Source organism: Pseudomonas sp. W3I7, assembly GCF_030816095.1.
Taxonomy (GTDB): Bacteria; Pseudomonadota; Gammaproteobacteria; order Pseudomonadales; family Pseudomonadaceae; genus Aquipseudomonas; species Aquipseudomonas salomonii.
This window is the reverse complement of the sequence record NZ_JAUSXP010000001.1, coordinates 6113530-6228872: the sequence shown is the minus strand read 5'-3', so window position 1 is coordinate 6228872 and position 115343 is coordinate 6113530. Positions and strand designations below refer to the sequence as shown.

Below are 115343 nucleotides of genomic sequence, written 5' to 3'. Positions count from 1 at the left end.
TGCCCAGCTCGATCACGTCGGCACCGGCGGCGGGCAAGCCCTTGAGGATCGCCAGCGAGGTGTCATAACCCGGGTCGCCGGCGGTGACGAAAGTCACCAGGGCGGCGCGGTTTTGTTCTTTCAGTTGCGCAAAACGGGTCTGCAGGCGGCTCATCAGTGTTTCTCCTGCTTTGACTGCTCTTGTTGAGAGTGTTCCATATGGTGCATTACGGTCTGCATGTCTTTGTCGCCACGGCCGGACAGGTTGACCACCATCAGGTGATCTTTCGGCAAGGTCGGTGCGCGTTTGAACACTTCAGCCAGGGCATGGGCGCTTTCCAGTGCAGGAATAATCCCTTCCAGGCGGCAGCATTTGTGGAAGGCTTCGAGGGCTTCGTCGTCGGTCACCGAGGTGTATTGGACGCGGCCGATATCATGCAACCAGGCGTGTTCAGGGCCGATGCCTGGGTAGTCCAGGCCGGCGGAAATCGAGTGGGCGTCGATGATCTGGCCGTCGTCGTCCTGCAGCAGGAAGGTGCGGTTGCCGTGCAGCACGCCCGGTACGCCGCCGTTGAGGCTGGCGGCGTGCTTGCCGGTTTCGATACCGTGGCCGGCGGCTTCAACGCCGATGATTTCGACGCTGGTGTCATCCAGGAAAGGGTGGAACAGGCCCATGGCGTTGGAGCCACCGCCGATGCACGCCACCAGGCTGTCCGGCAGGCGGCCTTCCTGGGCTTGCAGTTGGTCGCGGGTTTCCTTGCCGATCACGGCCTGGAAGTCGCGCACCATTGCAGGATACGGGTGTGGGCCAGCCACGGTGCCGATCAGGTAGAAAGTGCTGTCGACGTTGGTCACCCAGTCACGCAGGGCTTCGTTCATCGCGTCTTTAAGGGTGCCGGTGCCGGCCACGACCGGGATCACTTCGGCGCCCAACAGCTTCATGCGGAACACGTTGGCCTGTTGGCGCTCGATGTCGGTGGTGCCCATGTAGATCACGCAATCGAGGCCAAAGCGCGCCGCCACGGTGGCGGTGGCCACGCCGTGCATGCCCGCGCCGGTCTCGGCGATGATGCGTTTTTTGCCCATGCGCCGCGCCAGCAGGATCTGGCCGATGCAGTTGTTGATCTTGTGCGCGCCGGTGTGGTTGAGCTCTTCGCGCTTGAGGTAGATCTTGGCGCCGCCACAGAACTCGGTCAGGCGCTCGGCGTAGTACAGCGGGCTTGGACGCCCGACATAGTCGCGTTGGAAGTAGGCCAGTTCTTCGTTGAACGCAGGATCGATCTTGGCCGCTTCGTATTCGCGGGCCAGGTCGAGGATCAACGGCATCAGGGTTTCAGCGACGTAGCGGCCGCCGAACGCGCCAAACAGGCCGTTGGCGTCGGGGCCGTTGCGAAGGTCGGTCTGGGACTGAGTCATGGGGCGCTCCAGGAAAGAAGGTGAGGAGAGGCGATGACGGCCACTCTACCCCTGACGCTCGACGCTGAAAACCGATAAGATCGCCGCAACCTGTCAGGAAAACTCACAGATGAGCCGAGACCTACCGCCCCTCAATGCCCTGCGTGCGTTTGAGGCTACCGCCCGCCTGAACAGCGTCAGCCAGGCGGCAGAGCAACTGCATGTAACCCATGGTGCGGTCAGCCGCCAGTTGAAGGTGTTGGAAGAGCACTTGGGCGTCAGCCTGTTCGCCAAGGATGGGCGCGGCCTTAAACTCACAGATGCAGGCGTCCGGCTCAGGGACGCCAGCGCCGAAGCGTTCGAGCGTTTAAGGGATGTTTGCGCCGAGCTGACCCAGGCCAGCGCCGACGCGCCTTTTGTGCTCGGCTGCTCGGGCAGTTTGCTGGCACGCTGGCTGATCCCGCGCCTGGGCCGCTTGAACGCAGACCTGCCCGACCTGCGCTTGCATCTATCGGCGGGTGATGGCGACCTCGACCCGCGGCGCCCCGGCCTCGATGCCTTGCTGGTTTTTGCTGAGCCGCCGTGGCCAGCGGACATGCAGGTGTATGAGCTGGCCAGCGAGCGCATTGGCCCGGTCATGAGCCCGCGTTTTGTCGGTTACGAACGCCTGCGCCAGGCGCCGCCCCAAGCCCTCTGCGGTGAAGCCTTGTTACACACCACCTCACGCCCGCAAGCCTGGCCCAGCTGGGCGCAGCAACACGGCATTGAGCCCGGCGCGTTGAAGCACGGCCAGGGTTTTGAGCATTTGTATTATTTGCTGGAGGCGGCGGTGGCAGGTTTGGGTGTGGCGATTGCGCCGCAGCCGCTGGTGGCAGAGGACCTGCGAGCGGGTCGCCTGGTGGCGCCGTGGGGTTTCAGTGAAACCCCGGCGCACCTGGCGTTGTGGCTACCCAAGCGCGCCGCAGATGGGCGCGCGGGTCAGTTGGCGCAGTGGCTCAAGGCTGAGCTGTTGCGCCAACCCGTTTAGTCACCGCGTTTGCACAGCAGGTAAGCCGCCAGCAGGCCCAGCGCGCCAACGGCAACGCCGGCGGTAGTCCATGGGTGCTCTTGTGCGTAGTCACGGGTTGCCGCGCTGGTTTCGCGGATTTTGACTTTGCTTTCTTCGTAGGCATCGCTGATCAGGTGGCGGGAATGCTTGAGGGCATTCTCGGCATTGCTTTTCAGGGCCTTCAGCGTTTTGCGCGACTCATCGGACGCATCGTCCTTGAGGCTCTCAAGGGACTTGAGCAGGCTCGAAATCTCGGCTTCCATGCTTTCCAGCGACGCTTTGCGTAAAGAAGTGTTGGCCATGTGGAACTCTCCTGAAATGATTGAGTGGCATGTGTAGATACCGACTCCTGGGTTTTCAGAAAGTGCAGTAATTCTGAACTTTCGAGTGGGAATGGTCGCCAGAAGCAGTACGAACATTCACTGCTACGCTGACTAGAGACCTCAGGAGAAACGTTATGTCTGATCATCACACCTACAAGAAAGTCGAACTGGTCGGTTCCTCGACCACCAGCATCGAAGATGCCATCAACAATGCCCTCGCCGAAGCGCACAAGAGCATCAAGCACCTGGAGTGGTTTGAGGTGACCGAAACCCGTGGTCACATCAAGGACGGCAAGGCCGCGCACTTCCAGGTCACGCTCAAGGTGGGATTCCGAATTGCCAGTAGTTGATCCCGTGGGTTGAACTTGCTGACTGGCCGATTGCCATAACCTGCGCTACAACCATTGGGTGCCGACGCCACAAGCGTCGGCACGCTCTTTTCGATCAGCGCAAGGAAAGTAACGGATGAAGAAGTTCCTGTTAGCGGTAGGTTTGTTGAGCATTGCGGGCACTGCCCTGGCGGCGGGCAAGCCTTGTGACGAACTGAAAAGCGAAATTGCAGCGAAAATCGACGCCAAGGGCGCCTCGAGTTATTCGCTGGAAGTGGTAGATAAAGGCGCGGCACCCAGCGACCACACAGTCGTCGGCAGCTGCGAAGGCGGCACCAAGGAAATCGTCTACAAGCGCGGTTAATCCCGTGCAGACATGAAACGACGCACCTGTGGCGAGGGCGCTTGCTCCCGCTGAGTGCGCAGCGCTCCCTTTCTTTTGGGGCCGCTACGCAGCCCAGCGGGAGCAAGCTCCCTCGCCACAGGTGCGTCGTTTTTTTGCCTGCGGGTTATCAGCCCTTCATCACCTGCGCCAGCAGCTCGTAGGAATGAATCCGGTCGGCATGCTCATACAGGTCGCTGGTAAAGATCAGCTCATCGGCGCCGGTCTGCTCGATCAACACTTCCAACTTCGCGCGAATCTTCGCCGGGCTTCCGACCATGGCCAGGCCCAAGAAGCTGCCCACCGCGTCTTTTTCATGGGGCAGCCACAGGCCGTCCATGGTTTTCACCGGTGGGCGCTGCACCAGGCTTTGCCCGCGCATCAGCGCCAGAATACGTTGGTACACCGAAGTGGCCAGGTAGTCGGCCTGCTCGTCAGTGTCGGCGGCCACCAGCGGAATGCCGAGCATCACGTAGGGCTTGTCCAGCACGGCTGAAGGCTTGAAGTGATTGCGGTACACGCGAATCGCTTCGTGCATCAAACGGGGTGCGAAATGGGAGGCGAAGGCGTAGGGCAAACCGCGTTCACCGGCCAATTGTGCGCTGAACAGGCTGGAACCCAGCAGCCACACCGGCACATTGGTGCCGGTACCGGGTACGGCGATGATCCGTTGGTCGGGCGTGCGCGGGCCGAGGTAGGCCATCAGTTCGGCCACATCTTCCGGAAACTCGTCAGCACTGCCGGAGCGTTCACGGCGCAGGGCGCGGGCGGTCATCTGGTCGGAACCGGGCGCGCGGCCCAGGCCCAGGTCGATGCGGCCGGGGTACAGGCTTTCCAGGGTGCCGAACTGTTCGGCAATCACCAACGGCGCGTGGTTGGGCAGCATCACGCCGCCGGAGCCGACGCGAATCGTCGAGGTGCCACCGGCCAAATAACCCAGCAACACCGAAGTGGCCGAGCTGGCGATGCCGTCCATATTGTGGTGTTCAGCCACCCAAAAACGGTTGTAGCCGAACTTTTCCACGTGCTGGGCCAGGTCCAGCGAGTTGCGCAGCGACTGCGCAATGCTGCCGTTGGCGCGCACAGGCACGAGGTCGAGGGTCGAGAACTTCACGTCGGACAGCGATTTCATAAGCCTGCTTCTCCATTAGGTGCGCAGGCTTATAGACAAACCAAAACCTGCCGCTTCAAGTGCATGCTCTATGCAATGAGGGCATATACCCGAGATTCAATAGCGGCCTGCGAAATTTCCTACTGAATCGCTAGGTTTCTCCGACAAGATGAACTTTGCCGGGCCGTCTATCCTCAGAACCCTTACTGACGCAAAACCACCGTTCGAGGAGAGAGCTATGAGTATCGTTAAAAAAGCATCCGCGCATTGGGAAGGTGATCTGAAAACTGGCCTGGGTTCCATCTCCACGGAAACCGGCGTACTGCGCGAAGCACCCTACGGCTTCAAGGCCCGTTTCGAAGGCGGCAAGGGCACTAACCCTGAAGAATTGATCGGCGCGGCCCACGCGGGCTGTTTCTCCATGGCGTTTTCCATGATTCTTGGCGATGCCGGCCTTAAGGCTGACAGCATCGACACCCAGGCTGAAGTGACCCTGGACCAAGTAGACGGCGGCTTTGCGATTACCGCCGTGCATCTGGTGCTGAAAGCCAAGATCCCCGGCGCAAGCCAGGCGCAGTTCGACGAACTGAGCAAAAAGGCGAAGGAAGGCTGCCCGGTGTCGAAGGTGCTGAATGCAAAAATCAGCCTGGATGCCACGCTGGTCTAACTGACACAGCAAAATCCCCATGTGGGAGCGAGCTTGTGTGGGAGCCGGGCTTGCCCGCGATAGGTTCACCTCGGTTAGCCAGTTGTATCGAGGCGTTGCCATCGCAGGCAAGCCAGCTCCCACACCCGCCCGCTCCCACAGTTTGTTGTGCGTTAAATCAGAACTCGCGTTTCCAAAATGTGGTCGAATAGCCTAGGCGCACACCCGTGCGCAGTGCATTCAGGGAGCTTCACACATGAAACGTTTTGCCTTGGCGATCATCTGCGGTGTATTGGCCACTTCGGCTGTGGCCGCACCAAAAGATTGTGAAGAGCTCAGGAAAGAAATTGAGGTGAAGATCCAGGCTAAAGCTGTTCCGTCCTACACCCTTGAGATCGTCAGCAAAGAAGAAGGCGACAAACACGACGAGGCCATGCGTGTTGGTACCTGTGAAAACGGAACCAAAACCATCGTCTATCAGAAAAACAACGACTGATCAGATGCAGTTAACACTGCGCTCCTCAGCCAACAGCTGACGCGCCGTGTTGTACAGCCGAATATTGGGCGTAAAGGCCAGCGAGCGCCCCTCCAGCACATAGCGCTGGCCTGCCTGGAAGTTGTCGTACTGCAGGGTCATGAAGCAGGTTCGGTCATGGGTCTGGTCCAGGCCGCCAAAGCCCGCCCCGGTGTTCACCTCGAAATCAAAGCGCACCATCAGCTCATGGCTGCCCGGTGGCACCTGAAAGAAACGCCCGTCGTTGAGGTTCTTGCCGTCCAGGCGCTGAGCCATCACCAGTTTGGCGCCGGGTGTCGGCGTGGCGAAATCGATCCAGGCCTGGTGCGGGTCGACCGGCGGGATGGGGGTCGAAGCGCAGGCGCTGAGCAACAAGGTGGTGACGGGTAGCAAGAGCTGGCGCATGGCGGGCACTCAACGGTGGGTAAGAATTGGAACTGGCAGCCTGTGGCAACAGACTCTGTATCAGTATAAACACGCCACGGCATGGAAAAATTCCGTGCAGGCAGGATAGTCTGGCGGGCAAATAACCCAGGGGCGGTCGGTGCATGGTCAGGCGTTTTCTTCCAGGGTTGATGGTGCTGCTGCTCAGCGGCTGCTCCAGCGTGAGTTACTACAGCCAGTTGGCCAGCGGCCAGTGGCAATTGCTGCGGGCTCGGGAGCCGGTTGCCGAGGTCATCGCCGACCCTGCTCGCCCACAGGCGTTGCGCGACCACCTGGTGCAATCGCAAAAGGCCCGCGCCTTTGCCAGTGAGCATCTGCACCTGCCGGACAACCAGAGTTACCGTTTGTACGCCGACATTGGCCGGCCTTATGTGGTCTGGAATGTGTTCGCCACGCAGGAGTTTTCCCTGTCGCCTGAAACCCACTGCTTCCCTATCGCTGGGTGCGTGGCCTATCGCGGGTATTACAGCCAGGGCGTAGCACGCGGCGAAGCGGCGTTATTGCAGCAACAAGGCATGGACGTGTCGATTGGCGGCGTCGAAGCTTATTCCACCCTCGGTTGGTTCAACGACCCGATCATGAGTTCGATGATGGGTTGGGGTGATGAACGCCTGGCCACGCTGATCTTCCACGAGCTGGCGCACCAGCGTTTTTATGTAAAGGACGACACCGAGTTCAACGAGTCCTACGCCAATTTCGTCGAGCAGGAAGGCACCCGTCAATGGCGTGCGGTGCGGGGCCTGGCGCCGCTGAGTAATGCGGCGTTGCAGCAGCGCGACCAATTTATCCGGCTGGTGCTCGATACCCGCAAACGCCTGGAGGCGTTGTACGCACAGCCCTTGGCGGTGGTCGTGATGCGCCAGGCCAAGGCGGCAGAGTTCGAGCGTTTGCGCAGTGAGTACCGGCACCTGCGCGACAGCCAATGGGGCGGTGACAAGCGTTATGACGTGTGGATCAACCAGCCGATGAACAATGCGCGGTTATTGCCGTTCGGGCTGTATGACCAGTGGGTGCCGGCGTTTGCGGCGTTGTTTGCGCAGGAAGGCGGGGATTGGGTGAAGTTCTTTGCGGCGGTGGAGAAGCTGGGTGGGTTGCCGGTGGAGCAGCGTAAGGCGGCGTTGCGGCAGTTGGAAGGTGGTGGCCGTTAGGGCCTCATCGCAGGCAAGCCAGCTCCCACATTTGACCGCGTTCACAATTCAAACTGTGGGAGCTGGCTTGCCTGCGATAGCGGCCTCAAGGCCGCTGCAAAAACGCCTGATGCATCTGCTCAAGCGTCTCAAAATGCCACGTCGGCGCCTCGGCATTCAATTCCTCAAAACTACCAAACCCATACCCCACCGCCGCCGAATCCAGCCCATTGCTGCGCGCGCCGATCAAGTCATGTTTGCGATCACCAATCATCAAAGTGGTCGCCGGGTCCAAACCCTCTTCGCTCATCAGATGCGCAATCAGCTCAACCTTGTGGGTGCGCGTGCCATCCAGTTCGCTGCCGTAGATCACCTTGAAGTGCTTGGCAAAATCAAAATGCCGTGCGATCTCACGGGCAAACACCCAAGGCTTGGACGTGGCCACATACAGCTGGCGGCCTTGGCCATTCAGCTCCTCAAGCAACGGCATCACGCCGTCGAATACGCGGTTTTCATACAGGCCGGTGACCTTGAAGCGCTCGCGATAAAAATTCACCGCTTCCCAGGCCTTGGCCTCATCGAAGCCATAAAACTGCATAAAGGCTTGCAGCAATGGCGGGCCGATAAAGTGTTCCAGCTTGGTCAGGTCCGGCTCGTCGATGCCGAGTTTGCCAAGGGCGTACTGGATCGAACGGGTGATGCCCTCGCGCGGGTCGGTCAGGGTGCCGTCCAGGTCAAACAACACGGTTTGGTACTGCTGGGTCATCGGTCGAATCCTTCAGCCAGGTGCAAATCTTTGAGCTTCACGTAGTTCGCGGCGCTGTAGGTGAAGAAGGCGCGCTCTTTGTCAGTCAGTGGGCGGATTTGTTTAACCGGGCTGCCCACGTACAAAAAGCCGCTCTCCAGTTGCTTGCCGGGCGGCACCAGGCTGCCGGCGCCGATGATCACATCGTCTTGCACCACCGCGCCGTCCATCACGATGCTGCCCATGCCGATCAAGATGCGATTGCCGACCGTGCAGCCGTGCAGCATGACTTTGTGGGCGATGGTGACGTCATCGCCGATCAGCAGCGGGAAGCCATCCGGGTTGAACGGCCCGGCGTGGGTGATGTGCAGCACACAGCCGTCCTGCACGCTGGTGCGCGCACCGATGCGGATGCGGTGCATGTCGCCGCGAATCACGGTCAATGGCCAAACCGAGCTGTCGGTGCCGATTTCGACATCGCCGATCACCACCGCCGAAATATCGACAAAAGCCCCGGCGCCCAGGGTTGGCGTGTGGTTCTGATAGGTGCGAAGGGTCACGATAGCCTCTCTCTTATAGGTTGATAGCTGCGGTGGGTGTTGATTGTAATTAAGATGGCCCCATCTTTGTCTTATCAGTTTCTTCAGCCAAGGTACCCACCGTGAGCGCGAACAACCCACTTTTGCAGTCCTACGACCTGCCGCCGTTCTCGGCGATCCGTGCCGAGCACGTGCAGCCGGCCATTGAACAGATCCTCGCCGACAACCGCGTTGCCATCAAAGGCATCCTGCAAAGCCAGGGCAAAAACCCTACGTGGGCCGGTTTGGTACTGGCCATGGACGAACTGAATGACCGTCTGGGCGCCGCCTGGAGCCCGGTCAGCCACCTCAACGCCGTGTGCAACAGCGCTGAATTGCGCGAAGCCTACGAGGCTTGCCTGCCGGCATTGAGCGCCTATTCCACCGAAATGGGCCAGAACCGCGAGCTGTTCCAGGCCTTCGAAGCCCTGGCCAACAGCCCGGAAGCCGACGGTTTCGATGTGGCGCAAAAAACCATTCTGGAACATTCGCTGCGCGACTTCCGCCTGTCGGGTATCGATTTGCCGCCAGAGCAGCAAAAACGTTACGCCGAAGTGCAGAGCAAACTGTCGGAGCTGGGCAGCAAGTTCTCCAACCAACTGCTGGACGCTACCCAGGCGTGGACCAGGCATGTCACCGACGAAGCCACCCTCGCCGGCCTGACTGATTCGGCCAAGGCGCAAATGGCCGCCGCCGCCCAGGCCAAAGGCCTCGATGGCTGGTTGATCACCCTGGAATTCCCAAGCTACTACGCGGTAATGACCTACGCCCAGGACCGCGCCCTGCGTGAAGAAGTCTACGCGGCCTACTGCACCCGTGCGTCGGACCAAGGCCCGAATGCCGGTAAGAACGATAACGGCCCGGTGATGGAACAGATCCTCGACCTGCGTCAGGAACTGGCCAAACTGTTGGGCTATGCGTCGTTCTCCGAGCTGAGCCTGGCGACCAAAATGGCCGAGTCCAGCGACCAGGTGCTGAGCTTCCTGCGCGACCTGGCCAAGCGCAGCAAGCCGTTTGCCGCCCAGGACCTGCAACAGCTCAAGGCTTACGCTGCCGAACAAGGCTGCGCCGACCTGCAAAGCTGGGACAGCGGTTTCTACGGCGAAAAGCTCCGCGAACAACGTTACAGCGTGTCCCAGGAAGCCCTGCGCGCTTACTTCCCGATCGACAAAGTGCTGAGCGGCCTGTTCGCCATCGTGCAGCGCCTGTACGGCATCGAAATCGCCGAGCAAAAAGGCTTCGACACCTGGCACCCGGATGTTCGCCTGTTTGAGATCAAGGAAAACGGCCAGCACGTCGGCCGCTTCTTCTTCGACCTGTACGCCCGCGCCAACAAGCGTGGCGGCGCGTGGATGGACGGCGCGCGCGATCGCCGCCGCACTGTCGACGGCGTGCTGCAAAGCCCGGTGGCGAACCTGGTGTGCAACTTCACCCCGGCCGACAGCGGCAAGCCTGCCCTGCTGACCCACGATGAAGTGACCACGCTGTTCCACGAATTCGGCCACGGCCTGCACCACCTGCTGACCCGTGTTGAACACGCGGGCGTGTCCGGCATCAACGGCGTGGCCTGGGATGCGGTGGAACTGCCGAGCCAATTCATGGAGAACTGGTGCTGGGAGCCGGAAGGCCTGGCGCTGATCTCCGGCCACTATGAAAGCGGCGAGCCGCTGCCCCAGGATCTGCTGGAAAAAATGCTCGCGGCGAAGAACTTCCAGTCCGGCCTGATGATGGTGCGCCAGCTGGAATTCTCGCTGTTCGACTTCGAACTGCACGCCACCCACGGCGATGGCCGCACGGTAGCGCAGGTGCTTGAAGGCGTGCGCGATGAGGTCTCGGTGATGCGTCCGCCAGCCTACAATCGCTTCCCCAACAGCTTTGCGCACATCTTCGCTGGCGGTTACGCGGCGGGTTACTACAGCTACAAGTGGGCCGAAGTGCTGTCTGCCGACGCTTTCTCCAAGTTTGAAGAAGACGGCGTGCTCAATGCCGAAACCGGCCGGGCATTCCGTGAAGCGATCCTGGCGCGCGGTGGCTCCCAGGCACCGATGGTGCTGTTCGTCGACTTCCGCGGACGTGCGCCGTCGATTGACGCACTCTTGCGCCACAGCGGCCTGAGTGAGGACGCAGCAGCATGAGTGATGGGCCTGTGGTGACCAAAAAGCAATTTATCGCCGGGGCGGTCTGCCCGGCGTGCGAAGAGTTGGACAAGTTGAAAATGTGGACCGAAGACGATGTGCCGCACCGCGAATGTGTGGCCTGCGGCTATTCGGACACGCTGAATGAACAAGGCAACTCGGTGCCCAAGGAATTGGGCACGCGGGTCAATACGTCGGCGTTGAAGGCACCTGCGGACCCGAAGGTGCAGGCGGTGCAGTTTTTCCCTAATCCCAAGCTGAAAAAGGACTGATACCCGGCGCCTGCTTCTGGTTGGGGCGGGCTTTTTGTGGGAATCGGGCTTGCCCGCGATGCAGGCACCGCGGTGTGTCATTCACACCGCGTTGAAGCTATCGCAGGCAAACCCGCTCCCACAGAACGGTGCGCTACAGTTGCTCTTCGGCCTTGTCTGTCGTGGTGATCCAGCTTTTTACCGAGCACAGTGCAAAGGCACTGGTGCTGCAGTCGCCATTGGCCAACGCGGTACGCAACTTGTCGATATCCGCCTTCATCATGTAGCGAACACCGTCCCTAAAGCCGCTACTTGAACCAAAGCCGCCCAGCGTCATCTCGTTCAGCGCATCCTCCTTGCTCCACCCCTGAATCACCACCCGATACATCGCCGCCATCAGGCCAGTGCGATCAGAGCCGTGTTTGCAGTGCATCAGCACCGAGCCCTGGGTTTCGGCTTCCTGGATGGCCCTGAGCGCCGCCAGCACGTCGGCATCGTCGACATGGTTGGTGCGATACGTCAACTGCACCTGTTTGATATCAGAAGTCTTCAGCCAGGGCGCATCAGATTCCGGCAGGAAGTTGATCACTGTGCCGATCTTCAGATTTTGCAGCACAGGCAGCGCAGTGCTGTCCGGCAACGCACTGCGATACAGCGTGGGCGTCATCTGGTGCAGGTTGAATTGGTCGCCCACAGGCTGTGCCCACTCAGGCGAGCGGATAGACGTAGCCCCGTCGGCCTGGGCCTGCAGCGTGGTGAATAGTGCCATGAACGCCAGGCCAAGGGCGGGCAACAATCGAATCGTGAACATGCGTGTTGAGACCGAATGGGATAGGGCTGATGGGTTTCAGAGTCGCCTGCGAGGGGTCAATGCCGTGTGAGGTGGCCGTCAAAGAATCGTGAATCCGCCATCTGATCCGCTGTTTTTCGCGCTGAATCGATTTCTCTTAATGCTTAGGCTGCTATCATTTGTAACTATTGATTGCCAGTGTGTGCTATCCCTTTGGATCCAATGCCCTGGCAAACCATCACGCTGCTCCCAGAAGCGGCGGATAAACCCGTGACCACATGATGAGGTGCACCTATGTCTGATCAAGATCAGGACAACCCGCGGCGTGACTTTTTACGCAAATCCTTGACCTTGATCCCGGTGGTCACGGTTGCCAGCACTGGCCTTGGCGGCTCGATGTTGATGGCCACACCGGAGCCGGTGCAGGCCGCTCCCGCTAAAACGCCTGTCAGCGACAAAGCCTACGAGCCGAGTTACTTCACGGCCGAAGAGTGGGCGTTTATCAACGCTGCCGTCGCCCGCCTGATTCCCGCGGATGCCCAAGGCCCAGGCGCCCTGGAAGCCGGCGCGCCGGAATACATCGACCGCCAAATGAACACGCCGTATGCCGCTGGCGCGCTGTGGTTCATGCAGGGCCCGTTCAACGCCGATGCGGCGCCAGAGATGGGCTGGCAGAGCAAACTGGTGCCCAAAGACATCTATCGCCTGGGCATTGCCGCCACGGATGCGTGGTCGAAGGCGTTCAACGGTAAAGCTTTTGCTGTGCAAGACAGCGCTACCCAGGATGACATGCTGCGGCGTATGGAGGCGGGCGGCGGCGAGATGACCGCACATTTCGAGGCCGTACCGGCCAAGATGTTCTTCAACCTGTTGCTGCAAAACACCAAGGAAGGCTTCTTCTGCGACCCGATCCACGGTGGCAACAAAGGCATGGTCGGTTGGACCATGATCGGCTTCCCCGGCGCCCGCGCCGATTTCATGGACTGGGTTGAACGCAACGAGCAATACCCCTTCCCGGCTGTTTCCATTCGCGGCGAGAGGGCATAAACGTGGCGACCATCATGAAGAAAGTGGACGCGGTGATCGTCGGTTTCGGCTGGACCGGCGCGATCATGGCCAAGGAGCTGACGGAAGCTGGCCTCAACGTGGTAGCGCTGGAGCGCGGCCCGATGCAGGACACCTACCCGGACGGCAACTATCCCCAGGTCATCGACGAACTGACCTACAGCGTGCGTAAAAAGCTCTTTCAGGACATCTCCAAGGAGACGGTGACCATTCGCCACAGCGTGAATGATGTCGCCCTGCCCAACCGTCAGTTGGGTGCGTTCTTGCCGGGCAATGGCGTGGGTGGCGCGGGCCTGCACTGGTCGGGCGTGCATTTTCGTGTCGACCCGATCGAGCTGCGCATGCGCAGCCACTATGAAGAGCGCTACGGCAAAAATTTCATCCCCAAAGACATGACCATCCAGGACTTCGGCGTGAGCTATGAAGAGCTGGAGCCGTTTTTCGACTACGCCGAAAAAGTCTTCGGCACCTCCGGCCAGGCCTGGACCGTAAAAGGCCAGTTGGTGGGTGAAGGTCGTGGCGGCAACCCGTATGCGCCGGATCGCTCCAACCCGTTTCCGTTGGAATCGCAGAAAAACACCGTGTCTGCGCAGTTGTTTCAGAAAGCGGCTACTGACGTCGGCTACAAACCCTACAACCTGCCGTCCGCCAATACTTCAGGGCCCTACACCAACCCCTACGGCGCGCAGATGGGGCCGTGCAACTTCTGCGGCTTCTGCAGTGGCTACGTGTGCTACATGTACTCCAAGGCCTCGCCGAACGTAAACATCCTGCCGGCGCTGCGTCAGGTGCCGAACTTTGAGCTGCGGGCCAACTCCCACGTGCTCAAGGTCAACCTCGACAGCACCAAGAGCAAGGCCACCGGCGTGACCTATATCGACGCCCAGGGCCGCGAATGCGAGCAGCCGGCGGACCTGGTGATCATCGCCTCCTTCCAGTTCAACAACGTGCGCCTCATGTTGCTCTCGGGCATCGGTAAACCTTACGACCCGATGACCAATGAGGGCGTGGTGGGCCGCAACTTTGCCTACCAGAACATGGGCACCATCAAGGCCTTCTTCGACAAGGACACCCACACCAACAACTTCATCGGTGCCGGCGGCAATGGCGTGGCCATCGATGACTTCAACGCGGACAACTTCGACCACGGCCCGCACGGCTTTGTGGGCGGCTCGCCGATGTGGGTCAACCAGGCCGGCAGCCGGCCGATTGCCGGTACGTCAAACCCGCCGGGTACGCCGGCGTGGGGCAGCGCCTGGAAGCGCGCCACCGCCGATTACTACACCCACCAAGTGTCGATGGACTCCCATGGCGCGCATCAATCCTACCGGAGCAATTACCTGGATCTGGACCCGGTTTACCGCGACTCCTACGGCCTGCCGCTGCTGCGGATGACGTTCGACTGGCAGGAAAACGACATCAAGATGAACCGCTTCATGATGGAGAAAATGGGCAAGGTCGCCGCGGCGATGAACCCCAAGGCCATTGCTGTGCTGGGCAAAAAAGTCGGTGAGCAGTTCAACACTGCGTCCTACCAGACCACCCACCTCAATGGTGGCGCGATCATGGGCACCGACCCGAAAACCAGTGCGCTGAACCGTTACCTGCAAAGCTGGGATGTACACAACGTGTTTGTCCCAGGCGCATCCGCTTTCCCGCAAGGCCTGGGCTACAACCCTACCGGCCTGGTGGCAGCGTTGGCTTACTGGTCGGCGCGGGCGATCCGCGAGCAGTACTTGAAAAACCCCGGCCCACTGGTTCAGGCATAAGGAGCGATGACCATGAAAGCACTTGTTATCGCGAGTTTCGTCCTGTTCAGCAGCTGTTCGGTAAGCGCGGCTGAAACCGATTTGATCAAACAGGGTGAATACCTGGCACGCGCCGGTGACTGCGTGGCCTGCCACACCGCCAAGGGTGGCAAACCCTTCGCCGGTGGGCTGCCGATGGAAACCCCGATCGGGGTGATCTATTCCACCAACATCACCCCGGACAAAACCGGCCTGGGCGACTACAGCTTCGAAGACTTCGACAAGGCCGTGCGCCATGGCGTCGCCAAGAACGGTAGTACGCTTTACCCGGCGATGCCGTACCCGTCCTACGCACGTGTCAGCGACAGCGACATGCAGGCGTTGTATGCGTACTTCATGAAGGGCGTGGAGCCCGTCGCCCAAGAGAACAAGGACAGCGATATTCCCTGGCCCTTGAGCATGCGATGGCCGTTGGCAGCCTGGCGCTGGATGTTCGCGCCGGCGGTCGAGGAGCATCAGGTGCAAGCCGCAGCCGACCCGGTGGTCGCTCGCGGTGCCTATCTGGTTGAAGGCCTCGGCCATTGCGGCGCCTGCCACACCCCGCGTGCCCTGACCATGCAGGAAAAAGCCCTCAGCGCGACTGACGGCAACGCGTTCCTGTCCGGCAGTGCGCCGCTGGAAGGCTGGATCGCAAAAAGCCTGCGCGGCGACCACAAGGACGGCCTTGGCAGCTGGAGCGAGGAGCAGTTGGTGCAGTTCCTCAAGACCGGCCGCAGTGACCGCAGTGCAGTGTTTGGCGGCATGAGTGACGTGGTGGTGCACAGCATGCAGTACATGTCCCAGGACGACCTCACCGCGATTGCGCGATACCTCAAGAGCCTGCCGGCGGTGGACCCGAAGGATCAGCCGCATCAGTACGACAAGCAGGTGGCCGAGGCGCTGTGGAAAGGTGACGACAGCAAGCCGGGCGCGTCGGTGTATATCGACAACTGCGCGGCGTGCCACCGTACCGACGGCCATGGCTACACGCGGGTGTTCCCGGCGCTGGCGGGTAACCCGGTGTTGCAGACGGCGGACGCCACCTCGTTGATCAACATCGTGTTGAACGGTGGCACCTTGCCGGCCACCCACACGGCGCCGTCGACTTTCACCATGCCGGCGTTCGCGTGGCGTCTGTCGGACCAGGAAGTCGCGGATGTGGTCAGTTTTGTTCGCGGCAGCTGGGGCAATAAAGGCGCTCCGGTCAAAGCCAGCGACGTGGCAGACCTGCGCAAAAGCGATATGCGCACCACGTCGGGTGACGACTTGGGGCAGGTCACGCAAAAGCACTGATCCTGCCCTGGCCGCCAAACGGCACTGGTCAGAAACCTCGCGCCTCGATACTGTATATAAAAACAGTATCGAGGCGTTTTCATGACTACTGCGCTGCCGCCCCGTGGCCGGGGCACGGCCACTAACCTGCACAACCGCTTTGCGCCGACCGTCAGCGTGGCCGAAGACGACGGCTGGTTCCAGGAAGTGCCGCCGACCCAGGGCACCGAAGTGCGTATCGAAACGGCCAAAAGCATCATCACCCGCAACAACTCGCCGGATTTGCCGTTCGACCGCTCCATCAACCCCTATCGCGGCTGCGAGCATGGCTGCATCTACTGCTATGCGCGGCCCAGCCACGCCTATTGGGACCTGTCGCCAGGGCTGGATTTCGAAACCAAACTGATTGCCAAGACCAACGCCGCCGACGTCCTGGAGCAACAGCTGTCCAAGCCAGGTTATGTGTGTGCGCCGATCAACCTGGGCTCCAATACCGACCCGTACCAGCCTATCGAGCGCGACTACACAATCACCCGGCAAACTCTCGAAGTGCTGCTGCGCTATCGGCACCCGGTGACCATCATCACCAAGGGCTCGTTGATCCTGCGCGACCTCGACCTGCTCACTGAGTTGGCGCGCCAGCGGCTGGTGGCGGTGATGATCAGCCTCACCAGCCTGGACGACGAACTCAAGCGTATCCTGGAGCCGCGTACAGCCGCGCCCAAGGCGCGGTTACGGGCGATTCGGGTGATGCGCGAGGCGGGTATCCCGGTGGGTGTGCTGTGCTCGCCGATGATTCCGATGATCAACGACAGCGAGCTGGAAAGCCTGCTGACCGAAGCCCACGCTGCCGGTGCGCAGAGCGCCGCCTACATGATGCTGCGGCTGCCGTTGGAAGTGGCGCCGCTGTTCGAGGAATGGCTGGCGGCGCATTACCCGCAACGTGCGGCCCATGTGATGAGCCTGGTGCGTCAGGTGCGCGGCGGCGAGGTGTATGACAGCCGTTTCGGCGTGCGCATGCGTGGCGAGGGGCCGTTTGCCGATTTGCTGGCGCTGCGTTTCAACAAAGCGATCAAGCGGCTGGGGCTCAATCGACGGGAGGGGTTTAATCTGGATTGCACGGCGTTTTGCCCACCGGGCAGGCAGATGGCATTGTTGTAAACTGAACAGAACGATGGCGTCATGCTTGTGGAATAGTCGCGTTTTGACATCACTGAAACCCGCGTTCTAGAGCGGTTCATTCAGTTTGAGTTAAGTTTCGGCGGTTACCTTGTTCGGCGAGTAACTGATGAGTCGACGCCTTGGGTTGTTTAGTTTTTCAACTTTTCCGATAGCCAGACGTCGAACTGCCCTGAACACTCCCCTGCATTTAATTAAGAGGATGAATCATGAGTGACAAGGATAAACAGCCGTTGGCTGCGTCGGCTTCAGCCCCTGAGGTGGCGGAGTCTGCCGATGCAGCGTTAAAGCACATCGTTGACGGCTTTTTGCATTTCCATCACGACGTCTTCCCGCAGCAGGAAGAACTGTTCAAGAAACTCGCCACGGCCCAGAGCCCACGGGCGATGTTTATTACCTGCGCTGACTCGCGCATCGTGCCCGAGCTGATCACCCAAAGCTCCCCCGGCGATTTGTTCGTGACGCGTAACGTCGGCAACGTGGTGCCGCCCTACGGCCAGATGAATGGCGGGGTTTCCACCGCCATCGAGTACGCGGTGCTCGCCCTGGGCGTACAGCACATCATCGTGTGCGGGCACTCCGATTGCGGCGCCATGCGCGCGGTACTCAACCCCGACAGCCTGGAAAAGATGCCGACGGTACGGGCGTGGTTGCGTCACGCCGAAGTCGCCAAGTCCATGGTTGAAGACAACTGCGACTGCGCCAATGAAGGCGAGAGCATGAAGGTGCTGACCGAAGAAAACGTCATCGCCCAATTGCAGCATCTGCGTACCCACCCTTCCGTGGCCTCGCGCATGGCCAATGGTCATTTGTTTATCCATGGTTGGATCTACAACATCGAGACCAGCGAAATCCGCGCTTATGATGCGGACCAGGCGGCATTCAGACCGCTGAACGGCACCGAGCCAATTCCTTGCGCGACGCCTAGAGCGCGCTTCTAAAACACTTCCCTGCCGGGTCAAGCGGTGGCTGCCATGGATGCAGCCCGGCTTTGCCGTGCCCGGCGAATGCCTCGGGAGAGCCATCATGCGTGCTGCTCAATTAAAAGCTGTATTGCCACGGGAGCTGCTGGCCTCGGTGGTTGTGTTTCTGGTCGCCCTGCCCTTGTGCATGGGTATTGCGATCGCGTCCGGCATGCCGCCGGCCAAGGGGCTGATCACCGGGATTATCGGTGGCCTGGTGGTGGGTTGGCTGGCGGGCTCGCCGCTGCAGGTCAGTGGCCCTGCGGCGGGTTTGGCGGTGCTGGTGTTCGAGCTGGTGCGGCAACACGGGATGATGATGTTAGGGCCGATCCTGTTGCTGGCGGGTTTCCTGCAACTGGTGGCCGGGCGCTTACGCCTGGGCTGCTGGTTCCGGGTCACGGCGCCGGCGGTGGTGTACGGCATGCTGGCGGGCATCGGCGTATTGATTGTGCTGTCGCAGGTGCATGTGATGCTCGACGGCGCGCCCAAACCGTCGGGGCTGGATAACCTGGCAGGCTTCCCGGCGGCCGTGGCCGAAGCCATCCCGACGCTGGGCGGCGGCCTGGGTTGGCAGGCTGGCTTGCTGGGGCTGTCGACCATGCTGGTGATGTACTGCTGGGATAAATTCCGTCCGCAAAAAATGCGCTTCGTGCCGGGTGCCTTGCTGGGTGTGGGCCTGGCGACGGTAACCAGCCTGGTGCTGGCGTTGCAGGTCAAGCGCGTGGAGGTGCCGGAAAACCTCGCCGACGCCATCGACTGGCTGCGCCCCAGCGACCTGCTGAACCTGGCCGATCCGCAACTGCTGATCGCCGCCTTTGCCGTGGCGTTTATTGCCAGCGCCGAAACCCTGCTGTCTGCGGCTGCGGTCGATCGGATGCACAGCGGCCAGCGCTCCGATTTCGACAAGGAACTGTCTGCCCAAGGTGTAGGCAACATGCTCTGCGGTTTGGTTGGCGCCTTGCCGATGACCGGCGTGATCGTGCGCAGCTCGGCCAACGTGCAGGCTGGCGCTACCACGCGGCTGTCGGCGATGTTTCATGGTGTGTGGCTGCTGGGCTTTGTGTTGCTGCTGTCGAGTGTGCTGCAAAGCATTCCGGTGGCGAGTTTGGCGGGCGTGCTGGTGTACACCGGGATCAAGCTGGTGGACGTCAAAGCGTTTCGCGCGCTGGGCCGTTATGGGCGGATGCCGATGTTTACCTACGCCGCCACGGCACTGGCGATCATCTTTACGGACCTGTTGACCGGCGTATTGGTGGGCTTCGGGCTCACGTTGCTGAAGCTAGCGTTTAAGGCTTCGCGATTGAAAGTCAGCCTGATCGATTTGCCCCAGGACGGTGAGATGGAGCTGCGATTGACCGGTGCCGCGACCTTCCTGAAAGTGCCGGCGCTGACTCAGGTGCTGTCGACGGTGCCTGCGGGGACCACCTTGCATGTGCCGCTGAGCAACCTGAGCTACATCGACCATTCGTGCCTGGAGTTGCTGGAGGAATGGGGCCGGGCGAATGCGGCCAAGGGCTCGACGCTGGTGATCGAGGCGCGGGGGTTGAAGCGCAGGCTCGAAGGCCGGGTGCGGACGACGGTGGGGATAGGTTCGGCGCCGCCAGTCACCTGACGAAACCGGATCAAAGCTGTGGGAGCGGGCTTGCTCGCGAAAGCGGTAGATCAGTCAACATCACTTTGGCTGACACACCGCTTTCGCGAGCAAGCCCGCTCCCACATTCAGATCTATGTTGGCTTGAGAATCAGGCTGGCTGATCCAGCGATAACTCAACGCCCAGTTGCCGCGACAGGCACGGCCAGCGCTTCCACGCCGCTTCCGTGTTCGGGCTCTTGAGTGTTTCGCGATACGCCTCGACCGACTCCAGCGCAAAGCTCTCTTCGTTGAGCATCTCATCCACCGCCAAATGCACTGCTTCATCCAGCTGATTGGCGAACTGCTCACCGATCAGTTGATGGGCAATCAAATTGGCGACGGTGGTATCTGCCGGAATCAACGGCTGGCCGAAATGCTTGATATACAGGTCGTTGACCTCTTCAACCAAGCGGTGAGCCAGGTAGGCCTCATCCAGCAGGCCGTCCAGGCCTTCATGGCCGGCCAGGATTGCAGGCGGCTGCAGGAAGAAATGCTCGGCGATTTTCAGCACCGGTTTGATCTGGCTTTCGATACCGGCTTCGCGGGCCACATCGTTGGCGGCTTCCAGCAAGTCCGGAACCAGTTCGATGTAGGCAGTGACAAAGCGGGTCATGACAATGTTGCTATCACCGTCAGCCAGGGAGATGGCCGAATGCAGGTGCGGCAATTGTTTTTCCAGTTGCAGGGCAAGCTGGCCCGTAGTGGCTTCGTGTTGATGGGCACGGGAAATCTGCTCGCGCAATGCGGCGGTGTTCATGAAGGCTCCAGTGAAACAGGCGTAGGAAAAGGGAGAGGATAAGGTAGCTCGTTTATACGAGCGCCTAAGACGCATTTGTCATAATTATTTCATGGTTATGCGTGTGCGTTATATCGAAATGCCATCGTTCGTCGGATAAACGTTTGCGCCCCCGGTTTTATTGGGCCCGCCCGTCTGTTTCTGCTCATTTGCCCCTACACATTGCGGGGTTGCCCCGGCTGTCTATACTCGGATTTGTACGCAATTAGCTGATGACGCCCAACTGCATGACGCAGGCAAGGCTTGGCGGTTGTAAGCAGTATGGAAGCCGCTCCCTTCGCCGCAGGTGCAAACCGGCGGGATAACAAGAAACATAAAGGGGAACCCGCAATGACGCGACATCCACACGTTTGGATGGGCCTACTGTTGTGGTCAGTATTCGGCCAGGCGCACGCCGCCTGGACAACGAATATGGCGCCAGGGGCTACTGAAGTCAGTCACGCCGTGTTTGACCTGCACATGACCATTTTCTGGATCTGTGTGGTGATCGGCATCATCGTGTTTGGCGCGATGTTCTGGTCGATGATCCTGCACCGGCGCTCCACGGGCCAGGTGGCGGCCAAGTTCCACGAGAGCACCACCGTGGAAATTCTCTGGACCGTAGTGCCCTTGCTGATCCTGGTGGCCATGGCCATTCCGGCAACCAAAACCCTGATCAACATCTACGACAGCAGTGAGTCGGATATCGATATCCAGGTCACCGGCTATCAGTGGAAGTGGCACTACAAATACCTGGGCCAGGACGTGGAGTTCTTCAGCAACCTGGCCACGCCCGCCGAGCAGATCCATAACCAGGCGACGAAGGGCGAGCACTACTTGCTCGAAGTCGACCAGCCGCTGGTGCTGCCGGTGGGCGCCAAGGTGCGCTTTCTGGTGACGGCCGCCGACGTGATCCACTCCTGGTGGGTGCCGGCCTTTGCGGTCAAGCGCGATGCGATCCCCGGCTTCGTCAACGAGGCCTGGACCCGGGTCGAGAAGCCTGGCATCTACCGTGGCCAGTGCGCCGAGCTGTGCGGTAAGGACCACGGCTTCATGCCGATCGTGGTCGAGGTCAAATCCAAGGCCGACTACGACACCTGGCTGGGCGAGCGCAAAGCAGAAGCCGCCAAGCTCAAGGAGCTGACGTCCAAAGAGTGGACGCTGGATGAGCTGGTGGCGCGTGGCGACAAGGTTTACCACACCACCTGCGTGGCCTGTCACCAGGCCGAAGGCCAGGGCCTGCCGCCAATGTTCCCGGCGCTCAAGGGTTCGCCGATTGCCATCGGGCCTAAGGAAGACCACCTGCACCGCGTGTACTTCGGCAAGCCCGGCACCGCCATGGCGGCGTTCGGCAAGCAGTTGTCGGAAGTCGATATCGCCGCCGTGGTCACCTACGAGCGCAACGCCTGGGGCAACAACAAAGGCGACATGGTCACGCCCAAAGACGTGCTGGCTCTGAAACAGGCGGAAAGCAAATGAAGGCCTCAACTGCGTATGCCCTGAACCGCACAGCCCATTCCTTTGCAGGAGAACGGCCATGAGCACTGTGATCGACCATGGTCATGCCGACCATGCCCACGGCCCCGCCAAAGGCTTGATGCGCTGGGTGCTGACCACCAACCACAAAGACATCGGCACCCTGTACCTGTGGTTCGCCTTCACCATGTTTCTGCTCGGTGGTTCATTCGCCATGGTGATCCGCGCCGAGTTGTTCCAGCCCGGCCTGCAGATAGTGCAACCGGCGTTCTTCAACCAGATGACCACCATGCACGGCCTGATCATGGTGTTTGGCGCGGTGATGCCGGCGTTCGTCGGCCTGGCCAACTGGATGATCCCGCTGATGATCGGCGCGCCGGACATGGCCTTGCCGCGCATGAACAACTTCAGCTTCTGGCTGCTTCCGGCAGCGTTCCTGCTGCTGGTCTCGACGCTGTTCACGCCGGGCGGGGGGCCGAATTTCGGCTGGACCTTCTACGCCCCGCTCTCCACCACTTATGCGCCGGAAAGCGTGACGTTTTTCATCTTTGCCATTCACCTGATGGGCATCAGTTCGATCATGGGCGCGATCAACGTGGTCGCCACCATTCTCAACCTGCGCGCGCCGGGCATGACCTTGATGAAAATGCCGCTGTTCGTGTGGACCTGGCTGATCACTGCCTTCCTGCTGATCGCGGTGATGCCGGTGCTGGCCGGTTGCGTGACCATGATGTTGATGGACATCCACTTCGGCACCAGCTTTTTCAGTGCGGCCGGTGGCGGTGACCCGGTGTTGTTCCAGCATGTGTTCTGGTTCTTCGGCCACCCCGAGGTGTACATCATGATCCTGCCGGCGTTTGGCGCCGTCAGCTCAATCATCCCGACCTTCTCGCGCAAGCCGCTGTTTGGCTACACCTCGATGGTTTACGCCACGGCAAGCATCGCGTTTCTGTCGTTCATCGTGTGGGCGCACCACATGTTCGTGGTCGGCATTCCGCTGGTGGGCGAGCTGTTCTTCATGTACGCCACGCTGCTGATCGCGGTGCCCACCGGCGTGAAGGTGTTCAACTGGGTCAGCACCATGTGGCAAGGCTCGCTGACCTTCGAGACACCGATGCTGTTCGCCGTGGCCTTTGTGATTCTGTTCACCATCGGCGGTTTCTCCGGGCTGATGCTGGCGATTGCCCCGGCGGACTTCCAGTACCACGACACCTACTTTGTGGTGGCGCACTTCCATTACGTATTGGTGCCTGGCGCGATCTTCGGCATCTTCGCTTCGGCCTACTACTGGCTGCCGAAATGGACCGGCCACATGTACGACGAAACCCTGGGCAAGCTGCACTTCTGGCTGTCTTTTGTGGGCATGAACATGGCGTTTTTCCCGATGCACTTTGTCGGGCTGGCCGGTATGCCGCGCCGGGTGCCGGACTACAACCTGCAGTTCGCCGACTTCAACATGGTTTCCTCGATTGGCGCGTTCATGTTCGGCGCCACGCAGATCTTCTTCCTGTTTATCGTGATCAAGTGCATCCGTGGCGGCCCGCCTGCGCCGGCCAAGCCGTGGGATGGCGCTGAAGGCCTGGAATGGAGCATCCCCTCGCCTGCGCCGTATCACACGTTTACGACGCCGCCGGAGGTCAAGTGAACGCCTTGTCGCAGGTCGAATCGGTCTCCTGTGGGAGCTGGCTTGCCTGCGATAGCGGTGTGTCAGGCGCCGAATCTATCGCCTGCCAGGGCCTCATCGCAGGCAAGCCAGCTCCCACAGAACATCAAAAGCCGGGTGAGCGCCATGCTTGAATCCGTCCCCATCAAGCGCCTGGTCACCCGCCTGCTGATCCTGGTCGTGGCCATGTTCGCCTTCGGCTTCGCCCTGGTGCCGATCTACGACGTGATGTGCAAGGCGTTCGGCATCAACGGCAAGACCGCCGGGCAGTATGAAGGTGAGCAGTTGGTGGACCCTACGCGTCAGGTGCGCGTGCAGTTCATGTCCACCAATGCCATCGACATGGTCTGGGAATTCCACTCCAAAGCCGATGAGGTCGTGGTCAACCCCGGCGCTGTCACCGAGATGCTGTTCGTGGCCTACAACCCCACTGACAAACCCATGACTGCCCAGGCTGTACCGAGTATTTCCCCGGCCGAAGCGGCGATGTATTTCCACAAGACCGAATGTTTTTGCTTCACCCAGCAAGTGCTGCAGCCAGGTCAGCGCATTGAAATGCCCGTGCGCTTTATCGTCGATCGCGACATGCCCAAGGATGTGAAGCATTTGACCCTGGCATACACGCTGTTTGACATCACTGCGCGCCAACCGCCGGTGGCCGTCCGTACCGGCGGCTAGCTACTGTTTGCCCCCTCAATCAGGAGAGCGAATACATGTCGTCTCATGATACGTACTACGTACCAGCGCAAAGCAAATGGCCAATAATTGCTACGTTTGGCATGTTGATCACGGTGTACGGCCTGGCCGTGTGGTTCAACGACCTCAAGGCAGCGCGCCCGGAATCCCACGGCCCGTGGATCTTTTTCGTCGGCGGCCTGTTGCTGGCCTACATGCTGTTCGGCTGGTTCGGCGCGGTGATCAAGGAAAGCCGCGCCGGTTTGTACAGCGCGCAGATGGATCGCTCGTTCCGCTGGGGCATGAGCTGGTTCATCTTTTCCGAGGTGATGTTCTTTATCGCGTTCTTCGGTGCACTGTTTTACGTGCGGCATATGTCCGCGCCATGGCTGGCGGGCGAAGGCTCCAAGGGCGTCGCGCACATGCTGTGGCCGAACTTCGAATTTGCCTGGCCGCTGCTCAACAACCCTGACCCGAAAATGTACCCGCCGCCCGAAGGCACCATCAGCCCGTGGGGCTTGCCGCTGGTCAATACGATCTTGCTGGTCAGCTCCAGCGTGACCATCACCATCGCCCACCATGCATTGCGCAAGGGCCATCGCGGTGCGCTGAAAATCTGGCTGGCGCTGACGGTGCTACTGGGTTGGGCGTTTTTGGGCTTTCAGGCCGAGGAGTACATGCACGCTTACAAAGAGCTGGGCCTGACCCTCGGATCTGGCGTGTACGGCGCGACGTTCTTCATGCTCACCGGCTTTCACGGCGCCCACGTGACCATCGGCACCATCATTCTGTTTGTGATGCTGATGCGCATCCTCAAGGGGCACTTCAACGCCGAGCACCAGTTCGGTTTTGAGGCCGCCAGTTGGTATTGGCACTTTGTGGATGTGGTGTGGATCGGCCTGTTTTTCTTCGTTTATGTGCTGTGAGGCGTTTTACCACGGTGCATGAGAGACCAACTGGCCGCTGAAAAAGCCCCAGGCGATCAAGCCCACGGTGATCGCGGCCAGTACAACACGCACGGTCAAGGCAGTGACGAGGCGGTTGGAGTTGCCCTCGTCCTTGACCAGAAAGAACAAGCCACTGAACAGGCTCACGACAGTCGCGATCAGCATCAGGGCAATGGCTGCTTTGAGCATGGTCAGGTTCCATTCGGATGGGCGGGCAATGAAAAGGCGGGCAATGAAAACAAGTATAGCCAGCGCCATAAAAGACTTTCGCCCAGGGCTCGCTCCCACGCTGGTGGTGCTGGTGCTGCTGCCGTTGATGGTGGGCCTGGGGTTCTGGCAATTGACTCGCGGGCATGAAAAACAGCTGCTGGTGGACAGCTATGCCGAACGGCGCGTGGCTGAGCCGGTCAGCAGCGTGCAGCTTCAGGGCATGGCTGACCCGGCCTTTCGCCGCGTGCGCCTGCGCGGCCAATTCGACGCCGAACACAGCGTGCTGCTCGACAACCGTATGCGCGACGGCAAAGCCGGTGTTGAGCTCTTGCAGCCCTTTCACGACCAGGCCAGCGGCGAATGGCTGTTGTTCAATCGCGGCTGGCTGCCCTGGCCGGATCGGCGCACGCCGCCCGTGTTCACCACGCCCGAACAACCGTTGAATCTGGATGCCTGGGTGTACGTCGCCCCCGGCGAAACCTTCCAACTGCATGCCGACCCCGCCACTACGCAATGGCCGCGCTTGCTGACCGCGCTGCATCCCGCCGCGCTCTGGGCGGAGTTGGGCCGCAACGGTTTCGCCTATGAGCTGCGCGCCGAACCTGGCCCCGGCACCTACGACACGACCTGGCCGGTGGTCGCCATGGGCCCGGAAAAACACTTGGGCTACGCCGTGCAGTGGTTCGCCATGGCACTGGCGTTGCTGGCGCTTTACCTCTACCTCGGATGGCATAACAAAAAGGAGAAACCCCATGGGAGCGGCCATGAATCCACCCAGCACGTCTGAGGCGCCCGACCGGCGCAAAGGCCGCTGGCAGCTGATTTTGATCCTGATGATGGTGATCGGCCCGATGGCGCTCGCCACCTTTATGTACAAGTTGCAGTTCTGGGTGCCCGACAGCCGCAGCTACCACGGCGAGATGATCGGCAAACGGCCAGACCCGCGCCGACATCGGCGTGCAGGCCGATGAAGAGCGTTGGCAACTGCTGGTTACCGCGCCCACCGCCTGCGCCGCCGACTGCCAGCAGCTGGTGTACCTGGCGCGCCAGCTGCAAATCAGCCTGGGCCGCGATGCCTCCCGCGCCAGCCATGCCCTGGCCAGCGCGCAGCCGGTGAGCTCGGATTACGAGACCAAGCTCAAGGCCGAATACCCGCAACTGCAGCGCTACCCGCTGGACCTGACCACCTTCAGTAAAAACGCGGCTGCGCCGGGTGATGCGCAACTGTGGATCGTCGACCCGCACGGCAATCTGGTGCTGCGCTACGACGCCAAGGTCAAGGGCAAGGACTTGCTCAACGACCTGCGCTTGCTGCTGAAACTGTCGAACATCGGATAAGGGCATCGTCATGGCCAAACCTGGATTTCGCCTCGCGTTGTTTGCCACTTTGCTGGCGCTGCTGGTCGTGCTGCTCGGCGCCTACACGCGCCTGACCCACGCCGGCCTCGGCTGCCCGGACTGGCCCGGCTGCTACGGTTTTATCAGCGTGCCGCAAAGCGAAGCCCAGCTGGCGCATGCCGAGCTGCATTTTCCCGATACGCCGGTAGAGGCCGACAAGGGCTGGGCCGAGATGACCCATCGCTACTTTGCCGGCACCTTGGGCCTGCTGATCGTGCTGCTGGCGGCGCGCTCGTGGAACCATCGGCGTGATCCGGGGCAGCCAGTAAAATTGCCGCTGTTTGTGTTGGCGGTGGTGTTTGCCCAGGCGGCGTTCGGTATGTGGACGGTGACGTTGAAGCTGTGGCCGCAAGTGGTCACGGGGCATTTGCTCGGCGGCTTTGCCACATTGAGCCTGCTGTTTCTGCTGACATTGCGACTGTCCGGCGTGCTGCCCGCATTGATCGTGCCCAGGCGCCTGCAATATTGGGGCACGGCGGGTCTGGTGCTGGTGATCGGGCAGATCGCGCTGGGCGGTTGGGTCAGTTCCAACTACGCAGCCGTGGCCTGTGTCGACTTGCCGACGTGCCATGGCGAGTGGTGGCCGGCGGCGGACTTTGCCAACGGGTTTCACCTCACCCAGCATATCGGCCCCAATTACCTCGGCGGCCAGCTCGACAGTGAAGCGCGCACGGCCATCCACCTGACCCATCGCATCGGCGCGGTGCTGGTGACGCTGGTGCTGCTGGGGCTGGCCTGGCAATTGCGCGCCGTGGGCATGACGCGGCTGGCAGGCCTGCTGCTGATCGCCCTCGCGGCGCAAATCTGCCTGGGCGTGAGCAATGTGGCGTTCGGCTTGCCGCTGCCGGTGGCGGTCGGGCACAACGCAGGCGGGGCGGGTTTACTGCTGACGCTGGTGCTGGTCAATTACCACGCCCGCACCAGCCTGGTCCGGGTGCGCAATCAGCTGCCGTTTGGCTGGCGCTTTATCCCGCGCAAGCACGTGTCGGGCCTCATCACCCTTAAAGGAGAGATGCCATGGCGACCTTGATCGGCGCGCGTCACGATCAAGCGATCTGGCGCGATTACCTGGAGCTGACCAAGCCGAAAGTGGTGGTGCTGATGCTCATCACGTCCTTGGTGGGCATGTTCCTCGCGACGCGCGCCGGGGTGCCGTGGACGGTGCTGGTGTTCGGCAATTTGGGCATTGCCCTGTGCGCCGGTGGCGCGGCAGCGGTCAACCATGTGGTGGATCGGCGCATCGACGCGGTGATGGCGCGCACCCATAAACGGCCGTTGGCAGAAGGGCGCGTGTCGCCCGTGGCGGCCTTGGCCTTTGCATTGTTTCTGGCTGTTGCAGGTTTGGCCTTGCTGCTGGCGTTCACCAACCCCTTGGCGGCCTGGCTCACGCTGGCCTCATTGCTGGGTTACGCGGTGATCTACACCGGTTTCCTCAAGCGCGCCACGCCGCAAAATATCGTTATCGGCGGCCTGGCCGGTGCTGCGCCGCCGCTGCTCGGCTGGGTCGCGGTTACCGGGCATGTCAGCGCCGAGCCGCTGCTGCTGGTGCTGATCATTTTTGCCTGGACCCCGCCGCACTTCTGGGCCCTGGCCATTCACCGCAAAGAGGAATACGCCAAGGCCGATATCCCGATGCTGCCGGTCACCCACGGCGAGCACTACACCAAGGTGCATATCCTGCTCTACACCTTCGCCCTGCTGGCGGTGAGCTTCATGCCCTATGTGATCCATATGAGCGGCCTGCTGTACCTGGCGTGTGCGCTGGTGTTGGGCGGGCGCTTTCTGCAATGGGCCTGGGTGCTGTACCGTGGCAGCAAGCCGCACGCGGCGATCAACACCTTCAAGTACTCTATCTGGTACTTGCTGCTGCTGTTTATCGCGCTGCTCGTCGACCACTACCTATTGTTGAACCTATGACTCGAACTCAAAAAACCGTCTTTATCCTGGTGGCCATCGTCGCGTTGATCATGGGCCTGACCGTTAACAAAGTGCTGAGCGGCAAAGGCCAGGGCGACCCTACCGCACTGATCGACGCCGGCATTATCCTGCTGCCGCAAAGCCGCCAGCTGCCGCCGGTGACCATGACCAATCAGGACGGCCAGCCAGTGGTGGTCAATGAGTTGAAAGGCAAGTGGAGCCTGCTGTTCTTTGGCTACACCTTCTGCCCCGACATCTGCCCGACCACCCTCGCGCAACTGCGCCAGATCAAGAGCGAGCTGCCTAAAGAGGCGGTGGATAAGTTGCAGGTGATCCTGGTCAGCGTCGACCCCAACCGCGACACACCGACCCAGCTCAAGCAATACCTGGGCTACTTCGACCCGCAATTCGAAGGCCTGACCGGCGCGAATGTGGAAGATGTGCAGAAAGTCTCGAATGCGGTGAGCATTCCGTTTATTCCGGCCGATACCAGCAAGCCCAACTACACCGTGGACCACAGCGGCAACCTGGCGCTGATCGGCCCGGATGGCACGCAGCGTGGGTTCATACGTGCGCCGTTGAATAACCAGAAGCTGGTGGCGCAGTTGCCGGGTTTGCTACAGCGCAAGTAGGCCAATCACTTACCTAACCCACAACACAAATAACCTGTGGGCGCTGGCTTGCCTGCCATAGCGGTGGCCCAGCTTGCATCTCAGTTGCTGACCCACCGCCATCGCAGGCAAGCCAGCTCCCACAGTGGTTTTGTGCAAGGGTTGAGCGTCGAGTCAGAACTCAAGATCTTTCAATCAACACTAAACACATGTGGGAGCGGGCTTGCTCGCGAAGGCGGTGGTTCAGTCGATAAATTGGGTGACTGACACTCCGCTTTCGCGAGCAAGCCCGCTCCCACATTGGGTTTTGTGCAAGATTTGAACAGGGTGTCGTCGGAGATTTCCCACGTGTTGTCGCGCTGTGCGTGAACTTGTTGGACGGTGTTGGGGTGGCTAGTCTTTGGCCTGTCGCTGCAAATTCAGTGACAGGGTGTGGAAGCCCTTATATCGTTAGGCGCACAAAGCGCCACCTAGTGTCAGGCGCTTTTTCTTGTCTGTGTTTTATGGTGGCTGTGCGCGGGGCGCTTTCGAGTGCGCCGGGTGCCTAACGTCCCGGTCTTCCACACCTGCGTACAGCCGCCACCCATTACGTGGAAGTAGTGCTTGGCGGTCCCTTGATACGTTAGGAGCTAGACCGTGCAAACACTTACCCCTGATCCACCGATCACACCCAAAGTCTTCACCCGCCATCATCACCAGCTGCACGCCGTGCTGGTTGACAGCCAACCCTGGTTCAGCGCCTCCGACATCGGCCATCTGATGGGCCTGCACCTAAACCCGGCGTTACTGCGCAAGCTCGATCCCGACCAACAACACACGTTGCCGCTGATCACTCATGGCCACTGTGCGCCGACGTTGATGGTCAGTGAGTCTGGCGTCTATGCGCTGCTTATCTACCACTACTACCCGGAGAACCGGTGCCTGCGCCAATGGCTGACCCATGAGGTGGTGCCAGCCCTGCGCTGATAGCAAAAGCCACGCAAAACAAAGCTGGTGGCACAGTTGCCGGGTTTGCTACAGCGCAAGTAGGCCAATCACTTACCTAACCCACAACACAAATAACCTGTGGGAGCAGGCAAGCCAGCTCCCACAGTGGTTTTGTGCAAGGGTTGAGCGTCGAGTCAGAACTCGGATCTTTCAATCAACACAAAACAAATGTGGGAGCGGGCTTGCTCGCGAAAGCGCAGTGTCAGTCGACTAGTAAGTGACTGAACCACCGCCTTCGCGAGCAAGCCCGCTCCCACATTTTTTGATCTTCGGTGTTGTGAAGATCGGGTTTGATCAGAACGCCGGCAGAATCGCGCCTTTGTACTTCTCAAGAATGAACGCTTTCACTTGCGGCGTGTGCAGGGCTGCAACCAGCTTCTTCACGGCGTCGGAATCCTTGTTGTCGTCGCGGGTCACCAGGATGTTCACGTAAGGCGAGTCGTTGCCTTCGATCACCAGGGCGTCCTTGGATGGGTCCAGCTTGGCTTCCAGGGCGTAGTTGGTGTTGATCAGCGCCAGGTCGACCTGGGTCAGCACGCGCGGCAGGGTCGCGGCTTCCAGTTCGCGGAATTTCAGGTTTTTCGGGTTGCCGGTAATGTCCTTGATGGTCGACAGGATGTTGGTCGGATCCTTCAGGGTGATCAGGTTGTGCTTGGCCAGCAGCAACAGGGCGCGACCGCCGTTGGTGGCGTCGTTCGGGATCACCACGTTGGCGCCATCTGGCAGCTCATCCAGTTTTTTGTATTTGCTGGAGTAGGCGCCCAGAGGCTCCAGGTGCACGGCAGCGACGCTCACCAAGTGAGTGCCCTTGGTTTTGTTGAACTCATCCAGGTACGGCTGGTGCTGGAAGAAGTTGGCGTCCAGGCGCTTTTCAGCCACCTGTACGTTTGGCTGCACGTAGTCGGTGAAGACTTTGACCTGCAAGTCCACGCCTTCTTTGGCGAGTACAGGCTTCACGAATTCGAGGATTTCCGCGTGGGGCACCGGCGATGCAGCGACTGTAATAGTCTCGGCAGCGTGGGCAGAAAACGCGGCAACGGCGGCGAAAGCAACCAGTAGTTTTTTCATCCAACAAGCTCCTTGTTCGGGCATGTGCCGGCGGGGGCCGGCAATGGCCGTTATTTTCGAGAGTAGTGTGTCACCAGCTTATCGCCGATGGTTTGCAGAATCTGTACCAGCACAATCAACATCACCACGGTGACGACCATTACGTCATCCTGGAAGCGTTGGTAACCATAGCGGATCGCCAGGTCACCCAGCCCGCCAGCACCCACGACGCCAGCCATGGCGGTGTAACCCACCAGGGCAATGGCAGTGACGGTGATTGCCGCAATGATGCCGGGTTTAGCCTCGGGCAGCAGTGCCTTGGTGATGATCTGCCGAGTGGTGGCGCCCATGGCTTGAGTCGCCTCGATGATGCCGCGATCCACCTCGCGCAATGCAGTTTCCACCAGCCGCGCGAAGAACGTCGAAGCGCCCACCACCAAGGGTGGGATCGCACCGGCCACGCCGAGCGAAGTGCCGGTGATAAAGATCGTCGTAGGGATCATCACAATCAGCAGAATGATAAACGGCAGAGAGCGTATGGCGTTGACGATAAATGCCAGCACGCCATAGGTGGCTTTCTGCTCGAGCAACTGACGTGGGCTGAACAGAAACAGCAGAACGCCCAGCGGCAAGCCAACCAGTACGGTGAAAACCAGCGAGGTGCTGAGCATCAGCATGGTGTCGCCGGTGGCAACCCAGATGTCGGCCCAGTCAACTTTGTCGAAATAATGCAGTAACGCGTCCATTAACGCAGTACCTCCATGTGCACATCGGCTGCGGTAAAGCGGGCGAAGGCCGCTTCCATGTCACCGCCGGTGATGGCCAGGGTCAGTTGCCCGTAGGGGGTGTCTTTGATGTGGTCGATGCGACCGGCAAGGATGCTGTAGTCCACTCCCGTTTCACGGGCGACGGTACCCAGCAATGGAGCGTAGGTCGCTTCGCCCTGGAACGTCAGGCGCACGATGCGGCCCGGTACATGGGCGAACACGTCACGCTGCTCGCCTTCATCGACTTGCTCGGCTTCTTGCACGAAGCGCTTGGTGGTCGGGTGCTTGGGGTGCAGGAACACCTCGGCCACCGAGCCTTGCTCGACGATCACGCCGGCGTCCATCACGGCGACCTGATCGCACACGCGGCGGATCACGTCCATTTCATGGGTGATCAGTACGATGGTCAGCTTCAACTCGCGGTTGATCTCGGCCAGCAGTTTGAGCACCGAGGCGGTGGTTTGCGGGTCGAGGGCGCTGGTGGCTTCGTCGCACAGCAAAATCTTCGGTTTGGTCGCCAGGGCGCGGGCGATGCCGACGCGCTGCTTCTGGCCGCCGGACAACTGCGCCGGGTACTTCCTGGCATGGTCCGAAAGGCCCACGCGGGCGAGCAGTTCAGCCACGCGCAGGTCGATGTCTTTACGCGACAACTCGCCGGCCAGGGTCAGCGGCAATGCCACGTTGTCGGCAACGGTCTTGGACGCCAGCAGGTTGAAGTGCTGGAAGATCATCCCGACTTGCTGGCGAAAACGGCGCAGGCCGTTGGCGTCCAGGGCAGTGACTTCTTCACCGTCGACGTTGATCTGACCGCCGCTTGGCTGCTCCAGGCGATTGATCAGGCGCAGCAGGGTACTTTTGCCCGCACCGGAGTGGCCAATCAGGCCGAACACCTGGCCGTTTTCGACGCGCAGGCTGGTGGGGTGCAGTGCGGGGATTTCCTTACCGGCGACGCGGTAGGTTTTATGGACGTTATGAAACTCGATCACGTAGCGAACCTTGTGGGGCGCATGGAAAAGGGATCAGCGGTTAGCCGGGCGCGCATTTTAGCCTGTCCGTATAGCGTTTCTTAGCATTTATTTCGCATTCATCCAGTGATTTGGCAATAACGCGATCAAAGGTCATAAAAAAGGAACGGCTAAAAACCCCATCAGTCATTACTTAAGCAACGCGATTTCCTCAGGTGCCGTGCCTGGGGTTTTGCTCAAACGAGCCGGGGGTCCGCTCTGGCCACTTTGATTAAGGAGTTTTGCCTGATGAGTACCAAGAAGCCAGCCACCCCGCCCAAGAGTGAGCTTGCGGGCACCGATACCCTGGACCGTGGCAACACCAACGCCAAGCTGCAAGCCCTCGAAGAGTTTCGCTCCGATGCGACCGGGCAGGCGCTGCGCACCAACCAAGGCGTAAAGATTTCCGATAACCAGAACACCCTTAAAGTCGGCGCCCGTGGCCCATCGCTGCTGGAAGACTTCATCATGCGTGAGAAAATCACGCACTTTGACCATGAGCGTATCCCGGAGCGCATCGTGCATGCCCGTGGCACCGGCGCCCATGGTTATTTCCAGACTTATCAGAACCATTCGGCGCTGAGCAAGGCCGGGTTCCTGCGCAACCCGGAGCATAAAACCCCGGTGTTCGTGCGTTTCTCTACCGTGCAGGGCCCGCGTGGTTCGGGCGACACCGTGCGTGACGTGCGCGGCTTTGCCGTGAAGTTCTTCACCGACGAAGGCAACTTCGACCTGGTGGGCAACAACATGCCGATCTTCTTCATTCAGGATGCGATCAAGTTTCCGGACTTTGTGCATGCGGTAAAACCTGAGCCCCATAACGAGATTCCTACCGGCGGCTCGGCCCACGATACGTTCTGGGATTTCGTCTCGCTGCAGCCGGAATCGGCGCATATGGTGCTGTGGGCCATGTCTGACCGTGCCATTCCGAAAAGCCTGCGCTCGATGCAGGGGTTTGGCATTCACACCTTCCGGTTGATCAATACCGAAGGTAAGTCCAGCTTCGTTAAATTCCACTGGCACCCGAAAGTCGGCACCTGCTCGCTGGTGTGGGACGAAGCGCAAAAGCTTGCCGGTAAAGACACCGACCACCACCGTCGCGACCTGTGGGAAGCGATCGAGGGCGGCGACTACCCTGAGTGGGAATTGGGCGTACAAATCGTTGCCGAAGAGGACGAGCACAAGTTCGACTTCGACCTGCTCGACCCGACCAAGATCATCCCCGAAGAGCTGGTGCCGATTACGCCGCTGGGCAAAATGGTGCTCAACCGTAACCCGGACAACTTCTTTGCCGAGGTCGAACAGGTCGCCTTTTGCCCAGGCCACATCGTGCCGGGTATCGACTTCACCAACGACCCACTGCTGCAAGGCCGCCTGTTTTCCTATACCGATACGCAGATCAGCCGACTCGGTGGCCCGAACTTTCATGAGCTGCCGATCAACCGGCCGGTCACGCCTTTCCATAATGGCCAGCGGGATGCCCAACATCGCACGGTGATCGACAAGGGCCGTGCGTCCTACGAGCCCAACTCGATTGATGGCGGTTGGCCGAAAGAAACGCCACCCGCGGCTCAAGATGGCGGGTTCGAAACGTATTACGAGCGTGTCGACGCCAACAAGGTGCGTGAGCGCAGTGAATCGTTCGGCGACCATTTCTCCCAAGCCACGCTGTTTTTCCACAGCATGAGCCACCACGAGAAAGAACACATTATCGCGGCCTATAGCTTCGAGTTGGGCAAGGTGGAGCGTGAGTTTATTCGCGCACGTCAGGTCAACGAGATCCTCGCCAATATCGACCTGGAACTGGCCAAGCGCGTGGCGCAGAATCTCGGTTTGCCGGCGCCGACCAAAGGCACAGTGCCGCCACGCAAGACGTCGCTCAAAGAGTCGCCGGCGTTGAGCCAGGTGAACCTGCTGTCGGGCGACATCAAAACACGCAAAGTCGCGATTCTTGCGGCTAACGGTGTGGATGGCGCGGCGATCGCGGCGCTGAAGACGGCGCTGGCCGCCGAAGGTGCGCATGCCAAGGTGCTGGGGCCGACGTCGGCACCGGTGAAGACTGCGGATGGCAAGAGCCTGCCGGTGGATGCGTCGATGGAAGGCATGCCGTCGATTGCGTTTGATGCGGTGTTCGTACCGGGCGGTAAAGAGTCGATCAAGGCGCTGAGCGGTGATGGTGTGGCGTTGCACTTCCTGTTGGAGGCATACAAGCATTTGAAGGCGATTGCGGTTGCCAGTGATGCCAAGCCGTTGCTGGATCAGCTTAAGCTGGAGGCGGATGCGGGGTTGATTGTTGGCGCGGATGCCAAGGCCTTCAAGGCATTCTTTGCGGCGATTGCGCAGCATCGGGTGTGGGCGCGGGAGCCTAAGGCCAAGGCGATTCCGGCTTAAGCTTTTGATTGTTTGTTAGATGGCTATCGCGGGCAAGCCAGCTCCCACCTTTGAACTGTGAATACATTCAAATGTGGCAGCTGGCTTGCCTGCGAATGGCTTTATTCGGTTTTACGCGGAATCAACACAACCTGCGCCGGGATGTGTTTCACAATCTGCCGGTGAATCTTCAGGTCATACGCCGAATCAATGCGCTTCACCCGTTTGGTCAGCAACGTGGCCAACCACGGGTAATCCTGGGTGCGCGGCGCCTGAATGGTCACATCGCACTGGTAATTCACCACATCGGTGGCGATCGCATCCAACTGATGGCGAAGTTCTTCAATATCGGTGAGGTTCAGCGCAACCGTGGTGCTTTGAGCCGCCGGGTCGATGACCTTGGCGGGTGGCTTGGCTTCAGCGGCTTTCAGGGCGGCTTCGGCTTTATCCAGCTCGGCTTTGCGGGCGTGGCTGATGGCGCTGTTGACGCCGCCAGTGAGCGCCGGAGCCTTGGGCATCAAGGCGCGTGCGCGGCTTAACGCCGTAGCGGCGGCATTCACATCACCTTTTTGCAACACGATCTGGCTGCGCTGCAGGTAGGCTTCGGCCAATTGGCGCTGGTAGTTTTCCAGCGCCGGGTCGTTGGGCGACTGGGCTTGCAGCGCGGCCAGCTGGTCTTCGGCGGTGGCCAGTTCACTGCTGGCCAGGTTTTGCTCCAGCTGCGCGATGGCCGCAGCACGCGGGTCCTGCGCCTGAGGGGCGGCGGGCGGTGTGCTTTGGCAGGCGCCCAGCAGCAGGGAAAATGCGGCAAGGAGCAGATAACGGGAGTTGAACGGCTTCATTCCTGCGACTCTCTATTTGCGCAAAAAGCGAGCAAGTCTACACCCCTCGACGGGGCAGGACAAAACTCAGCAGAAACAGGGCGGCGGCCGTGACCACAATCGACGGCCCGGCCGGCGTGTCCTTGAACCAGGACAGCGCCAGGCCCCCGCACACGGCGAGCATGCCCAGCAGGCTGGCGCCGATCGCCATCTGCTCGGGTGAGCGGGCATGGCGCTGGGCGGCGGCTGCGGGAATGATCAACAGCGACGTGATCAACAATACGCCGACAATCTTCATTGCGACAGCAATCACCACGGCGATCAACAGCATCAGGGTCATGCGCAGCGCCGGCACGGGCAAACCTTCCACGGTGGCGAGCTCTTCGTGCACGGTAATTGCCAGCAATGGGCGCCACAGGGTTACCAGCAGCACCAGCACAGCGGCGCTGCCGCCGAGGATCCAGGCAAGGTCGGTGGGGCTGATCGCCAACAGGTCGCCGAACAGGTAGGCCATCAGGTCGATGCGCACTTCATGCATGAAGCTCAGCACCACCAGGCCCAGCGACAGCGTGCTTGGCGCGAGGATGCCCAGCAGCGTGTCCGAGGCCAGTGGCTGGCGCTGTTGTAGGGTTACCAGCAGCACTGCCAGCAGCAGGCAGCCTACGGTGACGGCGATGGTCGGGCTTACATCCAGCAGGAAACCCATGGCCACGCCCAGCAGCGCGGCATGCGACAACGTGTCGCCAAAATAGGCCATGCGCCGCCAGACCACGAACGAGCCCAAGGGGCCCGCCACCAGTGCCAAAGCCAAGCCTGCCAGCAGGGCGTAGAGCAGAAAATCAGCCATGCTTGCAGCTATCTCCATGAACGTGGGGTTGAGGCGTAGCGGGATCGTCGACCACGGCGCCATGCAAATCATGGGCGTGGTCGTGATGGTGGTGGTAAATCGCCAGGCTCTGGGCGTTTTTGCCGAACAGCTCGACGAATGCCGGGTCGCCGCTCACCTGTTCCGGGTGGCCGGAGCAGCACACGTGGCGGTTGAGGCACACCACTTGATCGGTGGTGCTCATCACCAGGTGCAAGTCGTGGGAGACCATCAGCACGCCGCAGCCATGGCGGTCGCGCAGGCGGGTGATCAGGCTGTACAGCTCGGCCTGGCCGGCAACATCGACGCCTTGAACGGGCTCATCAAGGACCAGCAGCTCGGGTTCGCGCAACAGGGCGCGGGCCAGCAATACGCGCTGCATCTCGCCGCCGGAGATGCTCTGCACCGGGCTGTCGATGACCTGTTCGGCGCCGACTTCCTTGAGCGCCGCCTGCGCGCGCGCGCGGTCGACGCCAGGCACCAGGCGCAGGAAGCGCAGTACGGACAGCGGCAGCGTTGGATCGACGTGTAATTTTTGCGGCATGTAACCGACGCGCAGCTTGGGCTTGCGCCACACGCTGCCAGTGTCGGGCTTGAGCAGGCCAAGCACGGCGCGCACCAGCGTGGTCTTGCCGGCGCCATTGGGGCCGATCAGCGTCACGATCTGCCCCGGCTCGACGCTCAGGGCGATGTTATCCAGCACGTTTTGCCCGGCGAACGTGACCCCGACCTGCTCCAGGCGGATTAACGCGTTGCTCATCAAGCCCCCTGGCAACCGGAGCAGAGCCCCACCACTTCGACCGTTTGCCCTTCGACCTTGAAGCCCACGTCGGCGGAGCTTTTGACGATGGCGTCGCTGATGCTTTTTTGTTCAAGCTCGATGGCGGCATGGCACTCGCGGCAGATCAGGAACTGGCCCTGGTGCGCGTGCTCCGGGTGGCTGCAGCCGACAAAGGCGTTGAGCGAGGCGATGCGGTGCACCAGGCCGTTTTCCAACAGGAAGTCCAGCGCGCGGTACACCGTCGGCGGCGCGGCACGACGGCCGTCCTGCTCGCTGAGCACGCCAAGAATGTCGTAGGCGCCCAGCGGCTTGTGACTTTGCCACACCAGCTCCAGCACCCGACGACGCAGGGCGGTCAGGCGCAAGCCTTTCTGCGCGCACAGGGTATCGGCCTCCGACAGCGCGGTGTGCACGCAGTGAGAGTGGTCGTGGGGACGGCTGGCAAGCGGTGTTTTAGGCATGAGCGGCGACAGACATTTGATAGAGACGTTATTATGTTACCTGTTCCTACGCCATTGAGTGGTCATCGTGTCCCGACTTTTTCCCGTTTTTGTCGTATTTGTCACCAGTTTGTTCATTGCCGGGGCCGCTCAGGCTGAGGTCAAGGTGCTGACCAGCATCAAACCGTTGCAGTTGATCGCCGCTGCTGTGCAGGACGGCGTGGCGATTCCAGAGGTGCTGTTGCCGCCGGGCGCATCGCCGCATAACTATGCTTTGCGCCCATCCGACGTACGGCGCGTACAGTCGGTGGACCTGCTGTATTGGATCGGCCCGGATATGGAGAGCTTCCTGCCGCGCGTGCTCAAGGGGCGTAGCCTGCCGACCGTGGCAGTTCAGGACCTGCCTGGGATGAAATTGCGTCGGTTCGCCGAAGATAGCCACTCCCACGCCGATGATGCCGACGAACACGACCACGATCACCGCCCTGGCAGCCTGGATGCGCACTTGTGGTTGTCGACGGTCAATGCTCGGGTGATTGCAGCGCGTATGGCGTCTGACCTCAGCACTGCCGACCCGGCCAATGCCGCGCGTTATCAGAGCAACGTGAAGGCATTCGATGAGCGCCTGGACGCGTTGGATGCACGCTTGAAGGCGCGCCTGTCCAGTGTCGGCGACAAGCCGTACTTCGTGTTCCACGAGGCATTTGACTACTTCGAAGACGCTTACGGGCTCAAGCACACCGGCGTGTTCAGCGTGGCCGCCGAAGTGCAGCCAGGCGCCCAGCATGTGGCGGCGATGCGTACACGTTTGCAGGAAGTGGGTAAGACCTGTGTGTTCAGCGAGCCACCGCTACGGCCGCGTTTGGCCGAGACACTGGTGGCGGGCTTGCCGGTGAAACTGGCGGAGCTGGATGCGTTGGGCGGTTATACCCCGGCGACGGCGCAGGGTTACGAGCAGGTGCTGGAGAAGCTGGGGAATGACTTGGCTGGGTGCCTGGAGTCGCTCTGACTGCAAATACATAACCCATGTGGGAGCGGGCTTGCTCGCGAATGCGCAGTGTCAGTAAATACATCTATTACTGATCCACCGCATTCGCGAGCAAGCCCGCTCCCACATTTTAAAGTGCGAATGGCAGGTGGACGGTAACCTGCTGACGCTGCGCCAGCCGATGCTCGAACTCGGCCGGGTCATGGATCAGCACATCCTGCCCGGCGAACGATTCCGCGGCGATCAGGCGTGACAGCCAGAAGCGCACACACGCCACGCGCAGCAGGGTCGGCCACAACTCGGCCTCCTTGGCGGTAAACGGCCGCAGCCCCGCGTAGGCGCCCAGCAAGGCGCGGGCGCGTTGCCCGTCAATCACGCCATCGGCGTCGGAGCACCAGTCATTCAAGGCGATGGCCACGTCGTACAGCATCGGGCCTGAGCAGGCGTTGTAGAAGTCGATCAAGCCGGTGAGGTGCGTGCCTTCGAACATCGCGTTGTCGCGGAACAGGTCGGCGTGCACGTTGGCACGCGGCAGGGCGAGGATGTCGGCCTTGTGGGCTTGGATTTCGCTCAAGGACGCTTGCAGCAGGCGCTGCTGGGCGTCGTTCAGGTGTGAAATAAGCTGCGCGCCTTCAGTGAGCATCCACTCCAGGCCGCGATCAGTCTTGCGCTCCAGCACTTTGTCGCCTTGCGTTGCCAGGTGCAGGTGGCCGAGCAGGTCGCCGACCTGGGCGCAATGCTGGGCGTTGGCGTCCTTGATGTGCTTTCCGGCCAGGCGCGGTTGCAACAGCGCCGGTTTGCCCTTGAGTTCGCGAAGTGCCACGCCGTCGATGGTACGCAGGGCGTAAGGCACCGGCAGGTCGGCGTCGTGGAGTACATCGAGCAGTTCGATGAAGAATGGCATTTCCGCCACTGGGCCACGCTCAACCAGGGTCAGGACGAATTCGCCCTGTTCCAGGCTGATAAAGAAGTTGGTGTTTTCGCTACCGGCGGCAATCCCCTGGAAATCAAGCAGGCGGCCGAGCCCGTAAGGGGCGAGAAAGGTTTCCAGCTCGGGCCGAGCCAGGGGGGTGAACACAGACATGTTTAAACTGCCAGTACGGGCGCCGCGGTGCGCGGCGCCGGTTAAAATTAAGAAATCATTTCCATTCGAAGATCTTCCATGACGGGATCAGCATATCCGGCTGGTCAGAGCGGATGAAGTTCGCATCGGTTCCGTCCGCGCGCACCAGGAAATACGGTGGAAAGCCTTTTTGCGTCACCTTAATTGCGTACAGGAAGCCATTCTGGCGGTATTCCTGAATGGTCTTGTCGCCTTCCGTGCGAATGGTAACTTCCGGGTCGCCCGACGGTGCAGTATCTGCCGCCATGGCCACTATCGGAGTGAGTGCAATCAAGCCGGTCAACAACAGGCGATTTACTGTACGCATGATAACCTTGTCCCTTTGTCGTCATTGGTCCGGCTATTCTAGCGCCTGACCCGCCGAAAAGGTTGATCCTGCTCATGAGCCAAGCCCCCCTCGTCCTGGTGGACGGTTCTTCTTATCTGTACCGCGCCTTTCACGCGTTGCCACCGCTGACTACGTCCAAAGGCCTGCCCACTGGTGCGGTCAAGGGCGTGTTGAACATGCTCAAAAGCCTGCGCAAGCAGTACCCGAACAGCCCGTTCGCGGTGGTGTTCGACGCCAAGGGTGGGACCTTTCGCGATGAGATGTACGCTGAATACAAGGCCAACCGCCCGAGCATGCCCGATGACATGCGCCTGCAAATCGAGCCCCTGCACCAGAGCGTGATCGCCCTGGGCTTCCCGTTGCTGTGCGTTGAAGGCGTCGAGGCCGATGATGTAATCGGCACCCTGGCCCGCAGCAGCGCGGCGGCTGACCGTCCGGTAGTGATCTCTACCGGCGACAAGGACATGGCGCAGCTGGTCGACGGGCACATTACCTTGGTCAACACCATGACCGGTAGCTCGATGGACATCGAGGGCGTGAAGGAGAAATTCGGTGTCGCTCCGGAGCAGATCATCGATTATCTGGCGCTGATGGGCGATTCGTCCGACAACATCCCAGGCGTGCCGGGCATTGGTCCGAAGACGGCTTCCGGCTTGCTGATGGGCGTGAATGGCGGCATCAAAGAGCTGTATGAGCAGTTGGATATCGTGCCGACCTTGCCCATCCGTGGCGCCAAGACGCTGCCGGCCAAGCTGGAAGAGCATAAGGAGATGGCATTCCTGTCCTATCAGTTGGCGACGATCAAGGTCGACGTGCCGCTGGATGTGGGCCTGGATGATTTACACCTGATCGAGCCCGACCGCGAAAAACTGCTGGAGCTGTACACGCTGCTGGAGTTCAAGAGCTGGTTTGATGAGATTCAGCGCGATGCCAAGCGCGTCGAGCTCAAGGCTGCTCCAGTTGTTGAGGACGCCGTCGAAGTCGCGGCACCCGCAGAAGCGTCCTACACCACGATCCTCGACCAGGCGACATTCGATGCCTGGCTGAAAAAGCTCAACGCGGCAAAATTGTTCGCGTTCGACACCGAAACCACGGGGATCGATGCGCAGCAGGCGCAACTGGTCGGTGTCTCCTTTGCCGTGCAGCCCCATGAAGCGGCCTACATCCCGCTGACCCATTCCTACATCGGTGCGCCGCAACAACTGGACCGTGACACGGTACTGCTGGCCTTGAAGCCGTTGCTGGAAGACGCGACCAAGCTCAAGGTCGGCCAGCACGCCAAGTTCGACATGAACATCCTGGCCAACTGTGCCATCGGCGGCGACCAGGCCAACGGTATTACCGTGCGCGGCATTGCCTTCGACACCATGCTCGAATCCTACGTGCTGAACTCCACCGCGACCCGGCACGATATGGACAGCCTGGCCAAGAAGTACCTGGACTACGACACCGTGAGTTTCCAGGACATCGCCGGCAGAGGCGCCAAGCAGCTGACGTTTGATCAGATCCCGCTTGAGCAAGCTGGGCCTTACGCGGCCGAAGATGCCGACGTGACGCTGCGCCTGCACCAGGCTTTGCATGCACAGCTTGAAGCCATTCCAAGCCTTGCCAGTGTGCTGACCGACATCGAAATTCCCTTGGTGCCGGTGCTGGCGCGTATCGAGCGCCAGGGCGCGCTGGTGGATAAGGCGCTGCTGGGCATCCAGAGTATCGAGCTGGGCAACAAGATGGTGGAACTGGAGCGCCAGGCGTTTGAGATCGCCGGTGAAGCGTTCAACCTGGGCTCGCCCAAGCAACTCGGGGCGATCCTCTACGAGAAGCTCGGTTTGCCGGTACTGAAAAAGACCGGCAAAGGCCAGGCATCCACGGCTGAAGAAGTGTTGGCCAAGCTGGCCGAAGATGACTTCCTGCTGCCCAAGGTACTGATGCAGTACCGCAGCATGAGCAAGCTTAAAAGCACCTACACCGATCGCCTGCCGGAGCAGATCAACCCGCGTACCGGGCGTATTCACACGTCTTATCATCAGGCGGTGGCGGCCACCGGGCGTTTGTCGTCCAGTGATCCGAACCTGCAGAACATCCCGGTGCGCACTGCCGAAGGGCGGCGCATTCGCCAGGCGTTTGTCGCGCCCAAAGGCTACAAATTGCTGGCGGCGGACTACTCGCAGATCGAGCTGCGGATCATGGCGCACTTGTCCAAGGATGAGGGGCTGATGAATGCGTTCCGTAATGACCTGGACGTGCACACCGCCACCGCCGCCGAAGTGTTCAAGGTTGAGCTCACGGAAGTCACGTCGAACCAGCGCCGCAGTGCCAAGGCCATTAACTTTGGCCTGATCTACGGCATGGGCGCGCAGAAGCTCGGCAAGGACATTGGCGTCGATACCAAGACCGCCAAGGCCTACATTGATGTGTACTTTGCGCGCTACCCGGGCGTTCGTGAATACATGGAGCGCACCCGCGCCCAGGCGGCCGACCAGGGTTATGTCGAAACCTTCTTCGGGCGTCGGCTGTACCTGCCCGACATCAACTCCAACAAGCCCCAGGAGCGCGCGGCCGCTGAGCGCACGGCGATCAACGCGCCGATGCAAGGCACTGCAGCGGATATCATCAAGAAAGCCATGGTGCTGGTGGACAACTGGCTGACCGAGTCGGGCCTGGACGCCAAGGTGATCCTGCAGGTGCACGATGAATTGGTGCTTGAGGTGCGTGAGGATCTGGTGGAGCAAGTCAGCGAGAAGATCCGCGAGCATATGAGCGCGGCGGCCAAGCTGGACGTGCCATTGGTGGTGGACGTGGGCGTGGGCGATAACTGGGACGAAGCACACTGACCGCGCGGCTCTGCCATTGCCGAGGGTGATGGCAGAGCGCTTTAGATCAGAAAGCGTCGCAGGTTATTTCCAATAGTTTTTTGACCGGCCGGAACTTAACCCGTGAACTGTGACTCAGAGTTACTGAATGGGTGGTGAAGCCCTTCAATGCTCCTATGTTGTGTTAAGTGTTGGCAGATATCTGGACCCCGCCCTAGCGGTCCGGAACTTGGACCCCGAACTTCCCCTCCCCATACGAAGTCCGGGGTTTTTTTTGCCCGCAGAAAAGTTATTCGGCGATTTCCGCGCCCTTGTCTGCCAATTCCATCCAGCCGGCCAGTACGGTGTAGGCGTCTTCCAGGCCCATGCGCTTGGGCGCCGAGAACAACTGGATGGTGATCGCGTCGCCCCAACCCTTACGGATTTCGGACTGCACTTTGAGCAAGGTGTTCTTGGCCGCGCCGTAGGTCAGCTTGTCGGCCTTGGTCAAAAGGATATGCATTGGCATACCGCTGGCGACGGCCCAGTCGAGCATCAGCAGGTCGAAATCGGTCATTGGATGACGGATGTCCATCATCAGAATCAAACCCTTCAAACTCTCGCGGCCACCCAGGTACGCCTCCAGGTGACGCTGCCAGTGCAGCTTCAACGGGATAGGGACTTTTGCATAACCGTAGCCCGGCAGGTCGACCAGACGCCGATCATCGTCTAGCTTGAAGAAATTGAGCAGTTGCGTGCGGCCCGGAGTTTTCGAGGTGCGCGCCAGGCTGGCGTGGGTCAGGGTGTTCAGCGCGCTGGACTTACCGGCATTGGAACGGCCGGCAAAGGCGACTTCAAAGCCTTCGTCATCGGGGCATTGGTCCACTTTGGCGGCGCTGAGCATGAACGTGGACTGTTGGCACAGGCCGAGGATGGGATTCTTGAGTTGCATGAGATTTCCGATGTGGGCGGTGCCGAGAAAGGGTGCGGCAAGCGGTGTCGTTTCCGTTTCAGTAGCGCCAGTATATAATGCCGCAGATTTTGTGTGTGCTTTGTCCCAGCGAAGGATGAAGTTCACGGGAGCGAAAGACCTTCATTGCGCATTAGAACGCAAAACGCTCTCAAACCCTGAAAAGGTCGATGTATGACCTGATGGTTGCGCACTTTTGGTGTCCTGATCGCGCTTTTAGGCGCTCAGGCTACACAGGATCCAGAGGCGCTGTACAACCGAGTTTGCATGGCTAAGCTGATGCAACACGTGACTCAGGGTTTCAAGGCAATGCCGCCGCGTGGTTTGTGCATGGACTGCAGTACTGAGGATTACCAGGCCATCAACGAGTTGATGGTGAGTAAACCCGGTAGATAACTCTTAAACCCTTAGCCGTAGTTGGATTAGCTGATGAACAAACTGATCGTGAGTCTGCTGTTGACCCTGGGCATCACTGGCGCTGCCGTCGCTGCAGAGGGCCCCCTTAAAGGTGATGCCACTGCCGGTCAAGCGAAAGCCGCCGTATGTGGTGCTTGCCATGGACCGGATGGCAACAGCCCGGCGCCGAACTTCCCCAAACTGGCAGGTCAAGGTGAGCGTTACCTGACCAAGCAGATGCACGACATCAAGGACGGCAAGCGCACGGTGCTGGAAATGACCGGCCTGCTGACCAATCTCAGCGATCAGGACCTGGCGGACCTCGCGGCGTATTTTGCCAGCCAGAAAGGCAGTGTGGGAGCTGCTGATCCGAAGCTCGTGGCTCACGGTGAAGAGCTGTTCCGTGGCGGTAACCTGGAAAAAGGCATGCCTTCCTGCCTCGGTTGCCACTCGCCTAACGGCGCAGGCCTTGCCGAAGCAGGCTTTCCGCACTTGAGCGGCCAGCATGCGCAATACATCGCCAAGCAGCTGACGGACTTCCGTGAAGGTAATCGCACCAACGACGGCGATACCAAAATCATGCAGAGCATCGCCGGCAAGTTGAGCAACAAGGACATCGAAGCGGTTTCCCAGTATATCCAGGGCCTGCACTGATCCGGGCCATACGTTAACGCTCGATTAATCCATCGATGCAAGCATAAAAAGGGTGGCTTAGGCCGCCCTTTTTTGTGGCCGGTGCCGTTACACTAACGAACTCATGTCCGCGTAGACCTGTCACAACTAAAGGTCGCGTGAGGCGACTTTATTTGTCCAGGAGTAAAGCATGCGTAATCTGATCCTCAGCGCCGCTCTCGTCACTGTCAGCCTTTTCGGCATGACCGCGCAAGCTGCCGACGTGCCGCTTGAAGCCGGTAAAACCTACGTTGAATTGGCCAACCCGGTTCCGGTCTCGGAGCCAGGCAAGATCGAAGTGGTGGAGCTGTTCTGGTATGGCTGCCCGCATTGCTACGCCTTTGAGCCGACTATCAATCCTTGGGCCGAAAAACTTCCGTCCGACGTTAACTTCCGACGCATCCCGGCCATGTTCGGCGGCCCATGGGATGCCCACGGCCAACTGTTCCTGACCCTGGAAGCCATGGGTGTCGAGCACAAGGTTCACAACGCTGTATTTAATGCGATTCAAAAAGAAGGCAAGCGCCTGACCAAGCCTGACGAAATGGCTGACTTCGTTGCCACCCAAGGCGTCGACAAGGACAAGTTCCTGGCCACCTTCAACTCCTTCGCTATCCAGGGCCAAATCAAACAGGCCAAGGAACTCGCGCAGAAGTATGGCGTGCAAGGCGTACCGACCATGATCGTCAACGGTAAATACCGTTTCGACCTGGGCACTACCGGTGGTCCTGAGCAAACCCTCAATGTTGCCGACCAACTGATCGCTAAAGAGCGCGCAGCCAAGTAAGGGGGCCATCATGCGCGGCTGGGGTACTGAACGTAGTGTTGGCCTGCATGAACCGCGGGTCAACGAACACCACCTGGAGTCCACGGGGTTGCCGGCAGACAGCCGTCTGCGGCTGCTCAGCTTCAATATCCAGGTGGGCAACAGTACCGAGAAGTATCGGCACTACCTCACCCGTGGCTGGCAGCATCTGCTGCCGCACAAAGGGCGTACCGGTAATCTGCAGAAAATCGGCGACCTGCTCAACGACTTCGATCTGGTCGCCTTGCAGGAAGCCGACGGCGGCAGCATGCGCTCCGGTTATGTCAATCAGGTGGAGCACCTCGCCCATCTCGGTGCTTTCCCTTATTGGTATCAGCAACTCAACCGCAACCTCGGGCGCCTGGCGCAGCACAGCAATGGCGTGCTCAGCCGCTTGAAGCCGACTGCCATCGAAGACCACCCGCTGCCCGGCCCAAAAGGGCGCGGCGCGATTCTCGTGCGTTTCGGCGAAGGCCCGGAAGCCTTGGTGGTGGTGATGATGCACCTGGCGCTTGGAGCGCGTACACGCAACCTCCAGTTGGCCTACGTGCGTGATCTGATCGGCAACTACAAACACCAGGTGCTGATGGGGGACATGAACACCCATGCCACCGACCTGTTGCAGAATTCCCCGTTGCGCGACCTCGGGTTACTGGCGCCGCAAGTCGAAGCCACGTTCCCCAGCTGGCGCCCGCAACGTTGTCTGGACCATATCCTGCTCAGCCCGAGCCTCACACTGGAAAGTGTGCAGGTGCTGGCGCAGCCCATTTCCGATCACCTGCCGGTCGCGGTAGAGATTCGTCTGCCGGGTTCGCTCACGGCTGATGCATTGCCCGCGTTGAGCCCAGGCCCTCGCGGACCCCTTGCATGAGCGACGACGCCCAGCGCTGGAAAGAGAAATACCTTAAAAGCGTTGAGCAGCAAGACAAGCTCGAACGCCGCTGGGCCGCGCGCCTCGACCTGCTGCGTCGAGGCCTGGTGCGCAGCACGCTGGCGGCAGAAGGTACTGACCGAGCGGTTGATCAATGCATGAAGGAGATGCGCGATGTGGTGCGCACCGACGACATGGACGCCGCCCTCGCCGCCTTGCTGCCACGTCTGGAAAAGGCCGTGCTCGATTCGGAGCAGCGCCGCGAAACCCGGGTCGACCAGATCAGCACCGCGCTGACGGCCTTGGTCGCGCAGTTGCAGAAGCTGCCCCTGCCGCGTGAAGTCGCCCGCCCGCTGAAAACCTTCGCCAAGCAGCTGGATGGTCGAGTCGGCCAGGCGCGTGAGATCCCGCTGCTGCTCAGCGAATTGAGCAGCCTGCAAGGGCAGGCGCTGAATAACCTGGAGCCGGAAGGCGAAGCCGCGCGCCCTGGGCCAGGCCTGCTGCAACGCCTGTTTGGTGCAAAGGATGTGTCGAATGAGGCGCCGGTGGTTGAATCTGCCCCGCTCTATGCACCGCAACCGCCGGCGCCGAAACCTGACGCTGCCAAAGTCGCGCCCGAGCCTCTGGAACCCGCGCAATCCGAAGAGCTGACCCAAGCCTTGCGCGCCTTCACGCCATTGCCGGTAACGCCGGCCGCCGCGCAGCCTGAATCGGCTGAGCCGGTCAAAGTGGCTGAAGTCGCCGGCGAAACCTTTGTCTTCGAGGCTGCGGCGCTGGAGCAAGTCCCCGTCGCGCCTGTCGAAGTCTCTGAGCCAGAGGTGCCCGAGCCAGCGGTAGAGGAAGCCGCGCCTGAAAGCGCCCTTGCTGCATTTATCGAAGAACCGCAGGTTGAGGTCGACACGCCAGATCAAACGGTCATCGGCAGCCTGTCGCTTCCGCCCGTGCTGGAAACCTGCGAGCCCGAGCCCGATGCGCTGCAACCGGACGGCACCTATGCCCTGCCCGACTCCCCCGAACCGTCCTACAGCTCGGTCGCCAAGCATATCGAAGACACCTTGCTCGGCTTGCTGGAGGATCTGTCCTTACCCGAGCGCCACCGGCCTCAGGCCGAAGCCATGCGCGAGCGGTTGGCCCACGGCCTGAACTGGTACGAATTGCTGCCCATCCTCGATGACCTGGCGGTGCTGATGCTGGCGATTACCGACAGCGGCCAGCATGAGTTCGAGGCCTACCTCAAGCAGCTCAATGAACGCCTTGAAGCTTTTCAGGGCCATCTGCAGGTGGCCAGCGAGGGGCACGCCGACAGTCGCTCGGCTGCGCGGGAGCTGGATACGCAGATCCGTGAACAGGTCGACGGCCTGCAAAGCAGCGTGCAGGAAGCTGCTGACCTGGACAGCCTCAAGCATGTACTGGAAAGCCACCTTGAAGGCCTGCTCGGCACCATGGACGAACACCAGCAGCAGCGTGACCAGCGCGAGCAGGAAGTCGCGGCGCGGCTCAAAAGCCTGGCTGAGCGGGTGGCGAACATGGAGCAGGAAGCCCAAGGTTATCGCGAACATTTGGAAGTGCAGCGCCAGAAAGCCTTGATCGACCCGCTCACCGGCCTGCCCAACCGTGCGGCCTGGAGCGAGCGCCTGGACCATGAAGTAAATAGCTGGCATCAGCGCGGCAACAGCCTGTCACTGGCCATGCTCGACCTGGACCACTTCAAGCGCATCAACGATGGCTACGGCCACTTGGCGGGCGACAAGGTGTTGAAGATCATCGCTAATGTGTTGCACAAGCGCCTGCGCCCCGACGATTTTATCGCGCGATTTGGGGGTGAAGAGTTTGTATTGTTGATGCCGGATTCAGCCCTGGCAGATGCGCTGGACGTAGGTGAGGTGCTGCGTTCGGCCATCGAAGCGTGCCCGTTCCACTTCAAGGGCGAGCCGGTGACCATCACGGTGTCCATGGGCGTGGCGCAGTTTCAGCCGGGCGAACGCAGTGACCTGGCGCTAAAGCGTGCCGATGAGGCGTTGTACCGGGCAAAGGCAGCTGGACGCAACCGGGTGCAGGCGGCGTAAAAGATGTTCCATTTTGTGATTTGACCGTCGAGCCCCAAACCATCCGTTACACTGTTGCATTATCGTCTTCTACGTACTGTCTTCCGCCATGAAATCTTTTTGCATCGCCTTTGTGTTTCTCCTGCTCGCCGGCTGCGCCAGCGGCCCGCGGCTGAACACCAGCCACCCTTCGTCGAACCACGACAACCGGGTGCAGTTCGTCATTGTCCATTACACCTCGGCCAGCCTTGAGCGCTCCCTGGCGCTGCTCACGCATGGCCAGGTCAGCAGCCATTACCTTATCGGCGACGACGCTTCAGGCACCATCTACAAGCTGGTGGACGAGAGCCAGCGCGCCTGGCACGCCGGTGAAAGCGAGTGGGCGGGCCGCACCTGGCTCAATTCCAGCTCCATTGGCATCGAAATTGTTAACCCAGGTTATACAGATTCGCCGACCGGCCGCCTGTGGTACCCGTACTCAGAGGCCCAGGTGCAGTCGTTGGTGGTGTTGCTCAAGGACATCAGCAAGCGCAACGGCATTGACCCCAGGAACATCATCGGCCACAGCGACATTGCGCCATTGCGCAAGCTCGACCCGGGCCCGTTGTTCCCGTGGAAGCGCCTGGCGGCTGAAGGTTTGGGCGTGTGGCCGGATGCACAGGCGGTGGCTCGGTTCCAACAGCAATATGCCGTCAGCCTGCCGAGTATCACGTGGTTCCAGGAAGAACTGGCGCGCCTGGGCTACCAGACGCCGCAGACAGGTGAGCTGGATGTGGCCACGCGACATGTGATCGCGGCATTCCAGATGCACTTCCGGCCATCACGGTTTGACGGCACGCCGGATGCTGAAAGTGCTGCGATCCTGAGCGCATTGAACCGCCGCTAGGTGTAACCCCATTCAAATGTGGGAGCGGGCTTGCTCGCGAAAGCGGTGGATCAGTCGCTATATATGTTGACTGACAGACCGCATTCGCGAGCAAGCCCGCTCCCACATTTTGTTCGGCGTACATCAATGGCGTCATCGTAGCTGTCGGGCTACAACGGCAACGCCATATAAAACTGCGTACCCTGCCCCGGCCGCGAATAAACGCCCATCCGGCCGCCGTGCAGCTGTACGATCTCCTTGCACAACGCCAGCCCGAGGCCGGCGCCACCTTTCTTGCGGCCTACCTGTACGAAGGGTTCAAAGATGCGCCCCTGTTGGCCATAAGCAATACCCTCACCGTTATCCTCAACGCTGATAATCACCCGTTCGCCGTGGCGGCGCGCCTGCAAGCGAATCTGGCCACCATTGGCGGTATGTCGCAAAGCGTTGCCTAGAAGGTTATCGAGTACACGCTCGAGCTGAACCTGGTCGGCATACAGCCTGGGCAACTCGGCTTGGGCTTCTACCAGCAGTTCGATGTCCTGTGCGTTCGCCAGCTCCGTGAACCGGCCTCGCGCGTGCTCCAGCAGATCGGTGACATCGCACGGCCCGAGGGTGAGTTTTTGCAGGCCGTTCTGGTAGCGCGAGAAGTTGAGCAAATCGTTGATCAACTGCATCAGGCGCTGCATTTCTTCATTGACCGTATCCAGCAGGTCCGCTTCACGGGAATCGGCGGGAAACTTCGCCCGTTCGCGGAACAGCCCGAAGGCCATGTGCATGCCTGTCACCGGCGTACGCAACTCGTGGGAGGCACGCAAGACGAACTCGCTGCGCACCCGTTCGAACGCGCGTTGTTCGGTGACGTCATGCAGCACCATCACTGCGCCCAGAATATGCCCTTGGGTATGGCTGACCGGCGTCAGGCTGTAGGTCAGCAGGCGCAGTTCACCTTCGACTTCCACTTCCAGATCGTCTGGCGCGCGCTCCAGGTTGCCGCCGCGCAGCACCAGTTGCAGTTGCTCATCCATTTCAGGGCGACCCAAGGCTTCACCCAGGCCCTGGCCGAGTCGCTCTTCGTCCCAGCCCAACTGGCGCTGTGCCACAGGGTTAAGGTGCTCCAGGCGACCTTGGCGGTCAATCATCAGCAAGCCGTCGTCGATGCTGTCGAGCACCGCCTGCAGGCGTTGCTGACCGGCCAGCAACTCATCGATATTGGTTGCCTGATGTTGGCGCAGCGCTTCGGCCATGATGCCGAAGCGGCGGGTCAGTTGATTCATTTCTGCCGCCGATGAGATCGGCAGCGTTACTTCGAAATCGCCTTGCCCGATCTTGTCGGCGGCCTTGGCCAAGGCTTCAATCGGCCCGCCAAAGCGCCGGGCGATGCCATGGGCGGTAACAAAGCCGATGATCAACACCGCCAGGCCGACCAGCCCCAGCAAGCCGGCGATCAACAAGGCGCGATTGCGCGACTTGTGTTCGCTGTCGTTGATATTTTCCAAGGCTTGTTTGTGCTCGGCGATCAAACCATTGCGCAATGTATTGAAGGTTTCGGTGAGCTTTTCGTTTTTACTGTTGGCCAGTGAGCTTCGCTGAGCCTCGTCAAACGCCTTGAGAAAATTCAGGTAGTCGATGCGCGCCTGGCTGAAACCACTGGTTCTGCCGTCTTGCTGTTCATGGGCGATGCCCTGGTCCAGCAGGGCAAAATAGTTTTGCTTGGACGTCTGCAGGGCAGCGGGGTCGGGCTGCTCCTCCAGCATCAGGATCAACTGGTCGCCCAAGGTCTGGCGCAGCTTGAGACCCAGGTCCAGGGTGATGAAGTTGCTGCGGATCGCCGACTCCTGGCTCTTGGCCATTTGCATGACGCTGACCAGTCCCAGGACCAGTCCCAACAGGGCGACGGTGATCAGCGCTGAGATACTCAGGAACAACCGAGTGCGCAGTTTCATCGCAAGCTTCATAAGGTACAGCTCACAGGTTGTACTGTTTACGTTTGCGGTACAGGGTCGACGCGTCGATGCCCAGCGTGCGGGCCGCTTGATCCAAGGTGTCGCTGGTAGCGAGAACGGCGCCGATATGGGCTTTCTCCAGCTCGTCCAGGCTCAATGCTGCGCCGATACGCGGGGCATTGTTGGTCGGCTGTTCGGCCATGCCGAGGTGGCTGATTTCAACCTTTTCCTGCGGGCAAATAATGCTGGCGCGCTCCACCACGTTACGCAGTTCGCGGATATTGCCCGGCCAGCGGTAGTTAAGCAGCGCCTCTCGGGCGGCATCGCTGAAGCCGCGCGCAGGCCGGGCGTATTCCTTGACGAAGCGCGCCAGGAAACGGTCGGCCAGGGTCAGGATGTCTTCACTGCGCTCGCGCAGCGGCGGCAGGTGCAAGGTGATGACGTTGAGGCGATAGAGCAAGTCTTCCCGGAAACGGCCGTCGCGCACCATGTCTTCCAGGTTCAGGTTGGTGGCCGCCAGGATGCGCACGTCGGCACGTCGAGTGACCGGGTCGCCTACGCGTTCATATTCCTTGTCTTGAATGAATCGCAGCAGTTTTGGCTGCAAAGTCAGGGGGAAGTCGCCGATCTCGTCGAGAAACAGCGTGCCGCCGTCGGCCTGGTTAACCCGGCCCAGCGTGCTCTCGCTGGCCCCGGTGAAGGCGCCGCGACTGTGGCCGAACAGCTCGCTTTCCATCAGTTCCGCCGTCAGTGACGGGCAGTTAATGGTCACGCAGGATTTTTTCGAGCGCTTGCTCCACCCGTGTATGGCCCGGGCCAGCTCGCCTTTACCGGTGCCGGACTCACCGAGGATCAGAATGTTGGCATCGGTGCCTGCCACTTGGCGCGCAGTTTCCAGTACCACCATCATCGCCGGGCTGTGGGAGTCGAGGCCGTCCTTGGGTTGGCGCACTGCGCCCTCAAGCGCTTCCAGGCGTGCCGAGAGCTGGCGCACTTCCAACTGCTTGGCGGTGGCCAGGCGCAGTTGGTCAGGGCTGCATGGCTTGACCAGGTAGTCGGCGGCGCCGGCCTGGATCGCGTCAACGGCGGTGTCCACGGCCGAATGCGCGGTCACAATCACCACGCGCATCCATGGCGCCTGGATGCGCATCTGGGCCAACACATCCAGGCCGTTGTCTTCACCCAGGCGCAGGTCGAGGAAGCACAGGTCGAATACCTGACGCTGCATCAGGGCATCGGCTTGGGCGGCGCTGTTGGCAGTGGCTACGGTGTAGCCTTCATCTTCCAGGCAGTAACGGAAGGTGCGGAGGATTGCGGATTCGTCATCCACTAAAAGAATGCGGCCTTGAAGTTCCTTGGCTGATTCCATCTGTCCCGCGCTCCTTAACTATAAATGATGGTGTTTAGTCCCGGATTAATCGGGCAAGTTGCATGGTTTATTCTGATTCATAAAAGGCATCTTCGCGCAGGTATCTTCACGTTCTCCTACAAAGACGCCGATTGATGGCGTTTTCATGCCTTCCTGCCACTTCGGCAACGCCTCCTGCACTTTCGATCCGTTGACCCGACCACTGACCATCGTGCATTTCGCACGGCCTGCAAAGGGGTATCGTGCAGGATGCTGTTCGATACAGTCCTGGCGTATTCATAACATACTGATTTTATTGGGTTTTATTTTGTAAAAAAACTGGCATGCACTCTGCAATAGCTCTCCCAACGAATAATCAGAATGCGGGAGAAATGCAGCATGACTCGCCAAAGCCTCAGCCAATTACGTGTATCGCCACTGCGCATGCAGCAAGGTCTGTTTGCCAGCCTGGCTTTGATGGTCACGTTGATTGCCGGCCAGCAGATGCAGCATTGGCAGCAAAGTCAGCAGCAAACCCCGCAATTCGAACGTCCGTCGATGACCCAAACCCATTTCCGTTCCGTTGGCAGCGCCAGCGCTACTACTGATGTAAGCGCCCCGCAATTGAGAGTGGCAGACCAGGGTTCAACCCTGGGTGAGTTGCCAGCCCAAGAGCGTTGGGTGTTCTAAGCAAGAAAAGGTCGCTTGTGTTGAGCGGCTGCACGGCACTACCGCTGTTACCTCTAAAAAAGCGTAAGGAGAATCACCATGTTGAGTTGGGCAATCACATTTCTGATCATCGCCATTGTGGCTGCAGTCCTGGGCTTCGGTGGTATCGCGGGCACCGCCACGGGTATCGCAAAAATTCTGTTTGTGGTTTTCCTGGTGATGTTCATCGCTTCGTTCTTCTTTGGTCGTCGCGGCCGAGGCTGAATATGACCCATTTGTCCTTTAAAGCCATGGCTGCCGCCCTGCTCTTGGGCGGCAGCGGCCTGGTGATGGCCGCCAATGACGGTCAGTCCCGAGCCAACGAATTGCTCAGTGCGGACAAGCAGTACCGCGAAACCTGGCAAAGCGTGGTGAAGAAAGAACAGCGCCTGCCGGAATGGGTGATGAACCTGTCCGGTAAGGCCGAACAAATGAATGCCGTGGAAGAAGATGGCGACAAGTACTTGGTGGGGCCGCTCTGTGAAACTGCAGATACGTGCCTGAACGAGCGCCTGATCTTGGCCTTCAGCCTCGACAAGGAAGATGCCTACGCCCTGTTGGTGGAAGTCCCGGCCGGTTTGCCGGCGGACAAATCCCCGACGCGGCACGCCGATTACCGTTTTATCGGTAAGCCGAACGAAGGCATGCAGAAGCTGCTGATGGAGCAGCTCAAGAAAGATCCGAATTGGTACTAGGTTCCGTCTGACGCGTCTGTGGTCTGCGGAGCCGGCGTCCATAGAAAGAAGCCCTTTGCTTCTTTCTGTCTGCATCACCCGCCAAGGGTGATGCATGACCAGGGGGCCGGGTTGCTCTGATCAATCGAGATCGGCGTGACCTACGGGTACAGGGAGTGCCTGCGCAAGGGCCGGGTCAGGTGAAAAGCTGCGACGCAAGTTCACAAGCCCTCACGCTTGCTGAACTTGCGACGGGCTTGTCACTCTCATGCTCCGCTTCTTATACGGCTCATAGCCGACAATTTCTCTTTTGCGCGCGGCTAACCATTACTTGGTGTTTCGTGGCGACCATCTATCGAGAAATTTTTGGCCGCGCCATAGGACATTTCTGGCGCCAGGTCAGTGAATTCCCAGGCATTTTTGCCAACTTCTATAAGTCGTCCAACATCTCTGAGCGAGCCGGTACTGGCCGGTTAACGGCATATTCACGGGCTTTAATGGCGGATTTGAACTGACCATTCGGACAGTTAATTTCAAAAAAAGTCATGCCGATTCGGCATAGGGTAGGCGTTTACGGCATTAGACGTCGAACCCTTGCATGGGAATAGTTGCGCCTTTTTTCGCCTGCCAGTAAGCCATTTCGGCCATGCTGCGGTGACCTTCCATGGAGGCAAATGCGCACACTTTTTCGCTTCCGAGCGTTGCGAGTGGCGCATTTGCCTTAAGTCCACTTGAAGTAAGGGTAATGACATGAAGAAGGCAAAGCTAAGCCTCGCCTGGCAGATCCTCATCGGTTTGGTACTGGGGATCGCAATCGGTGCAGTGCTCAACCATTTCAGTGCTGAAAAAGCCTGGTGGATCAGCAATGTGTTGCAGCCGGCGGGCGATATCTTTATCCGCCTGATCAAGATGATCGTGATCCCGATTGTGATTTCCTCGCTGATTGTCGGCATCGCCGGCGTAGGTGATGCGAAGAAGCTGGGGCGGATCGGCGTCAAAACCATCCTTTACTTCGAAGTGGTCACCACCATCGCCATTGTGGTCGGCTTGCTGTTAGCCAACGTGTTCCACCCGGGCGCCGGCATCGACATGAGTACCCTGGGTACCGTCGACATTTCCAAATACACCGCCACCGCCGCCGAAGTGCAGCATGAGCATGCGTTCATCGAAACCATCCTCAACCTGATCCCGTCGAACATTTTCGCCGCCGTTGCCCGTGGCGACATGCTGCCGATCATCTTCTTCTCGGTGCTGTTCGGCCTGGGCTTGTCGAGCCTCAAGCCTGAGCTGCGCGAGCCGCTGGTGACCATGTTCCAGGGCGTGTCCGAGAGCATGTTCAAAGTCACCCACATGATCATGAAGTACGCCCCAATCGGTGTATTTGCCTTGATCGCGGTAACGGTCGCCAACTTCGGCTTCGCCTCCTTGCTGCCGCTGGCCAAGCTGGTGATCCTGGTTTACGTCGCCATCCTGTTCTTCGCCTTTGCGGTACTGGGCCTGATCGCCCGCCTGTTCGGCTTTTCGATTCTCAAGCTGATGCGCATCTTCAAGGATGAGCTGGTGCTGGCCTACTCCACCGCCAGTTCCGAAACCGTGCTGCCGCGTGTGATCGAGAAGATGGAAGCCTACGGTGCGCCGAAGGCCATCTGCAGTTTCGTAGTGCCAACCGGCTACTCGTTCAACCTCGACGGTTCGACCCTGTACCAGAGCATCGCGGCCATTTTTATCGCGCAGCTGTATGGCATCGACCTGTCGATCGGCCAGCAACTGATGCTGGTACTGACCCTGATGGTCACCTCCAAAGGTATCGCCGGTGTGCCGGGCGTCTCCTTCGTGGTGCTGCTGGCCACCCTGGGCAGCGTGGGCATTCCGCTGGAAGGCCTGGCCTTCATCGCCGGTGTCGACCGTGTGATGGACATGGCGCGTACCGCACTGAATGTGATCGGTAACGCCCTGGCCGTTCTGGTTATCTCTCGTTGGGAAGGCATGTACGACGATGCCAAAGGCGAGCGCTACTGGAACTCGCTGCCGCACTGGCGCAGCAAAGAAGCCGTGCCGACCGCACAAGCTACCCGCGGCTGATCGCACCGCTGCTTTGAAACAAACCCCGGAAAATTCCGGGGTTTGTCGTTTCTGTCAGCCCCGCTATCATTCGCTCCATCTTTCGGGGGATTCAACTGATGCTCAATGGCCTGTGGCTTGGCTTCTTTGTCGTGGCAATGGTGTCAGCACTGGCGCAATGGCTGGTTGGCGGTAATGCCGGGATTTTTGCGGCGATGGTCGAAAGCATTTTCGCCATGGCCAAACTGTCTGTCGACGTGATGGTGCTGCTGTTCGGCACCCTGACCTTATGGCTGGGCTTTTTGCGCATCGCCGAAAAAGCCGGGATCGTCGACTGGCTGGCCAAGGCCCTCGGCCCGCTGTTTCGCCGTTTGATGCCGGAAGTGCCCGCCGGCCACCCGGCTATTGGCTTGATCACCCTCAACTTCGCTGCCAACGGCCTGGGCCTGGACAACGCCGCCACGCCGATTGGCCTGAAAGCCATGAAGGCGTTGCAGGAACTCAACCCCATCCCCAACACCGCGAGCAACGCGCAGATTCTGTTCCTGGTGCTCAACGCATCCTCGCTGACGCTGTTGCCGGTGACGATCTTCATGTACCGCGCCCAGCAAGGCGCCGCCGACCCGACGCTGGTGTTCCTGCCGATCCTGCTGGCCACCAGTGCCTCTACGTTGGTGGGCCTATTGTCGGTGGCTATCATGCAGCGCCTGCGCTTGTGGGACCCGGTGGTGCTGGCCTATTTGATTCCCGGCGCGCTGGTACTGGGCGGCTTTATGGCGTTGCTGGCGACCTTGTCCGCCACGGCGCTGGCGGGCCTGTCGTCGATTCTCGGCAACCTGACGCTGTTTGGCTTGATCATGCTGTTTCTGGTGATCGGTGCGTTGCGCAAAGTGAAGGTGTACGAGGCCTTTGTCGAAGGCGCCAAAGAAGGTTTCGATGTTGCCAAGAACCTGCTGCCGTACCTGGTGGCGATGCTTTGCGCAGTGGGTGTATTGCGCGCCTCCGGGGCGTTGGACTTCGGCCTGGAAGGCATTCGCCACGTGGTGGCCTGGACGGGCATGGACACGCGCTTTGTCGATGCGTTGCCGACGGCGATGGTCAAGCCGTTTTCCGGCAGCGCGGCGCGGGCGCTGTTGATTGAGACCATGCAGGCCAAGGGCGTTGACAGCTTTCCGGCGTTAGTGGCGGCGACGATTCAGGGCAGCACCGAGACCACCTTTTATGTGTTGGCGGTGTACTTTGGTTCGGTGGGCATACAGCGGGCCCGGCATGCTGTTGGGTGCGCGTTGCTGGCGGAGTTTGCTGGCGTCGTTGCGGCGATTGCGGTGTGCTACTGGTTCTTTGGTTAAGGCTTAGTTACCTGTGGCGAGGGAGCTTGCTCCCGCTGGGCCGCGAAGCGGCCCCAACAGGGTTTGGCAGGTGTGTCAGTGAAAACTCATGGGCGGGTTTTGGGGCTGCTGCGCAACCCAGCGGGAGCAAGCTCCCTCGCCACAAGCGCTGTGTTTCCCTGCTGCACCACCCAATCCACCACCTGCCTGTTCAACTGATCCCCCGCCTGCCCAAACGCCGCCACTACCGCCGGCACCTTTGTATCACCGACCGGCTGCTTCACCTCAAACCGCCGACTGGCGATAATCCGCTGATCACTCCCACGCACCAACCGCGCATCCAGGCGGATCACCACCTCTACCGCACTGCCGTGGTACTCACTCTGAAACGCCTGCAACTGCCCGCCCAGCTCGTAATCGGCTTGTAGATTGGTCTCGTCGGTACTCAGCAGCGTCACGCGCCCATCGCGCTGGAAACCGTCCATAAACCGATTGCGCAGCAACACCGGTGTCGGGTCGCTCCAGCGTGAGTTCGCGTAGCTGCTGATCAGGTCGCCGTTTGGCACTACGGCAATACGCGGGCTGTCGAGAAACTCGCTGCTCTGCGGCTTGGACACACGCAGCGACCAGCTCACTGGCGTGCCTTGGGTGCTGGTGGGCGCCGACGCCAGGCGATACACATCAGACGGATCCGGCTTGGGCAGGATCGAGCAAGCGCTGATCAGCGCCAAGGCCAGCGGGGCGATTATTTGGTAAGCACGCTTCATGGCGTGAACTCCTTGTTCTTGTCGCTGCCCAGCAGGTAACCGCTGGGGTTGGCTTCGAGGCGACGGGAGATGGCGCGCAGCGAACCGAGGGTTTCGCGCAACTCGCGCACAGCCGGTGCCAGTTCATTGAGGCCCTGCATGCCGCTGTTCACCGAGTCTTTGTTGTTGGTCAGCAAGGTGTTGATGGTCGTGGTGCTTTGTTCCAGCGACTTCATGGCCTGCTCGGCACTGCCGAAGGCTTGCTTGCCCTGTTCGTTGAGCAAGCCGTTGGCATTGCGCATCAGCGTGGTGGTCTGTTCCAGCGCGGCGCTCGCCTGTTTGCTGACCTGCATCAACTGTTGCATCACCACCTTGATATCACCGCGCTGGTCGGCAATGGCGCCGGTGGTTTGTTGCAAGTTGTCCAGGGTGTTGCTCAGGCGCTCGACGTTCTCCCGCGAGAACATGTGGTTGGCGTTGTGCAGCAGCAAGTTGATGCTGGTCATCAGGTCATTGCTGTTATTGAGCAGACGCGCGATGGGTGACGGCGAGGCGATGATTTCCGGCAGGTTGCCGTCCTTGCCCTTGAGCTCCGGGCTTTGCGGCGTGCCGCCACTGAGCTGGATGATCGAGGTGCCGGTGATGCCGGTCAGTGCCAGCTTGGCCTGGGTGTCTTCCTTGATCGGCGTCTGCCCGGCCAGGCGAATGCGTGCGAGTACCCGGCGCGGGTCTTTCGGGTCCAGGCGCAGGCTGGTGACATCGCCCACCTTGATCCCGCTGTATTGCACCGAACTGCCTTGCGACAGGCCGCTGACCGCCTCGTTGAACACCACCTCGTAGTCCTGGAAGGCGCTGTCGACGCTGGACTTGGCCAGCCACAGGCCGAACAGCATTGCACCGACCACCACGATCACGCTGAACAGACCGATCATCACATGATGGGCTCGGGTTTCCATGTCATACCTCGTTAAGCGATTGAGCGGCATCCAATGCCGCGCGGCCACGGGGGCCGTGGAAATATTCGTGAATCCAGGCGTCGTCCGTTTCCGAGACAACATCGATGGCATCGGCCACCAGCACTTTCTTCTGTGCCAGCACCGCCACGCGGTCGGTGATGGTGTACAGCGTGTCGAGGTCGTGGGTGACCAGGAACACGCTCAGGCCCAGCGCATCGCGCAGGGTCAGGATCAGTTGGTCGAATTGCGCCGCGCCAATCGGGTCGAGGCCGGCGGTGGGTTCGTCCAGAAACAGAATGTCCGGGTCCAGTGCCAACGCCCGCGCCAAAGCGGCGCGCTTGATCATGCCGCCGGACAGTGACGCCGGGTATTTATCTGCCGCCGACAAAGGCAGCCCCGCCAGGGCAAGCTTGACCGCCGCCAAGTGCTCGGCATCGCGACGGCTGAGGCCGGCGTGTTCGATCAACGGCAGGGCGACGTTTTCGGTGACCGTCAGCGAGGAAAACAGCGCGCCCTTCTGGAACAGCACGCCAAAGCGCCGTTCCACCAGCGAGCGTTCATGCTCGGGCAGGTTGGGCAGGTTCTTGCCGAAGACCCGCACCTCGCCTTCGCTGGGCCGACGCAGGCCGACGATGCTGCGCAGCAGCACCGACTTGCCGCTGCCGGAGCCGCCGACCACCGCGAGGATCTCGCCTTTGTACAAATCCAGATCGAGGTTCTCGTGCACGCTCTGGCTGCCAAAGCGATTGCACAGGCCGCGCACTTCGATCACCGCCTCAGTGGGCGCACGGTGTAGACGACTCACCAGCCCATCTCCATAAAGAACATCGCGGCAACCGCATCCAGCACGATCACCACGAAAATAGACTGCACCACGCTGGAGGTAGTGTGCGCGCCGACCGACTCGGCGCTGCCGCTGACCTTGAAGCCTTCAAGGCAGCCAATCGCCGCGATCAGGAACGCGAAAATCGGCGCTTTCACCATGCCCACCAAAAAGTGCTGCACGCCAATGTCCGATTGCAGCAGCGAGAGAAACATCGCCGGTGAAATATCCAGGGCCACGGCACACACCACGCCGCCGCCGACAATCCCCGAGAGCATCGCCAAAAATGTCAGCATCGGCAGCGACACCAGCAGCGCCATTACCCGTGGCAGCACCAACAGTTCCATTGGGTCCAGGCCCAGGGTGCGGATCGCGTCGATTTCTTCGTTAGCTTTCATCGAGCCGATTTGCGCGGTGAAGGCACTGGCGGTGCGACCGGCGATCAGGATGGCGGTGAGCAACACGCCGAATTCTCGCAGGAAGGAAAACGCCACCAGGTCCACGGTAAAAATCGTCGCGCCAAAGCTCTTGAGCACGGTGGCGCCGAGGAATGCCACGACGGCGCCCACCAGAAAGGTCAGCAACGCGACAATGGGCGCAGCGTCGAGGCCGGTTTGTTCGATATGCGCGACCATCGGTGTGATGCGCCAGCGCTTGGGGCGCAAAACGCCACGGGCGAAGGTTTCGAGGATCAGGCCGATAAAGCCCAGCAGTTTCATGCCGTCCTGCCATACCGTGTCGACGGCCCGGCCGATACGCGCCAGCACTTGGATACCGGCGGCTTCTTCCGGCTCTTTGTCAGGTACGCAGAAATCGTTCAGAGAGCGGTAGACGGTTTTGAGCAGTGCCCGGTCGGCGGTAGACAAGCTGCAATCGGTCTGCTCGGCGGAACGCTCGATACGGTCCGGGCCCAGTAGCTCGACCAGCAGCGAGGCACCCGCGGTATCCAGGGCGCCGAGGCCATTGAGGTCGATGTGTGCACCGGCGTCGTATTGGCCGTCGAGCTTGTCACTCAGTTTTTTAAGATTGGCGTAGTGGGCAAGCGTCCAGTCCCCCGTAATCCTGAGTAACGGGGGAACGCTGGATGTGTCGAGGTGGGCTGCGCCGGCCGTGGTACGAGTGGTCATAAGCTCCGAGCTTGTTTGGCTATCCACAATCCGTACGTAATAGCACGATACGGCCTACTTTGGGTTGTCCGTTTGTGCTGGGTCAGTGACTTTGAAGCGCAGCACACCGATGACCTGCCCATCCTCCGTCAACACCTGCACCTGCCAGCGCCCCACGGCGTCGGCCGGGAAGTTCTGCTTGTGGGTCCAGGCGCGATAGCCTTCCTTGCGCCCGCCATGGATATCCAGGGCGATACGGTCGACCTCCTGGCCGTTGAATTTCCACACATGGAAAATCCGCTCATCCAGCCCGCGTGGCGCGTTGATCGCGGTGTAGGCGTACAGCCCGCCGCTGCGCAGTTGGGCGGCGGTGACTTCCTTGAGGTCATCGCCCGGTGTGCGGTCTTGCAGCTGGGTGCTGATCGCCACTTCGGTCATCCACAAGGTGGCCGGCGGCACCCAACTGCGCAGGAACCAGCCGGCGCAACCAATGGCGGCCGTCACCCCGAGCAGCATCACCCAGCCCTTGATGCTGCGCAGCGGCAGGCTCACGGCCAGGCTCGGGATCGACAATGCCATGGCCACGCCAAGCGCCAACTTGTAACTCTCGGCGGTGGTGAGGTGCAGGATGATGGGCAGTGCGGTGAGCAGTGCCGCGAACAAGGTCAGGGTGTGCAGCGCCAGGAACAGCGAGCGCTTGGGTGCCAGCCACTTGTAGTACAGCGGGTCGGTGATCGACACCAGCGCCGCCGCGCCGAGCAGGCCGGTGAATACCGACTGGCCGCTGTTCCAGGCGGTGGTGACGAAAAAGAACGGCAATACGAAGAACAGGCTTTCCTGATGGATCATCTGGGTCGCGTAGCGCAGCAGCGGCTCGGGGATTTCGCGCTTGAAGACTTTGGCGAACAGCTGGGTAAAGCTGTTTTCCAGCATCAACCACAGCCAGCTCACCAGCATGATCACCGCAATCCAGCTGGCCATGCCTTGCTGGCGATCCACCAGGATGAAGCTGCACACACCCGAGATAAAACCGCCGAGTGCAATCACCCCTGGATAGCGCTTGATCAGTTCGATAATGCGCTGGATAAGGGGCGGTAGATTTGGCATTGGCGGTTCACAATTGATGTAGGAAAAATCACAGACAGAATAACGTCTTAGCCCGATGTTCGGTGCCTCATTACGTGATCCGTTTGCGATAAAGACGCACGCCGATCAACACACTGGCGATCAGTGCGAGCAGGCCGGCCCCGATCCAGCTCAGGGCGTCATAGCTCAGCAGCGGTTTTTCGATGCGCCAGTAGCCCTTCTGGTTAAACACCTCGCGCATGGCCTGGTTGGTTTGCGCCAGGTTGACCGCCTTGATGCGCTTGGCCGGGTCGCTGATACGGCCATCGGCATAGTCGCCGGCAGCGCTCCAGTAGTAGTCGGCCAGCGCGCTGTTGCCCTGCACTGCCCAGGCTTGACGCGCAATCGCGGCTTGCTGCAAGCGGTTGAAGACCGTCGGGTCGAGGCCGTCCTTGCGCAGTTGCGCCGTGAGGTCCTGCAACACCTGTTCGGCTTCAGGAAGATTGTCGCGCTCAAGGTCGGCATTCAGGCTGAGGAAGCCGACGCCGCCGAGCACTTCGCGTTCGCTCCACGGGCCGTAGGACAAACCGTGCTTGAGGCGCAGCTGACGGTACAGCGCCCAGTCGAGGTAGTCCTTGAGCAAATCGTAGGTTTCATCGTGCTGGTCGTCCAAAACCGGTTCGGGGAACAGCCAGTGCAGTTTGGCGCTGTCACCGACCCAGCCGTGGATAAGGTCGCGATGGCTGGCGGCGGTGTGCTGGATTTCCGGCAGCGGTCGATGCTCGGTAGGGTCGACCGGATCAAGTTGACCGTAAGTGCGTTCCAGATAAGCCGGCAGCAGTTTGTCGAGGTCGCCGACGATGATCAGCGTCATGTTGTTGGGCGCGTACCAATGTGTGCGCAGGGTTTGCAACTGATCGCGGGTCAGCTGGCTGACTTCGGCACGTTCGGCGCATTTGAGCCCCAGTTCGACGGCTAATTGGTTGCTGGCGGTGTGGCCGAGGTCCTGGCGGTCGAGCAAGCGTTGCAGGTGCGAGTAATGACCACCGTCTTCGCGCTCGACCACTTTTTTGGCCGCATTGATATTCGCGTCGGTCAGTTCGGTGCGGGTGAGGATCGCCAGCAACAGGTCCAGCACCTTGCGCTGGTTTTGCGCGGGCGCCTCGATCACAAAGGTGGTGTCGGCGTTGCTGGTGTAGGCGTTCCATTCGCCGCCGAGGGCTTGCATGCGGTCTTCAAGCTCGCCTTCACCACCGCCGTCAATGCCGCTGAACAATAAGTGCTCCAGCAGGTGCGGCAGTTCTTTTTCGTCGCAGGGAAAGTCATCCAGGCCGACGCCCACCACCAGGCGGATCGCCACGTGCCCACGCTCGGTGCCCGGCTTGAGCAGCAATTGCAGGCCATTGGGCAAGGTGTAGCCTTCAACTTGCAGGCGGTCAAAGGCAAAGGTGTGTGCCGAGCCCATGAGCAGGCAGGCAAGTAACAGGCGACGCATAACAAGCTTCCTGGCGGGTGAGGTCCATTGTTAACTGACTTCACGGGCCATCGTACGTTCAGGGCGAATGAGTGATGTCGGCAATATCTTCGGCGGAGAGTGCGCCGGTGTCTGAGGTTTCCAACACGACATAAGCACTGCTGCAAAACAACGAGTTCAGGCGTTTCATGTCGGCAATCAGCTCCAGGTGCAGGGAACTGGTCTCCATGCTCTGTACGATTTTGCGCTGCAAACGGCTGACGTGGGCGTGTGCCAGACGACGCTCCTGGGCGCGGAAACGGCGCTTTTCACGCAGCAGTTGGCGAGCGCTTTCCGGGTCGGCACTGAGGAACACCGACAGGCCCAGACGCAAGTTGGCAATCAACTGGCTGTGCAGGCCGGTGAGTTCTTCCAGGCCGACTTCGGAGAACTGCCGGCGCTGTGAGGTTTTCTGCTGCTGGACTTTGCGCAGCATGCGCTCGATCAGGTCGCCGGCCAGCTTGAGGTTGATCGACAGCTCGATGATTTCGGCCCAGCGGCGGCTGTCCTGTTCACTCAGGTCTTCGCGGGGCATTTGCGCCAGGTAAAGCTTGATCGCGCTGTAGAGGGCCTCGACGTCGTCGCTGAGGCTGCGCATTTCCTGGGTGATCGCGGTTTGCTTGCCGCGCAGCACTTCGAGCATGGCGGTGAGCATGTTGTCGATCAGGTCGCCCAGGCGCAGGGTTTCACGGGCCGCGTTGGCCAGCGCCAGGCTTGGGGTGGCGAGCGAGGCCGGGTCCAGGTGACGGGGCCTGGCTTTGCCGTTGGTTTCCTGTTGCTCCGGCAGCAACCAGGCGCACAGGCGCGCCATTGGCCCGATGGTCGGCAGCAGGATCAGGCAGCGCGTGGTGTTGTAGAGCACATGGAAGGTGATGACCATGCCTTGGGCGCTGTAGTCCACACCATCCATCCAGCGTACGAGCGGGTCGAGCACCGGAATAATCAGTAACAGGCCGATGAGTTTGTACAACAAGCTGCCCAGCGCGACCTGGCGGCCGGCGGCGTTCTGCATGTTGGTGCTGAGGAAGGCCAGCACGCCGCTGCCGATGTTGGCGCCGATCACCAGGCCGATGGCCACGTGCAGGCCGATCACACCGGCGCCGGCCAGGGTGGCGGTCAGCAGTACGGCGGCCAGGCTGGAGTAGGAAATCATCGCAAACAGAGCGCCGACCAAGGCATCCAGCAGAATATCGCCGGTCAGCGAGGCAAAGATAACTTTGACGCCTTGGGCATGGGTAATCGGCCCGGCGGCTTCGACGATCAGTTGCAGGGCCAGAATGATCAGGCCCAGGCCGATACCGACGCGGCCCATCTGCCCTGCCCGCGTCTGTTTGCGCGAGAGGAAGAAAATCACCCCAAGAAAAATCAGCAGTGGCGACAGCCAGGACAGGTCGAAGGTCAGTACCCTCGCCATCAGTGCCGTACCGACGTCGGCACCGAGCATGGTCGCCAGCGCCGGCATAAGGCCCATCAAGCCCTGGCCGACAAACGACGTCACCAGCATCGCCGTGGCGTTGCTGCTCTGGACCATGGCCGTCACCAGGATACCGGCGATAAACGCCAGCCAGCGCTTGGACATGTTCTGCCCGATGACTTGGCGCAAGTTGGAACCGTAGACCCGCAAGATGCCGGTACGGACGATGTGCGTGCCCCAGATAAGCAGGGTCACGGCGGAAAGCAGATTGAGCAAGGTCAGCATGCTCGGCCCCCCGTGTGGGTGTGCTCCACAAAGAGCAAATGAGAATTGCCGCGTGCCGTTCTACGTCTTGTACTTAAGCTGTAGTTGGCGAATGGGCTCTGCGCCAGCATCGCATAGCTAAAGTCGGGATTGAAACAAAACTGTCATGAAATCAGTTTTTTGCAGATGAAAAAATGGGGCGCGAACGCCCCATTTCAGCAGCGGGTCAGGTTTATTGACCCGGAATGTCCTTGCGCAGTTTCACAGGATCCTGCTGTTTCTTCTTTTTCGCGATGGCGGTACGCATCTTGATGTTCACCGCTTCTACTGCCAGCGAGAACGCCATGGCGAAGTAGACGTAGCCTTTTGGCACATGCACGTCGAAGGATTCGGCGATCAGCACCGTACCCACCACCAGCAGGAACGACAGCGCCAGCATCTTCAGCGACGGGTGCTTGTCGATGAATTCACTGATGGTGCCTGCAGCCAGCATCATCACCAGTACGGCTACCACGATCGCAGCGACCATGACCGGCACATGGGAAACCATGCCGACCGCAGTGATCACCGAGTCCAGGGAGAATACGATGTCGATGATCGCGATCTGGATGATGGTGTAGATGAACTTGCCACCCTTGCCGCCCGGCTCGTCGTGGGTTTCATCTTCACCTTCCAGGGCGTGGTACATCTCCTGAGAGCTTTTCCACAGCAGAAACAGGCCACCGAAGAACAGAATCAGGTCGCGACCGGAAATGCCCTGGCCGAAGACCACGAACAGGTCCGCAGTGAGTTGCATGACCCAGGTGATCGACAGCAGCAACAGGATTCGCGTGACCATGGCCAGGGCCAGGCCGAAGATCCGGGTGCGCGCCTGCATATGCTTGGGCATGCGGCTGACCAGGATCGAAATCATGATGATGTTATCGATGCCCAGGACGATCTCGAGGGCCGTCAGGGTGAAGAAGGCAATCCAGATTTCCGGATTGGTCAGCCATTCCATGTGTATTCCTTTGAGCAAATGTGAAGCCGCGCAAGCTGCAGCGCCGCGCGGTCAGGTCGTTACGATTATAGAGTGCTGAACAGCGGAAAAATCCCCATCAGCAAAGCGGCGAACATTATGCACAGGCACACCAGCACTGCCCACTTGAGGGTAAAGCGTTGGTGATCGCCAAATTCGATCCCCGCCAGGGCCACCAGCAGGTAAGTCGAAGGTACCAGCGGGCTGAGCAGGTGCACGGGCTGGCCAACGATCGAGGCACGGGCCATTTCCACGGCGGTGATGCCGTAATGGCTGGCGGCTTCGGCGAGTACGGGCAGTACGCCATAGTAGAACGCATCGTTGGACATGAAGAAGGTAAACGGCATGCTCACCAAGGCGGTGATCACCGCCAGGTACGGGCCCAGCGCATCCGGGATAACCGCCAGCAGGCTCTTTGACATGGCGTCGACCATGCCAGTACCCGACAGGATACCGGTGAAGATACCCGCGGCGAAGATCAAACCCGTCACTGCCAGCACGCTGCCGGCGTGGGCGGCGATGCGGTCTTTCTGCATTTGCAGGCAGGGGTAGTTAACGATCATCGCGATACTGAACGCGACCATGAACAGCACCGGCAGTGGCAACAGGCCGGCAATCAGGGTGCACATCAGCGCGAAGGTCAATGCACCGTTGAACCAGATCAACTTGGGGCGACGGGCGTCAGGGAATTGCGACACGCTGATCTCGCTGTGATCGATCTCGTCGCCCTGCAGGTGCAGTTCACCCAGGCGGGCACGTTCGCGTTTGCCGTACATATAGGCAATCACCAGGATCGCCACTACGCCGACAGCCATGGCCGGGATCATCGGTACGAAAATATCCGAAGGGTCCACATGCAGCGCACTGGCGGCACGGGCCGTCGGGCCGCCCCATGGCGTCATGTTCATCACGCCGCCGGCGAGGATGATCAGGCCGGCCATGATCCGCGGGCTCATGCCGATGCGCTGGTACAGCGGCAGCATGGCGGCCACGCAGATCATGTAAGTGGTGGCGCCGTCACCGTCCAGGGACACCACCAGGGCCAGCACGGCGGTACCGACCGAGACTTTCAGCGGGTCGCCCTTGACCATCTTGAGGATCTTGCGCACCGCCGGGTCAAACAGGCCGGAGTCGATCATCAGGGCAAAGTAGAGAATGGCGAACATCAGCATCACGCCGGTCGGCGCAAGCTTGGTGATGCCCGCAAGCATCATCGGGCCGATCTCGGGTGCAAAGCCGCCAAACAGGGCGAACAGGATCGGCACAATGATCAAGGCAATCAGCGCGGACAGGCGCTTGGTCATGATCAGGTACATGAACGTGATGACCATGGCAAAGCCAAGGAAAGTCAGCATAGGAATACTCCAGGCGTAGCGCGGCTAGGGAATGGCGAACCGGGTTGGGGTCAGCGCAGTACGAAAGGCACGTGGCGTACGAATGGAGTTGGAGCGAACAGGCGGGTAGTAGCGGACATCAGGGATCACCATTGTTGTTGTTTACAGCCGGTCTGTTGCCGGCAGTGGGGGCGATCCTAGACGGGGAAGCTTTCAGCCAGCTTTCGCTGTGTAAGTCAGATGATGGAAGGCTTGTAGGAATTTTCTTTAAGGCGACTCAGGGCAGCTCCAAACCGCCCGAGGCTTTGTGCAAGGCCCGCAAGTGCTCGCCCATCTGCTTGAGGTTGGCTTCGCAGGCGGCAATCTCGTTGGCGCGTGCAGGGTCCAGCAACGCCCTCACCTCTTTATCCAGATCGCCGGTCAAGGACTGCAGCTGTTTCTGGCGCTCGGCACTTTCCGATTCCAGGCGTTTGGCTTCCGACGGTTGCGGCAGGCCGTAGCCGCCGCTGTCGAGCAATTCCGCCGGGCGGCTGAGGAAGCCGCTGTTGGCGAGGATCTGTTGCAGAGTGTTATTGGCTCTTTCCATGCCGCCGTTTTTCAGTTCACGGGCATTGAGGTAGCGTTGCTTGACTTCGTCCTGGGCCAGCATCAGTTGTTTGCGATAGCTGGCTTGTTCCAGCAGCAGCAGCGCGGCACTGGTGCGCAGGTCGGCCTGGGTGAACCACTGGCGGCGTTCTGCGGCACTGAGGGCGAGCCAGTCTTCGACTTGGGTCTGCTTGATCGGCAGGTGTTTGCGCAGCACGTCGAACATCGCCTGGTAGCGCTCGCGGAACGAGTCGAAGTGATAACCCAGGCGCAAGGCTTCGCGCTTGTCATTGAGTACGCTGGTGTCTGCCAGGCCGCGGGCGCTGAGCACCTCGAGCAGGCCGTTGGGGGTAATGTTGTCCAGGCTGGTCAATTGCGGGTTGGCGCTGCCGCTGCGTAACAACTTGAGGCTCTCCACCGCGCAGTTGTTGGAGATGAAGAAGTAATTACCGTCGTAGCTCCAGTGCATTTCGGCGGCATGTTCGACGGTGTCGTTGATCTCTTGGCGGGTGAGCTTGAGCGGCACCGAGGCCAGGCCGCGCAGTTCAGTCTTGGTGTATTCGTCGATCACCTGGGCCAGCGGCAGCACAAACAAGCGTGATGGGTACTTGCCTACCAGTCCATCCCAGCTCGAGAGCTGTACGTCACCGACGAAAGCGCGGTAAGACAACACCAAGTGCTGGTCCAGGTCCAATCGGCAATCCGGGCCACGCGGGCGGCCGGGTGCGCAGATCACCAGGCGCAACATGCTGTGCCCCCAACGGCTCACCAGGTTCTGGTTGGCTTCGGCCAACAGGTAGTCGATTTCATACACGCGCTCCGGGTCGATCTGGCCCAGCGGCGTTTTGGCGAAGTCATTGCCGGCGTTCAGGAACGCGTAGGTTTTGGCGCAGGTGTCTTGTTCGGGCGGTGCCCAGCCGAAGTGTGCCTTGTAATAGCGAAACAGCGCGGGGCGACGGCAGGCGTAGCTCGGGTCAAGGAGGAAATACTCCATGTTGACCGCCACAAACTCCAGCGGGCTGGTGGTTTCGTAGATGTCCGGGCTGCGCGCGACCTGGTGGTTGTGTTGCTCGCGCTCGCCGCGACGGCCCACGTATTGGGGCCAGCCGGCAATGTCCAGCAGGCGCGGGTCGTCACTCAAGGTGAAGCGACGGTCGTTCTGGCCACGGCATTGATCGGGCAGGCCGATCAGGCCGGTGATGTTGTTCTGGCGGCTGCAGCGTTGGATCAGGCGGCGCTCGTCTGTGGACCACAGGCGCGCACGGTCATAGATGTGGGTCAGTTCATGCAGCACGGTGGCGAGCATTTCGCGGCGCACAGTGCCATGGGGGCGGTTGGTCTTTTGGGTGGCGGCGCTGCCGTCGGTGAGGCTGGCGAGCAGGTTCTGGTTCAGGTCCAGTTCGGACACCAGGGAAGCTTGGCCATAGGCGTTTTCAGGCATCTTGTCGGTCCAGCCGACATCAATACGTCGATCAAGCTGCTCGATAAAGCGCGGCGGCAGGGCGCGCATCGCTTCGTCGAGCAACGCCTGGCTGGCCTGCTGTTCGGCCGGGCTCAAGCCATCGGTCTTGAGCCGCAGTTGCAGGCTGGCCTGGGCTGCGCCTGCACAGAGCAGCACGGTCCCGGCCAGTAGCCAGGCGAACAGGCGCCTCACAGAGCGAGGATAGCTTCGGCGAGAGTCTGGTCACTGGCGTCGCGGGCTTCCGGTACGCGGGTGCGCAGGGTATCGAAGGCTGCTTCCAACTGCGCGCCGCGGATTTCGCCGTCGGAGGCGACGAAGCTGGCAGCGTCATCGTGGGCTTCGCGCACGATTTTGGAGTCGCGGATGGAAGTGGTGGTGTCCGAAGTGAAATCAATGGTACGCGCCGAGGCACGCACGATGATGTTACTGGTGGCTTTCAGGGTTTGCGCGTGGGCGACATCGGCCAACAACAGCAGGCCCAGAGCGGCAGCGATCAGCGGGCTACGCATGGAATGACTCCGAAATACAAAGGTAGAAATATACGATGATTATTGGACGAGAATTGCCTGCGCCAGTTCAAGGTCGCTGACATGAAGTTTTGGCTGGGTTCGGCGCAGGTACTCCAGCGCAGATTCCAGACGAGCTCCCCGCCATTGGCCGTCAGTGGCGATAAAAGCGGCAGCGTCATCCTGGGCGGCCAGTACCAATTTTCTGTCAAAGGGCGCAGACGTCACCTTGCTGGTGGCGTAGGCACTGATGACGGTGCTCTGGATGGACACGTCAAAGGCCGAAGCCAAGGGTGACCAGCAGGCGGAAACCAACACGGGAACAATCAATAGGCGGTATGAAAAAGCCATGGGACTCGACAACTGAAAACGAGCGCCAAGGCTAGCGCAACGCCCGGGCGAGAGCCAGCGCTGACACATTTGGTAGCGGCTGGCGTGCCCTGGCGTCTACCGGATCATCAGATGGCCAGAATCGCCTGGGCCAGTTGTGCGTCGGTCGCAGTGTTCAGTTGTGGGGCCTGTTGGCGAATCTGGGCCAGGGCGCTTTCCAGCTTCACCCCACGAATGGCGCCTTCGCTGGCGACAAAGCTGGCGGCGTCGTCACGGGCAGCTTGCACGACTTTGTTGTCACGCAGGGACGACGTGGCATCGGAGCTGGCATCGGAAGTGGCTTTGAGCGCGCCGACGATCGAGTCGGTGGTCACGATAAAGCTGCTCGCGTTGGCGTTGGCGGCCAGGGCCAACAGGGTGGCAGCACTCAGCAGGCGAAGACGGGACATGGAATAACTCCTGTAGAAGATCAAATAAAGCGGCGCAATGCGGCCACTGTGAAACGGACATTTTTGCGGATTAAGCATCAGACGTCCGTTCTACAAGGTTCGCCACGTAGTAACGGGATCTTAAGCTGCCGCTTATCCGTTCGGAAAGCCTCTATCTGTCTAGTCGCGCCAGAAAGGCTTGGACAGCTCGGCAGTACGGTCGCCCCGGCTGATGCCGGCATCGGCCAATTCACGTGGGTCAAGTTGCGCAAGTTGGCGGCGCTCATGGGCCTGCCGCGCCCATCTGCCGAGAGCGCGAGCCATTCGAATCATCAACTGTTTGTAGCGCGGGGTTTGCGTGCTCATGACGACGGCCTTCCATGAAGTCTTGGAATACCATCTTGAGCGGCCAGCCTTTACCAATACAGATACACAAATGCTAAATTGTACTGCTTAATTGTTATGTTATTTAAACTGTACTGGTGTTCGTTTGTGCCCTCTGTTTTAGCCTTGTAAAGTTTGGACGCCGGAAACAACAAAGCCCGCCTCCGGTTTCCCGGGGCGGGCTTTGTTTTGTTAAATCAGAGTGCTGGCGGTGGACCCGGCGGGTCAGGGCCAGCGGGCGCCAATTAGCGCCAGAACGGCTTGCTCAGCTCTTCGTAGCGTTGAGCTTCGCTGATACCGGCGTCAGCCAGCAGACGCGAATCCAGACGAGCCAGTTGGTGGCGGCTGGAGATGCGGCGCTGCCACAACATCAGGTTGGCGAGAACGCGCAAAGGCATGGAAGCCTGGGTGTTTACAGCTTTTTCTTCGAAGAACAGATCGGAACTGAGTGTACGTTCCATGATGACATCCTTCCGCTTGTGGCGGGATTAGGTAGTGGTTTAACTGATGCCAATGATCCTCCTCCGGCGCAAGACTCTCTAGATACAGTTCACCTGTATTGTGAGGGGCCAGTTAACTGTTTATAGCGGCTGTACTGTACGGAAATGGGGCAACTGTACCTGTCCGCACTGATTCGGTGCGAAATAGGCATTTTCGACATGGAGTGTAGGATAATTCGGTAGGAAATGACCGGTACAGCAGTACAGTTTTTTCAAAAAGTACTGCTGCGGTCACCGAGTTGAATAAACTGTGTTTGCATCAGCCCGGATCTGTATCAATTAAGCCTTGAGCATGTGCCCGGTTTCTTCCAGGTTAATGTGCCAACTCAGTGCTTCGCGCAAGATGTGCGGAGTATGCCCGCCGATTACACAGGCAGCTTCGAAGTAACTGTTCAGCGCATCGCGGTAAGCCGGGTGCACGCAATTGTCGATGATCACCCGTGCTCGCTCACGTGGCGCCAGGCCACGCAGGTCAGCGAGGCCAACCTCGGTCACCAGGATATCCACGTCATGCTCGGTATGGTCCACGTGGCTGACCATCGGCACGACGCTGGAAATTGCGCCGCCCTTGGCAATCGACTTGGTGACGAAAATCGCCAGGTGCGCGTTACGCGCGAAGTCTCCGGAGCCGCCAATCCCATTCATCATCCGCGTGCCGCAGACGTGGGTGGAATTGACGTTGCCGTAGATGTCGAACTCAAGCGCCGTGTTGATACCGATAATGCCCAGGCGCCGAACCACTTCAGGGTGGTTGGAGATTTCCTGAGGGCGCAGTACCAGCTTGTCCTTGTAGTGTTCCAGGTTGCCGAACACGTCAGCGTTGCGTCGCTCCGACAAGGTGATCGAGCTGCCCGAAGCAAAGCTCAGCTTGCCCGCGTCGATCAGGTCGAAGGTCGAGTCCTGCAACACTTCCGAATACATGGTCAGGTCTTCGAACGGCGATTCGATCAGGCCGCACATCACCGCGTTGGCGATGTTGCCGATCCCGGCCTGCAGCGGGCCGAGCTTGTTGGTCATGCGCCCAGCGTCGACTTCCTGCTTGAGAAAGTTGATCAGATGGTTGGCGATGCCTTGGGTGTCGGCGTCCGGCGGTGTCACGGTTGAGGCAGAGTCGGCCTGATTGGTGATCACGATGGCGACGATTTTCTCCGGCGGGATCGGAATCGCGGTGCTGCCGATGCGGTCGTCGACCTTGACCAGCGGGATCGGCGTGCGCGTCGGCCGGTAGGTCGGAATATAGATGTCGTGCAGCCCTTCCAGGTTCGGGTTGTGCGCGAGGTTGATCTCAACGATCACTTGTTTGGCGAAAATCGCGAAGCTGGCCGAGTTGCCCACAGAGGTGGTGGGCACGATGTGTCCTTGTTCGGTGATCGCAACGGCTTCGATCACCGCGATGTCCGGCAACTTGAGTTGATTGTTGCGCAGTTGCTCGACGGTTTCCGACAGGTGCTGGTCGATAAACATCACTTGGCCTGCGTTGATCGCCTTGCGCAGGGTGCTGTCGACCTGAAACGGCATGCGGCGCGACAACACGCCGGCTTCGGTCAGTTGCTTGTCCAGGTCATTGCCCAGGCTGGCGCCGGTCATCAGGGTGATTTTCAGCGGCGAAGTCTTGGCGCGTTCGGCCAGGGCGTGGGGGACGGCCTTGGCTTCACCGGCACGGGTGAAGCCGCTCATGCCGACGGTCATGCCGTCCTCGATCAGTGCGGCGGCGTCTGCCGCGCTCATGACCTTGTTCAACAACGAAGGCAAGCGGATACGATCACGGTACATGAATTGTTATCTCAGGCTACGGAAGCAAGGTGGGCAGTGTAGTGATTTCAAAAAAATTCGGCCCGCTACCATGGTCGAATGCCAGGCAGCGATTTAGAGCCTTTGGTCGGGTTTCATGCGGCAATAAAAAAACCCCAGCCTAATGGAGGCCAGGGTTTCGGGTATTGCGCTGGCGCAGTGTTATTCGACGGCTTTGACCATGTCTTCGATGACCTTCTTGGCATCACCGAAGACCATCATGGTCTTGTCCAGGTAGAACAACTCGTTATCCAAGCCGGCATAGCCGCTGGCCATCGAGCGCTTGTTGACGATGATGGTCTTGGCCTTGAACGCCTCAAGAATCGGCATACCGGCAATCGGTGAGTTCGGGTCGTTCTTGGCGGCCGGGTTGACCACGTCGTTGGCGCCCAACACCAGCACCACGTCGGCCTGGCCGAACTCGGAGTTGATGTCTTCCATTTCGAACACTTGGTCGTAAGGCACTTCCGCCTCGGCCAGCAGCACGTTCATGTGCCCAGGCATACGGCCCGCTACCGGGTGGATCGCGTACTTCACGGTCACGCCACGGTGGGTCAGCTTCTCGGTCAGCTCTTTAAGGGCGTGTTGGGCCCGAGCAACTGCCAGGCCGTAGCCTGGAACGATGATCACGGTGTCGGCGTTGGTCAGCAGGAACGTGGCGTCGTCCGCCGAACCGGATTTCACCGGGCGTGCTTCTTTGGAGCCAGCCGCTGCGCCGGCATCTGCTGTGTTGCCGAAACCACCGAGCAATACATTAAAGAAGGAGCGGTTCATCGCCTTGCACATGATGTACGACAGAATCGCGCCGCTGGAGCCCACCAGGGAGCCTGCGATGATCAGCATCGAGTTGTTCAGCGAGAAGCCAATGCCCGCCGCTGCCCAGCCGGAGTAGCTGTTGAGCATCGAGACAACCACCGGCATGTCGGCACCGCCGATCGGGATGATGATCAGCACGCCCAGCACGAAAGCCAGTGCCAGCATCAACGCAAACGCGGTGAGGTTGCCGGTGAACATGAACGCCAGGCCCAGGCCCAGGGTTGCCAGGCCGAGCACCAGGTTCAGTTTGTGCTGTCCACCGAACTGTACCGGTGCGCCCTGGAACAGGCGGAACTTGTACTTGCCCGAGAGCTTGCCGAACGCAATCACCGAACCGGAGAAGGTAATTGCACCAATGGCTGCGCCGAGGAACAGTTCCAGGCGGTTGCCCGCAGGAATCGAGTCGCCCAGCTGTTTGACGATGCCCAGGGATTGCGGCTCGACCACCGCGGCAATCGCGATAAATACCGCCGCCAGGCCGATCATGCTGTGCATGAAGGCAACCAGCTCAGGCATCTTGGTCATTTCTACGCGCTTGGCCATGATCGAACCGGCGGTGCCGCCGATCAGCAGGCCGACGATCACGTAACCGATACCGGCTGTTGCAAGCTCGGCGCCGAGCTTATAGATGAGGCCCACAGTGGTCAGCACCGCCAGCGCCATGCCGAGCATGCCAAAGAGGTTGCCGCGTCGCGATGTGGTTGGGTGTGACAGGCCTTTAAGGGCCTGGATAAAACAGATCGACGCGATCAAGTAGAGCGTCGTAACCAAATTCATGCTCATTACTTTGGCGCCTCTTCTTTTGCTTTCGGGGCTTTCTTCTTGAACATCTCCAGCATCCTGCGCGTGACCAGGAACCCGCCGAATACGTTAACCGCCGCCAGGGCCACGGCCAGGGTGCCCATGGTCTTACCCAGTGGGGTCACGGTGAGGGCTGCGGCCAGCATGGCGCCGACAATCACGATCGCGGAGATGGCGTTGGTCACCGCCATCAGTGGCGTGTGCAGTGCAGGCGTGACGTTCCAGACCACGTGGTAACCGACATAAATCGCCAGCACAAAGATGATCAGGTTGTAGATACCGGGGGAGATAAGCTCTTCCATCGTCTGAATCCCTGCTTAGGCGTTTTTGCGGATGACTTGGCCGTCGCGGCACATCAGGCATGCGGCGACGATGTCGTCTTCGAGGTTGATTTCAAACTGCCCTTCCTTGGTGAAGACCAGCTTCAGGAAGTCCAGCAGGTTGCGCGCATATAAAGCAGAAGCATCGGCGGCTACAGCTCCGGCCAGGTTGGTCGGGCCGCAGATGGTCACGCCGTTTTCCACGACGACCTGGTCGGCGACGGTCAGCGGGCAGTTGCCACCTTGGGCGGCAGCGAGGTCGATGACCACCGAGCCCGGCTTCATTTGTGCGACGGTTTCGGCACTGAGCAAGGTCGGGGCTTTGCGGCCAGGGATCAGCGCTGTGGTGATGACGATATCCGCTTGTTTGGCGCGCTCATGCACGGCCAGGGCCTGGCGCTGCATCCAGCTCGAGGGCATCGGGCGCGCGTAACCGCCGACACCGACCGCGCATTCACGCTCTTCATCGGTTTCGTAGGGCACGTCGACGAACTTGGCGCCGAGGGACTCGATCTGCTCTTTTACGGCAGGGCGCACGTCAGACGCTTCGATCACGGCACCCAGACGTTTCGCCGTGGCGATGGCTTGCAGGCCTGCGACACCCGCGCCGAGGATCAGCACGCGCGCGGCTTTGACGGTGCCCGCGGCAGTCATCAGCATCGGCATGAAGCGTGGGTAGTGATGGGCTGCCAGCAATACGGCCTTATAGCCGGCAATGTTGGCCTGTGACGACAACACATCGAGGCTTTGGGCTCGCGAGGTGCGTGGCGCAGCTTCGAGCGCGAAAGCGGTAATGCCTCGCTCTGCCAGCTTGGCGATGGTTTCGTTGCTGAACGGGTTGAGCATGCCCACCAACACGGTGCCGCTTTTGATCAGCGCCAGTTCGTTGTCGCTGGGGGCAACCACCTTGAGAATCAGCTCGGCGCCAAACGCTTCGCTGGCGCTGCCAATGGTCGCGCCTGCCGTTTCATAGGCACTGTCGACGATGCTGGCGGTAATGCCTGCACCGCTTTGTACAGTGACCTTATGGCCCTGGCCGATCAGCTTCTTGATGGTTTCCGGGGTGGCAGCCACCCGCGTTTCACCGGTCTGGGTTTCGAGAGGAACACCAATGTGCACGTCAAATCTCCTGCATGATCTTTTTGCTTTTGATCTTTTTGTAAAAAGGCCAGTGCACCGTGAGGGGCGCAGCTGGGGCGGCCGATCAGCACGATCCCGCTGAAATGACAGCGGGGCGCGGCATTTTGCAGGCGAACTTTACGGCCTTCAAGGGATTATGACGGGTGACGAAAAATTAACTACAAGTCACCCTGTGACTGATTGTCGCAACAGGACAAAATAACCTCTTTAAATACAGGTGTTTAAAGGGCTGTAGAGAGTTATAGACGGTTTTCCTATCTTCGGCGTGAATGGTCGGGCATTGGCAGGTGATTGTCGCTACAAGCCTTATTGGCCATGGCGTTAAGCTCATTTTGATGCTGAGAAGTACAGTCTTTCAAAACACGACATATAGTTATATCTGTAGGATCCTAAATTATCTGACTACAAGGTCAACAAAGTTGCCTTGTCCTTTAAATGCTGGGGTTGTAGCGCTGTGATTGGTCGATAAGCCAGTCTCTAAAAGCGTGCAGCGACGCAGATTCGACTTTTCTCTCGGGAATCATCAGGTAGTAAGCCTTTGTACTGCTCAACGCTTCGGGGCTCGCGATCACTAGATGCTTCTCTTCCAGCTCGCGCTGGATCAGGAAGGGCGGAATCAGTGCAATGCCCATGTCATGCATGGCCGCTTGCGACAACATCGAGAATAGCTCGTAACGAGGGCCTGTCATGTCGCGAGGTATGTTCAGTTGTTGCGCGCTGAACCACTGGCGCCAGGCGTACGGCCGGGTTGTTTGTTGCAGTAGCGGCAGTTGGGCGATTTCTTCCGGGCTGAAGTGTGCACGACTGCCCAGTAAACGCGGACTGCACACGGGTACGGGGTTTTCGCCCATCAGCCGGTGGGATTCGGTGCCTGACCAATCGGCATCGCCAAAGTAGATGGCGGCGTCGAACTCAGTGTCGGCAAACAAAAAAGGGCGCGTGCGGTTGGTGAGGTTGACCGTGACTTCCGGGTGTTGCTGCTGGAAGTCCTTGAGCCGTGGGATCAGCCATTGGGTGCCGAAAGTTGGCACCACTGCCAGCTCGATGACATTCGCGCCTTGCTGCCCCATGACCGACAAGGTATCGCGCTCTACGGCGTCCAGTTGCATGGCAACGCGACGGCTATACGACAGCCCCGCTTCCGTCAGCTTGACGCCCCGCCGTGAGCGTCGAAATAGCTCGACACTCAAAAACTCCTCCAGGCTGGCGATCTGTCGACAGATGGCGCCTTGGGTGAGTGAAAGCTCGTGCGCCGCCTTGGTAAAGCTCTCGTGGCGGGCCGCTGCTTCAAAACTGACCAGGGCGGTGGTGCTGGGAATTTTTCTGCGCATGTACGTTGTACTCACTCATAAAGCGCATTTGCGCGCTTTTCGCTCATTACGAAGTGAGAAATTAGCACAACCCTATGCGTAAACGTCGTTTGCCCTCTGCGGTTGCCCGGCCTAGGCTGCATCCACGACTTCTGTTTTCTTCCCCGAGGACTTACTCATGGCTGGCAAGGCAAGCTTCAACTGGATCGATCCACTGTTGCTGGATCAACAGCTCACCGAAGAAGAGCGCATGGTGCGCGACAGTGCTGAGCAATTCGCCCAGGACAAGCTTGCGCCGCGTGTGCTCGAAGCCTTTCGCCATGAAAAGACCGACCCTGCGATCTTTCGCGAGATGGGTGAAACCGGCCTGTTGGGCGCGATGATCCCTGAGCAGTACGGCGGCAGCGGCCTGAACTACGTCAGCTACGGGCTGATTGCCCGTGAGGTGGAGCGTGTCGACTCCGGTTATCGCTCGATGATGAGTGTGCAGTCCTCACTGGTGATGGTGCCGATCAACGAATTTGGCACCGAGGCGCAAAAGCAGAAGTACCTGCCAAAGCTGGCGTCGGGCGAATGGATTGGTTGCTTTGGCCTGACCGAGCCTGACCACGGCTCTGACCCGGGCGCGATGATTACCCGTGCACGTAAGGTCGATGGCGGCTACAGCCTGACCGGCGCCAAGATGTGGATTACAAATAGCCCGATCGCCGATGTGTTTGTGGTGTGGGGCAAGGACGATGCGGGCGATATCCGCGGTTTTGTCCTGGAGAAGGGTTGGAAGGGGCTGAGCGCTCCGGCGATTCACGGCAAGGTCGGCCTGCGGGCTTCGATTACCGGTGAGATCGTCATGGATAACGTGTTTGTGCCCGAGGAGAATATCTTCCCGGACGTGCGCGGCCTGAAGGGGCCTTTCACTTGTCTTAACTCGGCACGCTATGGCATTTCCTGGGGGGCGCTGGGGGCTGCCGAGTTTTGCTGGCACACCGCTCGCCAATACACCCTGGACCGTCAGCAGTTCGGGCGGCCTTTGGCGGCGACCCAGCTGATCCAGAAGAAGCTGGCGGACATGCAGACCGAGATCACCCTGGCCTTGCAAGGCTGCCTGCGTTTGGGGCGCATGAAGGATGAAGGGACGGCGGCGGTTGAGATCACGTCGATCATGAAGCGCAACTCGTGTGGCAAGTCCCTGGATATCGCGCGTATGGCACGGGACATGTTGGGCGGTAACGGTATCTCGGATGAGTTCGGGGTGGCGCGTCACCTGGTCAACCTGGAGGTGGTCAATACCTATGAGGGCACCCATGACGTACACGCCTTGATTCTTGGGCGCGCGCAGACCGGCCTTCAAGCGTTCTATTAATAGGAGAACGGCATGGGCGCGCTTTCACATCTGCGGGTACTGGATTTGTCACGAGTGTTGGCGGGCCCGTGGTCCGGGCAGATCCTTGCAGACCTTGGAGCTGAGGTGATCAAGGTTGAGCGACCGGGCAATGGCGATGATACGCGGGCGTGGGGGCCGCCCTTCCTTAAAGACGCCTATGGCGAGAATACCAGTGAGGCGGCGTATTACCTGTCGGCCAACCGTAACAAGGAATCGGTGACCATCGACTTCACGCGCCCGGAGGGTCAGAAGCTGGTGCGCGACCTCGCGGCCAAGTCCGACATCCTGATCGAGAACTTCAAGGTGGGTGGTCTGGCGGCGTATGGGCTGGACTATGAATCGCTCAAGGAGATCAATCCAGAGTTGATCTATTGCTCGATCACGGGTTTCGGCCAGACGGGGCCTTATGCGACGCGTGCAGGCTACGACTTTATGATCCAGGGGTTGGGTGGGCTTATGAGCCTGACCGGTCGGCCCGAGGGTGATGAGGGGGCTGGGCCGGTAAAGGTAGGCGTGGCGTTGACGGATATCCTGACGGGGCTGTACTCGACCGTGGCGATCCTGGCGGCGCTGGCTCACCGGGATCATGACGGCGGTGGGCAGCATATTGATATGGCGTTGCTGGATGTACAGGTGGCGTGTCTGGCCAATCAGGCGATGAATTACCTGACGACGGGTGTCGCGCCCAAGCGCCTTGGCAATGCTCACCCTAATATTGTGCCTTATCAGGACTTTCCCACGGCTGATGGCGACTTCATCCTGACGGTGGGCAATGACGGACAGTTTCGCAAGTTTGCTGAGGTGGCCGGGCAGCCGCAGTGGGCGGATGACCCGCGTTTCGCCACTAATAAGGTGCGAGTGGCTAACCGTGCGGAGCTGATTCCGCTGATCCGCCAGGCTACGGTGTTCAAGACGACGGCTGAGTGGGTGTCACAGCTGGAGCAAGTAGGCGTGCCGTGTGGGCCGATCAATGATCTGGCGCAGGTGTTTGCCGACCCGCAGGTCAAGGCGCGTGGGTTGGCTATGGCATTGCCGCATGCATTGGCGGGGATGGTGCCTCAGGTCGCCAGTCCGATGCGGTTGTCCAAAACGCCGGTGGAATACCGTAATGCGCCTCCTCTATTGGGCGAGCATACGGTGCAGGTGTTGCAGGGGGTGTTGGGGTTGGATTCGGCGAATGTGGCTGCGCTGAAGGCTGCGGGCGTTATCTGAAGTTGCTCTTCTATATAGGTAAATTGCTCAACGAGCTCGACTTGGTTGTTTTTTGATCAATTCTAACTTATTGATAGATAAGCTAAATTAAGTGTTGACGACGGATTCTAGAAGTCTATAATTCGCCCCACTTCCGGCGCAGTCGAAACATAAAACTCCTTGGTAAACAAAGAGTTATGAAGTTTTCGGCAGCAAGTTGCTTCAGTTTATCGAAGCCAAAAGGAAGTTGAAAAAGAGGTGTTGACAGCAGCGTGTAACGCTGTAGAATTCGCCTCCCGCTAACGAGAGATCGTAAGCGCAAGTGGTTGAAGTTGTTGAAGAATTCTTCGAAAACTTCTGAAAATAACCACTTGACAGCAAATGAGGCTGCTGTAGAATGCGCGCCTCGGTTGAGACGAAAGATCTTAACCAACCGCTCTTTAACAACTGAATCAAGCAATTCGTGTGGGTGCTTGTGGAGTCAGACTGATAGTCAACAAGATTATCAGCATCACAAGTTACTCCGCGAGAAATCAAAGATGTAACCAACGATTGCTGAGCCAAGTTTAGGGTTTCTTAAAAACCCAAAGATGTTTGAACTGAAGAGTTTGATCATGGCTCAGATTGAACGCTGGCGGCAGGCCTAACACATGCAAGTCGAGCGGTAGAGAGAAGCTTGCTTCTCTTGAGAGCGGCGGACGGGTGAGTAAAGCCTAGGAATCTGCCTGGTAGTGGGGGATAACGTTCGGAAACGGACGCTAATACCGCATACGTCCTACGGGAGAAAGCAGGGGACCTTCGGGCCTTGCGCTATCAGATGAGCCTAGGTCGGATTAGCTAGTTGGTGAGGTAATGGCTCACCAAGGCGACGATCCGTAACTGGTCTGAGAGGATGATCAGTCACACTGGAACTGAGACACGGTCCAGACTCCTACGGGAGGCAGCAGTGGGGAATATTGGACAATGGGCGAAAGCCTGATCCAGCCATGCCGCGTGTGTGAAGAAGGTCTTCGGATTGTAAAGCACTTTAAGTTGGGAGGAAGGGCATTAACCTAATACGTTAGTGTTTTGACGTTACCGACAGAATAAGCACCGGCTAACTCTGTGCCAGCAGCCGCGGTAATACAGAGGGTGCAAGCGTTAATCGGAATTACTGGGCGTAAAGCGCGCGTAGGTGGTTTGTTAAGTTGGATGTGAAATCCCCGGGCTCAACCTGGGAACTGCATTCAAAACTGACTGACTAGAGTATGGTAGAGGGTGGTGGAATTTCCTGTGTAGCGGTGAAATGCGTAGATATAGGAAGGAACACCAGTGGCGAAGGCGACCACCTGGACTAATACTGACACTGAGGTGCGAAAGCGTGGGGAGCAAACAGGATTAGATACCCTGGTAGTCCACGCCGTAAACGATGTCAACTAGCCGTTGGAAGCCTTGAGCTTTTAGTGGCGCAGCTAACGCATTAAGTTGACCGCCTGGGGAGTACGGCCGCAAGGTTAAAACTCAAATGAATTGACGGGGGCCCGCACAAGCGGTGGAGCATGTGGTTTAATTCGAAGCAACGCGAAGAACCTTACCAGGCCTTGACATCCAATGAACTTTCTAGAGATAGATTGGTGCCTTCGGGAACATTGAGACAGGTGCTGCATGGCTGTCGTCAGCTCGTGTCGTGAGATGTTGGGTTAAGTCCCGTAACGAGCGCAACCCTTGTCCTTAGTTACCAGCACGTAATGGTGGGCACTCTAAGGAGACTGCCGGTGACAAACCGGAGGAAGGTGGGGATGACGTCAAGTCATCATGGCCCTTACGGCCTGGGCTACACACGTGCTACAATGGTCGGTACAGAGGGTTGCCAAGCCGCGAGGTGGAGCTAATCCCACAAAACCGATCGTAGTCCGGATCGCAGTCTGCAACTCGACTGCGTGAAGTCGGAATCGCTAGTAATCGCGAATCAGAATGTCGCGGTGAATACGTTCCCGGGCCTTGTACACACCGCCCGTCACACCATGGGAGTGGGTTGCACCAGAAGTAGCTAGTCTAACCTTCGGGAGGACGGTTACCACGGTGTGATTCATGACTGGGGTGAAGTCGTAACAAGGTAGCCGTAGGGGAACCTGCGGCTGGATCACCTCCTTAATCGACGACATCAGCTGCTCCATAAGTTCCCACACGAATTGCTTGATTCATTGAAGAAGACGATAAGAAGCAGCCCGAAATTGGGTCTGTAGCTCAGTTGGTTAGAGCGCACCCCTGATAAGGGTGAGGTCGGCAGTTCGAATCTGCCCAGACCCACCAATTTTGTGTGGGAAACGCCTGTAGAAATACGGGGCCATAGCTCAGCTGGGAGAGCGCCTGCCTTGCACGCAGGAGGTCAACGGTTCGATCCCGTTTGGCTCCACCACTACTGCTTCTACGTTATGAAAGCTTAGAAATGAGCATTCCATCAGGTTGATGATGAATGTTGATTTCTAGTCTTTGATTAGATCGTTCTTTAAAAATTTGGGTATGTGATAGAAAGATAGACTGAACGTTACTTTCACTGGTAACGGATCAGGCTAAGGTAAAATTTGTGAGTTCTCTTAATCGAGAAATTCGAATTTTCGGCGAATGTTGTCTTCACAGTATAACCAGATTGCTTGGGGTTATATGGTCAAGTGAAGAAGCGCATACGGTGGATGCCTTGGCAGTCAGAGGCGATGAAAGACGTGGTAGCCTGCGAAAAGCTTCGGGGAGTCGGCAAACAGACTTTGATCCGGAGATGTCTGAATGGGGGAACCCAGCCATCATAAGATGGTTATCTTACGCTGAATACATAGGCGTAAGAGGCGAACCAGGGGAACTGAAACATCTAAGTACCCTGAGGAAAAGAAATCAACCGAGATTCCCTTAGTAGTGGCGAGCGAACGGGGACTAGCCCTTAAGTGGCTTTGAGATTAGCGGAACGCTCTGGAAAGTGCGGCCATAGTGGGTGATAGCCCTGTACGCGAAAATCTCTTAGTCATGAAATCGAGTAGGACGGAGCACGAGAAACTTTGTCTGAATATGGGGGGACCATCCTCCAAGGCTAAATACTACTGACTGACCGATAGTGAACTAGTACCGTGAGGGAAAGGCGAAAAGAACCCCGGAGAGGGGAGTGAAATAGATCCTGAAACCGTATGCGTACAAGCAGTGGGAGCCTACTTTGTTAGGTGACTGCGTACCTTTTGTATAATGGGTCAGCGACTTATTTTCAGTGGCGAGCTTAACCGAATAGGGGAGGCGTAGCGAAAGCGAGTCTTAATAGGGCGTCTAGTCGCTGGGAATAGACCCGAAACCGGGCGATCTATCCATGGGCAGGTTGAAGGTTGGGTAACACTAACTGGAGGACCGAACCGACTACCGTTGAAAAGTTAGCGGATGACCTGTGGATCGGAGTGAAAGGCTAATCAAGCTCGGAGATAGCTGGTTCTCCTCGAAAGCTATTTAGGTAGCGCCTCATGTATCACTGTAGGGGGTAGAGCACTGTTTCGGCTAGGGGGTCATCCCGACTTACCAAACCGATGCAAACTCCGAATACCTACAAGTGCCGAGCATGGGAGACACACGGCGGGTGCTAACGTCCGTCGTGAAAAGGGAAACAACCCAGACCGTCAGCTAAGGTCCCAAAGTTATGGTTAAGTGGGAAACGATGTGGGAAGGCTTAGACAGCTAGGAGGTTGGCTTAGAAGCAGCCACCCTTTAAAGAAAGCGTAATAGCTCACTAGTCGAGTCGGCCTGCGCGGAAGATGTAACGGGGCTCAAACCATACACCGAAGCTACGGGTATCACGTAAGTGATGCGGTAGAGGAGCGTTCTGTAAGCCTGTGAAGGTGAGTTGAGAAGCTTGCTGGAGGTATCAGAAGTGCGAATGCTGACATGAGTAACGACAATGGGTGTGAAAAACACCCACGCCGAAAGACCAAGGTTTCCTGCGCAACGTTAATCGACGCAGGGTTAGTCGGTCCCTAAGGCGAGGCTGAAAAGCGTAGTCGATGGAAAACAGGTTAATATTCCTGTACTTCTGGTTATTGCGATGGAGGGACGGAGAAGGCTAGGCCAGCTTGGCGTTGGTTGTCCAAGTTTAAGGTGGTAGGCTGGAATCTTAGGTAAATCCGGGATTCTAAGGCCGAGAGCTGATGACGAGCTAACTTTTAGTTAGCGAAGTGGTTGATGCCATGCTTCCAAGAAAAGCTTCTAAGCTTCAGGTAACCAGGAACCGTACCCCAAACCGACACAGGTGGTTGGGTAGAGAATACCAAGGCGCTTGAGAGAACTCGGGTGAAGGAACTAGGCAAAATGGCACCGTAACTTCGGGAGAAGGTGCGCCGGTGAGGGTGAAGGACTTGCTCCGTAAGCTCATGCCGGTCGAAGATACCAGGCCGCTGCGACTGTTTATTAAAAACACAGCACTCTGCAAACACGAAAGTGGACGTATAGGGTGTGACGCCTGCCCGGTGCCGGAAGGTTAATTGATGGGGTTAGCTAACGCGAAGCTCTTGATCGAAGCCCCGGTAAACGGCGGCCGTAACTATAACGGTCCTAAGGTAGCGAAATTCCTTGTCGGGTAAGTTCCGACCTGCACGAATGGCGTAACGATGGCGGCGCTGTCTCCACCCGAGACTCAGTGAAATTGAAATCGCTGTGAAGATGCAGTGTATCCGCGGCTAGACGGAAAGACCCCGTGAACCTTTACTATAGCTTTGCACTGGACTTTGAATTTGCTTGTGTAGGATAGGTGGGAGGCTTTGAAGCGTGGACGCCAGTCTGCGTGGAGCCAACCTTGAAATACCACCCTGGCAACTTTGAGGTTCTAACTCAGGTCCGTTATCCGGATCGAGGACAGTGTATGGTGGGTAGTTTGACTGGGGCGGTCTCCTCCTAAAGAGTAACGGAGGAGTACGAAGGTGCGCTCAGACCGGTCGGAAATCGGTCGTAGAGTATAAAGGCAAAAGCGCGCTTGACTGCGAGACAGACACGTCGAGCAGGTACGAAAGTAGGTCTTAGTGATCCGGTGGTTCTGTATGGAAGGGCCATCGCTCAACGGATAAAAGGTACTCCGGGGATAACAGGCTGATACCGCCCAAGAGTTCATATCGACGGCGGTGTTTGGCACCTCGATGTCGGCTCATCACATCCTGGGGCTGAAGCCGGTCCCAAGGGTATGGCTGTTCGCCATTTAAAGTGGTACGCGAGCTGGGTTTAGAACGTCGTGAGACAGTTCGGTCCCTATCTGCCGTGGACGTTTGAGATTTGAGAGGGGCTGCTCCTAGTACGAGAGGACCGGAGTGGACGAACCTCTGGTGTTCCGGTTGTCACGCCAGTGGCATTGCCGGGTAGCTATGTTCGGAATAGATAACCGCTGAAAGCATCTAAGCGGGAAACTAGCCTCAAGATGAGATCTCACTGGGACCTTGAGTCCCCTGAAGGGCCGTCGAAGACTACGACGTTGATAGGTTGGGTGTGTAAGCGCTGTGAGGCGTTGAGCTAACCAATACTAATTGCCCGTGAGGCTTGACCATATAACACCCAAGCAATTTGAGTCGACTCTCTAATAAAGAGCATCAGATTGCGGTGTGTGAAGACGAGATGAACCGAAAGTTCGACGCTCACAAAACACCGAAAGCTATCACATACCCAATTTGCTGAAGCGAAGCCATCTGGCTACGACTCAGTACCCGAATTTCTTGACGACCATAGAGCATTGGAACCACCTGATCCCATCCCGAACTCAGTAGTGAAACGATGCATCGCCGATGGTAGTGTGGGGTTTCCCCATGTGAGAGTAGGTCATCGTCAAGATTAAATTCCGAAACCCCTGATTGCTAACGCAATCAGGGGTTTTGTTTATGTAGAAGTCCATGAATTTCACCGGCACGTTGCTAGCGCAACGGACTGGTACACAGAATTTCTTGACGACCATAGAGCATTGGAACCACCTGATCCCATCCCGAACTCAGCAGTGAAACGATGCATCGCCGATGGTAGTGTGGGGTTTCCCCATGTGAGAGTAGGTCATCGTCAAGATTAAATTCCAAAACCCCTGTCTGCTAACGCAGACAGGGGTTTTGTCGTTTAAGGGGATAATAATGCCCCGGCTGCAGACCGCTCACGTATACGTCTGGGCTGGACAAAGGCAACCTGACGACACCCACAAAAAAGCCGGCACCTAGAATCAGACGCCGGCTTGTTAGAAGCTATAACGGATCAGAACTGATAACTGACCGTCGCACTGACATTACGCTCTTCACCCAGGTAGCAGAAGTTCAAGCTGGCACACGAAGCCACATAGCTCTCATTGGTCAGGTTGTTGGCATTGAGCCTTACATCCACACCCTTCAGGCCTACCTTGCCCAGGTCGTACCCTACCGAAGCGTCAAACAATGTATAGGCGGGCACTTTCATCGTGTTCTCGGCATCTGCCCAACTGTATCCGACATATCTCACGCCCCCGCCCAGACGCAGACCGTCCAGGGTGCCGTTATTGAATCTGTAGTCCGCCCATACCGACGCCATATGCCGAGGCGCCTGGGTCGGCGAGTTGCCTTTGTTCTCGATCAGATTGTCGGCGGAGCTCAAGGTACTCACCATCGACTTGGAGTACTTGATGTCGGTGAAGGTATAGCTGCCTAAAAGCTTCAGGTTGTCGGTCAGTTGCATATGGGCTTCCAGCTCCAGTCCCTGTGAGCGGACGGCGCCTACCGCACGATAGAAGTTTTCCTGCGGTAGCTTGGTAGCCAGGTTTTCCTGGTCGATGCGAAACAACGATGCGGTAAACAGGTCGTCAGTCCCCGGCGGCTGATACTTCAAACCCGCCTCCCACTGTGTCCCGTTAGTCGGTGCCAGCGGGTTGCCCGCACTGTCGGAATAGGAGTTCGGGTTAAAAGACTCCGAATAGCTCACATACGGCGCCAGGCCGTTATCAAACAGGTACAACGCCCCCGCCCGCCCCGTCAGCTTGGTACGTTTGTCGCTGATCTCCTTACCCAACGGTCGGCCCGCTTCGGCGATACGGTTTTCATCCGACGTCTCTACCCAGTCCTGGCGCAGTCCCAGGGAGAACCGCCATTGATCCATCTCAATCAGGTCTTGCAGATAGACACCTGTCTGCTCCAGTCGTCGCAAATAGCTGGTCAGGTTGGCATTGCTGATCGCCGAATTGCCATAGACCGGGTTAAACGCGTTGATCGGCTGCAATGAGCCGCTGGTCCAGTCCACCACGGTTTTACGCCGCTGATAATCCGCGCCCATCAGCACCGTATGTTTGGTCGCCCCGGTAAAAAATTCCGCTTGCAGCATATTGTCGATAATGAACGCATGCAGCTTTTCATCACCGCCGGAGTAATAGCGGTTCAGCTCATTGCTGGTCGGCGTGGTCCAGCCATAGGCATATACCTGGTCCAGCTTTACCTTGGAGTCGAGATAGCGGAAGTTTTGTCGCGCAGTAAACACATCGTTGAAGCGATGTTCGAACTGATAGCCAAACGACTGCTGGTCACGCTTGTACCCATCTACCCCAGGCTCACCTTCGAAAAAGTGGTTGGAGATACGCTGGCCATTGCGCTGATGCAGTGCGCCGTCCGCCGGCATACCACCGTGATAACCACCCTCAGGGTCATGCTGCAAATAGGCTTGCAGCGTCAGCGACGTGTCTTCGGTAAAGTCGATGCTCACTGTCGGAGCCAGTGCGTAGCGTTTTTCTTTGGCGTGGTCGAATTGTGTGTCGGACTTATCCGCCAGCCCGGTCAGTCGATAGGCTACGCGCTTGTCATCGTCTACCGGCCCGCTGAGGTCAAAACCCATCCCGCGTTGCCCGTTACTGCCGATTGTCGCTTGGACTTGATGGTAGGGCTCATACAACGGCTTCTTGCTGGTCAGTGCAACCAGACCTCCAGGCGAGCTGCGCCCGTACAGCACAGACGATGGCCCCTTCAGAATGTCCACGCGTTCAAGAAAGTACGGGTCCACCTGCATGGTGCTGTAAGTACCGCTGTCCCCCATGGACTTCAAGCCATCCAGGTAGATGTTATCGACCGAGCCATCGTTAAAGCCGCGCATCGCCACGTAGTCATAGCGGTGGGTTGCGCCATAGGGGTTGGTCAGCACGCCAGGGGTGTAACGCATGGCCTGGGCCACGGTCTGAGAGCCCTGGTCGTCCATCTGATCACGTGTGACCACGGAGACGGTTTGCGAGGTTTCCAGCAGCGCCGTACTGGTCTTGGTGGCGATCTGACTGTGCGTCGCGTTGTAGCCGTCCATGCTGCCCAGCGCATTACCCAGGGCGAAGCCTTTGATGTCGGTGGTGGGGCAACGTCAGCGTGCTGCTTTGCGCCAGCGGCTGCAGGACGAAGCTGGCACCATCCTGTGAGGCGGCCTGCAACCCCGAGCCATTGAGCAAATAATTCAGGCCCTGCTCAGCGGAATATTCACCGTGCAGCCCTGGCGACTCCAGGCCCTGTGTCTGCGCTGGGGTGCTGGCAAGCGTAATGCCCGCCTGACGGGCGAACTGATTGAGCGCGTCGCTCAGCGGGCCGGCAGGGATGTCATAGCGCTGATGAATGTGTTCGCTGCCCGCTTGCGCAGCCATGCCAACCAGCGGAACCGCGCCCATGCCCACTGCCGTCGACAGTAACGCTACGCGTATGGCCTTGGCCAGAAGAGGGTAGGAGAAGTCTGGTGAATCGTTGAGAAAACGCACAGTCATGATCAAGGTCCGTAGAGGCCGGTAAGGCAGATAAAGAGGCTTACTGTCTAAGCCGGGCTTACGGAAAAAAGCCGCCAAAAAAACACAAAAAAGTCAGGCCAGGCGTTCCAGGCTCACCCACCAACGCGTGCGATAGCGCACTTGAACGGGCAGCGTCTGCGCAACGATCGCCAGCAACTTGTCGGTGTCTTCCAGGCGGAAAACCCCTGACAGCCGCAAGTCGCCGATCTCTGCGGTACAGCCCAGATAACCCGGGCGGTAGCGCCCCACTTCCGATACAAAGTCGGCCAGGCGCATGTCCCGCGTCACAATCAGCCCATCGGCCCAGGCGCCCATGTCCATAGTTAGCGGAGCCGATAACGCGGCGTGCGCCTGGTTGATCAGATAGGTTTCCCCTGTGTGCACTTGAGTCGCCAGGCCATCGGCCGTAGGCGGTGAATGGATAGCCACATTGCCGCTGACCACGCTCAAGCGCGTGCACTCGCTGTCTTGGCGCACGGTAAAACGCCCATCGATGCCTTCGAGCAGGCCGTGGCGAGTGTGTACCAGCAAAGGCGCTGAAGATGGCGCACCGCAGGTCACCAGGATTTCCCCGCGCACCAACGTGATCAGGCGCTGCTGCGAGTTGAAATTGAGGTTCACCGCACTGTCGGTGTTGAGTTGCAGGCGTGTGCCGTCCGGTAATTGCACGCTGCGCCGCTCGCCGGTGGCGGTTGCGAAATCGGACGTCCAGCGCTGCCAGCCGGTCATGTCCCGGCTTACCCACGCCGCCGAACCCACCAACACCACACCCGACAACACCTTCAGTGCCCGTCGTCGGCCCAAGCCTTGTGCGACGTTTTCCAGTGCCACATGCGCCCCTGGAATCGCCGCCATCTGGCTGTTCAATTCCCGTTGTAGCGCCTGCACCCGTTGCCACGCCAATTCATGGTCATCGTGAGCTTCACGCCAATGTTCACATTGCGCATGCAAGCGCACATTCGCACGGTTGTTACGCAGGCGCAGCGCCCAACTGATCGCCTGTTTGACCACTTGGGGATCCGGCCCGGAGCGCGCGGCGTTATCCATTGGCGTCAGGTTTCATAGCGCAGGACATAACAGTGATACAGCCCTTCAGCGACGTACCGCTCCACCGAGCGCAACGATACGCCCATCTGCTCTGCGATCTGCTGGTGAGCCAGCCCATCGCACTGAGCCAGTAAAAACGCTTTACGCACCTTGGGCTTCAATCCGTCCAATAGGCGGGCGACTTCCTCCAGAAGCTCCACCACCAACGCACGCGCTTCGGCGCTGGGTGCCAGCGCTTGCGGCAAGTGAGCGATGGACTCCAGGTAGGCCCGTTGGATTTCTTCGCGGCGCCAGTGATCAATCACCAGTCCCCGGGCGATGGTGCGCAAAAATGCACGCGGCGCCTTGAGCTCAAAGCGTTCGGTTTTTTGCAGCAGGCGTACGAACGTGTCCTGCGCCAGGTCCGCAGCATCGGCGGCATTGCCCAAGCGACTGCGCAGCCAGGTGTTGAGCCAGTTGTGGTGGGTGCTGTAAAGCGTGTGTACAACACGTTCGCACGCAATGTAGTCAGTAGAGGGCATTCAGGCAGGCCTGGCCAAGCGTCACAAATGATAATTAGTCGCATTGTCTGGGAGGCAGAAAAATTTTGCAACGCCGAACGCTGAGCCTCTACCACTGGTCGGTTTCCCACTCAAAATAAGGATGCTTCTCACAAATTCCTAAGATTTCTCCTGGCGTGGCCGAAAGCCTGACGAGCCATGCGTGCACCGAAATAGAGCGGCCGAAGAGCCGGCCTATCCCGTTACATGGAATGTTCCACTCGGCACGCTCACCCCCCTTTGGCAAAAGAAGTCGATGAAATGAATCTCAAGTTCAGTCATAAAATTCTACTGGCCGCATCAGGCGTCGTGGTTCTGGCCTTCGCGCTATTTACCCTCTACAACGATTACCTGCAGCGCAGCACCATCAAACAAAACCTTGAGTCGTCTATCCAGCAATCGGGCGAGCTCACGGCCAGCAGCGTGCAGAACTGGCTCAGTGGCCGCATCCTGGTCCTCGAAAGCCTGGCGCAAAACGTTGCTCACCAAGGCAGCGGTGCCGACCTGCCAGGGCTGGTCGACCAGCCTGCGCTCACCTCGAACTTCCAGTTCACCTATGTCGGCCAAACCAACGGCGTATTCACCCAGCGCCCTGACGCCAAGATGCCCGACGATTACGACCCTCGTCAGCGCCCCTGGTACAAGCAAGCGGTCGCCGCCGATAAAACCATGCTGACTCCGCCTTATATGGCGGCCGTTGGCGGGCAAATCGTGACCATTGCCCTGCCGGTCAAAAAGAACGGCGAACTGCTCGGTGTAGTGGGCGGTGACCTGAGTTTGCAAACCCTGGTGAAGATCATCAACTCGGTGGATTTCGGCGGTATTGGCCATGCGTTCCTGGTCAGCGCCGACGGCCAGGTCATCGTCAGTCCCGATCAGGGCCAGGTGATGAAGAACCTCAAGGACATCTACCCAGGCACCAGCCTGCGTATCGAGAAGGTCAGCCAGGACGTTGTGCTCAACGGCCAGGACCGTATTTTGTCATTCACCCCGATCAGTGGTTTGCCGGGGGCGGATTGGTACATCGGCCTGTCGATCGACAAAGACAAAGCCTACGCACCGCTCAGTAAATTCCGTACATCGGCACTGATCGCCATGTTGATCGCCGTGGTAGCGATCGCCGTGCTGCTCAGCCTGCTGATCCAAGTGCTGTTGCGCCCGCTGACCACCATGGGCGTGGCCATGCAGGACATCGCCCAGGGCGAAGGCGATTTGACGCGCCGCCTGGATGTAACCAGCAAGGACGAGTTCGGCGAAGTGGGCAGTGCGTTCAACCAGTTTGTCGAACGTATCCACGCCTCTATCTCCGAAGTGTCTTCAGCCACGCGCCAGGTCCATGACCTGTCCCAGCGCGTCATGGCCTCGTCAAACGCCTCGATCATCGGCTCGGACGAGCAAAGCGCGCGCACCAACAGCGTGGCTGCCGCCATCAACGAGCTGGGCGCCGCCACCCAGGAAATCGCCCGCAACGCCGCCGATGCATCGCAGCATGCCAGCGGTGCCAGTGAGCAAGCGGACGACGGGCGCAAGGTGGTGGAGCAAACCATCCTGGCCATGTCGGAACTGTCGCAAAAGATCAGCTTGTCCTGCACGCAGATTGAAACCCTCAATGCCAGCACCGATAACATTGGGCACATCCTGGATGTGATCAAAGGCATCTCTCAGCAAACCAACCTGCTGGCGCTCAATGCGGCGATCGAGGCTGCGCGTGCGGGTGAAGCCGGGCGCGGGTTTGCCGTGGTGGCCGACGAAGTGCGTAACCTGGCGCACCGGACCCAGGAATCGGCCGAAGAGATCCACAAGATGATCACTTCGCTGCAAGTGGGCTCGCGTGAAGCCGTGACCACTATGAACGCCAGCCAGGTCTCCAGCGAAGAAAGCGTTGAAGTGGCCAACCAGGCGGGTGAGCGCCTGGTCAGCGTGACGCAGCGAATCGTCGAGATCGATGGCATGAACCAATCGGTTGCGGCCGCTACCGAAGAGCAGACCGCCGTGGTTGAAACCCTCAACGTTGATATCAACCAGATCAACTTGCTCAACCAGCAAGGCGTCGCCAACCTCAACGAGACGCTCAAGGACTGTGATGCGCTGTCGCAGCAGGCCAGTCGATTGAAGCAGCTGGTCGACAGTTTCAAGATCTGACCGGTCTCAGCCGGCGCGAGGTCCCTCGCGCCGGCTGATCAACCGAACATCCGGCGCACATGCTCCAAGGCGCTGTCGGCGAAAGCCTGCACAAACTGTTCAAACTCCGCCTGCGGCATATCGACCGGCTCGCCGATCAGCGTCCAGGTCGCCCTGGAACGTTGCGCGTCAAGTGCCTCCACACGCATGGCGGCCCATAGCCGGGCGACACCCAAGGTGTTGTAGAGGGTGGTCCAGGTCATGCACATCGCTTCGTTGTCCCAACTATTGAGTTGCTCAACGACGTGGTGCCCATCGTGGAAAAATTTACGCCGCAATGCGCCCACGCCGGTTCCCGTCATTTCGATGTGCGACAGGGCCGGAATGAAGGCATCAAAGCCTGCAAAATTTCCCACCACACTCCACAGGCGAGCGGCATCGCACGCGACGTCAACAGACGCTACCAACGGCGCGCCATTCGGGTTACGGATTAATGTATCGGGTTGCAGCGGTTTCATAAAAAGTCCTGAAGCGGGTCAGAGAAAGCCAATGGCCTTGAGGTGGTCGCAGCCTTTGCGCAACAGCGCAGGGTCTTTGTGCGGGTACTGCTCGCCCATCGCTGCCACACCCTGGCGTGCGTTGTCGTGACAAATCATTGAGACGTCGCTGATGTCTTCCGCGAGGTCATCCAGGTAAAAACCCAGCACGCCAAACAGCGCGTTATCGGGCCCCACCGTTTGCAACACCCTTTGCCACTGCGCGACGCTCACCCGTTCGAAAAGATGGCCGGCCTGGCTGAATGCATCCAGGTAGTGGTCCCAGCTCAAGGGCTGCGGGTTATGCAGGTTGAAGACGTTTCGCCGTGCCACAAATTGGCCGCAGTGGAACGCAATGAAACGGGCCAGGAAATCCACCGGCATCAGGTCGAAATTCACCTCCAGGCGGGGCGCCAGGCCCAACTGCAGCGACCCCTTGAGCATCAGCATCAAGCGGTTGTTTTGTGGCTGGCACACACCGTTGTGGCTGTTGAACGCAATATTCCCCGGTCGATGAATGTTCACCCAGGCACCTTGCTCGACCGCACGCCCCACCAGCCGCTCGGCGACCCATTTGGAAAGGTTGTAGCCATTCTTGAGATAGAGCGGCAACGTGGTAACAGCTGGTGTTTCGAGGACGCGACCCTGAGTGTCGATACTGCTGCAGGCTGACAGCGTGGAGATGAAGTTGAAGACTTTCTTGCTATGGGTTTCGCACAGGCGCAGGCACTCAAGCACCGGTTCGACGTTGTCCCGGGCCAATGAGGTGTAGTCCAGCACATGGTTGACCCGGGCGGCGTTGTGCACCAACACTCCATGGTTGCGGGCGAGGTGGTCATAGACATCACAGGCCAGGCCCAGCCGGGGTAGGCTGATGTCAGCGGCATAGACGCTCACGCGGCTCAGGTCCAGATGCTCCAGGTGGTACTCGCGCAGTGCCTGGGCAAACCGTGCTGGCGCCGAGTGCCCTGGGCGTTCGCGCACCAGGCACGCCACCTCACGGGCCCCGCCCGCCAACAGCGCTTCGACCAGATGTACACCCACAAAGCTGTTGGCGCCCGTGACGATCACCTTGCGTGGGTCGCCTGCAGACTCCGGTGGCAGCGTGCACAGGTCCAGCGGCTGGGATGCATCCTTTTCCATCTGGCATGACGCTGCAAAAGGTAATGCACCGTCTTCCATCAGCACGGCTAGGGTGCGAATCGTAGGCGCTTCAAAAAAACGGCTCAAAGACAGACTACGACCAAACTGTTCGCGCACACGCAGCAGCAAGGTCGACAGCAAGATGGAGTGGCCGCCCACATTGAAAAAACTGTCGTCAATGCCCAGCTCAGCGCCAGGCATGCTCAGCAATTCGCTCCACAGCGCCACCAGTTGCGCTTGCAAAGGCGTTTGCGCCGCAGCGCAGGGGACGCGTGGCGTGGTGTGCCCGGGCATCGTCAGCAAGGCTTGGCGGTCGATCTTGCCATTGGCGTTGCTGGGCATGCCTGGCAGCTCTGCCCAGCGCTCGGGTTGCATGTAATCCGGCAACCACCGTTGCGCATGTTGCTTCAGGGCTGCCACCGTTGCGCCCGGTTCTGGCTGGGCAACAAAACCGAGAATTCGTCGATCACGGTCGATCACCACCGCTACCTGGCGAAATAACCGACTGCTGCGCAGGCACTGTTCGATCTCCTGGGGTTCGACGCGAAAGCCCCGGATCTTCACCTGATCATCCCGTCGGCCACCCAGCTCGATACCGTCCGCGGTCCATTTTGCGCGATCGCCGCTGCGGTAAGCCCTCAGCGCGTGGCCGTCCGGCAGCGTCAGCTCGACGAATGGATTGCCCTCGTGCGGCGGCGCGGTCACATACCCCAGCCCTACGCCAGGGCCTGTGATGTACAGGTCGCCCATTACCTGCTCATCCACCGGTTGCAGCGCGTCATCGAGGATCAGCACCTGGCTGTTGGCGATGGGGCGCCCCACGTTGCGATTGCTGTCTGCCGGGCGCAACACCCGATGGGTGACCAGCACTGTCGTCTCGGTAGGGCCATAGAGATTGTGCAACTGGCACTGGCCCGCCAATCGTTCGATCACATGCGGTTCGCAGGCATCGCCGCCGGTCAACAGATGGGTAAGCCCCAGAGGCTGATCCAACGGCAGGATGCTCAATAGCGCTGGCGGCAAAAAAGCATGGCTGATGCGCTGCTGGCGAATCAGCTCGACCAGTTGCTGAGGGTCGCGCCGCTGCGCTTCGCTTGGGAGGATCAACTCGGCACCGGCGATCAGGGCCGGGAAAATATCGATCAGTGATGAATCGAAACTCAGCGGCGAAAATTGCAGGACACGGCTGTATTCATCCAACGCGAGGCTGGCGCCGGCCCAACCGGTGAAATGCGCAAGGTTGCCCTGGCTCAGCAGTACGCCTTTGGGCTGGCCGGTGGTGCCCGAGGTGAACAGCACCATGCACGGTGCGTCGATGCTGGCGCGACGTTGTATCAATGGCTGCGTGATGTCGGCGTGGCTCGAGTCAATATTGTCGACATTCAGTGTCGTGAAATGCTCGCGCAAAGGGTGCCGGCCATTGTCCAGCAAGACCTTAGCGCTGCCACTTTCCAGCATGGCCTGCTGGCGCTGTGGCGGATGATCCGGGGCCAGTGGCAAGTACACCGCGCCGCAACCGAGCACTGCGAGAATACTGGCATACAGCTCGACGGACTTTTCCAGGCACACGCCGACCACCGGCGTCTCAACGCCTCCCAGTAAAGGATGCAGGCGTTGTTGGATCGACAGGGCGCGAAGCTGCAATTGGCGGTAAGTCAGCACGCTGCCCGCGATGTTCAGCGCTGGACGTTCGGCGAAGGCGTGCAGGCTGGCCTGCAGTCGCTCGATCATCGGCACCTGGGCCGCCTGCAACAATGCCGGCTGGTCGGTGCGATTGAACCGATGCCCAAACGCCAGGCCGTCCAGCCCGTGCAAACTGTGCTCCGGCCAGGTGTTAGTGGTGGTGCAGGCGGCAAAGAATTCCGCGGCCCTCGAGAACCCACTGACCAGTGCCGTGGCCCACTCAACCAGTGCGTCAGTCGCCTGCCGGCGCAATCGTTGGCCGTTGCCGCTGGGCTCCTCGGCAACGGTGTGTACCGTCAGCACACGTCGATCACGGTCGTAGCAGCGTAACTGCAACGAGGGCAGTCCGCTTTCGGACACTGGGCCGATACCCAGCCGCAGGCTTAACCGTTGGCTGGTGGCGCCGTGTGCAAGCGCAGGTTGAGTGCCGTCCTCAATGAACAGGTCGAAGGTTTGCGTTGCGCTGGCGTGCCCGTAATCTTCGAGCGCTTGCTTGAGCGCCATCAGGGCTTGGCTGGTACCGCCCCATCCGATACTCAGCCGCCTCATGCCTGCCTCCCCGGTTCGGGCAGGTAATCGCTCAGGGCGCGGGCAACGCTTGGGGTATGCAGCACGCCGCTGTGCTGCAGGAACCCGATGATGTTGCCGAGCAACGGGTGCTGGCGACTGATGGGAAAGTGCAGTGCTGTGACTTCGTCGCGTAGGGCTTGGCGGATGTCGGTACCGATATCCAGGTGTTCGACCAGTCGCAGGTCGAAGTCTTTGTGCAGCGCGTTAGTCAGGTAGTGGGTCAAAAAGGTCGGCAGGACTACGGCGATGCTGTCGCGGTCTGCCGGGCTAGCTGCCTGCCAGTAGAGACGCACCAGCTGCGTCCAGAACTGGGCGTGGCGCCCTTCGTCAAACAAGTGATCGGCCATCAAGCCGCGAATCGAAGCCTTGACGCTGCCGTCCTTGGCAAATGCCGCGACATCGTGGGTGACGGTGTTCTCGGCGATGGCCACGCCAATCAACGCCACCGCATCGCGCAGGTGGTGCGGTGCCAGCGCCTGGGCGGCCGGCAAGGCCCGGCTCAGTTCGATTTGCGTGGGCAGCTCAAGCGGTTGTATGCCGGTCAGTTCAATGGTCTGTTGCAGGAAGTCCAGGGCGACCAGCGCGTGGTAATCCTCATCGACCACCACAGTCATCGCATCAATGCGACAGGCAAGGGGGAAGGGCAGCGCGAAGCGATTCTTGGCAATGCTGCGGGCGGTCGTGTCGACGATCTCGGTTTCGAAGATCACCACGTCATTGATGAATTTGTAGAAACTTTGCGTCAGCACGAAGTCGCGCCACTGGGGGCAGTGCTCAACAAAAGTCGCACTGAGCACCAAGGGTTGGCGGCAGACCGGAAAGATCAAGCGGTCGTCGTTCTCCAGCAGGCGCCGGGGGCGTGTGCGGATGGTGGCGCGCCGCTCCCAATCTTCGGCAAACGCGCGGTAGTCTGCGGTGCTCATGGTTGTACCTCGTGTAGCGAGGCGTGTACGTCGTCCCAGAAACCGAGGCGGTTCTCTATGGCGCTCAGGGCGGTCTCATCCGCCTGGTGTTGGCGTGCCGGGTCGGCTCCGATCAGGCGCTGGAGCAACTGCTCCGCGCCTGGGCCATGATCCTGGGCATCCAACTCGATGTGGCGGCTCAGGTAGTGACAGAACAGGGGAGCCTGTCGCGCCATGGAGACGTCGCCCTGCAGAATGCGTTCGAACATCGATGGGATGACACTTTCGCGACCGTGGAGGAACGCTGCCGCCACACAGTGGGTAGGTGCGCTTAACGCGATCTGCAATGTGCTGCTGACAAAGCGCGCCACGCCGGGGCGCACATTGATCATTTGCATCGCCGTGTTTGCCTCGACGCCTTGGCGCTGCAGGTCGATGAAGCGTTGGATGGGAGTGGTGTCTGCACCGGTTTCGGCCATCGCCTCCAGGTACAGCTCGAAGTGGCTGCAGTGGCCACGTGTTGGATGTTCGTCTGATTCTTCGCCAAGCACGATTTCATTGATCAGGCGTGCGCTTTGCGGGTCAGCGGCCGGCAGCCAGGGTAATTGCATGCACGTCAGGTCCTGCTGCAGGCGTTTAGCCAGACTCATGAAATCCCAAACAGCAAATACATGTTGCTCCATAAAAAGTTGTAACTTGTTAAGTGAGGTTATTTCTGCAAATAACGGATGGCTACACAGTTGCAGTTTTTTTTGTTCAAGCAAAAGTTGATGCATGGTTGACGCCTATAAGTTGTTGCGACTGCTCTGAAAACAGTGATGGGGTTTTGTAATGGAAAGCGGATGGCCAGCGTTACGCCAAGCCACGCGTACAGCGCTAACCTGACATAGGTCTGCACTGCCGAGTGAAGTGTTCTTTTATGGGTGAAAGATAATAATCTGATTAAACGTTTGGATAAACTGATGAAAGTATTAGATGGTTTTACGAGAAGAAGTTTACCGTGAGTCAATAGTGTGAAAGTGGGTGGGAAGTTTCGCTGGCAAGTGCGGGATTATTTAAAAGTAATCTCGTCGTGGTGTACAAGCGTGGGGCACTTTCCGAGAAGAAAGATACCCCATACGGTTCAAGTGATAAGAAAGGCAGGTGTAAACCCTTACTGTGCGTTTTTGGTCGCGGCGCCCTCAAGGCTATTGAGGTAGGTGTTGATCACCTCCATACCCCGCATCAGGTGATTGCGCAGGGTCAGGATGCTTTCTTCGACTTTTTTGTGCACCACCAGGCTGAGCAATTCACGGTGATCTTCCTGGGATGTCTCGCCCAGGCCCATGGCCTCGAGGTTGAAGCGCAGAAAACGTTCCTCCTCATTCAGGCCGTGTTCAACCAGTTTGAGCAGCCGCTGGTTGGGTGCCTTGCCATACAGAGCCATGTGGAACAGGCGGTTGAGCCGGCCAATTTCGGCATAGTCTCGCTCGCGTTCCAGCGCATTGATGAAAGCGTCGGCCTCGGCAATGTCTGCCTCGGTGAGGAACGGAATGGAGAGGCGCAGCGCTTCGGACTCCAGCAATATGCGCAGGGCATAGGTCTCGGCCGAATTGTCTTCGATCAACGGCGCCACCACAGCGCCTTTGTGGGTTACCACGTGGAGCAAGGACTGGGCTTCCAACTGGCGCAAGGCTTCGCGCACGGGCATACGGCTGACGCCGAACAGGCTGGCCAATTCTTGCTGGCGCATCGCGGTACCACAGGGCAACCTGCCGTCGAGAATGGCATTGCGCAACGTTTCTTCAATAACGGCGCGTGCAAGATGGGCGGGAATAGGCCCGCTGATTTTGATGCTGCTTAATGGGTTCGGCTTCTGCGTCACGGTTACGCTATCCTCCTTTCTTGAATGGAGTGTGTTTAATTGGATCCAAAGCACACTAGAGATGGGTCGCGCGCTTGTCAAACAGCCAAAGTTTCAGTTTGTAAGGGCTTACAGGCGGCACTTTGTGCGTCCCACAAGCGGCGTTTATAAACTCGAACCCCTTATGAATGATTGCACTGTGCCATTGTTTTTTGTTGATTGAAGCTTCACCATCCCTGAAATTGCGTCTCCCTTCACGGACTGAACGCCTTGGCGGTAAGTTTTATTCCCTCTCGAATTGTCGGCTGGCTACTTGCGGCGACTTTGCTCGCTGGCCTGATGCCTGGCGGGCTGCATGCCGATTGGGATTTCTCGCAGATCAGCCGCAAAGCCACGGCTCTGTACGGGCCGCTCGGCGAGGGCCAACAGCGCATCGACGCCTGGCAGCGCCTGTTGGCGACTGAAAAGAAGGTCGACGAACAGGAGCAGCTCAAGGTCGTCAACCTGTTCTTCAACAAGCAAATGACTTATGTAGAAGACATCGACCTCTGGCACGTGGTCGACTATTGGGAGACCCCCATCGAAGCGCTGTGGAAAGGTGCGGGAGATTGCGAGGACTACGCAATCGCCAAGTATTTCAGCCTGCGCCACCTGGGCGTCTCCAGCGACAAATTGCGCATTACATACGTCAAGGCCTTGCGTCAGAATCGCGCTCACATGGTGCTGACCTACTACCCGACCCCCGACGCTATCCCGCTGGTGCTCGACAGCCTGATGGATGAGATCCTGCCGGCCACCCGCCGTACCGACCTGGTGCCGGTGTACTCATTCAACGCCGAGGGCTTGTATCTGCCCGGTGCCAAGGGCAACAAAAAAGTCGGTGATACCAAACGCTTGTCGCGTTGGCAGGATGTGTTGAAAAAAATGCGTGCGGAAGGCTTCCCGGCCGAGCCTGCCAACTAGGAGTAACTGATCGGATGTCACTGTTCAAACAACTATTGATCGCAATCTGCCTGTTCCTGGTGGTCGCCTTCAGCGGCAGCTTCATGGTCAGCCTGGAAAGCTCGCGCACCCAATACGTCAACCAGCTGCGCTCCCATGCACAGGACGCGGCGACCGCGCTGGCGTTGTCGCTGACGCCCAATATCGACGACCCGGCGATGGTGGAGTTGCTGGTCAGTTCGATTTTCGACAGTGGTTATTACGCCAGCATCCGCGTGGTGGATTTAGCCACTGACAAAACCATCGTCGAACGCAGCGGCATCCCGGACAACAACGGCGTGCCCAACTGGTTCGTCAAGCTGATCGGCCTTGAGCCGGCCGGCGGTGATGCACTGGTCAACCGCGGCTGGGAGCAGGCGGCGCGTGTAGAGGTGGTCAGCCACCCGATGTTCGCCCTGGCCAAGCTCTGGCAAAGCGCCCTGGGCAGCCTGGGCTGGTTGCTGCTGTGCGGTGCGGTCAGTGCGGGGCTCGGCGCGCTGCTGCTGCGTCGGCAGTTGAAGCCGCTGGACTACATGGTCAAGCAGTCCCACGCCATCGCCCGCCGCGAATTCCTCAGCCTGCCGGATCTGCCGCGTACGCCGGAGCTGCGGCGCGTGGTGCAGGCCATGAACCAGATGGTGGAGAAGCTCAAGGCGCTGTTCCAGGAGCAGGCCGAGCGCAGTGAAAAATTGCGCATCGAATCCTACCAGGACAACCTTACCGGCCTCGCCAACCGGCGTTATTTCGAGATGCAGCTCAACGCCCGCGTGAGTAACCCGGAAGACACCAACTCCGGTTACCTGCTGCTGTTGCGGGTCAAGGACCTGGCCGGTCTCAACCAGCGCCTGGGCGGCCAGCGCACCGATCAGTTGCTGCAAGCGGTGGGCGAACAGTTGCTGCGCCAGTGCGAGCCTTACCCGGAAACCCATAACCTCGTCACCCGTATCCGTGGTGGTGAGTTTGCGGTGCTGGCGCCGGGGCTGGTGCGTGAAGAAGCGCTGCAATTGGCGCAGAACCTCGAAAGCACCCTGCTCAGCTTGCAGGCCACCAGTGCCAGTGACGTCACGCCGGTCGCCTACATTGGCCTTGCGCCGTTCAACCATGGTGATTCGCCCCAGGCATTGCTGACCCTGGCTGACCAGGCTCTGGCCCAGGCCGAAGGGCAGGGCGACAGCAGTTGGGTGTGCCTGGACCACAGCGCCGCCGCCAGTGTCGGCGACGATCACCATGCCTGGCACACGCTGTTGGACCAAGCCCTTACCCACCAGCGTTTTGAGCTGTACTTTCAGCCGGTCGTCGCCAGCCAGGACCCACAGTTGGTGCTGCACTACAAAGTGTTGTCGCGTTTGCAGGATGACGACGGCCACACCATCCCGGCCGGGCGTTTCCTGCCGTGGCTCGAGCGTTTCGGCTGGACTGCGCGCCTGGACCGGCTGATGCTCGAGCACGTGCTCAAGCAGATGGCCAGCCATACGCACAGCCTGGCGCTGAACCTTTCGGCCGCCACCTTGCAGGATGCCCAGGCGTTGAACCGGATTGTCGAGTTGCTGCGCCAGCACAGCAACCTGGGCCCGCGCCTGACCCTGGAAATCGGCGAGGAGCAATTGCCCGAACAGGCTCTGCTGGAGCAGTTGACCCAGCGCCTGCGCGAGTTGGGCTTCTCCCTGAGCCTGCAGCGTTTTGGTGGGCGCTTCAGCATGATCGGCAACCTGGCGCGCCTGGGTTTGGCGTACCTGAAGATCGACGGCAGCTACATCCGTGCCATCGACCAGGAAAGCGACAAGCGCCTGTTTATCGAAGCGATCCAGCGCGCGGCCCACAGCATCGACTTGCCGTTGATTGCCGAGCGCGTGGAAACCGAAGGTGAATTGAAAGTGATTCGCGAGATGGGGATTTTCGGTGTGCAGGGGCAGTTGTTTGGTGAGCCTGCGCCCTGGAAATAATATAGACCTAAGCTGGGTACTGGCTTGTGTGGGAGCTGGCTTGCCTGCGATGCAGACGCCTCGGTCTCGCAGCCATACCGAGGTGATGCTATCGCAGGCAAGCCAGCTCCCACATTTAGATCCGGTTCTACTTTAGCGATCAGATCAAGCCCGTCTCATCATCATTGATCAGATGGCTCAACCCACCCAACGCTTCCCGTGCGTGGTTACGGTCCATCAGCTTGGCCTGGGCCGCCGGTGGCAGGTCGGTCACGCTGATCACGCCCTTACGGGTCAAAACCTGAATCAAGTCGTCCAGTACCCGGATCATCTCCAAGTCACTTTGCTTGAGCTGAGCCAGGCTGGTTTCCACCACTTCGTTGGCGTACCAGGCCTGGATCTCATGGTGATCGGCCGGCAGGGTTTCGGTCGACTCGGCAAAGGCGGCGGCCTCCACGCGACTCAGCGCTCCCTGTGCATCACGTTGCACGTAAAACATAAGAATCCCTCGAAAATGAGCCACACGCGTTCACCAGCATAGGTCAATGCTGTGTTTATGGGCGCGAGTATGCGATGCAACCGGCCGCCACGGCCAGCGACGTATCGCCCAGGCAAATCGGCCGCCCTTGCGGGCGGCCGATAAATCACAGCTTAGGCGGTGTGGTCGATCTTGATGGTCGGGTCGGCACCGGTGATCAGCGAGTTGATACTGGTGTGCGACCAATCGTTGCCTTCCAGCTTGATCGTCACATTGGCATTGGCCAGGCCGCCGGCGGCGTTGAGCTTGCCTTCGCTGCTGATTTGCAGGGTCGACACGCCCTCTACCGTGGTGATCTTGAGGTAGTTGTCGATGGTGCTGTCCGTCTCACCTTTCAACAGATCCTTGAGATCGATCCGGTCACCTTCCGAGGCCTTGAAGTCCTTGATCACGTCGTTGCCGAAGTCGCCCGCCTTCCAGACGAAGGTGTCGGCACCCGAGCCGCCGATCAGGATGTCGTTGCCCGGCCCACCGATCAGCGTGTCGTTACCGGTACCGCCCAACAGGATGTCATTGCCTTTGCCGCCGTCCAGCAGGTCGTTGCCGCCCTGGCCGAACAGGATGTCGTCACCTGCGCCGCCCAACAGCGTGTCGTTGCCGTCCTTGGCACCGGAGACGTCGAAGTCCGCGTAGTGCTCGGTGACATACTGGTGCACGTTCGAGGTGGTCACCGCCGAGACAGCCACGCCGGTTTTTTGTGCCACAAAGGCCTGCAGTGCGTTGTAGCCCTCGCCGGTAATCCCGCTGAAGCTCACCAGGTCGCCGAAGAGGATGTCGTTGCCGTCGCCACCACTGAGGGTGTCGGCGCCTGGCAGCGTGGCCTCGGTGTGGCCGAGGATCGCGTTGGCCAGGTCCTTCGGATCGATGTTGCTTTGCGGCTTGCCATCGGTGTCGTAAGGCTTGAGGTCGTTGAGGCTGACGTCGCCGTTGATACCGATCGCTTCCACTTGCGACAACCCGCCCAGCAGCGCAAAGGCGCTTTTGGCATTGCTCAGCGTTGCCGAGTTGGTGCTGTTGCCCGTGCCGTCCAGGTTAGACAACTCAAAGGTACCGTCACCTTGGGCATGTACGGTGCCCAGGTCGGTGACGACCCATCGCCAGCCATTGTAGATTTGCAGCTGGGCGGCACCCGAATTGTCGATGGACAAGTAGTGCGTATTGTCGATGTAGGTGGAGAACGTTGTGCCAGGCGTGTAGTTGGCAGTCGTGACCACATTGTCGAACTTGACGTTGCCGTACAGCGTCGGGTTGGTCTGCTCGCCGCTCTGGTAGTACGTTGGCTGGCCGTCGGTGATGAAGTAAGTCAGGTTGGTCGCGCCGGTGTTGCTGGTGGCCAGGCCGCTCTGGAAGAAGTTGGCCGTGGTCTTGAACACGTCTTCGTAGTTGGTGCCGCCACCGGACTTCATCGAATCCAGCACCGCACTGAGCAAGGTCAGCGCGTTTGCATCGTTGAGGTTGATCGCAACCGACTTGTTCACCTGGGTATCGAAGTCCGCCACAAAGATGTTCACGGTGCCGGAGGTGTTGGCGCCCAGGCTGTCTTTGAGCGACTTGAACACTGACGTCAGCGAAGCCTTCGCCGCGTTGATCGAGTCGACGCTCATACTGCCGGAACTGTCCACCATGAACGCGATGTTGTAGTTCTTGCCTTGCACCACGTTCAGGCCGCCGATATCGGCCACGACGATGTCATTGCCGTCAGTGCCGACAATGTTGTCGCTGCCCGAAGTACCCGTCACCGAGTTGTAGGTCGCCGGGTACACGGTGACTGGCAATTGCGCCGTGGTGGACGCCGAACCGCCGATGCTTTCGGTAGAGGTCGACGTGACGGTCAGGTTGAACTGGCCGCTGTAATAGGTCGGCGGCTTGATGGTCAGGGTGTTGAGGTCCCAACCGGTCACGTTGACTTCGCCCACGCCTTTGGTCGCCGTGAACGTGTGCCCGGATGCATCGGTGAGTACCGAGCCTGCCGGCACGCCGCTGATCTTCACGCTCAGGGTTTCGGAGCCGTCGGTGTCGGTCAGTGCGGTGGTGACCTTGGACAGTTTGACGGTGCCGTTTTCCTGGCCTTCGTTGAGCTTGTAGCCCACGTAGTAACCGTCACCATTACTGCCATGCAGGTCGGAGACGGTCACACCGGCGTTGGTCAAATCAGTGAGGCCGGTGTACAGCGGCACGGTGCTGGTGCTCAAGTTCTGTATCGCCCCGCCGTTGATCGACAGATTGACGTCAAAGCTGCCAGGCCCCGCTTGGTTGGCTTGATAGATCTCGAGGCTGTAGTAACCGCTGACAGTTGGCGTAAACGAGCCGCTGAATTTGCCGCTGTTGGTCGCCCATACCCCGCTGGCAATGTCTTTACCGCCAACGTTGACCACCACACTGTCATCGGCGACGCCGCTGAAGGTGTAGCTCTTGCCAGCTTCCATGTACATCAGGCCGGAGATCTTGGAGCCGGAGCCGGCGTTGACATTGTCGACTGACTCGACATTGGTAACGACACTGGTGTTGTTCGGCGTACCTGCGTTGTCGATGGCTTTTTTCAGTACATCGGGTGCCGCGCCGTTCCCGTTGGTGCCGAGGCCGGCAATGCTGTTCCAGCCCTGTTTGATCAGACCGGTCGAGGCGACAGTGTTATCGGCCACGTTCAGCGTAGGTGCATCGGCCACCGGTGTGATATCGACTTTCACCGTGGCGCTGTTGCCCAGGTCCTTGCCGTCGGTAGGCTGGAACTTGAACTGCGCATAATCAGCCTGCTTGTTGCCAATGCCGGTGCCGCCGTAACCGTCGGCGCCGGATTCGTTGGCGTTAGGCATAAAGCGCAACTGGCCGCCGTCGATCTGGGCCTTGGTGAAGGTCTGGTTGGCAGTCACGTTGGTCCAGGTGGTGCCATCGGCTGCCAGGTATTGCAGCTTGCCGGCCACCGGCAGGTCGGTGATCTTCACGCCCAGGCTGGCTTGTGGCGAGTCCACATCGGTCACGCCGAAGTTGGCCCAGGTCAGTGCCAGCGGCGTGTCTTCGGTGCCGGTCACGGCGCTGCCGGTGGCGACCGGCGGATCGTTGACCGCCACTACGTTAACGGTGGTGGTGGCGACGTTGGAGTAGTTGCCGCCATCGGTCACGGTCACGGTGATGGTCCGTGGCGTGGTGCTTGGGTCGTGGCTGTTGTTGGTGAACGTGATGTTCTGGATACGCTGCATGTAATCAGCCAGCGTCGCGCTGCCCGACAACGTCAGGGTGATTGTGCCCGTCTGGTTGTTGGTGCTGACGCTGATGCCGTTCACGCTGTTGCCCAGGTTCAGTGCATCACCGGCCTGTGCGTTGGTCAGGGTAACCGTCGCGCCAGTCAGCATCGTGCTGTCCGGGTCGGTGATCTTGATATCGGTGTCGGCAATCGACACACCCGGCCCGGCGGTGCCTTCGGTGAAGGTGGTTCTGAAGTCGGCACCGGTGGCACCGCTGGAATTGTTGGCATCCAGGTCGATGACCGGCGGCGCATCGTTATCGATGATATTGGTGCTGACGCTGCCGTTGCCGACCACCAGGTTCTCGAAGTTGCCGCCGGTGGTCTTGTCGATGGTGATGACAATCTGTTCGGTCGGCTCGGTGATCTTGTCGTCGATCGTGGCGATGTTGAACGGCACGCTGCTGGCGCCGGCCGGGATCTTCACGGTGTATACGCCGTTGAAGTCCGAACCGTCGGTGGCGGTGCCGCTGTACTTGAGCGTCACGGTCACATCGGTTTGCGCCGGGTTGCTCAGCGTCAGCGTGTAATGCGCCGTGCCGCCTTCAGTCACCGAGGCATCGCCGGTGATGCTGATGGTGGTGTTGTCGATCGAATCAGTAATCGTAGTGACTACGGATTTAGGATCGGTAACCAAGTTCTCGAAGTTACCGCCGACGGCTTTGGTGATCGTGGCGCTGACGGTGGAACTGTTGTTGTAGACGTCGTTGGCTGGGGTGTGGAAAACCGTGGAGCCTGCGAAGTCGCCGGCTTTGATGGTGATCGTTTGGCCGTTGCTCAACGTTACGGTGACGTCGGTTTGCGCCTTGTTAGTCAAGGTCGCGGTGTAAGTGATGTCACCGCCTTCAACTACCGAGGCTTTATCTGCAGTCAGGGAAACCGTGGTGTTGTCGATCGAGTCGGTAATCGAAGTGACGGCCGCTTTCGGATCGGTGACCAGGTTCTCGAAGTTGCCGCCCGCGGTTTTGGCGATGGTGGTGCTGACGGTGGAACCATTGTTGTAGACGTCGTTAGCTGGGGTGTGGAACACCGCCGAGCCTGCGAAGTCGCCGGCTTTGATGGTGATCGTTTGGCCGTTGCTCAACGTTACGGTGACGTCAGTCTGCGCTTTGTTGGTCAAGGTCGCGGTGTAAGTGATGTCACCGCCTTCAACCACCGAGGCTTTATCAGCACTCAGAGAAACCGTGGTGTTATCGATCGAATCGGTAATCGAAGTGACGGCCGCTTTCGGATCGGTGACCAGGTTCTCGAAGTTGCCGCCCGCGGTTTTAGCGATGGTGGTGCTGACGGTGGAACCGTTGTTGTAGACGTCGTTCGCCGGAGTCTGGAAAACCGTCGAGCCTGCGAAGTCGCCGGCCTTGATGGTGATGGTCTGGCCATTGCTCAACGTTACGGTGACGTCAGTCTGCGCTTTGTTGGTCAAGGTCGCGGTGTAAGTGATGTCGCCGCCTTCAACCACCGACGCTTTATCAGCAGTCAGGGAAACCGTGGTGTTGTCGATCGAATCGGTAATCGAAGTGACGGCCGCTTTCGGATCGGTGACCAGGTTCTCGAAGTTGCCGCCCGCAGTTTTGGCGATCGTGGTGCTGACGGTGGAACCGTTGTTGTAGACGTCGTTAGCTGGGGTGTGGAACACCGCCGAGCCTGCGAAGTCGCCGGCTTTGATGGTGATCGTTTGGCCGTTGCTCAACGTTACGGTGACGTCGGTTTGCGCCTTGTTAGTCAAAGTCGCGGTGTAGGTGATATCGCCGCCCTCAACTACAGAGGCTTTATCAGCACTCAGGGAAACCGTGGTGTTGTCGATCGAGTCGGTAATCGAAGTGACGGCCGCTTTCGGATCGGTGACCAGGTTCTCAAAGTTACCGCCCGCGGTTTTAGCGATGGTGGTGCTGACGGTGGAACCGTTGTTGTAGACGTCGTTGGCTGGGGTGTGGAAAACCGTCGAGCCTGCGAAGTCGCCGGCTTTGATGGTGATCGTTTGGCCGTTGCTCAGCGTTACGGTGACGTCGGTTTGCGCCTTGTTAGTCAAGGTCGCGGTGTAAGTGATGTCACCGCCTTCAACCACCGAGGCTTTATCAGCACTCAGGGAAACCGTGGTGTTATCGATCGAGTCGGTAATCGAAGTGACGGCTGCCTTCGGATCGGTGACCAAGTTCTCGAAGTTACCGCCTTCGGTCTTCGCGATGGTGGTGCTGACAGTCGAACCGTTGTTATAGACGTCGTTGGCTGGGGTGTTAAACACGGTCGAGCCGACGGTTTCACCGGCCTTGATGGTGATCGTTTGGCCGTTGCTCAGCGTTACGGTGACGTCAGTCTGCGCTTTGTTGGTCAAGGTCGCGGTGTAAGTGATGTCACCGCCTTCAACTACAGAGGCTTTATCCGCAGTCAGCGAAACCGTGGTGTTGTCGATCGAGTCGGTAATCGAAGTGACGACCGCTTTCGGATCGGTGACCAGGTTCTCGAAGTTGCCGCCCGCAGTTTTGGCGATCGTGGTGCTGACGGTGGAGCTGTTGTTGTAGACGTCGTTAGCTGGGGTGTGGAAAACCGTGGAACCTGCGAAGTCGCCGGCTTTGATGGTAATGGTCTGGCCGTTGCTCAGCGTGACGGTAACGTCGGTTTGCGCCTTGTTGGTCAAGGTCGCTGTGTAGGTGATGTCGCCGCCTTCAACTACAGAGGCTTTATCTGCACTCAGCGAAACCGTGGTGTTGTCGATCGAATCGGTAATCGAAGTGACGGCCGCTTTCGGATCGGTGACCAGGTTCTCGAAGTTGCCGCCCGCAGTTTTGGCGATCGTGGTGCTGACGGTGGAACCGTTGTTGTAGACGTCGTTAGCTGGGGTGTGGAACACCGCCGAGCCTGCGAAGTCGCCGGCTTTGATGGTGATCGTTTGGCCGTTGCTCAACGTTACGGTGACGTCGGTTTGCGCCTTGTTAGTCAAAGTCGCGGTGTAGGTGATATCGCCGCCCTCAACTACCGAGGCTTTATCAGCACTCAGAGAAACCGTGGTGTTGTCGATCGAATCGGTAATCGAAGTGACGGCCGCTTTTGGATCGGTGACCAGGTTCTCGAAGTTGCCGCCTTCGGTTTTGGCGATAGTGGTGCTGACCGTGCTGCCGTTGTTGTAGACGTCATTGGCTGGAGTGTTGAACACAGTCGAGCCTGTGGTTTCACCGGCTTTGATAGTGATGGTCTGGCCGTTGCTCAGCGTTACGGTGACGTCGGTTTGAGCCTTGTTAGTCAAGGTCGCGGTGTAAGTGATGTCACCGCCTTCAACTACCGAGGCTTTATCAGCACTCAGAGAAACCGTGGTGTTATCGATCGAGTCGGTAATCGAAGTGACGGCCGCTTTCGGATCGGTGACTAGGTTCTCGAAGTTACCGCCTTCGGTCTTCGCGATGGTGGTGCTGACAGTCGAACCGTTGTTATAGACGTCGTTGGCTGGGGTGTTAAACACGGTCGAGCCGACGGTTTCACCGGCCTTGATGGTGATGGTCTGGCCATTCGAAAGTGTCACGGTAACGTCGGTTTGCGCCTTGTTAGTCAAGGTCGCGGTGTAGGTGATGTCGCCGCCTTCAACCACGGAGGCTTTATCAGCACTCAGGGAAACCGTGGTGTTGTCGATCGAATCGGTAATCGAAGTGACGGCCGCCTTCGGATCGGTGACCAGGTTCTCGAAGTTGCCGCCCGCAGTTTTGGCGATCGTAGTGCTGACGGTTGAGCCGTTGTTATAGACGTCGTTCGCCGGAGTCTGGAAAACCGTGGAGCCGACAGTTTCACCGGCCTTGATGGTGATCGTTTGGCCGTTGCTCAACGTTACGGTGACGTCAGTCTGCGCTTTGTTGGTCAAGGTCGCGGTGTAAGTGATGTCACCGCCTTCAACTACAGTGGCTTTATCCGCAGTCAGCGAAACCGTGGTGTTGTCGATCGAGTCAGTGATGGCTGTTTCAGCTGCCTTCGGATCGGTGACCAGGTTCTCGAAGTTACCGCCTTCGGTCTTCGCGATGGTGGTGATGACAGTCGAACCGTTGTTATAGACGTCGTTAGCTGGGGTGTGGAAAACCGTCGAGCCTGCGAAGTCGCCGGCTTTGATAGTGATCGTCTGGCCGTTCGAAAGCGTAACGGTAACGTCGGTTTGCGCTTTGTTGGTCAAGGTCGCGGTGTAAGTGATGTCACCGCCTTCAACTACAGAGGCTTTATCCGCAGTCAGCGAAACCGTGGTGTTGTCGATCGAATCGGTAATCGAAGTGACGGCCGCTTTCGGATCGGTGACCAGGTTCTCGAAGTTGCCGCCTTCGGTTTTAGCGATGGTGGTGCTGACGGTGGAACCGTTGTTGTAGACGTCGTTGGCTGGAGTGTTGAACACAGTCGAGCCTGTGGTTTCACCGGCTTTGATAGTGATCGTCTGGCCATTCGAAAGCGTCACGGTAACGTCGGTTTGCGCCTTGTTAGTCAAGGTCGCGGTGTAAGTGATGTCACCGCCTTCAACTACAGAGGCTTTATCTGCAGTCAGAGAAACTGTGGTGTTGTCGATCGAGTCGGTAATAGAAGTAACGGCTGCCTTCGGATCAGTGACCAGGTTCTCGAAGTTACCGCCTTCGGTTTTAGCGATCGTAGTGCTGACGGTTGAGCCGTTGTTATAGACGTCGTTGGCTGGAGTGTTAAACACGGTCGAGCCGACGGTTTCACCGGCCTTGATGGTGATGGTCTGGCCATTCGAAAGTGTCACGGTAACGTCGGTTTGCGCCTTGTTAGTCAAGGTCGCGGTGTAGGTGATGTCGCCGCCTTCAACCACGGAGGCTTTATCAGCACTCAGGGAAACCGTGGTGTTGTCGATCGAGTCGGTAATCGAAGTGACGGCCGCTTTCGGATCGGTGACCAGGTTCTCAAAGTTACCGCCCGCGGTTTTAGCGATGGTGGTGCTGACGGTGGAACCGTTGTTGTAGACGTCGTTAGCTGGGGTGTGGAACACCGTCGAGCCTGCGAAGTCGCCGGCTTTGATGGTGATCGTTTGGCCGTTGCTCAGCGTGACGGTAACGTCGGTTTGCGCCTTGTTAGTCAAGGTCGCGGTGTAAGTGATGTCACCGCCTTCAATCACCGACGCTTTATCAGCAGTCAGGGAAACCGTGGTGTTGTCGATCGAATCGGTAATCGAAGTGACGGCCGCTTTCGGATCGGTGACCAGGTTCTCGAAGTTGCCGCCCGCAGTTTTGGCGATCGTGGTGCTGACGGTGGAGCTGTTGTTGTAGACGTCGTTAGCTGGGGTGTGGAAAACCGTGGAACCTGCGGAGTCGCCGGCTTTGATGGTAATGGTCTGGCCGTTACTCAGCGTGACGGTAACGTCGGTTTGCGCCTTGTTGGTCAAGGTCGCTGTGTAGGTGATATCGCCGCCCTCAACTACAGAGGCTTTATCAGCAGCCAGGGAAACCGTGGTGTTGTCGATCGAATCGGTAATCGAAGTGACGGCCGCTTTCGGATCGGTGACCAGGTTCTCGAAGTTGCCGCCCGCAGTTTTGGCGATCGTGGTGCTGACGGTGGAGCTGTTGTTGTAGACGTCGTTAGCTGGGGTGTGGAAAACCGTGGAACCTGCGGAGTCGCCGGCTTTGATGGTAATGGTCTGGCCGTTACTCAGCGTGACGGTAACGTCGGTTTGCGCCTTGTTGGTCAAGGTCGCTGTGTAGGTGATATCGCCGCCCTCAACTACAGAGGCTTTATCAGCAGCCAGGGAAACCGTGGTGTTGTCGATCGAATCGGTAATCGAAGTGACAGCCGCTTTCGGATCGGTAACCAGGTTCTCGAAGTTGCCGCCTTCGGTTTTGGCGATAGTGGTGCTGACCGTGCTGCCGTTGTTATAGACGTCGTTGGCTGGAGTGTTAAACACGGTCGAGCCGACGGTTTCACCGGCCTTGATCGTGATGGTCTGGCCGTTGCTCAGCGTTACGGTGACGTCGGTTTGCGCCTTGTTAGTCAAGGTCGCGGTGTAAGTGATGTCACCGCCTTCAACCACCGAGGCTTTATCAGCAGTCAGAGAAACCGTGGTGTTGTCGATCGAGTCGGTAATCGAAGTGACGGCCGCTTTCGGATCGGTGACCAGGTTCTCGAAGTTACCGCCTTCGGTTTTGGCGATCGTAGTGCTGACCGTGCTGCCGTTGTTATAGACGTCGTTGGCTGGAGTGTTAAACACGGTCGAGCCGACGGTTTCACCGGCCTTGATGGTGATGGTCTGGCCATTCGAAAGTGTCACGGTAACGTCGGTTTGCGCCTTGTTAGTCAAGGTCGCGGTGTAGGTGATGTCGCCGCCCTCAACCACGGAGGCTTTATCAGCACTCAGGGAAACCGTGGTGTTATCGATCGAGTCGGTAATCGAAGTGACGGCCGCTTTCGGATCGGTGACCAGGTTCTCGAAGTTACCGCCTTCGGTCTTCGCGATGGTGGTGCTGACAGTCGAACCGTTGTTATAGACGTCGTTGGCTGGAGTGTTAAACACGGTCGAGCCGACGGTTTCACCGGCTTTGATAGTGATCGTCTGGCCATTCGAAAGCGTCACGGTAACGTCGGTTTGCGCCTTGTTAGTCAAGGTCGCTGTGTAAGTGATGTCACCGCCTTCAACCACCGAGGCTTTATCTGCAGTCAGGGAAACCGTGGTGTTATCGATCGAGTCGGTAATCGAAGTGACGGCCGCTTTCGGATCGGTGACCAGGTTCTCGAAGTTACCGCCTTCGGTCTTCGCGATGGTGGTGCTGACAGTCGAACCGTTGTTATAGACGTCGTTGGCTGGAGTGTTAAACACGGTCGAGCCGACGGTTTCACCGGCTTTGATAGTGATCGTCTGGCCATTCGAAAGCGTCACGGTAACGTCGGTTTGCGCCTTGTTAGTCAAGGTCGCTGTGTAAGTGATGTCACCGCCTTCAACCACCGAGGCTTTATCTGCAGTCAGGGAAACCGTGGTGTTGTCGATCGAGTCGGTAATCGAAGTGACGGCCGCCTTCGGATCGGTGACCAGGTTCTCGAAGTTACCGCCTTCGGTCTTCGCGATGGTGGTGCTGACAGTCGAACCGTTGTTATAGACGTCGTTGGCTGGAGTGTTGAACACAGTCGAGCCTGTGGTCTCACCGGCTTTAATAGTGATCGTCTGGCCGTTGCTCAGCGTCACGGTAACGTCGGTTTGCGCTTTGTTGGTCAAGGTCGCGGTGTAAGTGATGTCACCGCCTTCAACCACCGAGGCTTTATCAGCAGTCAGAGAAACCGTGGTGTTGTCGATCGAGTCGGTAATCGAAGTGACGGCCGCTTTCGGATCGGTGACCAGGTTCTCGAAGTTACCGCCTTCGGTTTTGGCGATCGTAGTGCTGACCGTGCTGCCGTTGTTATAGACGTCGTTGGCTGGAGTGTTAAACACGGTCGAGCCGACGGTTTCACCGGCCTTGATGGTGATGGTCTGGCCATTCGAAAGTGTCACGGTAACGTCGGTTTGCGCCTTGTTAGTCAAGGTCGCGGTGTAGGTGATGTCGCCGCCCTCAACCACGGAGGCTTTATCAGCACTCAGGGAAACCGTGGTGTTATCGATCGAGTCGGTAATCGAAGTGACGGCCGCTTTCGGATCGGTGACCAGGTTCTCAAAGTTACCGCCTTCGGTCTTCGCGATGGTGGTGCTGACAGTCGAGCCGTTGTTATAGACGTCGTTGGCTGGAGTGTTGAACACGGTCGAGCCGACGGTTTCACCGGCTTTGATAGTGATCGTCTGACCGTTCGAAAGCGTCACGGTAACGTCGGTTTGCGCTTTGTTGGTCAAGGTCGCGGTGTAAGTGATGTCACCGCCTTCAACCACGGAGGCTTTATCAGCAGTCAGGGAAATCGTGGTGTTGTCGATCGAGTCAGTGATGGCTGTTTCAGCTGCCTTCGGATCGGTGACCAGGTTCTCGAAGTTGCCGCCTTCGGTTTTAGCGATGGTGGTGCTGACGGTGGAACCGTTGTTGTAGACGTCGTTGGCTGG

The 115343-nt window shown here is 59.2% G+C and carries 93 protein-coding genes, 2 tRNA genes, 4 rRNA genes and 2 pseudogenes (2 of these 101 only partly in view); 49 read left to right on the top strand and 52 right to left on the bottom strand.

Annotated elements, in window-relative coordinates; all coding sequences use genetic code 11:
* A protein-coding gene (gene trpA, locus QF043_RS28490; RefSeq protein WP_058420549.1) for a tryptophan synthase subunit alpha crosses the window boundary here: on the bottom strand, window positions 1–154 show its 5' portion. It extends 656 nt beyond the left edge of the window; the window shows 154 of its 810 coding nt (coding positions 1–154); its start codon is at window positions 152–154; its stop codon lies off the left edge, out of view.
* Window positions 154–1395, bottom strand: a complete 1242-nt coding sequence (trpB, locus tag QF043_RS28485) for a tryptophan synthase subunit beta (RefSeq protein WP_307421048.1) — start codon at window positions 1393–1395, stop codon at window positions 154–156. The genes trpA and trpB overlap by 1 nt, the downstream gene beginning before the upstream one ends.
* Before the next feature lie 109 nt (window positions 1396–1504).
* Between trpB and QF043_RS28480 the strand changes: the two genes are divergently transcribed.
* Window positions 1505–2401, top strand: a complete 897-nt coding sequence (locus QF043_RS28480; protein WP_307421047.1) for a LysR family transcriptional regulator — start codon at window positions 1505–1507, stop codon at window positions 2399–2401.
* Here QF043_RS28480 and QF043_RS28475 read toward each other — a convergent pair.
* Window positions 2398–2724, bottom strand: a complete 327-nt coding sequence (locus QF043_RS28475; RefSeq protein ID WP_003187304.1) for a YqjD family protein — start codon at window positions 2722–2724, stop codon at window positions 2398–2400. The two genes, QF043_RS28480 and QF043_RS28475, sit on opposite strands and share 4 nt — an antisense overlap.
* A 155-nt stretch (window positions 2725–2879) precedes the next feature.
* Between QF043_RS28475 and QF043_RS28470 the strand changes: the two genes are divergently transcribed.
* Together QF043_RS28470 and QF043_RS28465 are read left to right on the top strand one after the other, a co-directional pair.
* Window positions 2880–3095 carry a dodecin gene (locus QF043_RS28470; RefSeq protein ID WP_017477941.1) on the top strand — a complete coding sequence of 72 codons (216 nt, stop codon included), beginning with the start codon at window positions 2880–2882 and terminating at the stop codon, window positions 3093–3095.
* Between the two features lie 115 nt (window positions 3096–3210).
* Window positions 3211–3438, top strand: coding sequence for a DUF1161 domain-containing protein (locus QF043_RS28465; protein WP_307421046.1), 228 nt, complete (start codon window positions 3211–3213; stop codon window positions 3436–3438).
* Between the two features lie 148 nt (window positions 3439–3586).
* Here the strand turns inward: QF043_RS28465 and QF043_RS28460 are convergent, their stop codons facing one another.
* Entirely contained in the window at window positions 3587–4588 is a 1002-nt protein-coding gene (locus QF043_RS28460; protein WP_017137920.1) for an LLM class flavin-dependent oxidoreductase, read from the bottom strand.
* Between the two features lie 217 nt (window positions 4589–4805).
* Here QF043_RS28460 and QF043_RS28455 point away from each other — a divergent pair, with 217 nt between their 5' ends.
* Window positions 4806–5234: an OsmC family protein gene (locus QF043_RS28455; RefSeq protein WP_307421045.1), complete on the top strand. Its 429-nt coding sequence runs from the start codon at window positions 4806–4808 to the stop codon at window positions 5232–5234.
* 235 nt (window positions 5235–5469) lie between these two features.
* On the top strand, window positions 5470–5709 hold the full coding sequence (locus tag QF043_RS28450) for a DUF1161 domain-containing protein (RefSeq protein WP_307421044.1): 240 nt from the start codon (window positions 5470–5472) through the stop codon (window positions 5707–5709).
* On the opposite strand, the gene QF043_RS28445 is transcribed toward QF043_RS28450, so the two are convergent.
* Window positions 5710–6132 (bottom strand): hypothetical protein, encoded by a 423-nt coding sequence (locus tag QF043_RS28445; RefSeq protein ID WP_307421043.1) that lies wholly within the window; start codon window positions 6130–6132, stop codon window positions 5710–5712.
* A gap of 143 nt (window positions 6133–6275) precedes the next feature.
* Here QF043_RS28445 and QF043_RS28440 point away from each other — a divergent pair, with 143 nt between their 5' ends.
* Window positions 6276–7319: an aminopeptidase gene (locus QF043_RS28440; RefSeq protein ID WP_307421042.1), complete on the top strand. Its 1044-nt coding sequence runs from the start codon at window positions 6276–6278 to the stop codon at window positions 7317–7319.
* A gap of 85 nt (window positions 7320–7404) precedes the next feature.
* Here the strand turns inward: QF043_RS28440 and QF043_RS28435 are convergent, their stop codons facing one another.
* Both QF043_RS28435 and QF043_RS28430 read right to left on the bottom strand, forming a co-directional pair.
* Window positions 7405–8064 carry an HAD family hydrolase gene (locus tag QF043_RS28435; RefSeq protein WP_307421040.1) on the bottom strand — a complete coding sequence of 220 codons (660 nt, stop codon included), beginning with the start codon at window positions 8062–8064 and terminating at the stop codon, window positions 7405–7407.
* Complete coding sequence (locus tag QF043_RS28430; protein WP_307421039.1) at window positions 8061–8603, bottom strand: gamma carbonic anhydrase family protein; 543 nt, start codon at window positions 8601–8603, stop codon at window positions 8061–8063. Before QF043_RS28430 ends, QF043_RS28435 begins: the two co-directional genes overlap by 4 nt.
* Window positions 8604–8704: 101 nt before the next feature.
* Between QF043_RS28430 and prlC the strand changes: the two genes are divergently transcribed.
* On the top strand, window positions 8705–10756 hold the full coding sequence (prlC, locus tag QF043_RS28425) for an oligopeptidase A (protein ID WP_307421038.1): 2052 nt from the start codon (window positions 8705–8707) through the stop codon (window positions 10754–10756).
* The gene (locus QF043_RS28420) at window positions 10753–11028 is read left to right on the top strand and encodes a YheV family putative zinc ribbon protein (protein ID WP_017137912.1); all 276 of its coding nucleotides are present in this window, start codon (window positions 10753–10755) and stop codon (window positions 11026–11028) included. The genes prlC and QF043_RS28420 overlap by 4 nt, the downstream gene beginning before the upstream one ends.
* 133 nt (window positions 11029–11161) lie before the next feature.
* Here QF043_RS28420 and QF043_RS28415 read toward each other — a convergent pair whose 3' ends face one another.
* Window positions 11162–11818, bottom strand: a complete 657-nt coding sequence (locus tag QF043_RS28415; protein ID WP_307421037.1) for a dual specificity protein phosphatase family protein — start codon at window positions 11816–11818, stop codon at window positions 11162–11164.
* 273 nt (window positions 11819–12091) lie between these two features.
* Here QF043_RS28415 and QF043_RS28410 point away from each other — a divergent pair, with 273 nt between their 5' ends.
* The 6 genes from QF043_RS28410 (at window position 12092) to QF043_RS28385 (ending at window position 19674) form a co-directional block, all read left to right on the top strand.
* On the top strand, window positions 12092–12844 hold the full coding sequence (locus QF043_RS28410) for a gluconate 2-dehydrogenase subunit 3 family protein (RefSeq protein WP_307421036.1): 753 nt from the start codon (window positions 12092–12094) through the stop codon (window positions 12842–12844).
* Window positions 12845–12846: 2 nt separating this feature from the next.
* Window positions 12847–14631, top strand: coding sequence for a GMC family oxidoreductase (locus tag QF043_RS28405; protein ID WP_307421035.1), 1785 nt, complete (start codon window positions 12847–12849; stop codon window positions 14629–14631).
* Between the two features lie 12 nt (window positions 14632–14643).
* Window positions 14644–15942, top strand: coding sequence for a cytochrome c (locus QF043_RS28400; RefSeq protein WP_307421034.1), 1299 nt, complete (start codon window positions 14644–14646; stop codon window positions 15940–15942).
* Window positions 15943–16023: 81 nt separating this feature from the next.
* On the top strand, window positions 16024–17082 hold the full coding sequence (locus tag QF043_RS28395; protein ID WP_307421033.1) for a PA0069 family radical SAM protein: 1059 nt from the start codon (window positions 16024–16026) through the stop codon (window positions 17080–17082).
* Between the two features lie 227 nt (window positions 17083–17309).
* Window positions 17310–18041 (top strand): carbonic anhydrase, encoded by a 732-nt coding sequence (locus tag QF043_RS28390; RefSeq protein WP_058420539.1) that lies wholly within the window; start codon window positions 17310–17312, stop codon window positions 18039–18041.
* Window positions 18042–18126: 85 nt separating this feature from the next.
* Window positions 18127–19674, top strand: a complete 1548-nt coding sequence (locus QF043_RS28385; protein WP_307421032.1) for a SulP family inorganic anion transporter — start codon at window positions 18127–18129, stop codon at window positions 19672–19674.
* A 130-nt stretch (window positions 19675–19804) separates the two neighbouring features.
* Here QF043_RS28385 and QF043_RS28380 read toward each other — a convergent pair whose 3' ends face one another.
* On the bottom strand, window positions 19805–20452 hold the full coding sequence (locus QF043_RS28380; RefSeq protein ID WP_305456850.1) for a hypothetical protein: 648 nt from the start codon (window positions 20450–20452) through the stop codon (window positions 19805–19807).
* Between the two features lie 369 nt (window positions 20453–20821).
* On the opposite strand from QF043_RS28380, the gene coxB reads away from it, so the two are divergent.
* From coxB to QF043_RS28360, 4 genes are all read left to right on the top strand, one after another.
* Window positions 20822–21949, top strand: a complete 1128-nt coding sequence (coxB, locus tag QF043_RS28375; RefSeq protein WP_307421031.1) for a cytochrome c oxidase subunit II — start codon at window positions 20822–20824, stop codon at window positions 21947–21949.
* Window positions 21950–22007: 58 nt separating this feature from the next.
* A complete protein-coding gene (ctaD, locus tag QF043_RS28370; RefSeq protein WP_307421030.1) occupies window positions 22008–23591 on the top strand; it encodes a cytochrome c oxidase subunit I in 1584 nt (527 codons plus the stop codon).
* Window positions 23592–23735: 144 nt separating this feature from the next.
* Complete coding sequence (locus QF043_RS28365; RefSeq protein ID WP_307421029.1) at window positions 23736–24287, top strand: cytochrome c oxidase assembly protein; 552 nt, start codon at window positions 23736–23738, stop codon at window positions 24285–24287.
* Between the two features lie 35 nt (window positions 24288–24322).
* Window positions 24323–25210 carry a cytochrome c oxidase subunit 3 gene (locus QF043_RS28360; RefSeq protein ID WP_307421028.1) on the top strand — a complete coding sequence of 296 codons (888 nt, stop codon included), beginning with the start codon at window positions 24323–24325 and terminating at the stop codon, window positions 25208–25210.
* A gap of 6 nt (window positions 25211–25216) precedes the next feature.
* Here the strand turns inward: QF043_RS28360 and QF043_RS28355 are convergent, their stop codons facing one another.
* A complete protein-coding gene (locus tag QF043_RS28355; protein WP_016969525.1) occupies window positions 25217–25420 on the bottom strand; it encodes a twin transmembrane helix small protein in 204 nt (67 codons plus the stop codon).
* A gap of 43 nt (window positions 25421–25463) precedes the next feature.
* Between QF043_RS28355 and QF043_RS28350 the strand changes: the two genes are divergently transcribed.
* The 6 genes and pseudogenes from QF043_RS28350 to QF043_RS28325 all read left to right on the top strand — a co-directional run bounded on the left by QF043_RS28350 (window position 25464) and on the right by QF043_RS28325 (window position 30333).
* Window positions 25464–26228: an SURF1 family protein gene (locus QF043_RS28350; protein ID WP_307421027.1), complete on the top strand. Its 765-nt coding sequence runs from the start codon at window positions 25464–25466 to the stop codon at window positions 26226–26228.
* Window positions 26194–26779, top strand: a pseudogene (locus QF043_RS28345) (hypothetical protein). Before QF043_RS28350 ends, QF043_RS28345 begins: the two are co-directional and overlap by 35 nt.
* 10 nt (window positions 26780–26789) lie before the next feature.
* Window positions 26790–27869, top strand: a complete 1080-nt coding sequence (locus QF043_RS28340) for a heme A synthase (RefSeq protein ID WP_307421026.1) — start codon at window positions 26790–26792, stop codon at window positions 27867–27869.
* Window positions 27857–28756: a heme o synthase gene (cyoE, locus tag QF043_RS28335; protein WP_065931975.1), complete on the top strand. Its 900-nt coding sequence runs from the start codon at window positions 27857–27859 to the stop codon at window positions 28754–28756. The genes QF043_RS28340 and cyoE overlap by 13 nt, the downstream gene beginning before the upstream one ends.
* Window positions 28753–29388, top strand: a complete 636-nt coding sequence (locus QF043_RS28330; RefSeq protein WP_056861000.1) for an SCO family protein — start codon at window positions 28753–28755, stop codon at window positions 29386–29388. The genes cyoE and QF043_RS28330 overlap by 4 nt, the downstream gene beginning before the upstream one ends.
* 615 nt (window positions 29389–30003) lie before the next feature.
* On the top strand, window positions 30004–30333 hold the full coding sequence (locus QF043_RS28325; protein WP_307421025.1) for a Bro-N domain-containing protein: 330 nt from the start codon (window positions 30004–30006) through the stop codon (window positions 30331–30333).
* Between the two features lie 315 nt (window positions 30334–30648).
* Here QF043_RS28325 and QF043_RS28320 read toward each other — a convergent pair whose 3' ends face one another.
* Genes QF043_RS28320 through QF043_RS28310 form a run of 3 tightly spaced genes read right to left on the bottom strand, consistent with a single transcriptional unit; the run spans window position 30649 to window position 33154 of the window.
* Entirely contained in the window at window positions 30649–31422 is a 774-nt protein-coding gene (locus tag QF043_RS28320; protein ID WP_307421024.1) for a MetQ/NlpA family ABC transporter substrate-binding protein, read from the bottom strand.
* 50 nt (window positions 31423–31472) lie between these two features.
* Window positions 31473–32147: a methionine ABC transporter permease gene (locus QF043_RS28315; RefSeq protein ID WP_065931971.1), complete on the bottom strand. Its 675-nt coding sequence runs from the start codon at window positions 32145–32147 to the stop codon at window positions 31473–31475.
* Window positions 32147–33154, bottom strand: coding sequence for a methionine ABC transporter ATP-binding protein (locus QF043_RS28310; RefSeq protein ID WP_307421023.1), 1008 nt, complete (start codon window positions 33152–33154; stop codon window positions 32147–32149). Before QF043_RS28310 ends, QF043_RS28315 begins: the two co-directional genes overlap by 1 nt.
* A gap of 267 nt (window positions 33155–33421) precedes the next feature.
* Here QF043_RS28310 and katE point away from each other — a divergent pair, with 267 nt between their 5' ends.
* Window positions 33422–35563: a catalase HPII gene (katE, locus tag QF043_RS28305; protein ID WP_307421021.1), complete on the top strand. Its 2142-nt coding sequence runs from the start codon at window positions 33422–33424 to the stop codon at window positions 35561–35563.
* Window positions 35564–35664: 101 nt separating this feature from the next.
* Here katE and QF043_RS28300 read toward each other — a convergent pair whose 3' ends face one another.
* Genes QF043_RS28300 through zur form a run of 4 tightly spaced genes read right to left on the bottom strand, consistent with a single transcriptional unit; the run spans window position 35665 to window position 38470 of the window.
* On the bottom strand, window positions 35665–36384 hold the full coding sequence (locus QF043_RS28300; protein ID WP_307421020.1) for a PA5502 family lipoprotein: 720 nt from the start codon (window positions 36382–36384) through the stop codon (window positions 35665–35667).
* Window positions 36385–36421: 37 nt separating this feature from the next.
* Window positions 36422–37210, bottom strand: a complete 789-nt coding sequence (gene znuB, locus QF043_RS28295) for a zinc ABC transporter permease subunit ZnuB (RefSeq protein WP_058421933.1) — start codon at window positions 37208–37210, stop codon at window positions 36422–36424.
* Window positions 37203–37988 (bottom strand): zinc ABC transporter ATP-binding protein ZnuC, encoded by a 786-nt coding sequence (gene znuC, locus QF043_RS28290; protein WP_056861008.1) that lies wholly within the window; start codon window positions 37986–37988, stop codon window positions 37203–37205. The genes znuB and znuC overlap by 8 nt, the downstream gene beginning before the upstream one ends.
* Window positions 37988–38470: a zinc uptake transcriptional repressor Zur gene (gene zur, locus QF043_RS28285; protein WP_056861009.1), complete on the bottom strand. Its 483-nt coding sequence runs from the start codon at window positions 38468–38470 to the stop codon at window positions 37988–37990. The genes znuC and zur overlap by 1 nt, the downstream gene beginning before the upstream one ends.
* Before the next feature lie 58 nt (window positions 38471–38528).
* Here zur and QF043_RS28280 point away from each other — a divergent pair, with 58 nt between their 5' ends.
* Window positions 38529–39458, top strand: coding sequence for a zinc ABC transporter substrate-binding protein (locus tag QF043_RS28280; protein WP_307421016.1), 930 nt, complete (start codon window positions 38529–38531; stop codon window positions 39456–39458).
* A 109-nt stretch (window positions 39459–39567) separates the two neighbouring features.
* On the opposite strand, the gene QF043_RS28275 is transcribed toward QF043_RS28280, so the two are convergent.
* Both QF043_RS28275 and QF043_RS28270 read right to left on the bottom strand, forming a co-directional pair.
* Window positions 39568–40521, bottom strand: coding sequence for a homoserine kinase (locus QF043_RS28275; protein ID WP_307421014.1), 954 nt, complete (start codon window positions 40519–40521; stop codon window positions 39568–39570).
* A gap of 55 nt (window positions 40522–40576) precedes the next feature.
* Window positions 40577–40867, bottom strand: a complete 291-nt coding sequence (locus QF043_RS28270) for a DUF2782 domain-containing protein (protein ID WP_017139093.1) — start codon at window positions 40865–40867, stop codon at window positions 40577–40579.
* A 74-nt stretch (window positions 40868–40941) separates the two neighbouring features.
* Between QF043_RS28270 and polA the strand changes: the two genes are divergently transcribed.
* Window positions 40942–43719: a DNA polymerase I gene (gene polA, locus QF043_RS28265; protein ID WP_307421013.1), complete on the top strand. Its 2778-nt coding sequence runs from the start codon at window positions 40942–40944 to the stop codon at window positions 43717–43719.
* A gap of 268 nt (window positions 43720–43987) precedes the next feature.
* Here polA and yihA read toward each other — a convergent pair whose 3' ends face one another.
* Complete coding sequence (gene yihA, locus QF043_RS28260; RefSeq protein WP_042943980.1) at window positions 43988–44629, bottom strand: ribosome biogenesis GTP-binding protein YihA/YsxC; 642 nt, start codon at window positions 44627–44629, stop codon at window positions 43988–43990.
* Between the two features lie 204 nt (window positions 44630–44833).
* Here yihA and QF043_RS28255 point away from each other — a divergent pair, with 204 nt between their 5' ends.
* From QF043_RS28255 to QF043_RS28230, 6 genes are all read left to right on the top strand, one after another.
* A complete protein-coding gene (locus QF043_RS28255) occupies window positions 44834–45043 on the top strand; it encodes a cytochrome (protein WP_307421009.1) in 210 nt (69 codons plus the stop codon).
* Between the two features lie 33 nt (window positions 45044–45076).
* A complete protein-coding gene (locus tag QF043_RS28250; RefSeq protein WP_307421007.1) occupies window positions 45077–45697 on the top strand; it encodes a cytochrome c in 621 nt (206 codons plus the stop codon).
* Between the two features lie 169 nt (window positions 45698–45866).
* The gene (dsbA, locus tag QF043_RS28245; protein ID WP_017139088.1) at window positions 45867–46502 is read left to right on the top strand and encodes a thiol:disulfide interchange protein DsbA; all 636 of its coding nucleotides are present in this window, start codon (window positions 45867–45869) and stop codon (window positions 46500–46502) included.
* A gap of 7 nt (window positions 46503–46509) precedes the next feature.
* The gene (locus QF043_RS28240) at window positions 46510–47391 is read left to right on the top strand and encodes an endonuclease/exonuclease/phosphatase family protein (RefSeq protein ID WP_370589433.1); all 882 of its coding nucleotides are present in this window, start codon (window positions 46510–46512) and stop codon (window positions 47389–47391) included.
* The gene (locus QF043_RS28235) at window positions 47388–49457 is read left to right on the top strand and encodes a GGDEF domain-containing protein (RefSeq protein WP_307421006.1); all 2070 of its coding nucleotides are present in this window, start codon (window positions 47388–47390) and stop codon (window positions 49455–49457) included. The genes QF043_RS28240 and QF043_RS28235 overlap by 4 nt, the downstream gene beginning before the upstream one ends.
* Window positions 49458–49545: 88 nt before the next feature.
* Window positions 49546–50322: an N-acetylmuramoyl-L-alanine amidase gene (locus QF043_RS28230; protein ID WP_307421005.1), complete on the top strand. Its 777-nt coding sequence runs from the start codon at window positions 49546–49548 to the stop codon at window positions 50320–50322.
* Between the two features lie 149 nt (window positions 50323–50471).
* Here the strand turns inward: QF043_RS28230 and QF043_RS28225 are convergent, their stop codons facing one another.
* Both QF043_RS28225 and algB read right to left on the bottom strand, forming a co-directional pair.
* Complete coding sequence (locus tag QF043_RS28225) at window positions 50472–52259, bottom strand: KinB sensor domain-containing domain (protein ID WP_307421004.1); 1788 nt, start codon at window positions 52257–52259, stop codon at window positions 50472–50474.
* 10 nt (window positions 52260–52269) lie between these two features.
* Complete coding sequence (gene algB, locus QF043_RS28220) at window positions 52270–53616, bottom strand: sigma-54-dependent response regulator transcription factor AlgB (RefSeq protein WP_056861018.1); 1347 nt, start codon at window positions 53614–53616, stop codon at window positions 52270–52272.
* Window positions 53617–53994: 378 nt separating this feature from the next.
* Here algB and QF043_RS28215 point away from each other — a divergent pair, with 378 nt between their 5' ends.
* The 5 genes from QF043_RS28215 to QF043_RS28195 all read left to right on the top strand — a co-directional run bounded on the left by QF043_RS28215 (window position 53995) and on the right by QF043_RS28195 (window position 58387).
* Window positions 53995–54285, top strand: a complete 291-nt coding sequence (locus tag QF043_RS28215) for a hypothetical protein (RefSeq protein WP_307421002.1) — start codon at window positions 53995–53997, stop codon at window positions 54283–54285.
* Window positions 54286–54363: 78 nt separating this feature from the next.
* Window positions 54364–54528 carry a DUF1328 domain-containing protein gene (locus QF043_RS28210; RefSeq protein WP_003170804.1) on the top strand — a complete coding sequence of 55 codons (165 nt, stop codon included), beginning with the start codon at window positions 54364–54366 and terminating at the stop codon, window positions 54526–54528.
* Between the two features lie 2 nt (window positions 54529–54530).
* Window positions 54531–54998 carry an inhibitor of vertebrate lysozyme family protein gene (locus tag QF043_RS28205; protein ID WP_307421001.1) on the top strand — a complete coding sequence of 156 codons (468 nt, stop codon included), beginning with the start codon at window positions 54531–54533 and terminating at the stop codon, window positions 54996–54998.
* Between the two features lie 729 nt (window positions 54999–55727).
* Window positions 55728–57059, top strand: coding sequence for a glutamate/aspartate:proton symporter GltP (gene gltP, locus QF043_RS28200; protein ID WP_065931952.1), 1332 nt, complete (start codon window positions 55728–55730; stop codon window positions 57057–57059).
* A 98-nt stretch (window positions 57060–57157) separates the two neighbouring features.
* A complete protein-coding gene (locus QF043_RS28195) occupies window positions 57158–58387 on the top strand; it encodes a nucleoside recognition domain-containing protein (protein WP_307420999.1) in 1230 nt (409 codons plus the stop codon).
* Between the two features lie 86 nt (window positions 58388–58473).
* Here the strand turns inward: QF043_RS28195 and QF043_RS28190 are convergent, their stop codons facing one another.
* From QF043_RS28190 to QF043_RS28095, 20 genes are all read right to left on the bottom strand, one after another.
* Window positions 58474–59133: an ABC-type transport auxiliary lipoprotein family protein gene (locus QF043_RS28190; RefSeq protein WP_307420997.1), complete on the bottom strand. Its 660-nt coding sequence runs from the start codon at window positions 59131–59133 to the stop codon at window positions 58474–58476.
* The gene (locus QF043_RS28185; protein ID WP_307420995.1) at window positions 59130–60068 is read right to left on the bottom strand and encodes an MlaD family protein; all 939 of its coding nucleotides are present in this window, start codon (window positions 60066–60068) and stop codon (window positions 59130–59132) included. Before QF043_RS28185 ends, QF043_RS28190 begins: the two co-directional genes overlap by 4 nt.
* Window position 60069: 1 nt before the next feature.
* Window positions 60070–60873, bottom strand: coding sequence for an ABC transporter ATP-binding protein (locus tag QF043_RS28180; protein ID WP_056861025.1), 804 nt, complete (start codon window positions 60871–60873; stop codon window positions 60070–60072).
* Window positions 60870–62018 carry an ABC transporter permease gene (locus tag QF043_RS28175; protein ID WP_305456872.1) on the bottom strand — a complete coding sequence of 383 codons (1149 nt, stop codon included), beginning with the start codon at window positions 62016–62018 and terminating at the stop codon, window positions 60870–60872. The genes QF043_RS28180 and QF043_RS28175 overlap by 4 nt, the downstream gene beginning before the upstream one ends.
* A 54-nt stretch (window positions 62019–62072) precedes the next feature.
* Window positions 62073–63104: a DUF5924 family protein gene (locus QF043_RS28170; protein WP_236371287.1), complete on the bottom strand. Its 1032-nt coding sequence runs from the start codon at window positions 63102–63104 to the stop codon at window positions 62073–62075.
* Window positions 63105–63174: 70 nt separating this feature from the next.
* Window positions 63175–64557: a pitrilysin family protein gene (locus QF043_RS28165; protein ID WP_307420993.1), complete on the bottom strand. Its 1383-nt coding sequence runs from the start codon at window positions 64555–64557 to the stop codon at window positions 63175–63177.
* A 58-nt stretch (window positions 64558–64615) separates the two neighbouring features.
* Window positions 64616–66274 carry a Na/Pi cotransporter family protein gene (locus tag QF043_RS28160; protein ID WP_307420991.1) on the bottom strand — a complete coding sequence of 553 codons (1659 nt, stop codon included), beginning with the start codon at window positions 66272–66274 and terminating at the stop codon, window positions 64616–64618.
* A 211-nt stretch (window positions 66275–66485) separates the two neighbouring features.
* Window positions 66486–67253 carry a TerC family protein gene (locus QF043_RS28155; RefSeq protein WP_017139071.1) on the bottom strand — a complete coding sequence of 256 codons (768 nt, stop codon included), beginning with the start codon at window positions 67251–67253 and terminating at the stop codon, window positions 66486–66488.
* Window positions 67254–67318: 65 nt separating this feature from the next.
* Window positions 67319–68626 carry a CitMHS family transporter gene (locus QF043_RS28150; protein WP_138813127.1) on the bottom strand — a complete coding sequence of 436 codons (1308 nt, stop codon included), beginning with the start codon at window positions 68624–68626 and terminating at the stop codon, window positions 67319–67321.
* A gap of 256 nt (window positions 68627–68882) precedes the next feature.
* On the bottom strand, window positions 68883–70844 hold the full coding sequence (locus QF043_RS28145; protein WP_307420990.1) for a DUF4105 domain-containing protein: 1962 nt from the start codon (window positions 70842–70844) through the stop codon (window positions 68883–68885).
* Entirely contained in the window at window positions 70841–71161 is a 321-nt protein-coding gene (locus tag QF043_RS28140) for a DUF2388 domain-containing protein (protein ID WP_056861031.1), read from the bottom strand. The genes QF043_RS28145 and QF043_RS28140 overlap by 4 nt, the downstream gene beginning before the upstream one ends.
* A 39-nt stretch (window positions 71162–71200) precedes the next feature.
* Window positions 71201–71509 carry a DUF2388 domain-containing protein gene (locus QF043_RS28135; protein WP_056861032.1) on the bottom strand — a complete coding sequence of 103 codons (309 nt, stop codon included), beginning with the start codon at window positions 71507–71509 and terminating at the stop codon, window positions 71201–71203.
* A 107-nt stretch (window positions 71510–71616) separates the two neighbouring features.
* The gene (locus QF043_RS28130) at window positions 71617–71937 is read right to left on the bottom strand and encodes a DUF2388 domain-containing protein (RefSeq protein WP_056861033.1); all 321 of its coding nucleotides are present in this window, start codon (window positions 71935–71937) and stop codon (window positions 71617–71619) included.
* Between the two features lie 159 nt (window positions 71938–72096).
* Window positions 72097–72282: a DUF1127 domain-containing protein gene (locus QF043_RS28125; RefSeq protein ID WP_307420987.1), complete on the bottom strand. Its 186-nt coding sequence runs from the start codon at window positions 72280–72282 to the stop codon at window positions 72097–72099.
* 263 nt (window positions 72283–72545) lie between these two features.
* Window positions 72546–72761, bottom strand: a complete 216-nt coding sequence (locus QF043_RS28120) for a DUF1127 domain-containing protein (protein ID WP_048721398.1) — start codon at window positions 72759–72761, stop codon at window positions 72546–72548.
* A 318-nt stretch (window positions 72762–73079) separates the two neighbouring features.
* A complete protein-coding gene (locus QF043_RS28115) occupies window positions 73080–74573 on the bottom strand; it encodes an acetyl-CoA hydrolase/transferase family protein (protein ID WP_305456885.1) in 1494 nt (497 codons plus the stop codon).
* Window positions 74574–74753: 180 nt separating this feature from the next.
* Window positions 74754–76190 carry an NAD(P)(+) transhydrogenase (Re/Si-specific) subunit beta gene (locus QF043_RS28110; protein ID WP_065931941.1) on the bottom strand — a complete coding sequence of 479 codons (1437 nt, stop codon included), beginning with the start codon at window positions 76188–76190 and terminating at the stop codon, window positions 74754–74756.
* The gene (locus tag QF043_RS28105; RefSeq protein WP_003220416.1) at window positions 76190–76510 is read right to left on the bottom strand and encodes an NAD(P) transhydrogenase subunit alpha; all 321 of its coding nucleotides are present in this window, start codon (window positions 76508–76510) and stop codon (window positions 76190–76192) included. Before QF043_RS28105 ends, QF043_RS28110 begins: the two co-directional genes overlap by 1 nt.
* Window positions 76511–76525: 15 nt before the next feature.
* Complete coding sequence (locus tag QF043_RS28100; protein WP_307420984.1) at window positions 76526–77647, bottom strand: Re/Si-specific NAD(P)(+) transhydrogenase subunit alpha; 1122 nt, start codon at window positions 77645–77647, stop codon at window positions 76526–76528.
* 452 nt (window positions 77648–78099) lie between these two features.
* Entirely contained in the window at window positions 78100–78999 is a 900-nt protein-coding gene (locus tag QF043_RS28095) for a LysR family transcriptional regulator (RefSeq protein WP_307420983.1), read from the bottom strand.
* 157 nt (window positions 79000–79156) lie between these two features.
* Between QF043_RS28095 and QF043_RS28090 the strand changes: the two genes are divergently transcribed.
* The 8 genes from QF043_RS28090 (at window position 79157) to rrf (QF043_RS28055) (ending at window position 87592) form a co-directional block, all read left to right on the top strand.
* Window positions 79157–80338 carry an acyl-CoA dehydrogenase gene (locus tag QF043_RS28090; RefSeq protein ID WP_046070301.1) on the top strand — a complete coding sequence of 394 codons (1182 nt, stop codon included), beginning with the start codon at window positions 79157–79159 and terminating at the stop codon, window positions 80336–80338.
* Window positions 80339–80350: 12 nt separating this feature from the next.
* Window positions 80351–81571: a CaiB/BaiF CoA-transferase family protein gene (locus tag QF043_RS28085; RefSeq protein ID WP_056861040.1), complete on the top strand. Its 1221-nt coding sequence runs from the start codon at window positions 80351–80353 to the stop codon at window positions 81569–81571.
* Between the two features lie 575 nt (window positions 81572–82146).
* Window positions 82147–83683: ribosomal RNA gene (locus tag QF043_RS28080) — 16S ribosomal RNA — on the top strand.
* Window positions 83684–83765: 82 nt separating this feature from the next.
* Window positions 83766–83842: transfer RNA gene (locus QF043_RS28075), tRNA-Ile, on the top strand.
* A 30-nt stretch (window positions 83843–83872) separates the two neighbouring features.
* Window positions 83873–83948: transfer RNA gene (locus QF043_RS28070), tRNA-Ala, on the top strand.
* A gap of 247 nt (window positions 83949–84195) precedes the next feature.
* Window positions 84196–87087: ribosomal RNA gene (locus tag QF043_RS28065) — 23S ribosomal RNA — on the top strand.
* A gap of 164 nt (window positions 87088–87251) precedes the next feature.
* Window positions 87252–87367: ribosomal RNA gene (gene rrf, locus QF043_RS28060) — 5S ribosomal RNA — on the top strand.
* Window positions 87368–87476: 109 nt separating this feature from the next.
* Window positions 87477–87592 (top strand): 5S ribosomal RNA (rrf, locus tag QF043_RS28055).
* The 16S, 23S and 5S rRNA genes sit together here with 2 tRNA genes alongside, the layout of an rRNA operon.
* A gap of 180 nt (window positions 87593–87772) precedes the next feature.
* Here the strand turns inward: rrf (QF043_RS28055) and QF043_RS28050 are convergent.
* From QF043_RS28050 to QF043_RS28040, 3 genes and pseudogenes are all read right to left on the bottom strand, one after another.
* Window positions 87773–90269: pseudogene (locus tag QF043_RS28050) on the bottom strand (TonB-dependent siderophore receptor).
* A gap of 93 nt (window positions 90270–90362) precedes the next feature.
* The gene (locus QF043_RS28045) at window positions 90363–91346 is read right to left on the bottom strand and encodes a FecR domain-containing protein (RefSeq protein WP_373460793.1); all 984 of its coding nucleotides are present in this window, start codon (window positions 91344–91346) and stop codon (window positions 90363–90365) included.
* Entirely contained in the window at window positions 91343–91858 is a 516-nt protein-coding gene (locus QF043_RS28040; RefSeq protein WP_307420980.1) for a sigma-70 family RNA polymerase sigma factor, read from the bottom strand. Before QF043_RS28040 ends, QF043_RS28045 begins: the two co-directional genes overlap by 4 nt.
* Before the next feature lie 279 nt (window positions 91859–92137).
* Here QF043_RS28040 and QF043_RS28035 point away from each other — a divergent pair, with 279 nt between their 5' ends.
* Window positions 92138–94018 carry a methyl-accepting chemotaxis protein gene (locus QF043_RS28035; protein WP_307420979.1) on the top strand — a complete coding sequence of 627 codons (1881 nt, stop codon included), beginning with the start codon at window positions 92138–92140 and terminating at the stop codon, window positions 94016–94018.
* 38 nt (window positions 94019–94056) lie between these two features.
* On the opposite strand, the gene QF043_RS28030 is transcribed toward QF043_RS28035, so the two are convergent.
* From QF043_RS28030 to QF043_RS28010, 5 genes are all read right to left on the bottom strand, one after another.
* Window positions 94057–94515, bottom strand: coding sequence for an SRPBCC family protein (locus QF043_RS28030; protein WP_307420978.1), 459 nt, complete (start codon window positions 94513–94515; stop codon window positions 94057–94059).
* An 18-nt stretch (window positions 94516–94533) separates the two neighbouring features.
* Complete coding sequence (locus QF043_RS28025; RefSeq protein WP_307420977.1) at window positions 94534–97908, bottom strand: amino acid adenylation domain-containing protein; 3375 nt, start codon at window positions 97906–97908, stop codon at window positions 94534–94536.
* Window positions 97905–98852, bottom strand: a complete 948-nt coding sequence (locus tag QF043_RS28020; protein ID WP_307420976.1) for a diiron oxygenase — start codon at window positions 98850–98852, stop codon at window positions 97905–97907. Before QF043_RS28020 ends, QF043_RS28025 begins: the two co-directional genes overlap by 4 nt.
* Window positions 98849–99607 (bottom strand): DUF3050 domain-containing protein, encoded by a 759-nt coding sequence (locus tag QF043_RS28015; protein ID WP_307420975.1) that lies wholly within the window; start codon window positions 99605–99607, stop codon window positions 98849–98851. The genes QF043_RS28020 and QF043_RS28015 overlap by 4 nt, the downstream gene beginning before the upstream one ends.
* Before the next feature lie 377 nt (window positions 99608–99984).
* Window positions 99985–100695: a GntR family transcriptional regulator gene (locus QF043_RS28010; protein WP_307420973.1), complete on the bottom strand. Its 711-nt coding sequence runs from the start codon at window positions 100693–100695 to the stop codon at window positions 99985–99987.
* Between the two features lie 249 nt (window positions 100696–100944).
* Here QF043_RS28010 and lapG point away from each other — a divergent pair, with 249 nt between their 5' ends.
* Together lapG and lapD are read left to right on the top strand one after the other, a co-directional pair.
* The gene (gene lapG, locus QF043_RS28005; protein ID WP_056860367.1) at window positions 100945–101637 is read left to right on the top strand and encodes a cysteine protease LapG; all 693 of its coding nucleotides are present in this window, start codon (window positions 100945–100947) and stop codon (window positions 101635–101637) included.
* A gap of 14 nt (window positions 101638–101651) precedes the next feature.
* Complete coding sequence (gene lapD / locus QF043_RS28000; RefSeq protein ID WP_307420971.1) at window positions 101652–103598, top strand: cyclic di-GMP receptor LapD; 1947 nt, start codon at window positions 101652–101654, stop codon at window positions 103596–103598.
* A gap of 139 nt (window positions 103599–103737) precedes the next feature.
* Here the strand turns inward: lapD and QF043_RS27995 are convergent, their stop codons facing one another.
* Together QF043_RS27995 and QF043_RS27990 are read right to left on the bottom strand one after the other, a co-directional pair.
* Window positions 103738–104076, bottom strand: coding sequence for a hypothetical protein (locus QF043_RS27995; protein ID WP_056860365.1), 339 nt, complete (start codon window positions 104074–104076; stop codon window positions 103738–103740).
* Between the two features lie 152 nt (window positions 104077–104228).
* Window positions 104229–115343: the 3' portion of a retention module-containing protein gene (locus QF043_RS27990; protein ID WP_307420970.1), read on the bottom strand. It continues 6132 nt past the right edge of the window; the window shows 11115 of its 17247 coding nt (coding positions 6133–17247); the start codon falls outside the window, past its right edge — the gene reads right to left on this strand; it ends in the stop codon at window positions 104229–104231.

Bases quoted from the DNA above. Each gene is read 5' to 3' on its own strand.
- QF043_RS28155 (WP_017139071.1), bottom strand. From the start codon at position 67,253: ATGGAATGGCTGACCAATCCGGAAATCTGGATTGCCTTCTTCACCCTG.
- QF043_RS28095 (WP_307420983.1), bottom strand. From the start codon at position 78,999: ATGCGCAGAAAAATTCCCAGCACCACCGCCCTGGTCAGTTTTGAAGCA.
- QF043_RS28210 (WP_003170804.1), top strand. From the start codon at position 54,364: ATGTTGAGTTGGGCAATCACATTTCTGATCATCGCCATTGTGGCTGCA.
- QF043_RS28415 (WP_307421037.1), bottom strand. From the start codon at position 11,818: ATGTTCACGATTCGATTGTTGCCCGCCCTTGGCCTGGCGTTCATGGCA.
- QF043_RS28420 (WP_017137912.1), top strand. From the start codon at position 10,753: ATGAGTGATGGGCCTGTGGTGACCAAAAAGCAATTTATCGCCGGGGCG.
- QF043_RS28465 (WP_307421046.1), top strand. From the start codon at position 3,211: ATGAAGAAGTTCCTGTTAGCGGTAGGTTTGTTGAGCATTGCGGGCACT.
- QF043_RS28030 (WP_307420978.1), bottom strand. From the start codon at position 94,515: ATGAAACCGCTGCAACCCGATACATTAATCCGTAACCCGAATGGCGCG.
- QF043_RS28205 (WP_307421001.1), top strand. From the start codon at position 54,531: ATGACCCATTTGTCCTTTAAAGCCATGGCTGCCGCCCTGCTCTTGGGC.
- QF043_RS28315 (WP_065931971.1), bottom strand. From the start codon at position 32,147: ATGGACGCGTTACTGCATTATTTCGACAAAGTTGACTGGGCCGACATC.
- QF043_RS28385 (WP_307421032.1), top strand. From the start codon at position 18,127: ATGCGTGCTGCTCAATTAAAAGCTGTATTGCCACGGGAGCTGCTGGCC.
- QF043_RS28275 (WP_307421014.1), bottom strand. From the start codon at position 40,521: ATGTCTGTGTTCACCCCCCTGGCTCGGCCCGAGCTGGAAACCTTTCTC.
- QF043_RS28120 (WP_048721398.1), bottom strand. From the start codon at position 72,761: ATGGAACGTACACTCAGTTCCGATCTGTTCTTCGAAGAAAAAGCTGTA.
- QF043_RS28435 (WP_307421040.1), bottom strand. From the start codon at position 8,064: ATGACCCAGCAGTACCAAACCGTGTTGTTTGACCTGGACGGCACCCTG.
- dsbA (WP_017139088.1), top strand. From the start codon at position 45,867: ATGCGTAATCTGATCCTCAGCGCCGCTCTCGTCACTGTCAGCCTTTTC.
- QF043_RS28025 (WP_307420977.1), bottom strand. From the start codon at position 97,908: ATGAGGCGGCTGAGTATCGGATGGGGCGGTACCAGCCAAGCCCTGATG.
- QF043_RS28230 (WP_307421005.1), top strand. From the start codon at position 49,546: ATGAAATCTTTTTGCATCGCCTTTGTGTTTCTCCTGCTCGCCGGCTGC.
- QF043_RS28165 (WP_307420993.1), bottom strand. From the start codon at position 64,557: ATGCGTCGCCTGTTACTTGCCTGCCTGCTCATGGGCTCGGCACACACC.
- QF043_RS28125 (WP_307420987.1), bottom strand. From the start codon at position 72,282: ATGAGCACGCAAACCCCGCGCTACAAACAGTTGATGATTCGAATGGCT.
- katE (WP_307421021.1), top strand. From the start codon at position 33,422: ATGAGTACCAAGAAGCCAGCCACCCCGCCCAAGAGTGAGCTTGCGGGC.
- algB (WP_056861018.1), bottom strand. From the start codon at position 53,616: ATGGAATCAGCCAAGGAACTTCAAGGCCGCATTCTTTTAGTGGATGAC.
- zur (WP_056861009.1), bottom strand. From the start codon at position 38,470: ATGCCTAAAACACCGCTTGCCAGCCGTCCCCACGACCACTCTCACTGC.
- QF043_RS28140 (WP_056861031.1), bottom strand. From the start codon at position 71,161: ATGCGTAGCCCGCTGATCGCTGCCGCTCTGGGCCTGCTGTTGTTGGCC.
- QF043_RS28185 (WP_307420995.1), bottom strand. From the start codon at position 60,068: ATGGAAACCCGAGCCCATCATGTGATGATCGGTCTGTTCAGCGTGATC.
- QF043_RS28040 (WP_307420980.1), bottom strand. From the start codon at position 91,858: ATGCCCTCTACTGACTACATTGCGTGCGAACGTGTTGTACACACGCTT.
- QF043_RS28450 (WP_307421044.1), top strand. From the start codon at position 5,470: ATGAAACGTTTTGCCTTGGCGATCATCTGCGGTGTATTGGCCACTTCG.
- QF043_RS28035 (WP_307420979.1), top strand. From the start codon at position 92,138: ATGAATCTCAAGTTCAGTCATAAAATTCTACTGGCCGCATCAGGCGTC.
- QF043_RS27995 (WP_056860365.1), bottom strand. From the start codon at position 104,076: ATGTTTTACGTGCAACGTGATGCACAGGGAGCGCTGAGTCGCGTGGAG.
- QF043_RS28190 (WP_307420997.1), bottom strand. From the start codon at position 59,133: ATGAAGCGTGCTTACCAAATAATCGCCCCGCTGGCCTTGGCGCTGATC.
- QF043_RS28175 (WP_305456872.1), bottom strand. From the start codon at position 62,018: ATGACCACTCGTACCACGGCCGGCGCAGCCCACCTCGACACATCCAGC.
- QF043_RS28445 (WP_307421043.1), bottom strand. From the start codon at position 6,132: ATGCGCCAGCTCTTGCTACCCGTCACCACCTTGTTGCTCAGCGCCTGC.
- QF043_RS28110 (WP_065931941.1), bottom strand. From the start codon at position 76,190: ATGAGCATGAATTTGGTTACGACGCTCTACTTGATCGCGTCGATCTGT.
- QF043_RS28250 (WP_307421007.1), top strand. From the start codon at position 45,077: ATGAACAAACTGATCGTGAGTCTGCTGTTGACCCTGGGCATCACTGGC.
- QF043_RS28340 (WP_307421026.1), top strand. From the start codon at position 26,790: ATGGCCAAACCTGGATTTCGCCTCGCGTTGTTTGCCACTTTGCTGGCG.
- QF043_RS28400 (WP_307421034.1), top strand. From the start codon at position 14,644: ATGAAAGCACTTGTTATCGCGAGTTTCGTCCTGTTCAGCAGCTGTTCG.
- QF043_RS28105 (WP_003220416.1), bottom strand. From the start codon at position 76,510: ATGGAAGAGCTTATCTCCCCCGGTATCTACAACCTGATCATCTTTGTG.
- QF043_RS28475 (WP_003187304.1), bottom strand. From the start codon at position 2,724: ATGGCCAACACTTCTTTACGCAAAGCGTCGCTGGAAAGCATGGAAGCC.
- QF043_RS28170 (WP_236371287.1), bottom strand. From the start codon at position 63,104: ATGCCAAATCTACCGCCCCTTATCCAGCGCATTATCGAACTGATCAAG.
- lapD (WP_307420971.1), top strand. From the start codon at position 101,652: ATGTCACTGTTCAAACAACTATTGATCGCAATCTGCCTGTTCCTGGTG.
- QF043_RS28235 (WP_307421006.1), top strand. From the start codon at position 47,388: ATGAGCGACGACGCCCAGCGCTGGAAAGAGAAATACCTTAAAAGCGTT.
- QF043_RS28130 (WP_056861033.1), bottom strand. From the start codon at position 71,937: ATGTCCCGTCTTCGCCTGCTGAGTGCTGCCACCCTGTTGGCCCTGGCC.
- QF043_RS28440 (WP_307421042.1), top strand. From the start codon at position 6,276: ATGGTCAGGCGTTTTCTTCCAGGGTTGATGGTGCTGCTGCTCAGCGGC.
- QF043_RS28455 (WP_307421045.1), top strand. From the start codon at position 4,806: ATGAGTATCGTTAAAAAAGCATCCGCGCATTGGGAAGGTGATCTGAAA.
- QF043_RS28330 (WP_056861000.1), top strand. From the start codon at position 28,753: ATGACTCGAACTCAAAAAACCGTCTTTATCCTGGTGGCCATCGTCGCG.
- QF043_RS28360 (WP_307421028.1), top strand. From the start codon at position 24,323: ATGTCGTCTCATGATACGTACTACGTACCAGCGCAAAGCAAATGGCCA.
- QF043_RS28395 (WP_307421033.1), top strand. From the start codon at position 16,024: ATGACTACTGCGCTGCCGCCCCGTGGCCGGGGCACGGCCACTAACCTG.
- QF043_RS28115 (WP_305456885.1), bottom strand. From the start codon at position 74,573: ATGTACCGTGATCGTATCCGCTTGCCTTCGTTGTTGAACAAGGTCATG.
- QF043_RS28300 (WP_307421020.1), bottom strand. From the start codon at position 36,384: ATGAAGCCGTTCAACTCCCGTTATCTGCTCCTTGCCGCATTTTCCCTG.
- QF043_RS28090 (WP_046070301.1), top strand. From the start codon at position 79,157: ATGGCTGGCAAGGCAAGCTTCAACTGGATCGATCCACTGTTGCTGGAT.
- znuC (WP_056861008.1), bottom strand. From the start codon at position 37,988: ATGAGCAACGCGTTAATCCGCCTGGAGCAGGTCGGGGTCACGTTCGCC.
- QF043_RS28135 (WP_056861032.1), bottom strand. From the start codon at position 71,509: ATGGCTTTTTCATACCGCCTATTGATTGTTCCCGTGTTGGTTTCCGCC.
- QF043_RS28365 (WP_307421029.1), top strand. From the start codon at position 23,736: ATGCTTGAATCCGTCCCCATCAAGCGCCTGGTCACCCGCCTGCTGATC.
- yihA (WP_042943980.1), bottom strand. From the start codon at position 44,629: ATGCAACTCAAGAATCCCATCCTCGGCCTGTGCCAACAGTCCACGTTC.
- QF043_RS28480 (WP_307421047.1), top strand. From the start codon at position 1,505: ATGAGCCGAGACCTACCGCCCCTCAATGCCCTGCGTGCGTTTGAGGCT.
- QF043_RS28320 (WP_307421024.1), bottom strand. From the start codon at position 31,422: ATGAAAAAACTACTGGTTGCTTTCGCCGCCGTTGCCGCGTTTTCTGCC.
- QF043_RS28410 (WP_307421036.1), top strand. From the start codon at position 12,092: ATGTCTGATCAAGATCAGGACAACCCGCGGCGTGACTTTTTACGCAAA.
- znuB (WP_058421933.1), bottom strand. From the start codon at position 37,210: ATGGCTGATTTTCTGCTCTACGCCCTGCTGGCAGGCTTGGCTTTGGCA.
- ctaD (WP_307421030.1), top strand. From the start codon at position 22,008: ATGAGCACTGTGATCGACCATGGTCATGCCGACCATGCCCACGGCCCC.
- QF043_RS28350 (WP_307421027.1), top strand. From the start codon at position 25,464: ATGAAAACAAGTATAGCCAGCGCCATAAAAGACTTTCGCCCAGGGCTC.
- QF043_RS28160 (WP_307420991.1), bottom strand. From the start codon at position 66,274: ATGCTGACCTTGCTCAATCTGCTTTCCGCCGTGACCCTGCTTATCTGG.
- QF043_RS28020 (WP_307420976.1), bottom strand. From the start codon at position 98,852: ATGAGCACCGCAGACTACCGCGCGTTTGCCGAAGATTGGGAGCGGCGC.
- QF043_RS28470 (WP_017477941.1), top strand. From the start codon at position 2,880: ATGTCTGATCATCACACCTACAAGAAAGTCGAACTGGTCGGTTCCTCG.
- polA (WP_307421013.1), top strand. From the start codon at position 40,942: ATGAGCCAAGCCCCCCTCGTCCTGGTGGACGGTTCTTCTTATCTGTAC.
- QF043_RS28355 (WP_016969525.1), bottom strand. From the start codon at position 25,420: ATGCTCAAAGCAGCCATTGCCCTGATGCTGATCGCGACTGTCGTGAGC.
- QF043_RS28460 (WP_017137920.1), bottom strand. From the start codon at position 4,588: ATGAAATCGCTGTCCGACGTGAAGTTCTCGACCCTCGACCTCGTGCCT.
- cyoE (WP_065931975.1), top strand. From the start codon at position 27,857: ATGGCGACCTTGATCGGCGCGCGTCACGATCAAGCGATCTGGCGCGAT.
- QF043_RS28085 (WP_056861040.1), top strand. From the start codon at position 80,351: ATGGGCGCGCTTTCACATCTGCGGGTACTGGATTTGTCACGAGTGTTG.
- QF043_RS28015 (WP_307420975.1), bottom strand. From the start codon at position 99,607: ATGCATCAACTTTTGCTTGAACAAAAAAAACTGCAACTGTGTAGCCAT.
- QF043_RS28270 (WP_017139093.1), bottom strand. From the start codon at position 40,867: ATGCGTACAGTAAATCGCCTGTTGTTGACCGGCTTGATTGCACTCACT.
- QF043_RS28150 (WP_138813127.1), bottom strand. From the start codon at position 68,626: ATGCTGACTTTCCTTGGCTTTGCCATGGTCATCACGTTCATGTACCTG.
- coxB (WP_307421031.1), top strand. From the start codon at position 20,822: ATGACGCGACATCCACACGTTTGGATGGGCCTACTGTTGTGGTCAGTA.
- QF043_RS28215 (WP_307421002.1), top strand. From the start codon at position 53,995: ATGACTCGCCAAAGCCTCAGCCAATTACGTGTATCGCCACTGCGCATG.
- QF043_RS28225 (WP_307421004.1), bottom strand. From the start codon at position 52,259: ATGAAGCTTGCGATGAAACTGCGCACTCGGTTGTTCCTGAGTATCTCA.
- QF043_RS28380 (WP_305456850.1), bottom strand. From the start codon at position 20,452: ATGAACACCGCCGCATTGCGCGAGCAGATTTCCCGTGCCCATCAACAC.
- gltP (WP_065931952.1), top strand. From the start codon at position 55,728: ATGAAGAAGGCAAAGCTAAGCCTCGCCTGGCAGATCCTCATCGGTTTG.
- trpB (WP_307421048.1), bottom strand. From the start codon at position 1,395: ATGACTCAGTCCCAGACCGACCTTCGCAACGGCCCCGACGCCAACGGC.
- QF043_RS28390 (WP_058420539.1), top strand. From the start codon at position 17,310: ATGAGTGACAAGGATAAACAGCCGTTGGCTGCGTCGGCTTCAGCCCCT.
- QF043_RS28195 (WP_307420999.1), top strand. From the start codon at position 57,158: ATGCTCAATGGCCTGTGGCTTGGCTTCTTTGTCGTGGCAATGGTGTCA.